Source organism: Klenkia brasiliensis (assembly GCF_900100695.1).
GTDB classification, from domain to species: domain Bacteria; phylum Actinomycetota; class Actinomycetes; order Mycobacteriales; family Geodermatophilaceae; genus Klenkia; species Klenkia brasiliensis.
Genome location: NZ_FNCF01000003.1, coordinates 461,374 through 575,200, shown reverse-complemented (window position 1 = coordinate 575,200; position 113,827 = coordinate 461,374). Strand labels below are relative to the sequence as shown.

Here is a 113,827-nt window from a genome sequence, read left to right as displayed (position 1 = left end):
GGTCGGCGGGGGCGAGCACGGCCTTGCGGCCGGCGTCCTCGACCAGCTTGGCGACGGCCTCGGCGTCGGACTGCTCCTCGGGCAGGTAGTTCAGCACGACGTCGGCGCCCTCGCGGGCGTAGGCGATGGCGGCGGCCCGGCCGATGCCGGAGTCGGCGCCGGTGACCAGCGCCTTGCGGCCCCGGAGCCGGCCGGTGCCGCGGTAGGTGTCCTCGCCGTGGTCGGCGCGCACCTGCAGCTCGGACTCCAGGCCCGGCTCGTCGATGCCCTGCTCGGGGTAGCCGTCGGTGCGGTACTGGTCGACGGGGTTGGTGAAGGTGTACTGGTCGGTCACGAGGGGGTTGCCTCCGGGGCGCGCGGTCAGGGGCCGGCCGCTGGTGGCTGAACGACCACGGACCCCTTGCCCGGGCCGGGCAGGGCTCAACCCGGTGACGCACGTCCTACCGTCGGGGTGTGACGACCCGGGTCCGTGTGCTGCTGGCCGCCGTGGGGGTGGCGCTGGCCGTCACCGGGGTGCTGCTGGTGGGCGGCGGCCCCTCGCCCGGGGTGGGCGACTGCGTGGCGGCCGGCCCGGACCAGACCGTGGTCGTGGTGGGCTGCGACGACCCGGCGGCGACGTTCCGGGTCATCGGCGTGCTGGACGACGTCCCGCCCCTGCAGTCGCAGCCGGTCTGCATGGGCGTCTTCCCGCGCAGCACCGCCAGCTACTCCGCCGGCGGGCTGTCGGCCACCCCGGACCGGGTGCTGTGCCTGGTCGCCGCCTGAGGAGTGGGATGGTCGCACCATGGACACCGACGTCGTCATCTGCTCGCCCCTGCGCACCCCCGTCGGCCGGTTCGGCGGCGTCTTCGCCGGGCTGACCGCCGCCTCGCTCGCGGCGACCGTGCTGCGCGAGCTGGCCGCCCGCACCGGCCTGGCCGAGGGCGAGGTGGACGACGTCGTGCTCGGCCAGTGCTACCCGAACGGCGAGGCGCCGGCGATCGGCCGCATCGCGGCGCTGGACGCAGGGCTGGGCACCGGTGTGCCGGGGCTGCAGATCGACCGGCGCTGCGGCTCGGGCCTGCAGGCGGTGCTCTACGCCTGCATGCAGGTGGCCACCGGCGCGGCGACCACGGTGGTGGCCGGCGGCGTGGAGTCGATGAGCCAGGTGGAGCACTACGCGCTGGGCCTGCGCACCGGTGTCCGTGGCGACGGCACGATGCTGCACGACCGGCTGGCCCGGGCGCGGGAGACCGCCGGCGGCATCCACCACCCGGTGCCCGGCGGCATGCTGGAGACCGCGGAGAACGTCCGCCGCGACCACGACGTCGACCGGCTGTCCCAGGACGCCTGGGCGCTGCGGTCGCAGCAGCGGGCCGGGGCGGCGATCGCCGAGGGCCGGTTCGCCGACGAGGTGGTCGGCGTCGAGGTGCCCGCCACCCGGAAGGCCCCCGCGCGCACGGTCACGGTCGACGAGCACCCCCGGCCGCAGACCACCATGGAGGACCTGGCCGCGCTCCGGCCGGTCATGGCCCGGGTCGACCCGGCGGCCACGGTCACCGCCGGCAACGCCTCGGGCCAGAACGACGGCGCGGCGATGTGCCTGGTCACCACCCGCGCCGAGGCCGACCGCCGCGGCTGGGACCCCTTCCTGTCGCTGCGCGGGTGGGCCGTGGCCGGGGTGGCGCCGGAGACCATGGGCATCGGCCCGGTGCCCGCGGTGGCCGCCGCCCTGGCCCGCACCGGGCTGACCCTGGCCGACATGGACCTGGTCGAGCTGAACGAGGCCTTCGCCAGCCAGGTGCTGGCGTGCCTGGCCGCGTGGGAGTCGTCGGGGCAGCTCGCCGTCGCCGACCGGGAGCGGGTCAACGTCAACGGGTCGGGCATCTCGCTGGGACACCCGGTCGGCGCCACCGGCGCCCGCATCCTGGCCACCCTGGCGCACGAGCTGCGCCGGCGGGAGGGCCGCTACGCCCTGGAGACCATGTGCATCGGCGGCGGGCAGGGCCTGGCCGCGGTGTTCGAGCGGGTCAGCTGACCGGCGGCGGGGCGGTCGAGCCGCGCAGCACCAGCTCCGGGGCGACCTGCTCGGCGGCCGGCTCCGGCGGGCCGGCGTCGTCGTCGAGCTGGACCAGCAGCAGGTCCGCGGCCCGCTCGGCGAGCACCGCGGCGCGGTTGTCGACGACGGTCAGCGGCGGCGTCCAGAACTCCCAGAACGGTTCGTCCTCGGTGCACACCACCGACAGCTCACCGGGGACCGCGACCGCGCGGCGGGACAGCTCGGCCAGCACCCCGAACGAGGCCTCGTGGTTGCTCACCAGCAGTGCCGTCGGCGGCCGTGCTGCGTCCAGCAGCTCGCGGGCGGCGTCGCGGCCGAACCCGGCGCGGAACGGGCCGCGGCGGACCAGGGCGGGGTCCAGCGGCACGCCGGCGGTGTCCAGCGCGGCGGCGAACCCGGCGTGGTGCAGCCGGCCGGAGGTGACCTCCGGCGGACCCTCGACCGCGCCGATCCGGGTGTGGCCCAGCGCGAGCAGGTGCTCGGCCGCCAGCCGGGCGGCCGTGGCGTAGTCGCTCATCACCGACGGCGCCCGCGCCCCGCCGACCTCGCGGTTCATGGTCACCACCGCTCTGCCCTCGGCGACCAGGGTGTTGACCAGCTCGCCGTTGGCGCCCGACCCGGCCACCACCACGCCGTCCAGGCCCTGGGCGCGCACGGTGTCCAGGAACGCGGCCTCCCGCGCCGGGTCGCCGCCGGTGGTGCAGACCAGCACCTGCAGGCCGTGCGCGGCCGCGCGGGCCTGCAGCGTCTCGGCGATGACGTGGAACGTGGCGTTGCGCAGGTTGTTCACCACCAGGCCGACCAGCCCCGAGCGGCGGGTGCGCAGCGCGGTGGCGATCCGGTTGGGGTGGTAGCGCAGCTCGGCGGCCGCCGCCTCGACCCGCTGCCGGGTGTGCGGCAGCACCGACGGGTGGCCGGTGAGCGCGCGGCTGGCGGTGCTGGTGCTGACCCCCGCGCGCCGGGCGACGGTGGTGAGGGTGACCGGCACGGCGCCCATCCTCCCTGGTCGGCGGGGCAGCGGCCACGTCGACCGGTTGTGTCGTACCCCCCTCGTAGCCTGCGCGCCGAGCGGTCCGAGGGGGCCGGTCCGAGGAGGCTGCGGTGTACGAGACCGACGGCGGGCTGGTGGTCAGCGCCGGCGACCTGACCGGTTTCCTGGCCTGCGAGCACCTCACCCGGCTCTCCCGCGAGGTCGCCCGCGGCGAGCGCGGCCGGCCCCCCGCGGCCGACCCCATGACCGAGCTGGTCGCCGGCCACGGCATCGCGCACGAGGAGCGGCACGTGCAGCGGCTGCGCGACCGCGGTCTGTCGGTGGTGGAGATCCCCGCGCCCGGCCGCGGGGCGGCCGACCTGCTGCAGGCCCAGGAGCAGACCGTGGCGGCGATGCGCGCGGGCGCCGACGTGGTGTACCAGGCCACCTTCTTCGGCACCCGCGAGGCCGGGGTCACCTGGCGGGGGCACGCCGACTTCCTGCTCAGGCGCACCGACCGGTCCAGCGACCTGGGTCCCTGGGCCTACGACGTCGCCGACACCAAGCTCGCTCGCCGGGTGAAGGTGCCCGCGGTGCTGCAGATGGCCCTCTACGGCCGGCTGCTCGCCGGCCTGCAGGGCGTGCCGCCCGAGCTGCTCACCGTCGTCACCGGCGACCAGCAGGAGCTGGCCTTCCCCTACGCCGACGCGGAGGCCTACACCCGCGCCGCGGTCGGCCGCTTCCTCGCCCGGCTCGCCGACGAGCGCTTCGCCCCGGCCTACCCGGTGGCGCACTGCGGCGTGTGCCCCTGGCGGGCCACCTGCACCGAGGCCTGGCGGGCCGCCGACCACCTCTCGCGGGTGGCCTTCCTGCGCCGCGACCACGCCGTCGCCCTCGCCGACGCCGGCATCACCACCACCGCGGCGCTGGCCGCCCGCACCGCCGACGAGCTGCCCGACACCATCGGGCGCGCCTCGCGCGAGCGGATCACCCGGCAGGCCGCGCTGCAGCGGGCCGAGGTCGAGACCGGGGTGCCCGGCTACGCGTTCCTGCCCCGGGTGCCCGGCGCCGGGTTCGAGCTGCTGCCCCCGCCCAGCCGCGGCGACCTGTTCTTCGACATCGAGGGCGACCCGTTCACCGGCGACCACGGCCTGGAGTACCTCTGGGGCCTGCTCGACCGCGACCAGCGCTACACCGCCTACTGGGGCTGCACGCCGGCGACCGAGCGCGACGGGTTCGAGCAGCTGGTCGACCACCTCGTCGCCGCGCTGGCCGCCGACCCCGACGCGCACGTCTACCACTACGCGCCCTACGAGCCGGCCCGGCTCACGGCGCTCTCCGCCCGGTACGGCACCCGGCAGGCCGAGGTCGACCGGCTGCTGCGCGGCGGGGCGCTGGTCGACCTGTACGCGGTGGTCCGGCAGGGCCTGCAGATCAGCAAGGAGTCCTACTCGATCAAGCAGGTCGAGGACTTCTACCGCGGGCACACCCGCCCGCACGGCGCGGCGGTCTCCGACGCCGGCGCCTCGATCCTGGCCTTCGAGGAGTGGCAGGCCACCGGCGAGCAGCGGCTGCTCGACGAGATCCGCGACTACAACCGCGACGACTGCCTGTCCACGCTGCAGCTGCTGGGCTGGCTCGAGGAGCGGCGCACCGAGCTGGTCGCCTCCGGCGTGCCGCTGGGCCGCCCGCTCGACGCCGACCCCGACCCCAGCCCCACCGCCGTCGCGGCCGATGCGGCCCGGGCCGCGCTGGAGGCCCGGCTGCTGACCGGGCTGCCCGAGCGGGCCACCGACCGCACCCCCGACGAGCAGGCCGTCTGGCTGCTGGCCCAGCAGCTGGGGTGGCACGCCCGCGAGGCGCGGTCGGAGTGGTGGGAGCACTTCCGGCTGCGGGCGCTCACCCCGGCCGAGCTGGAGCGGGAGACCGCCGCGCTGGGCCCGCTGGACCCACCCGTCGTGCTCGGCACGGTCGGCCCCCGGGTGCACGTCGCCCACCGGTTCCCGCCGCAGGAGACCAAGCTGGCACCCGGTTCCAGGGTCGACCAGGTCCCGGTCGCGGACGACGGCCGCGCCGTGCGCGCCGAGGTCGTCTCGCTGGACGGCGCCACCGGCGAGCTGGTGCTGGCCCGCCCGCTGGACCGGGTCGGCGACCACGCGCAGGGCCTGCTGCCGCCCGGCCCGCTGGAGGCCCGCCACCACCGGGCGGCGCTGCTCGAGCTCGGCGGCGCCGTCGCCGACGGCGGGCTCGACGGCCTCGGGGTGCGCACCGCGGCGGCCGACCTGCTGGCCCGCCGGCCGCCGCGGCTGCGGACGGGCACGCCCCTGGTGGTCGAGGGCGAGACCGCGGCCGAGCGCACCCGCCGGCTCGTCACGGCTCTCGACGGCGGGGTGCTGGCCGTGCAGGGCCCCCCGGGGGCGGGCAAGACCCACGCCGGTGCCCGCGCCGTGCTCGACCTGGTCCGCGCCGGCCGGCGGGTGGCCATCACCGGCACCAGCCACAAGGTGGTCGGCAACCTGCTCGACGGGGTGCTGCGGGCCGCCCGCGAGGCCGGCACCACCGTGCGGGCGGTGCAGAAGGCCCCGGCCGGGCAGCGGTGCAGCGCGCCCGAGGTGGTCGGCACCGACGACAACGGCACGGTGACCGACCTGCTCGACGCCGGCGACGTCGACGTGGTGGCCGGCAGCACCTGGCTGCTCACCCGCCCCGACCTGGCCGGCCGGCTCGACGTGCTGGTGGTCGACGAGGCCGGCCAGCTGTCGCTGGCCGACACCCTGGCCGTGTCCCGGTGCGCCCGCGACCTGGTGCTTCTCGGCGACCCGCAGCAGCTGCGCCAGCCCGGCCGCGGGATCCACCCCGACGGCGCCGACGTCTCCGCCCTGCAGCACGTCATCGGCGAGGACGACGTGCTGCCCGCCGGGCGCGGTGTGTTCCTGGACCGGTCCTGGCGGATGGCGCCGGCGCTGTGCCGGGTGGTGTCCGAGCTGTCCTACCGCGGTCGGCTGCAGCCCTCGCCGACCACCGCGGTGCACCGCGTCGAGCTGCCCGACCGACGGGCGGCACCGGCGGGCATCGGCTGGGTCCCGGTGGTGCACGAGGGCAACGGGTCGGCGTCGGGGGAGGAGGCCGCGGCCGTCGCCGAGCTGGTCGGTGACCTGCTGGGCCGGCCGTGGGCCGACGCCGCCGGCGTCCGGCCGGTGTCCGAGGCCGACGTCCTGGTCGTCACGCCGTACAACGCGCAGGTCAACCGCATCCGCTCGGCGCTGGCCGAGGCCGGGCTGGCGGGCGTCGAGGTGGGCACCGTCGACAAGTTCCAGGGCCGCGAGGCCGCGGTGTCGATCTTCTCGCTGGCCGCCTCGAGCGGTGCCCACGTGCCGCGCAGGCTGGACTTCCTGCTCGACCGGCACCGGCTCAACGTGGCCCTGTCCCGGGCCCGGACGGTGGCCTACGTGGTGGGCAGCCCGGCGCTGCTGACCTCCCCGGTGCACACGCCCGACCAGCTACGACTGGTCAACGGGCTGTGCCGGCTGGTCGAGCACGCGACCGGCGTGGGAGCCGCCGCGACGACGTGAGCCGCGCCGCGCACGAAACCCTGGTGCGACCACGCGCTGTACCGATACGGTCACGTCGCGGTTCAAGCACGACGGGGGGCGGACCGCAGGCGGCGGGAGGACCAGGATGAGCGTGCACGAGCCGGCATCGGTGGTGGCCGCCCGTCAGCTGGCGGCCGAGGCGCAGGAGACCTGGTCCACCCGCGCGCCGCGCGGGTTGGCCGAGCGGGTGGCCCGCCGGCGCGCCGAGCAGCAGCGGCAGGGAGCGGTCGCCGCGGTGGCCGGCGAGGGCTGAGCGCCCACCAATCAGCCCCCGGTGCGCAGACCCAGGAGCGCACGGGGGCGCTCGCCGGGGCGCCCGCGGAGCCGCGGCCGGGGTCAGGGGCCGCGCTCCGGGGCTGGGACGGGCGGCGGCCGGGGGAGAGACCTCCCGGCCGCCGCCCGCCGGACCCCCCACAGAGGTCCAGCCGCCGTGCCCGGACGGGCGGCGGCTCACCCCGGGTTCGCGGTCAGGCGCCCGGGCGGTTCAGGTCACCGGCTCGCTGTCGGCCAGCCAGCCGGCGAGCCGCTCCATGTAGGCCGCCTGGGCCGGGTAGTCCATGCCGATGTACTCCCACGGGTACACCTGCCCGGCCTGCGCGGCGGGCAGCAGCCCGTAGGTCGGCTGGGTGGCCATCTCCTCGGGGCTCATCGCACCGCGCAGCGAGTACAGGATGACGTCGCTGCGGTAGTCGGTCACCGACTCCCAGCCCGCGGTCTGCCAGTAGTACTCCTCGCCGCCCGGGTCGAGGAACTGCACGCCGAGGTCGGCGTACATCCGCAGCGACGGGTCGTCGGGGGCCTTGGCCATGTAACAGCCCTCGCCGGCGTAGGCGGCCACCGGAAGCACGGTGACGCCGGAGGAGGCGGCCTCGGTCAGCTCCGCCGCGGCGGCGTCGAAGTCGGCGCGCTCGGCGGCGATCGCGTCCTCGTCGGCGCCCACCGAGACGGCGAGGTCGGCGGTGCGCTCGATGACGTCCGCGGCCGACCCGGTCCAGCCCAGGACCACGACCGGCGCGATCTGCTCCACCTGCTCCAGCTGCGCCAGGTCCTGGAAGCCGTAGGGCACGCCCTCGGGGTCGATCTCCCCGCCGCTTGTGGTCGGGTAGACGGTGGTCACCACCAGGTCCGGGTCGGCCGCGGCCAGCGCCTCGAGGTCGATCTCGCCGTAGCTGGTCCCGACCAGGGCGACGTCGGAGAGGTCCTTGCCCTCGAAGGCCACGTCGTCGGCGGCCGACGTCTGGCCGAAGGTGGCCACCGGCGCGACCCCGTAGTTCCACAGCGAGGAGACGACGTCGTTGAGCCCGGCGACCCGGTCGGGGGCCTCGTCGAGGGTCACGGTGACCCCCCGGTCGTCGGTGAACTCCCAGCCCTCGGCGGGCGCGGCGGCGTCCTCGGTGGGGTCGGAGCCGCAGCCGGCGACGGCGACGGCCGTCCCGACGGCGAGGAGTCCGCCGACGAGGCGGCGGGGGGTTCCGAGCACGGTTCCTCCTGCTGGTGCGCGGGGGCGGTTCCCCCGGATGGCCGGTTAGGCTAGCCTCACCTGCACACCGCACGAACCGCCGACCCGGGAGCGCGCATGAGCACGGCCACCGAGACCCTGCAGCCGACCTGGCGGTGCTTCGAGACCACCGTGGCGCGCACCGAGCGGCTGTCCCCGGGCTTCCTGCGGCTGACCCTGACCGGCCCCGACCTGCACCTGTTCGGCGCGGGCGGTGCCGACCAGCGGTTCAAGCTGCTCATCCCGGTCGAGGGCGCCCCGGCCGTCGACCTGCTCGCGGTGACCGGTCCCGACTGGTACGAGGCCTGGTGCGCGCTGCCCGACGAGGTCCGCCCCGCCATGCGCACCTACACCGTGCGGGCGGTCCGCCCCGAGGTCGCCGAGCTCGACGTCGACGTGGTGCTGCACGGCATCCGCCCCGACGGCAGCGCCGCCCCCGACGCCGGCCCGGCCGCGACGTGGGCCGCCCGCGCCGTCCCGGGCGACCCGATGGTCGTGCTGGGCCCCGACCGCCCCGGGTCGGGTCGGATGTGGGGCGTGGAGTGGGCCCCGCCCGCCGACGCCGGCACGCTGTTCCTGGCCGGTGACGAGACCGCCGTCCCCGCGATCGCCTCGGTGCTGGAGTCGCTGGCCCCCGGCCCGCGGGTGGTCGCGGTGCTCGAGGTCCCCGGGGCGGCGGACTTCCTGTCGCTGCGGCTGCCGGCCGGCGTCGACGTCCGCTGGCTGGCCCGCGGGTCGCGCGCCCGCGGTGAGCTGCTGGAGCCGGCCGTGCACACCGCGCTGTGCGAGCTGGGCATCGCCCGCGGGGTCCCCGGCGCCGACCCGGGCGAGCCGGTCGAGGACGGCATCCTCTGGGAGGTGCCCGAGGCCGGCGCGGCCACCGGCTGCTACGCCTGGCTGGCCGGCGAGGCCGGGATGGTGAAGGGCCTGCGCCGGCGGCTGGTCCGCGACCTCGGCGTCCCCCGGGACGCGGTGGCGTTCATGGGCTACTGGAAGGTCGGGTCCCGCGGCTGAGCCGGCGGTCGGCGGCCCGGTGCTCGTCGACGTCGCCAACGTCGTCGGGTCCCGACCGGACGGCTGGTGGCGGGACCGGGCCGGGGCGTCCAGCCGCCTGCTGACCCGGCTCGTGACCCTCGACCGCGACGTGGTCGCGGTGGTCGAGGGCCGGGCGCGCGACGTCCCGGACGTCCCCGGCGTGCGGCTGGTCCGCGCGGCCGGCAGCGGGGACGACGCCCTGGCCGCCGAGGCGGCCCGGCTGGGCACCCCGCTGGTCGTGGTGACCGCCGACCGCGGGTTGCGCGCGCGGCTGCCGGCGGGCACGACGGTGCACGGGCCCGGCTGGCTGCTCGACCTGCTGGACCGGGGCTGACCCCGGCCCAGCAGGTGCGGGTCAGGCGGGGGTGAGCACCGCCCGGCGCCGGTTGCGGCCGGGCAGGGACGCGGCCAGGGCCAGGGCCAGCGCGACGCCGTCCTCGAGGACGGCGGCCTGCCAGTCCGGGATGCCGGCCGAGTCCGCCCAGCGGCGCCAGCCCAGCCCGCCCCAGGTGCCGGCCGCGGCCCCGACGAGCCCGGCCAGGATCGGGACGGCGGCGTTCGCGTCCTCCCGCGCGGCCAGCGCCCCGGCGCCGCCCGCGGCGGAGGCGAAGCGCACCGGCAGGCCCTGCGGGTCGGTCCGCGGGGGCGTCGCCTCGAGCTTGTCGGCGTAGAGCTCCCCGCCGACCGCGGCCACCGAGGCAGCCTTGCGCAGCGCCCCGCCCTCGGGGTTGGTCAGCGCTGGGGCGGCCAGCCCGAGCGAGCTGCGGCAGCCGGTGGCCACCCCCAGCAGCAGCGACCGGACGGTCAGCCCGCCCGACGCCTTGCGCCGGGGCTTGTCTCCCGACGCGGGGATGGCCTCGACGACGGCCTGCACGGCGGCGCCGTACGCCAGGTGCGGCAGGGCGTCGGACGCCCAGTCGCGGCGGGACCACGAGCGCGGGTCGTCGACACCGAGCGCGGCGATGGTGCCGTCGGTCAGCGCCATCGCGGCGGCGCCGGTGGTGACCGCGCCGACGGTCGAGGGCAACCGGACGCCGGCGGAGCGGACCAGGCTCGCCAGCACGCCCACGGCCACGCCGTTGCCGATGCCGGACAGCGCGCCCAGGGCGGTGCGGCGGTTGGCCCGCTCGCTCCGCTTCCCGGGCACCTTGGTGCCCGCGACGCCGGCGAGGGCGTCGATGGTCTGCTCGGGGGTACTGCTGGCGTCGCGGCCGCGCACCGCCATGTCGAGGTAGGTGACGGCGTTGAGGACGGTGGTGCCGGCCGCGCCCGCGGCCAGCCCCCGTGCGAAGGACCCGGTCATGGACCGACCCTGCGGCCTGGGCCGGTGGGCGGCAACCCGGTGGCCCGGCTCACGTAAGGACCATCACGGCTCCCACCTGCGTCTTCTGCAGGCATTGCCCAGGTCCGGCTGGCACCGTGGGAACCGCGCCCGAGGTCGTGTGCCCACTCCCACCACCCGCGCCCCTTCTTCCCCCTGCGAGGTCCTCCCGTGTCCGCACCCTTCTTCCTGCGTGCCCGCTCACCGGTCGGCCGGCTCGTCCGCGGCGCCGCCGGCCGCGCGCCCGCGCCCTCGCTGTCCCGGCTGCGCGCCGCCGTCGCCGCCCTGTTCGCCCTCGACGGGTTCGTCTTCGGCACCTGGGCCGCCCGGGTCCCCGACGTGGCCACCCGGGTCGGCGCCGACCACAGCACCCTCGGGCTGGCGCTGCTGTGCCTGTCGCTGGGTGCACTGGCCTGCATGCAGCTCACCGGCGCACTCGCCGCGCGGCTCGGACCAGGCCTGGTCGCCGCCCTCGCCGGGGTCGCGGTCTGCGCCAGCGCGGTGCTGCCCGGGCTCGCCACGTCGGTGCCCGCGCTCTGCGCCGCGCTGCTGGCCTTCGGCGCCGCGACCGGGGCGGTGAACGTGGCCGCGAACAGCGTCGGTGTGCAGGTCGAGTCCCGCGCCGGCCGGCCGGTGCTGTCCGGGCTGCACGCCGCGTTCAGCTTCGGCGGGCTCGGTGGTGCGCTGCTGGGTGGCCTGGCCGCGGCCGTGCTCGCCGTCCCGGCGCACCTGGTCGTGGTGGCCGGCGCCGGCCTGCTGCTGGTCGCGGTGCTCGTGCCGGTGCTGGTGGGGGCCGACGCCGCGCCGGTGGTCGAGGCACCGGTGCCCGAGGACGCGCCCCGCCGCCGCCCGACCGCCGTCCTGGTGGTGCTGGGCTGCATCGCCGGCGCGACCGCCTACGGCGAGGGCGCGCTGACCGACTGGGGCGCGCTGCACCTGCGCGAGGACCTCGGCGCCACCTCCGGGCTCGCCGCCGCCGGCTACGCGGGCTTCGCCCTGGCCATGGCGTGCGGGCGGCTGGCCGGCGGTGCGCTGGTGGCCCGGCTGGGCGAGCGGCGGCTGCTGGTCGGCGGCACCCTGCTCGCCGCGGCGGGCGCGCTGCTGGCGGTGACGACGCCGTCGGTGGTGCTCGCGCTGGCCGGGTTCGGCGTCGTCGGGCTCGGCCTGGCCAACGTCTTCCCGCTGGCCGTCGCCCGGGCCGGTGCGCTGGGCGGGTCGCGCGGCATCGCGCTGTCCACCACCGTCGGCTACACCGGCCTGCTCGGCGGTCCGCCGGCGATCGGGTTCCTGGCCGCGCACGCCGGGTTGCCGGTCGCGCTCGGCACCGTGGCGCTGCTCGCCGGGGCCGCCGCCGTCCTGGTGGCCCTGGTGGACGGCGACCGGGTGTGCGTGCCCGCGGTGGACCTGGCGCCGGTGCACCGCGCCGCCGGGGACCTGCGCATCCTCGCCGTCGCCTGACGCCGTCGGCGCCGTCCCCGCGCCGCCGGGGCAAGGGATCCCCTCCCGCACGCACGCGCCGGATCCGTGGTGCAGGGGCTCCCTTGCCTCGGCGGGGTTGACCCCTCGGCTAATGGGTGTAGCTTTTGGCTAACGGCTTTAGCTGCAGGAGGACGACATGACCGAGCACCTCACCCTCGACGGGGGCACCCTGGCCTACGAGGTCACTGGCGGGCCCGGTCCGCTCGTCGTGCTGGCGCACGGCATGGGCGACGACCGGCAGGCCTACCGCCACCTCGTGCCCCGGCTGGTCGAGGCCGGGTACCGGGTCGCCGCGGTCGACCTGCGCGGCTGCGGGGAGTCCAGCGCGCCGTGGCCCTCCTACAGCCGCACCGACATCGCCGGCGACCTGCTCGCCCTGGTCCGCCACCTCGGCGGCCCGGCGGTGCTGGTCGGGCACTCGATCTCCGGCGGCGCGGTCACCGTGGCCGCGGCGCGGGCGCCCGAGCTGGTCACCGCGCTGGTGGAGCTGACCCCGTTCACCAGGAAGCAGGCCATCGCGCTGCGCGACCTGCGCTCGGCGCGGTTCCGCCGCGGCATGCGGCACCTGCTCGGCGCCGGGCTGCTGGGCAGCGTGGGCCAGTGGCGGAAGTACCTCGACGTCGCCTATCCCGGCGCGAACCCGGCCGACTGGCAGCAGCGGCTGGACCACGTGACCGCGATGCTGGGCGAGCCGGGCCGGATGGCCGCGCTCAAGGGGATGGGCACCACCCCCGCCACCGACGCCGGGGCCGCGCTCCCCGCCGTTCGCTGCCCGGTGCTGGTCGTGCAGGGCGAGCTGGACCCCGACTGGGCCGATCCCCGCGCCGAGGGCGAGGCGGTGCTCGCCGAGCTGCCGGCCGGGCTGGGCCGGCTCGTGGTGCTCGAGGGCGCCGGTCACTACCCGCACCACCAGGTGCCCGACGCCGTCGCCGACGCCGTGCTGCCTTTCCTGGCCGGCGTCCGTGCCTAGGGCGGGCCTGGACCCCACCTCGGTGGTGGCCGCCGGCGCCGAGCTGGCCGACGAGGTCGGGCTCGGGGCGCTGACCATGGGCGGGCTGGCCGAGCGGGTCGGCGTGCGGACCCCGTCGCTGTACAAGCACGTGGCCGGGCAGGAGGACCTGGTCCGCCGGATCGCCGCCCTGGCGCTGTCAGAGTCCGCGGTCGCGATCGGCACGGCGATCCAGGGCCTGGCCGGCCGCGACGCCCTCGCCGCCGCGGCGCAGGCCTTCCGGGCCTACGTGCTGGCCCACCCGGGGCGGTACGCCGCGACCGTCGGGCTGGAGCCGGCCGGTCAGGACGACCCGCTGGTGGCCGCGGGGGTGCGTGCGCTGGCCGCGTTCCGCGCGGTGCTGCGCGGCTACGACCTGCCCGCGGCCGAGGAGGACCACGCGCTGCGCACGCTGCGCAGCGCGTTCCACGGCTTCGCCACCCTGCAGGCCGCGCGCGGGTTCCAGTGGTCCGCCGACGTCGACGAGAGCTTCGGGTGGATGGTCGACCTCCTCGACCGCGGGCTGCGCCGGGCCTGAGCTACGCCTGGACGACCTTGTCCCGGTAGCTCTCGATGATGTCCATGAACTCGCGCAGCTCGGGCTCGGGGACGCCGACGAAGTCCAGGGTCGCCTCGATCTCCTTGGCGACGGCGTCGAACCCGGCCGTGTCGATGGACAGGTGCTCGTGCGCGGTGTCCATGTCGTGGCCGATGTAGCACTTCGGGCCGCCGGCGGCCTCGATGGACCACGACGTCACCAGCCACTTGTATCCGGGGGCGTTGGCCGGGTTGCCGTGGTGCTCGTGCACCTTCTCGTTGGCGTTGACCTTGACGTTCTGGAACAGCCGGTCGACCAGGATGTCGACGGCGCCGGCGATGCCGTAGCACCCGCCCAGCCGCTCGTAGAGCGTCGCGTTCCCCGGCTGGACGGCGGGGGCGGTGGCCGGGTCGGCCTCGGGGGCGAGGCGACGGGTGTCGGGGACGTGGGCGACCTCGGGCGTGGCGGTCATGGCGGGCTCCCTGGGGTGGTCGACGCTGATCACGGGGGGAGGACCCTCCCCCTGGGTGTGACGCAGGTTACTTGCGTGCAAGACGATCGGGCAATGCCTTCTCGGCGGCCGGCCGGGCGAGGATGGGGCCGTGGAACGGGTGACCGGCATCGGCGGCGTCTTCCTGCGCTCGGCGGACCCGGGCGCGCTGGGCGCCTGGTACCGCGACCACCTCGGCGTCGGGGTCGACCCGGACGAGCCGTGGCAGCAGGATGCCGGTCCGACCGTGTTCTCCGGCTTCGCCGCCGACACCGACTACTTCGGTTCGCCCCGCCAGCAGGTGATGCTCAACTTCCGGGTGCGCGACCTGGGGGCGATGCTGGCCCAGCTGCGGGCCGCCGGCGCCGACGTCTCCGACGACGTGCAGGACATGGACGGCGTCGGCCGGTTCGGCTGGGTCACCGACCCCGAGGGGAACCGCGTCGAGCTCTGGCAGCCCGCCTGAGACCTGCCCGCGCCGCGCCTACCCTCGGGGCATGCCGTCCGCCCGCAAGCCGCTGGACGAGCTCCGCGAGACCGTCGGCCGGCTGGGCGAGCAACTGCCCCGGCCCGGCGGGCGCGGCGTGGACGACCTGGTCGCCGAGCTCTTCGGCGGGGGACGGACCGCGCCGGGCCGGCCGCTGGCCGAGGTCCAGGCCGACCTCGCCGGGCTCACCGGCCTGACGGCGGTCAAGGAGCAGGTGCAGGCGCTGGTCGCGTTCCTGCAGGTGCAGGCCCGCCGCAAGGAGCACGGCCTGGCCGAGGCGGCGACCAGCCAGCACCTGGTCTTCCTCGGCAACCCGGGGACGGGCAAGACCACGGTGGCGCGGCTGCTGGCCGAGATGTACCGGGCGGTCGGGCTGCTGCAGAAGGGCCACCTGGTCGAGGTCGACCGTGCCGCCCTGGTCGGGCAGCACGTGGGCGCGACCGCTATCAAGACCGACCGGGTGGTCCGGCAGGCGCTGGACGGCGTGCTGTTCATCGACGAGGCGTACTCGCTGGCACCCGACGGCGACGGCCGGCTGGACTTCGGGCCGGAGGCGATCGAGGTCCTGCTCAAGCGCATGGAGGACCACCGGCACCGGCTGGTGGTGATCGTGGCCGGCTACCCCCGGCTGATGGAGTCCTTCCTGGCCTCCAACCCGGGGCTGCGGTCCCGGTTCGGCCGGGAGATCCGGTTCCCCGACTACTCCACGGCCGAGCTCGAGGCCATCTTCGTCAGCATCGTGGCCCAGCACGAGTACCTGCTCGAGCCCGGCGCGGAGACCACCTTGCGCGCCACCCTGGCCGGCATCCAGCCGGGCGAGGACACCGGCAACGCGCGCTTCGCCCGCACCCTGTTCGAGCAGGCCCTCAACCGGCAGGCGCTGCGGCTGACCCGGGACGGCAGCGCGGCGTCGCTGAGCCGCGCCGACGTCTCCACGCTGACCGCCGACGACGTCGCCGAGGCAGCCCGCACGCTCGGCGCCTAGTCCTCCAGCAGCCAGACGGCGGCGTCCGGCGGCAGCACACCGGCGGCCTTGACGGCGGTCGAGGAGGCCAGCAGCAGGGTCCCGCCCGGGACCAGGGCGGTGGCCGTGCCCATGTTCAGCACGCAGCGCACGGTCTCGCCGTCCCCGGTGCAGGTGACGGTGAGGACGTCGCCGTCGACCTGCACGGTCGCCGTCCCCGAGCCCAGCGCCGGGTGGGCCGCGCGCAGGGCCAGGGCGCGGCGGTGCAGGGTCAGGGCGGAGCCGCCGTCCCTGCTCTGCCGGGAGACGGCGTGGTGGTCCCAGCCCTCCGGGATGGGCAGCCACGGGTCGGCCGCGCCGTCGGGGGAGAAGCCGACGCCGGGGGACTCGTTCCACGGCATCGGCACCCGGCAGCCGTCGCGGCCGGCGCGGGCGCCGCCGCTGCGGTGGAAGATCGGGTCCCGCTTGGCCTCGTCGGGGACGACGGCCTGCGGCAGGGCGAGCTCGTCGCCGGCGTAGAGGTAGGGCGACCCGGGCAGCGCCATGAGCAGCAGGGCCGCGGCCCGGGCGCGCGCGGTGCCGACCGCGCCGCCGCCGAACCGGGTGACCTGGCGGTCCTTGTCGTGGTTGCCCAGCACCCAGGAGACCGGGGCGCCGACCGAGGCGAACGCGTCCAGCGCGGTGGACACGGCCTCGCCGAAGGCGCCGGCGTCCCACCCGGACTTCAGCAGCCGGAAGGAGAAGGACTGGTGCATCTCGTCGGGGCGGGAGTACAGCGCCACCTGCTCCAGGTCGGCCAGGCAGACCTCGCCGACGAGCATGGTGTCCGGGTACTCGTCGCAGACCGCGCGCCAGCGCCGCCACACGTCGTGCACCTCGGGCTGGTTCCAGGTCATCGCCTGCTCGGGGCCGTGGCCGAACAGGGTGGGGGAGTAGGCGCCGGGGTTGTCGCGCAGGCCGGCGTCCTTGAACAGGCCGTAGGCGACGTCGACCCGGAAGCCGGAGACACCGCGGTCGAGCCAGAAGCGCAGGGTGGCCTCGAAGTCGTCGCCCACGGCGGGGTCGCGCCAGTCGAGGTCGGGCTGCTCGGGGGCGAACAGGTGCAGGTACCAGCGGCCGTCGGGGGTGCGCGACCACGCCGGGCCGCCGAACAGCGAGCGCCAGTTGTTCGGCGGCTCCTCCGACGGGGGTGCGAAGTGGTAGCGCTTCGCCTCGGGGGAGTCGGGGTCGGCCAGGGCCGCCTGGAACCACGGGTGCTGGTCGGAGGTGTGGTTGGGGACGACGTCGAGCACCACGCGCAGCCCGAGCGCGCGGGCGTCGGCGACCAGTGCCTCCAGGTCGGACACGTCGCCGTAGTCGGGGTCGACCGCGCGGTAGTCCACCACGTCGTAGCCGCCGTCGGCGCCGCCGGAGGGGTAGTGCGGGTTGATCCACAGCGCGTCGACGCCCAGCCACACCAGGTACGGCAGCCGGGAGCGCAGCCCGGCCAGGTCACCGATGCCGTCGCCGTTCGAGTCGGCGAAGGAGCGCAGGTAGACCTGGTAGACCACCGCGGTCCGCCACCAGTCCTGCTCGGTCGCGGGCGCGACGGGGGACCGCAGTGCCGTCAGCCGGGGTGCCATGTGTCCACCCTGAGTGCTCGACTGCGCACAAGCTGTGAGGCGGGTCACCAGTTTCCGGCTCGGTTCCTGGCGGATCTCGCCAGGACGGCAGGTCAGCCGTGCTGCAGGCAGCTGGTGAACGCGGCGACCATGTGCGGCACGTCGAGGGCACTGCACAGCTCGCGGGCCGAGTGCATGGCCAGCTGCGGGGCGCCGACGTCGACCGTCGACAGGCCCAGCCGGGTGGCGGTGAGCGGGCCGATGGTCGAGCCGCACGGCAGGTCGGCGCGGGACACGAAGTGCTGCACCGGCACCCCGGCGTCCTGGCACCGCTCGGTGAACCAACCACCGCTCACCGCATCGGTGGCGTAGGCCTGGTTGGCGTTGAGCTTGAGCACCGGCCCGCCGCCGAGCGCCGGCTGGTGCGAGGGGTCGTGCCGCTCGGGCCGGGTGGGGTGCACCGCGTGCGCCATGTCCGCGCTGACCAGCTTCGACGCCGCGATCGTGCGGGCGAACCCCTGCGGGCCGTCGGCCAGCCGCGACACGACGTCCTCCAGGAACGACCCGCGCGCCCCCGACGCCGACCCCGACCCGACCTCCTCGTGGTCGTTGCAGACCAGCACCTGCGTGTGACGCGTTTCCGCGGAAACAGCCAGGAGAGCCAGAAGCCCCGAGTGGCAGCAGGCCAGGTCGTCCAGCCGGGGCGCGGCCACCCACGACCCGTCGGCCCCGGCCCGCGCCGCGGGCTGGGTGTCGGCCAGCACCAGGTCGTGACCCACCACGTCGGCGGCCGACACCCCGGCGGCCGAGGCCAGCGCCTCCAGCAGGCCGGGCTCGGTCGACAGCTCCGACCCCCACACCGGCTGCAGGTGCCGCTGCGGGTCCAGGGTCAGCCCCTCGCGCACCGACCGGTCCAGGTGGATCGCCAGCGACGGCAGCCGCAGCGGCGCACCGGGGAGCGTCGCCAGCACCGTCGTCCCGCCGCGCAGCGCGAGGCGGCCGGCGACGGTGAGCTCGCGGTCCAGCCAGGTGTGCCACAGCCCGCCGCCGTAGGGCTCGACGCCCACCAGCCGGTAACCGGCCTGCCGCAGGTCGTGGCGCGGCCGCACCCGGAAGGTCGGTGAGTCGGTGTGCGCCCCGATGATCCGCAGGCCGGCCTCCGCCACCGGGTCCGAGCCCACCCGGACGGCGACCACGCTGGCCCCCCGCACGGTGAACACGGCGTCCCCGGGGGCCAGTTCCCACACGTCGCGCTCGGCCAGCTCCCGGAACCCGCCCGTGGTCAGCCGGCGCGCGATCTCGGCGGCCGCGTGCCCGGGGGAGGGCGAGGCGTCGACGAAGGAACGGAGGTCGTCACCGAGGGAGAGGTCCACGTCCTGGAGTCTCCCGTACCGTTCGGCGCCGCACCCCGAACCCCTGGAGACCCCGCATGACCGGCACGACCATCGGTGTCGAGGAGGAGTTCCACCTCGTCGACCCGGCCACCGGGGCCCTCGCCGCCAGCTCGCAGGTGGCCGACGCCGCCGTCCTCGGCCGGGCCGGCACGCACGTGCAGCCCGAGATCTCCACGACCCAGCTCGAGACCGCCACCGGCATCTGCCGCACCCTCGCCGACGTCCGCGCCGCGCTCGAGGAGACCCGCGCGGAGGCCGTCGCCGCCGCGCAGACCGACGGGCTGACCGTGCTCGCCGCCTCCACCCACCCGTTCTCGGCCCCCGAGGACCTCCGGCTCACCGACGCCCCGCGCTACCGCGTGATGGTGCAGCGCTGGGCCGCCCTCGCGCAGAGCCAGGACATCTGCGGCACCCACGTGCACGTCGGCGTCGACGACCTGGACACCGCCGTGCACGTCATGGACCGCGCCCGGCCCTGGCTGCCGGTGCTGCTGGCGATGACCGGCAGCTCCCCGTTCCACGACCGCGCCGACACCGGCTACGAGTCCTGGCGCACGGTGTGGTGGTCGCGCTGGCCGGTGTCCGGCCCGCCCGAGCCGCTCGGCGACGCGGCCGGGTACGCCGACGTCGTCCGGCGGCTCGTCGGCGCCGGCCTGGTCCCCGACGGCTCCCAGCTCTACTGGGACCTGCGGCCCTCCACCCACGTGCCCACGCTGGAGTTCCGGATGGGCGACGTCTGCACCGACCTGGACGACGTCGTGCTGCACGCCGCCCTCTGCCGCTCGCTGGTCTCGGTGCTCGCGGCCCACGACGGGGAAGCCCCCGTCACCAGGCCCGAGCTGCTCCGCGCCGCCCGCTGGAAGGCCGCCCGCGCGGGCCTCACCGGGCAGCTGCTGGACCCCGCGACCGGCGAGCTGGTGCCCGCGTCCACCGCCGTCCGGGCCCTGCTCGAGCTGCTCGGCCCCGACCTGGACAGCCGCGGTGAGCTCGCCGAGGTGACCGGCCTGGCCGAGCAGCTGCTGGCCCGGGGGACATCGTCGGCGCGCCAGCGTCAGGTGCTGGCCCGCACCGGCGACCCGGGCGCCGTCGTCCGCGACCTGCTGCAGGTGGCCGGCACCGCGCCGTAACAGCGGGGCATTGCCGCCGACACCCAGCAGGTCCACAGTGAGCGCCACCCGACGACCGGAGGCCCCGCTGTGACCACTGAATCCCCGGCGCAGACGAACGACTACCTCGCCAAGCGGCAACTGCGCACCGGGACGGCGGGCTGGCCGCTGCTGGCCGGCCTCGGCGTCGCCGCCGTCATCTCCGGCGACTACGCCGGCTGGAACTTCGGCCTCGCCGAGGGCGGGTTCGGTGGCCTGCTCATCGCCACCGTGCTCATGGGCGTCATGTACACCGCCATGGTGTCCGGCCTCGCCGAGCTCGGCGCCGCGCTGCCGACCGCGGGCGGCGGCTACACCTTCGCCCGGCGCGCGCTCGGGCCCTGGGGCGGCTACGCCACCGGCGTCGCCGTCCTCATCGAGTACGCCATCGCCCCGGCCGCCATCGCCACCTTCATCGGCGGCTACGTGGAGTCCCTCGGCCTGTTCGGCATCACCGACGGCTGGTGGGTCTACCTCGCCGTCTACGCGATCTTCATCGGCATCCACCTGATGGGCGTCGGCGAGGCGCTCAAGGTCATGATGGCCATCGCCGCGGTCGCCGTCGTCGGCCTGGTGCTCTTCCTGCTCGGCGCGATCCCGGCCTTCGACGCCGCCAACCTCACCGACATGGCGCCCACCGACGCCGCCGGGGCGTCGGAGTGGCTGCCCTTCGGCGTGCTCGGCATCTGGGCCGCGTTCCCCTTCGGCATCTGGTTCTTCCTCGCCGTGGAGTGCGTGCCGCTGGCCGCCGAGGAGGCCAAGGACCCGGCCCGCTCGATGCCGCGCGGCATCGTCGCGGCGATGGGCGTGCTCGCCGTGCTCGCCGTCCTCATGCTGGTGTTCACCACCGGCGCCGGGGGAGCGCAGCTGATCAGCGAGTCGGCCAACCCGCCGGTGGACGGCCTGCAGCCCGGTGCCCTGCAGACGGTCGTGAACTACATGGGCCTGGTCGGGCTGGTCGCCAGCTTCTTCTCCATCGTCTACGCCTACAGCCGGCAGACCTTCGCGCTCTCCCGCGCCGGGTACCTGCCGAAGTCGCTGTCGGTCACCAACAGCCGCAAGGCCCCGGTGCTGGCCCTCGTCGTCCCCGGCGTCGTCGGGTTCCTGCTCACCCTCACCGGCCAGGGCGCGGTGCTGCTCAACATGGCCGTGTTCGGGGCGGCGCTGTCCTACGTGCTGATGATGACCAGCCACATCGTGCTGCGCCGCCGCGAGCCCGACCTCGAGCGGCCCTACCGGACGCCGGGCGGCACGGCGACGACGACGGTCGCGCTGGTGCTCGCCGTCCTCGCGGTGCTGGCCACCTTCCTGGTCGACCCGCTCGCCGCCGGTCTCTGCCTGCTCGCCTTCGCGCTGTTCATGGCCTACTTCGCCTTCTACTCCCGGCACCACCTGGTGGCCTCGGCGCCGGAGGAGGAGTTCGCGGCGCTGGCCGCGGCGGAGGACGACGTCCGATGACGGCGCGCCGGGCAACGGTGGCCGGCCACACCTACGAGTTCCCGACGCTGGTCGAGGTGATGGCCAAGGCCACCCCGGCCCGGTCGGGCGACGTGCTGGCCGGCTGCGCGGCGACGTCGGAGGCCGAACGGGTCGCCGCGCAGACCGTGCTGGCCGACCTGCCGCTGACCACGTTCCTCGACGAGCAGGTGGTCGGCTACGACGAGGACGACGTCACCCGCCTGGTGCTCGACACCCTGGACGCCGCAGCCCTGGAGCCGGTGCGCGCCCTGACCGTCGGGGGCTTCCGGGAGTGGCTGCTCGCCCGCGCGGCCGCCGGTGACGAGCCGGCCATCACCGGGCTGGCGCGGGGCCTGACGCCGGAGATGGCGGCGGCGGTGTCGAAGCTGATGCGCAACGCCGACCTGGTCGCCGTCGGCCGCCGGGCCCGGGTGATCACCGGCCTGCGCTCGACCATCGGGCTGCCCGGCCGGCTGGCGTCGCGGTTGCAGCCCAACCACCCCACCGACGACGCGCTCGGCGTCACCGCGTCGCTGCTGGACGGGCTGCTGCACGGCTCCGGCGACGCGGTCATCGGCATCAACCCGGCCACCGACTCCCCGGCGCAGACCATCGCGCTGCTGGAGCTCATCGACGCGGTGATCAGCCGGTACGAGATCCCCACGCAGTCGTGCGTGCTGGCCCACGTGACGACCACGCTGCGCGCGCTGGAGAAGGGCGCGCCGGTGGACCTGGTGTTCCAGTCGGTGGCCGGCACCCAGGGCGGCAACGAGGGCTTCGGCGTCACCCTGGACCTGCTCACCGAGGCCCGCTCCGCCGCGCTCGAGCTGGGGCGGGGCACCGTGGGGTCGAACGTGACCTACTTCGAGACCGGGCAGGGGTCGGCGCTGTCGGCCGGTGCGCACCTGGGCGTGGGCGGCCGGCCGGTGGACCAGCAGACCCTGGAGTGCCGCGCCTACGGGGTGGCCCGGCACTACGACCCGCTGCTGGTCAACACCGTCGTCGGGTTCATCGGCCCGGAGTACCTCTACGACGCCAAGCAGGTCATCCGGGCCGGGCTGGAGGACCACTTCTGCGGCAAACTGCTCGGCCTGCCCATGGGTGTGGACGTCTGCTACACCAACCACACCGACGTCGACCCCGACGACACCGACACCCTCACGCTGCTGCTGGGCGCGGCCGGCTGCTCGTTCGTCATCGCCGTCCCGGGCTCGGACGACGTGATGCTGCACTACCAGTCGCTGTCCTTCCAGGACGTGCTCACCGCGCGGCAGGTGCTCGGCCTGCGCCCGGCGCCGGAGTTCGAGGCGTGGCTGCAGCGGATGGACCTGGTCGACGACGCCGGCCGGGTGCGCGAGCTGACCGCCGACGCACCGCAGGCCCGCGCGCTGCTGGCGGCGGCCCGGTGAGCGACGCGTTCGACGTGCTGCGCTCGGCCACCCGGGCGCGGGTGGCGCTGGGCCGGGCCGGGGACGGGCTGCCCACCGACCGGCTGCTGGAGTTCCGCGCCGCGCACGCCGCCGCCCGGGACGCGGTGCACACGCCCCTGGACGTCGACGCCCTCGTCGACGAGCTCGCCGGCACGGGGCTCGACGTGCTGACCGTGACCTCCGCGGCGCCGGACCGGGCCACCTACCTGCAGCGCCCCGACCTCGGCCGCCAGCTGGCCGAGGGCACGCGGCTGCCGGGCGGGGAGCACGACCTGGCGCTGGTGGTCGCCGACGGGCTCTCGCCGCGCGCGGTGGCCGACCACGCCGCCGGGACGGTCTCGGCGGTGCTGGAGCGGCTGGCCGGCTGGTCGGTGGCCCCGCTGGTGGTGGCCACCCAGGCGCGAGTGGCGCTCGGCGACCCGGTGGGTGAGGCGCTGGGCGCCCGGATCGTCGTCGTCGTGATCGGGGAGCGGCCGGGCCTGTCGTCGGCGGACAGCCTGGGGCTCTACCTGACCTGGGGTCCGCGGACGGGCCGGGCCGACAGCGAGCGCAACTGCATCTCCAACGTCCGGCCGCCGCACGGGCTGTCCTACGCGCAGGCCGCCGAGACCCTCGCCGGCCTGCTGCTGGCCTCGCGCGAGCTCGGCGCCTCGGGCGTCGTGCTCAAGGACGAGGGGCCGGCACTGGAGTGATGACTTCCGCGCCCGCCCGCCGTCTGGAGGGCATGCGCAGAGTCATCGCCTACGAGCTGCTGTCCCTGGACGGCGTCGCCGAGTCGCCCGACGAGTTCATCGACACCTGGGACGACGTCCTGGACGCGAACCTGGCCGAGGTCATCGGCACGCAGACCGACGTCGTGCTCGGCCGGCGCAGCCACGACGAGTGGGCGCACTACTGGCCCACCAGCGACGTCGAGCCGTTCGCCACGTTCATCAACGCGGTGCCCAAGCACGTCGCGACCTCGACCCCGCTGCCCGGCGGCTGGGGTGCGGTGGCCATCGAGGGCGACGTCGCCTCGTTCGTGCGCGGGCTGCGCGCCTCCGACGGCGGGGACATCGGGGTGCACGCCAGCATCTCGCTGGTGCAGACGCTGCTGGCCGCGGACCTGGTGGACGAGCTCCGGCTGGTGGTGGCACCCGCCGTCGCCGGGAAGGGCAGGCGGCTGCTGGACGGCGTGCCGGCCACCCGGCTGGAGCTGGTGCGGTCGCAGGCCACACCGACCGGCTCCCTGCTGCTGACCTACCGCCCCCGCCGGCTCGCCGACTGACAGCTCAGCGGGCGCCCGGACCCCGGTCCCACCCCCTCAGCTGCCACTCGACGGGGCACGCGTCGAGCGGTCCCGCGGCTGGGCCCAGTGGGGGAGGTGGCGCAGCTGCCGGCGCACCCGCTGGGCCAGCCGACCGCGCCGGGTGGTGGGCCGGGGCAGGAAGGAGATCCCGTCGCGGGCCTCGACCATGGGCGAGCCGGGCTCGTCCTGCGCGACGGCCCGGTCATCGGCCGCGGCGGCCTCGGCACGGGCGTGCAGGCGGGCCCGGACGTCGTCGGCCGTGTAGGCCCGGCGCTGCCGCTCGTCCCGGGCCAGCACCACCCCGGTGGCCGCCACCCCGGCCAGTCCGGCGAGCCCGAGCAGCTTCCCGACCGTCCCCGCACGCATGCCCGGCACCGTAGCGGCCGGGCGGGCAGCGGGGGTCAGCGGCGGCTGGGGAGGGTGAGCACCTCGACGCCGTCCTCGGTGATCGCCACGGTGTGCTCGCTGTGCGCGGTGCGGCAGCCGGTGGCGCTGCGCAGGGTCCAGCCGTCGTCGTCGGTGACCAGCTCGTCGGTGTCGGCCATGACCCACGGCTCCAGCGCCAACAGCTGACCCGGGCGCATCTTCATGCCGCGCCCGGCCCGGCCGTCGTTGGGCACGTGCGGGTCCTGGTGCATGGTCGTGCCGATGCCGTGGCCGCCGAACTCGGTGTTCACCGAGTAGCCGGCGCCGCGCAGCACCTCGCCGATCGCGGCCGACACGTCGCCGAGCTTCACGCCCGGGCCGGCGGTCTCGATGGCGGTGGCCAGCGCGCGCTGGGTGGTCTCGATCAGCCGCACGCTCTCGGCCGGGCGGGAGTCGCCGACCACGAAGCTGATCGCGGAGTCCGCGGCGACGCCGCCGAGCACCACGGCGAGGTCGAGGCTGAGCAGGTCGCCGTCGCGCAGGTCGTAGTCGTGCGGCAGGCCGTGCAGGACGCCGTCGTTGACCGAGGTGCAGATGTAGTGGCCGAAAGGACCGCGGCCGAAGGAGGGGGCGTAGTCGACGTAGCAGGAGGTCGCCCCGGCGCCGAGGATCATCTCCTTCGCCCAGGCGTCGATCTGGAGCAGGTTGGTGCCCACGGTCGCCCGGTCGCGGAGCGAGTACAGGACGTCGGCGACCAGCGCGCCGGTCTCCCGGGCGCGGGCGACCTGGGAGGGGGAGAGGATCTCGATCACGCCGGCCATGTTATCCCGGTACTAGTATCCCGCCCATGGTCCGGTTGCCCCTCACCCCCGACGACGTCGAGCGCGGCCGGCGGCTGGGCGCGCTGCTGCGCCGGGCCCGCGGCGGGCGCACCCTGCTCGACACCGCGCTGGCCGCCGGCATCTCCCCGGAGACGCTGCGCAAGATCGAGTCCGGTCGGGTGGCCACCCCCGCCTTCACCACCGTCGCCGCGGTGGCCGCCGAGCTCGACCTGTCCCTCGACGAGGTCTGGGCGCAGGTCGCCTCCCCGGCCGGCGCGTCGCTGGCCTCCTGACCGTGCTCACCCTCGACGCCGCGGTCGACCTGACCCGCACCGGCGACGTCTGGCTGTTCCGCGGCGCCTCGGTCGCCGACCGGGCCATCCAGACGCTCACCAACTCCCCGGTCAACCACGTCGGCATGGCCGTGGTGCTCGACGACCTGCCGCCCCTGCTCTGGCACGCCGAGCTGGGCAGGTCCCTGCCCGACGCCTGGACCGGCACCCACCAGCGCGGCGTGCAGCTGCACGACCTGCGAGACGCGGTGCAGGTGTGGCGGCAGAAGTACGGCCAGCGCGCCTGGCTGCGCCAGCTGGTCGGCCCGGCCGACGACGGCGGGGTCACCCCGGCCATGGAGGACGCCGTGCTGCGGGCGGTGGCCCGGCACGACGGCCGGCCCTTCCCGACCACGGCGCGGCTGGCCCGGGGCTGGGTCAGTGGGCTGGTGAACCGGCGCACCGACGCCGAGACCATCTTCTGCGCCGAACTCGTCGCGGCGACCTACACCGCGATGGGCCTGCTCCCCGAAGACCGGCCGCTGAACTCCTACGACCCGGGCAGCTTCTGGTCCGGTGACCGGCTCGAGCTCGTCGATGCCCGGCTGGGCCCCGAGGTCGCCGTCGACGTGCCGGCCACCGGCCCGTTCAGCCCCGCAGGCGGCCCAGCAGCTCGGTGAGGGTGGGCTCGGCGGGCGACCAGCCCAGCTCGCGGCGGGCCTTCTCGCCGGTGGCCTGCTGGTCCAGCAGCAGCGCACCGCCGAAGGCGCCCAGCCGCTCCAGGGTGGACTCCTCGGTCGTGCCGACCGCCCGGACGCCGGCCGCCTCGGCGATCTCGGCGACCGTGGGGTTGTCGCCGTTGACACCCAGGTAGGTGCTGCCGGCCGCGCCGTGGGTGAGGGCCAGGACGTAGAGCCGGCCGAGGTCGGCGGCGTGCACCGTCGTCCAGTGCTGCGCGCCGCTGCCCGGCAGCTGCACCGCGCCGTCGTCGTCGGTCGGGCCGCCGAGCACGGCCGCCGTGATGCCGGCGACCTGGCCGTCCTGCTCGGCGTAGACGATGCCGGGCTCGACGAGGACACCGCGCACGCCGTCGGCACCGGAGGTGACCCGGGCGTCCAGCGGCTCGCGCCACGCGGTCAGGTCCGGCGCATCGCGCGGGGTGTCCTCGTCGACGGTGCCCGAGCCGTGCACCCACACGCCGCCGGTGTGCACGTAGGGCTTGCCGCTGCCGCTGATCGCGCCCAGCACCGCGTCCAGGAACGCGGCGTCCACGTCGGCGCTGGTGGCGTCGCCGGGGGAGGCGGTGTGGATGATGCCCTCGGCCGCGGTGGCCTCGCGGGCCAGCAGGTCGGCGTCGGTGAGGTCGCCGCGCACGGCCGTCGCGCCGGCGGCCTCGACCGCGGCGGCGGAGGAGTCGCTGCGCGCCAGGGCGCGGACGGTGTGGCCCTCGGCCACCAGGGCCGCGAGCACGGAGGAGCCGACGAGTCCGGTGCCACCGGTGAGGAAGACGTCCATGCCCGCGTCAAGCCGTCGCAGCCGGGGAGGATTCCCGCACCCGGTAGGTCGTCTGCACCATGCCGCCGCCGAGCACCTCGGTGGACACGTGCTCCAGGTCGACGTCGTGCGGCAGCGGGCCGAACAGGCTGAACCCCTCGCCGACCAGCACCGGCACCCGGGACAGGCACAGGGTCTGCACCCGGCCGCGGGCCAGCAGCTGGCGCACCGTCGACCCGCCGTCGAGGTAGACCCGCGCGTACCCGGCCGCGTCGAGCGCGGCGACGGCGTCGTCGAGGGAGCGGTGCACGGTGATCCGCGGGTCGGCGGCCGGGTCGAGGGTGCTGCTGACCACGTGCACCGGCTTGCCCTGGTAGGGCCACTCCGCCACGGGGGCGATCACCCGGTAGGTGCTCCGGCCCATGAGCAGGGCGTCGACCGAGCCGACGAAGTCGGTGAACCCGGCGTCGCCGGGCTCGCCCGAGCCGTCGGTGCGGTCGAGGAAGTCCAGGCCGTCGTCGGGCCGGGAGATGTAGCCGTCGACGCTCATGCCCAGGAACACGTGCCCGGTGAATGCCATGCGGCACCGTGGCACGCACCTCCGACAGAACCATTCCCCCTCTTCCGGGTGGACCGGTTCCGATTGCGCGCAACCTGATCGGGGGCGACGCCGACGGTGCACGCATGACCACCACGCTCACCGCGCCGGCCCCGGTCGCGTCCCTCGACGCGGCGCTGCTGCCCGGCCCCACCGCCCTGCACCACCGCATCGAGGACCGCCTGGTCACCGCCGCTGAGCACCCCGCCTCGCTGGTGGTCATCGGCCTGCTGCGCAAGGACACCGGCTGGCCGCTGTCCTCCGGCGCGCTCACCACCGTCACCGCGCTGCTGGCCGGCGCCCTCCGGGGCGAGGACTGGCTGGCCCGGGAGGACCACACCGAGTTCGGCGTGCTCGTCGAGGGCACCCCGGCCGCCGCCGACACCGTCGCCGCCCGCATGGCCGGCGTGGTCACCGGCGCGGTCACCGGCCTCATCGCCTGCGCCGGCGTCGCCACCCTCGAGCCCGGGCTGACCGCCCACGAGGTCGAGCGCCGCGCCGTCCTGTGCCTGGACGCCGCCCGGCACCGCGGCGCCAACGCCGTCGTGCACTACGCCGGCACCCGCTGACCCGGCGCGCCCGGCCCTGACCCCGCCGGGCGTCCGCGAGACCCCGCCGGCACCGGGTGCTCCCCACCCCCCGGTGCCGGTGGCTCAGCCCGCCGCGACCCTCACCCTCGCATCGAGGGTGAGGGTCGTGTCGTCCGGGCCGGCGACCCGGTCGTCGTGCGTCACGCAGACCACCACCCGCCCGGCGAGGGCGGTGCGCAGGTCGGTGACCAGCCGCTGCGCGGTCGGCCGGTCCAGGTGCGCGGTCGGCTCGTCGAGCAGGACGACGTCCCGGCCGGCCAGCAGCGCCCGGGCCGCCGCCAGCCGCCGGCGCTCCCCGCCGGACAGCGCCGTGCCCCCGGCCCCGACCGGGGTGTCCAGACCGTCGGGCAGCCCGGCCAGCAGCGGGCCGAGGCCGCAGGCCGTGAGCGCGGCGAGCATCGCGTCCTCGCCGATCTCGCCCCGGGCGCCGGCCAGGGCCAGGTTGGCCCGGATCGAGGACGCGAACACGTGCGCCTCCTGCGGCAGCCACGCGATGGCCGAGCGGACGTCGTCCCCGGTCAGCTGCCCGGCCGGCACCCCGGCCAGGTCGTAGCGGCCGGCGCGCGGCCGCAGCGACGCCATGAGCACCGCCAGCAGCGTGGACTTGCCCGCCCCGGACGGCCCGCGCACCACCAGCCAGCCGTCCCGGTCGGCGGCCAGGTCGACGTCCCGCAGCACGTCGGGGCCGCCGGGCCAGCCGGCTCCGAGGCCGGCCGCGGCCAGCCGGTCCACCGGGGTGGGGACGGCGACGGGCTCGGCCGGGTCGGCCGCCACCGGGGCGTCGACCACGGCGTCCAACCGGCCGCGGACGGCGTCCCACGCGCCGCGTCGTTGCAGTGACCCGACCCAGGCGGTCAGCGGCTCGGCGAAGGCCAGCGGCGCGAGGGCCAGCACGGCCAGGACCGGCCCGGACACCCCGGACGCCCAGCCCAGCGCGGCGGCCGCCACGGCGGCCAGGCCGGTCCCGGCCACCACCGCACCCTCGGCCAGCGCGGCCGCCCGAACGGCGCCGGCCGCCGCGGTGCGCTGCGCTGCCGCCAGTGCCTGCACCCGCGAACCGGCGGTGGTCGCCAGGCCGTGCGCCCGCAGGTCGACCGCACCCTCGAGGACGGCGGCCGCCTCCTGCAGCGCCCGCACCCGCAGGTCGGCCTCGGTGCGGGCGGCCTCGGCGTCCACCCTCCGGTGCAGCACCGCCACCACCGCGGCGGTGAGCAGCAGCACGACCAGCACGCCCCCCGCGGCGGGCGGGGAGAGCAGGGCCAGCAGGCCGCAGCCGAGCAGCGCGGTCGCGGCGGCCACCGCCGGCGGGGTGAGCACCCGCACCGAGAGGTCCTGCAGCAGGCCGACGTCGCCGACCGCGCGGGCGAGCGCCGCGCCGGGCGTCCGGTCGGCGGCCAGACCCTGCCGGGCCAGGGCCCGCCACACCCGCACCCGGGTGCCGGCGGCCAGCCGCAGCGCGGCGTCGTGCGCGGCCAGCCGCTCGGCCCACCGGGCGATGGCCCGCAGCAGGCCGAACCCGCGCACCCCGACGATGGCGACGAGCAGGGTGAGCACCGGGGGCATCTCGGCGGCGCGCAGCACCAGCCAGCCCGACAGGCCGGTCAGCGCGACCCCGGCCACCGAGGTGACGGTGCCCGCCGCGACGGCCCGGGCGAGGGCCGCGCGGGGCCAGCCGGTCTCCACGCTAGCCGCCCGCGCCGGGGTATCGGAAGCTCCACCCGTGGCCGCGGGCCGGTGGGCGGGGGTGGAGCTTCCGATACCCGGGGTGGGCGGGGACGCGAGGGCCACCGCGCGGTCGGCCAGGGCGGCCAGCGCCGGGTCGTGGGTGACCAGCACGACGGTGACCGAGCCCCGCAGGTCGGCCAGGACGGCGCCCACCCGGGCGGTGGTGGCCTCGTCGAGGTGGGCGGTGGGCTCGTCGAGCAGCAGCAGCGCCGCACCCCGGCGCACCCGGACCAGCGCGCGGGCCAGCGCCACCCGCTGGAGCTCGCCCGGCGACAGGGTGGTGCACCGGCGTCCGGCCAGGTCGGTGGCGCCCACCCGGGCGAGCGCGTCGACGACCAGGCCCTCGGCCACCACGGCGTCCAGGGGGTCGGTGTCGTCGATGCCGGCGTGCAGCCGCAGCTCGTCGGCGACGGTGTCGGCGGTGGTGCGCGGGTGCTGCGGGGCGACGGCGACCCGGTCGGGCAGCCCGGTGGTCGTCCCGGTGACCTGCGCGGTGGTGGGCAGCGTGCCGGCGAGCGCGGCGAGCAGGGTGGACTTGCCCGACCCGGAGGGGCCGGTCAGCGCGACCACCTCGCCGGGCCGGACGACGAGCGCGGTGGGCGCGAGCGCGGGCACCGCGCGGCCGGGGTGGCGCACCGCGAGGTCGGCGACGACGACGGCGGCGCCGCGCGGGTCGTCGGCCGGGGCGCCCGGTGCCGGGGCGTGGTCGGGGGCGGCCAGCACGGCGCGGGCCTCGGCCGCGGCCTGCCCCGCATCGGCGTTGGCGTGGTAGGCCGCGCCCAGGGCCCGCAGCGGCGCGAACGCCTCGGGGGCCAGCAGCAGCGCGGTCAGCCCGGTGGCCAGGCCGAGGTGCCCTTCGACCAGCCGCAGCCCGACGGTGACCGCGACCAGGGCCACGGACAGCGTGGCGATGAGCTCGAGCACCAGTGCCGAGAGGAAGGCCAGCCGGAGCGTCGCCGTCGTCGTCCGGCGGTGGCGGTCGCCGAGCTCGGCGAGGGCGGCGGTCTGCTCGGCCGCCCGGCCGAGCCCGGTGAGCACCGGCAGTCCGCGGACCAGCTCGGCGACGTGGGCGGCGATCCGGTCCAGCGCCCGCGCGGCGTCGGCGGTGCGGTCGGCGGTGTACTTCCCGACCAGCACCATGAACACCGGCACCAGCGGCAGGGTGAGCGCGACCAGCACGGCCGAGAGCAGGTCGGTGCCGGCCAGCACGACCAGCAGCACCGGCGGGACGACGAGGGTCTGCGCGAACGCGGGCAGGTAGCCGGCGAGCGCGGGGGCCAGGTCGTGCAGCCGGGTGGTGACCAGCACCGCGGCGGGTCCGGTGCCGCCCGCGGCGTCGACCGCGGCGGGGGAACGGGTCAGCCGGTCCAGCAGCCGGTCGCGCAGCGCGTCCTCGCTGCGCCGGGCGTCCCGGTTGGCCCAGCGGGCGCCGACCGCACCGGCGCCGGCCCGGACCAGCGCGCCGGCGGCGGCCAGCGCCAGGGCGGCCAGCGGGGACCGGCCGTCGACGGCGGCGGCCAGGCCGTGCGCCAGGCCCAGGGCGAGGCCCACCATGCCGAGGGTCTGCACCAGGGCGACCAGGCCGGCCCGGACGACGGACCCGGTGACGCCGGGGACGCCGTCCAGCGGGGCGAGCGGGCCACGGTTCATGCGTGCGCGGCCTCGTGCTCGGGCTCGGCGGTCAGCCGCTTCCGGAACACCCAGTAGGTCCAGGCCTGGTAGCCCAGCACGACCGGCAGGCCGACCCCGGCGACCCAGGTCATCACGGTGAGCGTGTAGTCGCTGACCGACGCGCCGCCCACCACCACGTCGAACGCAGGGTCCACGGTGGAGGCCACGACGGTGGGGTACCCGGCGCCGAACACGGCGGCGGCCGAGGCCAGCAGCACCAGCGCCCAGCCGAGGAAGGCCTGGCCCTCGCGGTCCACCTTCAGCCGGGTCCAGGTGCCGACGACGGCGAGCGCGGCGACCAGCCACAGCACGGTGGAGACCAGCCCGCCCGAGCGGAGCACCACCAGCCCGGCCCAGGCCAGCAGCGGCAGCGCGGCCAGCGGCGACCAGCGCAGCGCGAACGCCCGGGCCCGCTCGCGCACCGGGCCCTCGGTCTTCAGCGCCAGGAACACCGCGCCGTGCACGAGCGAGTAGGCCAGCACCGCGACCGCGCCGAGGGCCACCGGCCAGCCCACCCAGGAGAAGGCACCGCCCACCCGGGTGCCGTCCGCGGCGATCGGCAGGCCCAGCGTGGTCGCGCCGAGGGCCCCGCCGATGGCGAGCGCGGCCACCACCGAGCCGCCGGTGATGACCCGGGTCCAGGTGGCGTCCCAGGCCGCGTCGTGCCGCTGGTGCCGCCACTCGAAGGCCACGGCCCGCACGATGAGGGCGAGCAGGAGCAGCACGAAGGGCAGGTACATCGCCGGCAGCCAGGTGGCGTACCAGCCGGGGAAGGCGGCGAACACCGCGCCGACGGCGGTGACCAGCCACACCTCGTTGCCGTCCCAGACCGGGCCGATGGTGCGCAGCATCAGGTTCTTGTCTGCCCGCCGCTGCGCGGCGTCGCCCCTCGACAGCACCGGCAGCAGCGCGGCGACGCCGAAGTCGAAGCCCTCGAGCAGCAGGAAGCCGGTCCACAGCACCGCGACGGCGGCGAACCACAGGGTCTGCAGGTCCATGGCGGTGCTCCTCAGTACGCGAACTGCAGGACGTCGTCGCTGGCGTCGTCGTCCGGTCGGGTGGATTCGTCGTCGTCCCTGCTCGGCCCGCCGCCGATGCCCGGCGTCGGGGTGGTGTCGCCCTCGGTGATGCCGGCCCGGACGAACCTGACGATCAGCCCGAACTCGACCACCGCGAGCGCGGCGTAGAGCACGGCGAGGCTGATCAACGAGGTCCAGACCTCGGCGGCGGTGACCCCGGGGGAGACGGCCTGGGCGGTGAAGAAGTAGATCTGCTCGGCGCGCGGGACGTCGGGGTTGGGGACGACGACGAAGGGTTGCCGGCCCATCTCGGTGAAGATCCAGCCGGCGGCGTTGCCGACGAACGGGGCGCCGACGGCCAGCAGCGAGCCGTACACCCCGATCCGGGACGTCGGCACCCTGCCCTTCCTGGTCGACCAGAGGGCGTAGGCGGCGACCGCGGCCGACACCATGCCCATCCCGATCATCAGCCGGAAGCCCCAGTAGGTGACCGCGAGGACCGGCGTGTAGTCGATCGGCTCGCCGGCCTTGTCGCCGAAGCTCGGGTCGTCGGGGTAGGTGGCGCCGTAGGCGTCGGCGTACTGCTCCTGCAGCTGGTTCACCCCGGGGACGGGGGAGGAGAAGTCGCTGTGGGCCAGGAAGCTGAGGATGTAGGGGATGGTGAAGGAGTGCACGTCGTCGCACTCGTTGCTGCCCAGCTTGTTGAAGGCGAAGATCGAGAACGACGCGGGCGCCTCGGTGTTGCACAGCGCCTCGGCCGAGCTCATCTTCAGCGGCTGCTGCTGGTACATCAGCTTGCCCTGCCAGTCGCCGGTGAGCGCCACCAGCAGGAAGGCGGCCAGGCTGACGTAGCCGCCGAGGCGGACGGAGCGGCGCCACACCGCGTGGTCGACGTCCTCGGTGCTCCGGCCGGCCAGCTTCCGCCTGCGCAGGTGCCACAGCCCGATGCCGACCAGCAGGCCGCCGGCGACCATCAGCGAGGCGACGATCGCGTGGCTGAACGCGGCCAGTGCGGTGTTGTTGGTGAGGACGGCGAGGAAGTCGACCTGCCGCGGCCGGCCGGTGGCCTCGTCCATGACGACGCCGACCGGGTGCTGCATCCAGGAGTTCGCCGCGATGATGAAGTACGCGCTGATCGTCGAGCCGACGACGGCGGCCCAGATGGTGGCCAGGTGCAGCTTCTTCGGGATCCGGCCCCAGCCGAAGATCCACAGGCCCAGGAACGTGGACTCCAGGAAGAAGGCCAGCAGGGCCTCCAGCGCCAGGATCGAGCCGAACACGTCGCCGACGAAGCGGGAGTACTCGCTCCATGCCAGGCCGAACTGGAACTCCTGCACCAGCCCGGTGGCCACGCCCAGGACGAAGTTGATGAGGAAGATCCGGCCCCAGAACCGGGTCATCCGCAGCCACTCGGCCCGGCCGGTGCGCACCCAGAGGGTGTGCATGACGGCGACCAGCAGCCCCAGGCCGATGGTCAGCGGGACCATCAGGAAGTGGTAGACGGTCGTGATTCCGAACTGCCAACGAGCGATGTCGAGCACGTCCACCGCGGCCGCCTCCAGCCTGGTCTACGATCGGTCGACTTCTTTCTACGCCACGTAGAAGTCGATTTCTACAACCGGTAGAAGTCTTGCCGGTGATGTCGGAGACAGGAGGGGCCGTGGAGTCGCTGGGGGAGCTGGAGCGGTCGGTGATGGACCAGCTGTGGTCCCGCGCCGTGCCGTTGTCGGCGGCGGAGCTGCGGGACGCGCTGGCCGACCGGGGGCTGGCGCTGACCACCGTGCACACGGTGCTGACCCGGCTCGAGGGCAAGGGCTTCGTGCGGCACGACGACGCGCGCCCGCGCCGGTTCGCCGCCGTCGCCAGCCGCGAGGACCACGCCGCCGAGCTGATGCACGAGGTGCTCGGCCAGGCCGCCGACCGGCAGGCCGTGCTGGCCCGGTTCATCGGGTCGGCCACGCCGGGCGAGACCGAGATGCTGCGCGCCCTGCTGGCCGACACGCCCTAGGCGCGCACCCGTGCTGCCGCTGAGCGCGCTGCTGCTCGGCCTGCTGGCGCTCGCGCTGGCGTGGCCGGTGCCCGCCGTGCTCTCGCGGGCGCGGTGGCCGCGGCGCGATCCGGTGGCCGCGCTGGTCTGCTGGCAGGCGATCGGCCTGGCCGGTGGCCTGTCGATCATCGGCGCGCTGCTGGTGCACGGGTTGTCGCCGTGGGGCGGGTCGCTGCCGGAGGCCTGGTGGGCGTGGGCGCAGCACTGGTTCACCGGCGAGCTGCCCGCCCAGCCGGTGCGCGGCGACCACTGGGTCGCCCAGACCCTGGCCGCCGTCCTGGCGCTGGAGCTGCTCGGCGTGCTGGCCCTCGCGCTGGTGCGCACCGCCCGCACCCGGGCCCGGCACCGCGCCCTGCTCGAGCTGCTGGTGCACCGTGGAGTCGACGAGGTGCCCGGCGTCGAGGCCCGGGTGCTGGACTCCCCGGTGCCCGCCGCGTTCTGCATCCCCGGCGCCCGCCCCCTGCTGGTGCTCTCCTCGGGCATGGTCGAGGAGTTCGCCGCCGACGAGCTGGCCGCCGTCGTGGCGCACGAGCGGGCGCACCTGGCCGAGCGGCACCACCTGCTGCTGCTGCCGTTCGTGGCGTGGCGGGAGGCGCTGCCCGTGCTGCCGGCCGCCGACCGGGCGCACGACGCCGTCCGTGACCTGGTGGAGATGCGGGCCGACGACGTCGCCCTGCGCTCGGTCCCCGGACCTGGCCCCCGGCGCGTGCTGGCCCGGGCGATCGTGGCCGCCGCCGAGGGCGGGGCGCCGACCGGTGCGCTGGCCGCGGGCGGGGGAGTGCTGACCGCCCGGGTGACGAGGCTGCTCGACCCGCCCGAGCCCCTGCCGCGGTGGGCGCGACCGCTGGCCGTCGGCGCCGCGGTGACCCTGGTCCTGGCCCCCACCCTCCTCCTGCTCGCCCCCGCCCTGGTGTAGCTCCTGCCGGTGATCATGGGGTTGTGCCCGCTCGACATGCCGATGGCGGCGTGTCCGGCGGTAAGAACCCCATGATCAACAGGGTGCGGCGGGAGGTGGGCGCCAGCCGAGGCTCCGGAGGGCGGACTCCACCCTGCCCAGCAGCAGCCGGGGGCGGGCGAGGTGGCGGCCGCTGAAGCGCTGGACGAGGTAGCCGTCGGCCGCAGCGAGGGAATGCCGGTCGACGTCGGTGTGCAGCTTCTCCAGCGTGGCGTGGCCGGCGCCCTCGTACTCCATGATCATCCGCCACTCCTCGAAGCCCAGGTCGCCGTGGGTCACGACCACGCCGAACCGGTTCACCACCGGCATCTGCGGCACGGGGTCCGGGAGCGGGCTGTCGAGGATCCAGCAGCGGACCAGGCTCTCCGGCCGCGACATCGCCAGGGGCGTGAGCCGGGGAGCGGCCGCCCTGGCCCGCACCACCCCGCGCAGCCCGTCCGCCCGCTCCAGCCTCGCCTGCACCCGGTCCGGGTCCAGGTGGTCCAGCCGGTAGAGCGCATCGCCCACCGCCACCAGCTCATCGGGACGGGTGCACCGTGCCATGTCCAGGAACGTCTGCGCGCCGGACGTCACCGGCAGGCCCCCGAGGTCGACGACGTCCTCGGGGCGCAGGTCGCGGTGCAGCACGACCAAGCCGCGCCGGTGGGGGACGAGGCGGTCGGGCGGCACCACGGCGTGCACCACCTCGGGTGCGTCCACGGGGGCCCCGAGCAGGTGGGCGGCGGTGCCCAGCGCGAAGGCGGCGCCGTCGGGCAGCACCTCGGCCCAGGCGCGGCACCGGGTGCGCAGGTCGTCGTCCTCGGCGCGGGACAGGTAGACACCTCGGCCCAGCCGCACGCCGTCGGCCTCGATCTGCCGCCGGGTCAGACCGGCCGCGCGGGCGCCCGACCAGGTGTAGGTACCGGGGAACTCCGTCATCCCAGGAGCGTCGGCCGGCCGGACCCGACCGACCGCGGCGCGGCGCCATCTGTGGAGGGCCGCCCGGGATGTGCACACCCGGGCCCACCGCCCGCCCCATCGTGCTACATCCGCCGGCCACCGTTGCCTGCCGGTGATCATGGGGCTGTTGCCGTCCGCCACGCGGTGGACGGCGGGGCGCCCGGCAACAACCCCATGATCACCGGGGGTTGGTCGCCCTACCGGATGCCGCTCCTCGTCAGGCCGGCGACGAAGTAGCGCTGGAAGACCAGGAAGACGACCACCATCGGGAGCACGTTCACCAGCGCGAAGGCCATGGTGGCGCCGTAGTCGCTGCCGAACTGGCCCTGCAGGTACAGCAACCCGATCGGCAGCGTGTACAGCGCGTTGTCCCGCAGCGCGATCAGCGGCCAGGCGAAGTCGTTCCAGCTCTGCAGCAGGCTCATGAAGAACAGGACGGCGATGAGCGGCTTGGACAGCGGCAGCACCACCGACCGGAACACCCGCAGGTGGCCGGCGCCGTCCAGCCGGGCGGCCTCGATGAGCTCGCGCGGGATGCCGAGCAGGAACTGCCGGGCCAGGAACAGCCCGAACGCCGACGCCGCGGTGGGCAGGATGACCGCCCAGTAGGTGCCGTAGAGGCCGAGCCCGGTGACGAGCCGGAACAGCGACACCATGATCACCTGGATGGGCAGCACCAGGGTGCCCAGCGCGATGAAGAACAGCGCGTCCGAGCCGCGGAAGCGCAGGTGGGCGAAGGCGTAGCCGGCCAGCAGGCTGGTGGTCACCGACAGCAGCGCGACGACCAGGGAGATGGCCAGCGAGTTGCCGAACCAGGCCACCACGGGGAACGAGGAGAACACCCGCTCGACGTTCTCCAGGGTGAACTGCCGCGGCCACACCCGCAGGTCCCCGCCGAGCAGCTCGCGCCGGCTGGAGAAGGCGACGACGACCATCCAGTACAGCGGCGCGATGATCACCAGGGCGGCCAGCAGCGCGGCCCCGGTGCGCAGGACGCGGCTCACTCGACCAGGTCCCTGGTCCGGCTCGCCCGCCACTGCACGACGGCGAACACGACGGCCAGCAGCAGCAGGACCATCCCGATCGCGGCGGCGTAGCCCTGGTCGCGGGTGACGAAGCCGGTGTCGTAGGCGTAGGTGACCAGCACGTTCGTCGCGCCCTGCGGGCCGCCGCCGGTCAGCACGAACACGATGTCGAAGACCTGGAACGAGTAGATGACGTTGAGGACCACCAGGAAGTAGGACGACGGGCCCAGCAGCGGCACGGTCACGTTGCGGAAGCGCTGCCAGCTGTTGGCGCCGTCCAGCCGGGCGGCCTCGTGCAGGTCGGGGCCGATGCCCTGCAGCCCGGCCAGGTAGATGAGCATGTTGAACCCGGTCCGCCACCAGATCGTGACCAGCACGATCGTGGCGAAGGCCGGGACCGGCTCGGACTGCCAGTTCACCTCCGGCAGCCCCACCGCCCCGAGCAGCTTGTCCAGGATCCCGTTGTTCTGGTCGAACACCAGGACGCCGATCAGCGCGGTGGCCACCCCCGAGACGGCCATCGGCAGGATGAGGACCGAGCGGAAGAGCCCGCGGGCGGGCAGCACCGAGTTCAGCAGCACCGCCGTCGCCAGGCCCAGCGCCATCGACGCCGCGGTGACCACGACGGTGAACCCGGCCGTGGTGGCCAGCGCCCGCCAGAAGACCGGGTCGGTGACCAGCCGGGCGTAGTTGGCCGCGCCGACGAACTCGCCGTCGCCGAACCCGTCGGTGCGCTGCAGGCTGACCACGAACGCCCCGACCAGCGGGACGAGCACGAACACCCCGAGCAGGGCGTAGTTCGGCGCGATGAACCCGTAGGCGGCCAGCGACTCGCCCCGGGGGCGGCGCGGCACCTCACGCACCGGTGGCGTCCGCGATCCCCTGCGCCATGGCCGTCACCGTCGCCGCGGCGTCCTGGCTGCCCAGGAACGCGGCGTCCAGCTGCGTCTTGAGCACCGGGATGATGCCCGACATCGACGGCGAGGCGACCTGGGCGGCGTCCTGCGGCTGGACCTGGCCGGCCTGGCCGACGAACACGTCGGTGGTCTCGGGCCGGACGTCGAAGGACAGCGACCCGTCGAGCAGGTCGGGCCGGGTGGGCAGCAGCGACGCCGCCTGGCAGAACCCCTGCATCTGCTCCCGGGCGGTGACGAACTCCAGGAAGGACGCCGCCAGCTCGGGCTGGCCGGTGGCCTGCGTGGCGACCAGCGCGTTGCCGCCGAAGTCGCCGCCGCCGCGCACGCCGACCGGCGCGTAGGTGACGCCCCACTCGAAGTCGGCGGTGGAGTCGGCGTCCGGGATCTGGAAGGCGCCGGACCAGACCATCGCGACCGTGCCGGAGAACCAGGTGTCGGCGGCGTAGGTGGAGGAGGTGGTGGTGTCGGTGTCGGGCACCCAGCCGTTGCGGAAGAACGAGCTGGAGAACTCCACCGCCGAGCGCCCGGCGTCGGAGTCGATCAGGGGCGTCCGCTGGTCGGTGTCGAGGAAGGCGCCGTCGGCCTGGAAGAGCAGGCTCAGCCAGCGGGTGACGCCGTTGCCCTGCCAGTTGTAGGCGAAGGGGTAGGTGCCCGAGGGCAGCCCGGCCTTGAGGCGGTCGGCGACCAGGCCGAGCTCGTCCCAGCTCCAGGCGTCGTCGACGGACGTGGGGACGTCGGTGACGCCGGCGGCGTCCAGCAGCGTCTTGTTGTAGAGGATCGCCGAGGTGTCGGTGTGGTGCGGGAGGCCGAACGGGGAGCCGCCGTTCTGCACCGCGGCCCAGGCGGTCTCGGTGAACTGGTCCTGCACCCCGTCGGACAGGTGTGAGCTCAGGTCCAGCAGCTGGCCGGCCCCGGCGTAGGCGCCGAAGGTGTAATAGGGCACCCGGAAGATGTCCGGCGGGTTCCCCGCCTGCAGCTGCGCGTCGATGTTGGTGAACATCTGCTCGTACGGGACGGCGTTGAGCTCCACCGTCGCGCCCTCGTTGGCTTGCTGGAACGCCTCGATGGCACTGCGGAACCCGGCCAGCTCGGCGTCGGTGCCCCAGGTGGTGAAGGTCAGCGTGCCCTCGGCGCCGGTACCGCCCCCGCTGCCGCCAGAACCCCCGACGAACCCGCAACCGGGCAGCAGGAGGGGGGCGGCGACGGCACCGGTGGCGGCGAGGAAGGCGCGACGGGACAGCTGCACGGAGGCTCCACAGGTCCGGGGCACAGGTCGTCCTGCGCACGGCCGGGTCACCCTATACAGCGCAATCGGGGTTTACCGAGCGGAACGGGTACGTGCAGGTCAGGAACGGTCCAGGCGGTCCTGCAGTGCGGCGACGTCGTCCTGCAGGCCGATGATGACCTCGGCGGAGCCGAGTGGGTGGCCGTCGTCGAGCAGCACCCGCACCCGCGCGGCGACGCGGAGCTGCGCCCGGGACCACCGCCGGTGACCGCCGGACGAGCGGGCCGGCTCGACCACGCCCGAGCTGTCCAGGCTGCGCAGGAACGCGACCTGCACGCCGAGCAGCTCGGCGGCCTGGCCGATCGTGTAGGTGGGGCGGTCGGGGTCGTCGAGCCGGTCCAGCGGGTCGGTGCCCGACGGGGCCGGAGGGGCGGGGCGACCCCGCCCCTCCGGCTGGGCCACGGTCAGTTCTCCACGGCCTGGTGCTGGGAGCCCTCGATGGTCGAGGGGGTGTCCGTGCGGCTGACGGTGATCTTGCGGGCCTTGGCCTTCTCGGCCACCGGGATGCTGACGGTCAGCACGCCGTCGTGGTAGCTGGCCTCCAGTCGCTCGGTGTCCAGGCTGCGGCCCAGGACGAGCTGGCGGGTGTAGCTGCCGAACGGTCGCTCGGCGACCGCCCACTCGGCGCCCTCGAGCTGGGGCACCGACCGCTCGGCGCTGATGGTCAGCGTGGTGCCCTCGATGGACAGGTCGATCGAGCCGGGGTCGACACCGGGCAGGTCGAAGTGCGCGACGAACTGGTCGCCGACCCGGTAGGCGTCCATTGGCATCCCGGCCAGGGCGCGGGCGGTGGTGGTGCCCCCGCGGCCGGCGAGCTGGTCGAGCGCGCGGAAGGCCGAGGCGAAGGGGCTGGCGGAGCCGAAGGGGTCGTATGCGGTGAGCATGGGGTGAACACCTCCGTGTGAGCTGTGGTCGTGGCCGCTGAACCTCCAGCGGCGACTAGAGATTACCTCGCTCCTTCGGTCGCGTAAACATCGACTCAGTGCTTCCAGCGGACGGCGCGGCAGATGCCCTCGGGCGAGGTGCCCTCGAACAGCGCGATCTCCCCGTTGCGGACGTCGACGACGGTGGCGGCCAGCTCCTCGCCGAACGCCGCGGCCAGCACCTCGTCGGACTCGAACGCTGCCACCGCCTCGGCCAGCGTCGCCGGCAGCGCCCGGATGCCGGCCTCCCGCCGCCCCTCGTCCGACAGCGAGGCCGGGTCGACGCCGACCGGGTCGGGGAGCGTGGACCCCGCCCGCACCCCGGCGAGCCCCGCGGCCAGGCAGCCGGCCATCAGCAGGTAGGGGTTGGCGGCCAGGTCGAAGCTCTTGACCTCGACGTTGGCGCTGGACTGCCGGTTGCCGTCCGGGCCGGTGACGAAGCGCAGCGCGGCCTCGCGGTTCTCCAGGCCCCACGCGGCGAACGCGCCGGCCCAGTGCGAGGGCACCAGCCGCAGGTAGGAGGCGACCGAGGGGGCGCCCACGGCCAGCAGCCCGGGCAGGTGGGCCAGCAGCCCAGCGGTGAACGCCTCGCCGTCGGCGGTGAGCCCGAAGGTGCCGTCCCCGCCGCTCATCAGGTTCTCGTCGTCCCGCCAGAGCGAGAGGTGGACGTGCCCGCCGTTGCCGACCCCGTCGGCGGTGACCTTGGGGGAGAAGGACACCCGCAGGCCGTGCTGCGCCGAGACCGCGGTGATGGTGTTGCGGACCAGCAGCGCGGTGTCGGCCGCCCCGACCGGGTCCAGCGCGCCGACGGAGATCTCCAGCTGGCCGCCGGCGTACTCCGGGTGGAACTGGTCGACCACGACGCCCTGCTCGGCGAGGGCGTCCATCAGGTCGCGGGCGTAGTCGCTGACCTCGGCCAGCCGGGTCATGCCGTAGGCCGGACCGGACAGCGCCGGCACGAAGGCGTCCGGGTCGTCGGGCAGGCCGTCGGGGCGGGCGACCACCCACTCGACCTCGAACGCCGCCCTGACGGTGAACCCGGCGTCGGCGAGCTCGGCGACCTGGCGGCGCAGCAGGGAGCGGGAGCACTGCACGTGCGGCTGGCCGGCCTGGGTGAACCGGTCGACCGGCGCCCACGCCCAGCCCGGCTGGCCGGCGAGCACGACGAGCCGGGACAGGTCCGGGTGCAGCCGCAGGTCGCCGACCGCGGAGCCGGCGAACCGGCCGGCGACGATCGAGTCGTCGAGCAGGAAGCCGTCGAAGACCGGGCTCATCCCGACGCCCCAGGCCGCGGCCGAGGGCAGCTTGGCCAGCGGCACGGTCTTCACCCGGGTGATGCCGGAGGTGTCCACCCAGGGCAGGGCGACGGCGGTGACCCCGGCGTCCTCCAGCTCCGGCAGCAGCGCCTCGGCGGCGGCCCGCCGGTCCTCGCGGTCGGTGTGCTCCAACTGCTCCCTGTCCACGGTCATGCCGGGGATCATGCACTCAGGGCGAGTCGGCGGCGATGGCGGCCGCCGCGGCGACCAGGGCGGCCCCGACCTCGGCGACCTCGTGCGGGATGCCGGTGTGCACCACCGCCACCGCGGCCCGGGCGGTGCCGTCGGGCCCGAGCACGGGCGCGGACACCGACCGGACGCCGGGGATGACCTCGCCCTCGCTGACCGCCCAGCCGGTGGCCCGGGCGGTGACCAGCTCGGGTCGGTCGCCCGCGCCGGGCGGGTCGGGCATCAGCAGCGCCAGGCCGGGCGCGCCGCGCCCGACCGGGTGCCGGGTGCCCGGCCGCCGGGTGACGTGGCTGGGCACGTCGCGCGGCTCGACGCTGGTGAGCGTGACCGCGTCGTCCCCGGCCCGGACGACGAGGAACCCGGTGCAGCCGAACCGCTCCACCACCGGGGTCAGCCGGGCGGTGGCCGCGGCCTGCAGGCTGGTGCGCACGCCGCGGGCCAGCAGCGACACCGTCAGCCCGAGCCCGAAGCGGCCGGCGTCGTCGCGCTCGACGAAGCCGCGGTCCTCCAGGGTGCGCAGCAACCGGTAGGCGATGGAGCGGTGCAGGTCGACCGCGGTGGCGATCTCCATGACCGGCCGGGGCGAACCGGCGGCCGCGAGGTGCTCGAGGATCCGCAGCCCCCGGTCCAGGGTCTGCGACTGCGGCGCGGTCACCGCGGGGTGCCGGGCCCGGGCCGGAACGCCGGGCCGTGGCCGGGCACCACGAGGGTGGCCAGGGCCAGGACCCGCTCGCGCTGCTCGCGCAGCTGGTCCCGGTCGGGCGTGTACGGGTCGTCGGCGGGGCCCTCGGCGGTCCACCACAGGTGGGTGAGGGCGACGACGTCGTCGGCGGTGCCGACCAGGGTGGTGATGTCCTGCGGCGTGTGGCCGGGGGTGGCCAGCAGCCGGACCGACGGGGTGAGGTGCACGCCGTCGGCGGGGCGGCGCTCGAGGTGGTCGCCGGTGATGACCGAGGCGACGTCGTGCACCGGCACCTGTGGGAAGAGCGCGATGTTGACGGTGTGGTCGAGGTGGTGGTGGCTGACGACCACGTCGGTCACGTCGACGGGTGCGACGCCGAGGTCCTCCAGCGGCTGCAGGATCAGCTCCCGGTCGGCCACCATCCCGGGGTCGACCACGATCACCCGGCCGGCGTCGCGCACCAGCACCACGGTGCCGGCGACGTGCGGCAGGCGTGCGTAGCCCTCCACCAGGACGTCGAGGCGGGCGGTGCGGGCGAGGTCGTCGGTCACGGGGTGCTCCAGTCGGTGCGGGCGGGTCGGACGGTGCCGGTGACCGCACCCAACCCGATGACGGTGCCGTCCGCGCCCGGGGCGGTGGCGCTGATGGTCACGGTGTCGCCGTCCTCGAGGAACGTCCGGGTGGTGCCGTCGGGCAGGGTCAGCGGTTCCGTGCCGCCCCAGGACAGCTCCAGCAGCGAGCCGCGCTGGTCGCGCCCGGGCCCGGAGACGGTGCCGGAGGCGAACAGGTCCCCGGTGCGCACGGTGGCCCCGTTGACGGTGAGGTGGGCCAGCTGCTGGGGCGCCGTCCAGTGCATCGCGGCGAACGGCGGCCGGGACACGACGTGGCCGTTGAGCCGGACCTCCAGGGTGAGCTCCAGCCCCCAGCGCAGGCCGGCGTCGTCCAGGTAGGGCAGGACGGCGGTGCCCCGCGGCGGTGGGTCGACCCGGGCGTGCTCGAGCGCGGCCAGCGGCACCACCCACGGCGAGACCGACGTCAGGAAGCTCTTGCCGAGGAAGGGCCCCAGCGGCACGTACTCCCAGGCCTGCAGGTCCCGCGCCGACCAGTCGTTGACCAGGCAGACGCCGAACACGTGGTCGGCGAACGCCCCCACCGGCACGGGGCCCGGTGCGGGGACGCCGACGACGAACCCGACCTCGGCCTCGACGTCCAGCCGCCGGCTGGGCCCGAAGGTCGGCCGGTCGCCGTCCAGCCGCTGCCCGCAGGGCCGGACGACGTCGGTGCCCGACACCGCCACCGTCCCCGCACGGCCGTGGTAGCCGATGGGCAGGTGCTCCCAGTTCGGGGTCAGCGGCGGCGAGCCCGGCCGGAAGATGCGCCCGACGTTCTCCGCGTGGTGCCGGGAGCTGTAGAAGTCGACGTAGTCCGCGACGGTGAAGGGCAGGTGCAGCTCGACCTCGGCCAGCGGCACCCGGTGCGGCCCGTCGGCCCAGCGCGGCAGCTGCTCCCGCACCGCCGCCCAGGCGGCCGGCCCCTGCGCCAGGAACGCGTCCAGGCTGCCGGTGGCGTGCACCGGGTCGCCGGACGCCGCGGCCAGGTCGAGCACCTCGTCGCCGACCAGCACCCCGGTGCGCCGGCCGGCGCCGGGGGTGGAGAAGACGCCGTGGGGGAACGCGGTCACGAGGCGGGGCCGCGCCCGGACCAGGTCCAGGCGTACCGGCCGTCGTCCGACGCGGTCCCGGCCTCGCCCAGCGACAGCGGCGCGAACGTGTCGACCATGACCGCCAGCTCGTCGAAGGACTCCGCGCCCAGCGAGCCCTCGATGGCCGAGGGCTGCGGGCCGTGGCTGTGCCCGCCGGGGTGCAGGGAGATCGAGCCCTTGCCGATGCCCGAGCCCTTGCGGGCCTCGTAGTCGCCGTCGACGTAGAACATGACCTCGTCGGAGTCGACGTTGGAGTGGTAGTAGGGCACCGGGATCGCCAGCGGGTGGTAGTCGACCTTCCGCGGCACGAAGTTGCAGATGACGAAGCCGGCGCCCTCGAACACCTGGTGCACCGGCGGCGGCTGGTGGACCCGGCCGGTGATCGGCTCGAAGTCGCTGATGTTGAACGCGTAGGGGTAGAGGCAGCCGTCCCAGCCGACCACGTCGAAGGGGTGCTCGGGGACGACGTGCACGGTGCCGGTGAGCCCGCCGCCACCACGGTGCTTGACGTGGACCTCGACGTCGGTGCCCTCGACCAGCAGCGGCTCGGTCGGCCCGCGCAGGTCGCGCTCGCAGTAGGGCGCGTGCTCCAGCAGCTGGCCGTACCTGGACAGGTACCGCTTGGGCGGGGCGATGTGGGAGTTGGCCTCGATCGCGTAGGTGCGCAGCTCGCCGTCCGGGACCCAGCGGTGCGTGGTCGCCCGGGGGATGACGACGTAGTCGCCGGTGCCGACGGCCAGCGCACCGAACACCGTCTCGACCACGGCCGACCCGCGCTCGACGTAGACGCACTCGTCGCCGGTGGCGTTGCGGTAGTGCGGGCTGGCCTGCGTGGCCACGGAGTAGGAGATGCGGACGTCGGCGTTGCCCAGCACCAGCCGCCGGCCCAGCACCGGGTCGGCGTCGGGCGCGAAGGCCAGGTCGTGCAGCTTCAGGTGCCGGGGGAGCAGCGGCGCGTTGGGCGTGAGCGACTGGTCGGGCAGCTGCCAGGGCCGGGCGTCGACCAGCGAGCTGGGGACGCCTGCGTGGTAGAGCAGCGAGGAGTCCGAGGAGAAGCCCTCCTCGCCCATGAGCTCCTCCCGGTACAATGCGCCGGAGGGGGTGCGGTGCTGCGTGTGCCGCTTCGGCGGGACGTCGCCCACCTGCCGGTAGAAGGCCATCTCAGACAAGCTCCATCGTGGGGTTCGTGATGCGGGCGAGGGCGGCCGGGAGGTCGGCCGGGTCGGTGAGGACGGCGGCGACGTGCGCGTCGGGCCGCAGCACCCAGATCTCGTCGGCGCAGGCCCCGAGTGCGCCGGCCAGCAGCCCGGAGGGGTCCAGGTCGTCGATCCGGTGCACCGCCACCGGGCCGTCGGCGTCCGGGGCGGGCACGTCGGGGGCCTCGGCGGCCAGCAGCACGGTCAGGCCTTCCCGGGCCAGCGACCGCAGCCGGGTCAGGTCCGGCCGGCCTGCCACGACCACGGGGACGTCGGGGGCCAGCACGCCGGGGGCGGGCTCGGGCACGTCCCCGCGGGCGGGCCGCCCCGCCGGCGGGCGCCGTGGGTCGGGCGTGGTCAGCGGCGAGCCGGTATACCAGAACGGCTCGGCCAGGCGGCCGCTGTCGACCTGGGCGCGGGCGGCCGGGTCGGTGGCCGCGCGCTCCAGCACGTCGAGCCGGTGCGCGGACTCCTCCGGGCTGCCCGGCACCAGGAACCGCATGGTGGCGCCGGTGATGTCGAGGTTCTCCACCGCCGCGGCGTGCCGTTCGGCGGAGTAGCTGTCCAGCAGCTCGTCGCCCGCCCAGCCGCGGCGGACGAAGGCGATCTTCCAGGCCGCGTTCTCGGCGTCCAGCACCCCGGAGTTCAGTCCCCGGGCACCGAACGGGGAGACCAGGTGGGCGGCGTCGCCGGCCACCAGCACCCGGCCGACCCGCATCCGGTCGACCACCCGGGAGGAGAAGCGGTAGACCGACCTCCAGACCACCTCGTAGGGCCGGTCGCCGACGACCTGCCGGATCCGCGCGTCCAGGCCCCCCGACGCCTCCTCGGTGGCCAGGTCGAAGTCGGGCGGCACCTGCCAGTCGATGCGGAAGGTGGAGTCCGGGCAGGGGTGGATGAGCACCTGCCGGCCGGGGTTCCAGACCGGGTCGAACCAGAACCTCCGCTCGGTCTCCCAGCCGGGCAGCTCGGTGCGGATGTCGCAGATGAGGAACTGGTCGCCGAACGTGCGGCCCTCGAAGGACAGGCCCAGCTCGCGGCGCAGCAGGTCGGCCCGCGCGCCCCCGCAGACGACGGCGTGGCTGCCGCGGTGCTGGCCGCCGTCGGCGCAGCGCAGCACCACGCCGTCCTCGTCCTGGTCGATGCCCTCCACCCGGGCGCCCCAGCGGACCTGGACCAGGGGCTGGCCGGCGATCGCCTCGTCCAGCAGCTCCTCGGTGCGGCACTGGCTGACGTTGACGAACGGCGGGAACGGCGAGCGCCCCCGGTCCACGAACTCGAAGCTGAACAGCTCGCGGTCGCGGTGGAAGGTGCGCGCAGTGGTCCAGGTGACCCCGTGCGGGGCGACCTGCACGCCGACGGAGTCCCAGACGTCGAGCACGTCGCGCTGCTGGCAGATCGCCTTGGACCCCACCAGGTCGCGCCCCGGCCGGGCGTCGAGCACCACGACCGGCAGGCCCCAGCGGGCCAGCAGCAGCGCGGTGGTCTGGCCGACCGGGCCGGCGCCCACCACGAGCACGGGCGCGGTCATGACTGCAGCTGGTCCCACACCTGGCGGTCGCGCTCGGCGGTCCAGATGACGGGGCGCTCGATGCCGTCGAACTCGTCCCACAGCCGGGAGACGTCGAAGGGCAGGCAGTGCTCGAAGATCGGCCAGTGCCCGAACTTCGGCGCGAGCGCTGCGTGCGTGGCGTCGAAGGCGTCCTTGAGCGTGCCGCCGGAACGGTGCGCCGTGCCGACCGTGTCGTGCATGGTGGTGAGGAAGGCGCGGGTCTGCTCGACCGCGGCGTCGACCTCCACGCGGCCGCGCGCGATGGCGCCGCGGCCGCCGATCAGCTGCTGGGCGCCGAAGGCCTTGACCCGGTCCAGGGTGCCGGCGGCCCAGTCGAAGTGGAACGCGTCGCCGGTGTAGAGCGCGGCCTGGCTCTCGACCAGGTCGCCGGCGAAGAGGATCCCGTGCTTGGGCACCCAGGCCACGATGTCGCCCTCGGTGTGGCCGCGGCCGACGTGCTCGAGCACCAGTTCACCCCGGTCACCGCCCAGCTCGATGGTCAGCTTGTCGCGGAAGGTCAGGGTGGGCCAGGTCAGGCCGGGGATGGACTCGGGCTCCTCGAACAGCCGGGGCATCCGGCCGTACTCGCTCTCCCAGTCCTGCTGGCCGCGCTCGGCGATCAGGCCGCGGGTCTGCTCCGAGCTGACGATGACCTCCGCGTCGAACGCGGAGGCGCCCAGCACCCGGACGGCGTGGTAGTGGCTGAGCACCAGGTAGCGCACCGGCTTGTCGGTGTGCTCGCGCAGCCGGGAGAGCCAGCGGCGGGCGGCGACCGGGGTGGCCAGCGCCTCGAAGCAGACCAGGAAGTCCTCGCCCTCGACCGCGCCGAGGTTGGGGTCGCCCTCGGCGGTCAGCGCGTAGACGCCGTCGGCGAGCACCTCCAGCGTCTGCTCCTTCGCCGCGAGGTCGGCCGACGATGCGAACGGCTTGGCCACACTGCCTCCCTGTTCTCTATGCGAGCAGCGTGCTCGCCTGTTGAGCAGGACGGTAGCCGGTGGGTGACCCGGGCCACAACCGTCAGCCGGCGCGCTCCCGCAGCAGTGGCGCCACCCGCAGCGGCACGACGTCGGCGAGCGCGATCGACGTGCTGGCCCGCTGCACCCCGGGTGCGGCGAGCACGAGCTCGGTGATCCGGTAGAGGTCGGCGGTGTCGACGGCCACCACGCGGGCCAGCAGGTCGGCGTCGCCCGTGGTGGCCAGCACCTCCACCACCTCGGGGATCGCGGCCAGCGCCGCGGCGGTGTCGGCGGGGGACTCCCGCTGGCTGACCGACAGCGTCATGAACGCCAGCAGGTTGCGGCCCAGGGCGGTGGTGTCCACCCGGCGGCTGTGCGCGCGCAGCGCGCCGTCGTCCTCCAGTCGCCGCAGCCGGGCGTGCACGGTGTTGCGCGCCAGGCCCAGCCGGGTGGCGAGCGCCATGGTCGAGGCCTGCGGGTCCTCGTCGAGGGCGAGCAGGATGCGGGCGTCGGTGGCGTCGATGGTGGGCACGGTGCGCAGCGCTCCGGTCTCGTCGGGTGGGTCATTGGGCAGATCGCTCAGCGTTGCTCGTGATGGTTGCGCACATGTGCGGTGCGGTCCACCGTGGTGGCCATGACCGCCCTGGACGAGCGACCCGCCACCGACGGCCGCGCCACCACCACGGTGACCGTCGCCGCCTACCTCGGCACCCGGCTGCAGCAGCTGGGCGTCGGCCACCTGTTCGGCGTCCCGGGCGACTTCAACCTCGACCTGCTGGACGGTCTCGCCGTCGGCGGGCCCACCTGGGTCGGCTCGCCGAACGAGCTGGGCGCCGGGTACGCCGCCGACGCCTACGCCCGCTCGCGCGGCCTGGGCGTCGTCGTCACCACCTACGGCGTCGGCGAGCTGTCGGCCATCAACGCCCTGGCCGGTGCCTACGCGGAGGACGTCCCGCTGGTGCAGGTCGTCGGCGCGCCCCGCCGGGCCGCGGTCGAGGCCGGTGCGCTGGTGCACCACACCCTGGCCGACGGCGACTTCGGGCACTTCGCGCGCGCCGCCGCCGAGGTCACCGTCGCCGCCGAGACGCTGACCGCCGACCGCGCGGGCGAGCAGATCGACAGGGTGCTGCTGGCCGCGGTCACCGCCCGCAAGCCCGGCTACCTCGCCGTCCCGCAGGACCTCGCGCTGGCCGAGGTCGACGCCGCCCCGCTGGCGCAGCGGCTGGTCGCCCGATCCGACTCCTCGGCGCTGGTCTCGTTCGAGAACGGGCTGGCCGAGCAGCTGCACGGTGCGCAGCGACCGGTGCTGCTCGTCGGTCAGCTGGTGCCGCGGTTCGGCCTGGACCGCGAGCTCGCCGACCTCGCCACCCGGCACGGCGTCGCGGTGGTCACCCAGCTGTCGGCCCGCGGCGTCCTCGAGCCCGGTCACCCGTCGCTGGCCGGGTCCTACGCCGGTTCCATGCTCGACCCCGGCGCCCGCGCGGTGGTCGAGGAGGCCGACGTCGTGGTGCACGTGGGCACCGTGCTGACCAGCGAGCTGACCGGCTTCGGCTCGCACCGGCGCCCCGGGGCCGCCACCCCGTTCCTGGCCGCCGACCGGGCCGGGTTCGGCGACCAGGCCACCGGCCGGGTGCTGCTGCCCGACGCCCTCGCCGCGCTGGACCGCGCGCTGGCCGGCCGGGTCGGCCCCCGGTTCACCGCGCCCGCGCAGGAGGCCCCCGCCGTCCCCGCCGCCGGCGGCCCGCTGACCCAGGCCCAGCTGTGGCACACCCTCGGCGGCGCGCTGCCCGCCGGCACCGCGCTGCTGGCCGACACCGGCACCGCCTACTGGGGCGCGCTGGGCATGCCGCTGCCGGCCGACACCGTCTTCGGCGGCCAGCCGATCTGGAGCTCCATCGGCTACGCGCTGCCCGCCGTCCTCGGGCAGGGCCTGGCCGACCGCGACCGCCGCCCGGTGCTGGTCATCGGCGACGGCGCGGCCCAGATGACCGTGCAGGAGCTGTCCACCATCGCCGCCGCGGGGCTGACCCCCGTCGTCCTGCTGCTGGACAACGCCGGCTACACCATCGAGCGGGCCCTGCAGTCCCCGCGCGCGGCCTACAACGACGTCGCCACCTGGGACTGGGGCCTGCTCGTCGCCGGCTTCACCGGCGGCCGGGCCGGCTACGCCGAGGCCACCGACGACACCTCGCTGGCCGGCGCGCTGGCTGCGGCGTTCGCCGACACCGGGCGGATGCACGTCGTCCGGGCGGTGCTGGACGCCGACGACACCCCGCCGCTGATCGACACCCTCGCTGCGCTCGCCACCGCCGCCAAGGGCTGAGTCCGCCGTGTAACGACTGCGCGGCGGGTGCGCGCAGCTCTTCCCCGGAGCCCGACCCGGCCGCACACTCCCCGTTGCCTGGTGCAACGTCTTGCGAGGAGTGTGGCGAGTGGCCGTTCCGGTGGAGTCCAAGGGCGGCCTGCGCCGCTCGTTGTCGGTCTGGCAGGCCATCGGCCTGTCCGTGGCGCTCATGGCGCCCTCGATGGCGGCCAACATCAACCCGCAGGGGACGGCGGGGACCGTCGGCCGGGCCGTGCCGCTGGCGTTCCTGCTCGCCGCGGTGGGCGTGCTGCTGGTCGCGTACGGGTTCGTCCGGCTTTGCCAGCACTTCCAGCACGCCGGGTCCGTCTACGCCTTCGTCGGCGCCACCCTCGGCCCGCGCGCCGGGCTGTTCTCCGGCTTCGGGCTGCTGGGCACCTACTGCTTCTACGGGGTGGTCACCTCCTCGGCGACCGGCATCTTCGGGACGGCGTTCCTGCAGCAGGTCGGCATCTGGCCCTCACCGCCCGCCTGGGGACCCTTCGTGCTGGTCGCGGTCGCGCTGGTGGCGGCCTACCTGCTGACCGTGGTGCCGGCCAAGCGCGGCACCAGCGTGCTGCTCACCGTCGAGGGCGTCACCGTGGCGCTGATCCTGGTGATCGTGGCGGTCGTGCTGGTGCGGCTGCTCGGCGGCTCGACGCCGTCCACGGGCACGTTCGCCGACCGCTCCTTCACCCTCGACGTGTTCAGCGTCGCCCCCGGCACCGACGCCTCGGCGGTGTTCCTGGGCGTGGTGTTCGGCTTCCTGTCCTTCGCCGGGTTCGAGGCCGCGGCGACGCTGGGGGAGGAGGCCCGCAACCCGCGCCGGGACATCCCCCGCGCGATCCTGGGGACGGCGGTCTTCGGCGGCGTGTACTTCGTCGTCGTCACCGCGGTGGAGATGATGGCCTTCGGCACCGACGACGCCGGGGTGGCTGCGTTCACCTCGTCGTCCTCGTTGCTCGGCGACATCGGGACCGCCTACATCGGGTCCTGGATCGGTGACGCCATCACCCTCGGCGCGGCGATCAGCGCGTTCGGCTGCTGCCTGGCCTGCGTGGTCGGGGCGTCCCGGCTGGTGTTCGCCTTCGCCCGGGACACCGCGCCCGCGGAGCGCTCCGCCTCGGGCCTGGCGTCGGTGAACCGCGAGGGCGTGCCGGCCCGCGCCGCGCTGGCCTCGACTGTCGTGATGGCGGTGATCGTGCTGGTCTGCGCGCTGTTCTTCGGGGCGCAGGCCGAGGACACGTTCCTGTGGTCGGGGACCATCGGCACGCTGATCCTGCTGGTCGCCTACGTGCTGACCACGATCGGGGCGATCCGGCTGGTGTTCGTGCAGAAGAAGCTGCCCGGCGTGCCGATGTGGCAGGTCGTCATCCCGGTCGCGGCCCTCGTGGTGCTCGGCTACACCATCATCCGCAACGTCTTCCCCTACCCGGCCTACGCCGACGGGGCGCCGTTCTGGTTCCCGGTGGTGGCGGGGGTGTGGCTGCTGGCCGGGCTGGTCGCCGTCCTCGCCGCGCCGGCCCTGGCCCGCCGGGCCGGCGAGGCGCTCATGGCCGCCGAGCTGGGCAGCCGGGAGGCGACGACGGTCGAGCGGTGACGCCGGCCGCCGCCGCCAACGGTCTCCGGGCGGAGCTCGTGCAGTGAGTCGCCAGGCGACTCACTGCACGAGCCCGGGCGGGGGACTCAGTCCCACGGGTCGAACCGCTCCCTGTAGACCTCGCCCTCCGCGAACTCGAGGAGTCGTTCCCGGATGATGTCGAGGGCCAACCGTTCGGGGATGGCGTTGACGTTCATCGGCGCGGTGAGTTCCTCGGGGCGCTCGTCGTCGCCCGCGAAGATCCAGATGCACCCCGGCTCGCTGGCGATGATGACGACCGTGCATGCGCCGGGGACCCGCGGACGCAGCTCCATCTCCACCTCGTCGCGGTCGCCTGGGTGCGTCGATGCCGGGACCGCGCGCTCGGACACCGTCACGGCGCCAGGTGGTCGACCGGCCAGCACGTCCTGGATGACCCGGCGGATCCCCGCCAGGTCGACCGGACCGCTGCTGACGGCCAGCCGCTCCTCCCGCTGAACCCGCCACTGCGCTCGGCGCCCCGGGCGCAGGTCCCACCACCGCCTGCTCCCGGTCACGGCGGCAGCCTGCCCGGTGGCTCACCGGGCGTCGAGCCGGTTAGGTCGGGGCATGACCGACACCGCCGTCGTCCCGTTCCGCGTCGAGGTGCCCCAGGCCGAGGTCGACGAGCTGCGTGACCGGCTGGCCCGCACCCGCTGGGCGCCCGAGCAGGACCTCGACGGCGACCGCGGCATCCAGCCCGAGCTGGTCCGCCGGCTGGCGGAGCGGTGGGGCGGGGCGTGGGACTGGCGCGAGCACGAGGCCGCGCTCAACCGCTTCGACCAGGTGACGACGACGATCGACGGCACCCGCGTGCACGCCCTGCACGTCCGCGCCGCGGACCCGGCCGCACCCGTGCTGGTGCTGCTGCACGGCTGGCCCGGGTCGGTCGTGGAGTTCCAGCGGGTGGTCGAGCCGCTGGCCGAGACCATGCACGTCGTCGTGCCGTCGCTGCCCGGCTACGGCTTCTCCGGGCCGACGCCCGACGGCGGCTGGACGTCGCAGCGCATGGCCCGCGCGGTGGCCGAGCTGCTGGCCCGGCTCGGGCACGACCGCTACGTCGTGCACGGCGGCGACTGGGGAGCCCGGGTGGCGCGCGACCTCGCCGTCGCCGCCCCCGACCACGTCGCCGGGATCCACGTGACCATGACCAACGGCCTGGAGCCGGCGGACGGCGGGGACGAGCGGGCGGCGGCGCGGGCGAAGCGGCAGGCCCAGGAGCTGTCGGGCTACATGAAGACGCAGGCCACCAAGCCGCTGTCGCTGGCCTATGGGCTCACCGACTCCCCGGTCGGCCAGCTGGCCTGGATCGCGGAGCGGTTCCGGGACTGGACCGACCCGGCGTCGGACGTCTTCGGCCCGGCGACGGTGGACCTGGTGCTGGCCAACGCGGGCGTCTACTGGTTCACCCGCACGGCGGGGTCGTCGTCCCAGCTGTACTGGGAGCGGCGGGTGCACCCCGACGACGAGTGGTCCCGCACGGTGCCGACCGCGGTCTGCGTGCTGCCGCACGACCTGCGGTTGCCGGTGCGCTCGGCCGTGGAGCCCGCGGTGGACCTGGTGTCGTGGACCGAGCTACCCCGCGGCGGCCACTTCCCGGGCATCGAGGTGCCCGACCTGCTCGTCGCCGAGCTCCGCCGCTTCGTCCACGAGGACCTCTCCGCCCGCTGACCCCCGGTCCGTCACCGAGTGACAGCTGAGGGGGCACCGACGAGCTGCGGACGCCCCCCAGCTGTCACTCGCCGCAGCACGTGCCGGGCGCCGCCACCGCTCCGGGCGCCCGACCAGGCACGTGCATGCATCGAGAGCACTGCTGCGGTGGTTTCCCGGCCGGTCTGACCACCGCAGTCGTGCACTCACAGCAGGCGGTCGGCCACCACCGGACGCCAAAGCCCGTCCTCACCGAGCCCGATCTCGGTCAGCCGACCTCCGGACTCCGGGTCCGAGATCGTGATGACCCACGTCGGCCGCGCGGGCTGGGAGCCGGTCGTCACGAGGATCAGTCCAGCAGGTAGTGGCGCAGGGCGGGGCCGAGCCAGGCCTGGGCCTGGTCGCGGGTCATGTCGACCAGGGGCGGCACGCGCAGCACGTAGCGGCCCAGCGCGAAGCCGAGCACGGTCGCGCCCACCAGCGCGGCCCGCTCGGGCGCACGGTCGTCGGTGACCGCGGCCAGGGCAGGTGCGACCTGGGTCGCGAAGACGGTCCGCATCGCCTCGGCGGCCACCTCGCTCGTCGCGGCTGCCCGCAGCAGGGCGAGGAACCGGTCGTCGTCCTCCCACACCGCGAAGAACCGGTCGACGAGCACCTTCGCCAGCTCGCCGGCCCGCACGCCGGTCAGGTCGGGGAGCTGCAGGTCGAGGTCGGCCGCCCGGGTGAACAACCCCTCCTTGCTGCCGAAGTACCGGATGACCAGCGCGGCGTCGACGCCGACGTCGCCGGCGACCGCCCGGATCGTCGTCCGCTCGTAGCCCTCGGCGGCGAACCGGCGGCGGGCGGCGGCCAGCAGGTCGTCGCGGGTCGCGTCGGCGTCGCGCGCCCGACCAGGCATGTCATCAGTCGTGGACACGGTCGGCAGCCTATGTCATCGACTGTTGACAGCTGGCCTACCGTGCATGTCATCACCCGATGACAGGAGGCGGGCCGTGAACGACGTCCTGGTGGTGGGGGCCGGTCCGACCGGCTGCACGGTCGCCGCGGAGGTCGCCCGCGCCGGCGGCCGGGTGACCGTGCTCGACCGGCACGAGGCACCCAGCCCGCTGTCGCGCGCCTTCGGCGTGCACGCCCGCACCCTCGAGCAGCTCGACAGCCGCGGCCTGGCCGACGAGCTCGTCGCCACCGGCACCCCGGTCGACCACCTGCGGCTCGTCGGCCGGGCCGGCATCGACCTCTCCCGCCTGCCGACCCGGTTCCCGTTCGTGCTGATGACCCCGCAGGTGCACGTCGACCGGCTGCTTGAGCGCCACGCCCGCGACTGCGGCGCCCGGGTCGAACGCGGCGTCCGGGTCGACGGCCTGGTCCAGCACGAGGACGGCGTGACCGTGACCGCCGGCGACCGCAGCTGGCGCGCCCGGTACGTGGTGGGTGCCGACGGCGTGCACAGCACCGTGCGGCAGCTGGCCGGCATCGGCTTCCCCGGGCGGGCGGTGCTCAGCTCGGTGGTGCTGGCCGACGTCCGGCTCGACCTCGCCCCCGACGACCTGCGGGTCGACGTCGACGAGCACGGCTTCGCGTTCCTCGCCCCGTTCGGCGACGGCTGGTTCCGGCTGATCGGCTGGGACCGGCGCCGGCAGGTCGGCACCGACGTCCCGGTCGACGACGGCGAGGTGGCCGGCCTGCTGGCGCGGGTGCTCGGCCTGCCGGCGGGGCCGACCCGGTGGACCTCGCGCTTCGCCTGCGACGAGCGGCAGGCGCCGACCTACCGCGCCGGCCGCGTGCTGCTGGCCGGCGACGCCGCGCACGTGCACTCACCGGCGGGTGGGCAGGGCATGAACACCGGCATCCAGGACGCCTTCAACCTGGGCTGGCGGCTGGCCACCGGCGACCTGGACGGCTACGAGCGCGAGCGGCACCCGGTGGGCCGCACGGTGCTGCGGTCCAGCGGCGCCACCATCCGGCTCATGACGCTGGCCGGCCGGCGGGGCCGCCTGGCGCGGGCGGTCGCGCTGCGCGGGCTGCTGCGGCTGCCGCCGGTGGCGCACCGCGGTGCCGGGATGTTCTCCGGCATCGCCATCCGCTACCCGGGACCGGGTCCGGTGGGCACCCGCGCGGCCGGCGTCCCGCTGCGCGGACCCCGGCTGGCCGAGCGGCAACGGGACGCCGGGTTCGTGCAGCTGCCGGCGACCGACCGCACCGACGGCGGCGCCGGCCTGCTGGTCCGCCCGGACGGCTACACCGCCGCGGTCAGCTGACCCCGGTGAGCCGCTCGGACGCCGTCCAGAGGTCCTGCGCGAGCTGGACGTCGGACGCCGCCTGCGACCGGCCGACCAGCGTCGGGGCACCGCGGCCCTCCTGGAACCCCGACGGCCCGGCGTAGCTGCCGCCGGGCAGGTCGGCCGTCGCGGCGAACAACGTGGGCAGGGCGCCGTCGGTGTCGGACTGCGCGATGAACCGGTTGCCCAGCTTCAACACCAGGTCCTTGAGCCGGTCGCCGGTGTGCGACTGCAGGTTGGTCGCCGCGTAGCCGGGGTGCGCCGCCATCGACCTGACCGTGGAGCCGGCCGCGGTGAGCCGGCGCTGCAGCTCCAGGGCGAAGAGCAGGTTGGCCAGCTTGGACGCCCCGTAGGCGCCGGTTGGGGAGTACGTCCGGCGCTCCCAGCCCAGGTCGTCGAGCACGACCTCCCCGCTGCGGTGCAGGCCGGAGGACACGGTGACCACCCGGTCGGTGATGTGCGGCAGCAGCAGGACCGTCAGCGCGAAGTGGCCGAGGTGGTTGGTGCCGAACTGCAGCTCGAAGCCGTCGGCGGTGCGGCCCTGCGGCACCATCATGATCCCGGCGTTGTTGACCAGGACGTCGAGGTCACCGGTCCAGGCGCCGGCGAATTCCCGCACCGAGGACAGGTCCGCCAGGTCCAGCCGGCGCACCTCGACGTCCCCCGGGACCGTGCGGGCGGCGGCCTCGCCGCGGCCGGTGTCGCGGACCGCGAGCACCACGTGCGCGCCGGCGTCGGCCAACGCCCGGGCGGTGGCCAGGCCCAGCCCGGAGTTCGCCCCGGTGACGACGGCGGTGCGCCCCCGCTGCGAGGGGATGTCGGCGACGGTCCACGGTGTGCTCACCGGCCCAGGCTAGGCAGACTGGCGCCCGTGGACCTCTCCGAGCTCGACCTCGTCGACCACCACTGCCACGGGCTGATCACCCGGGACCTCGACCGACCCGAGTTCGAGTCGATGCTCACCGAGGCCGCCGCGCCCAGCGCCCTGGGCGGCACGCTGTTCGACTCCCAGATCGGGTTCGCGCTGCGCCGGTTCTGCTCGCCCGTGCTCGACCTGGAGCCGCACGCGGACCCCGACACCTACCTCGACCGCCGCGCCGAGCTCGGTGCTGCCGAGGTCAACCGGCGGATGCTGGCCGCGACCGGCACGCAGACCTTCCTGGTCGACACCGGCTACCTGCCCGAGCCGATCACCACCCCCGACGAGCTGGCCGCGCTGACCGGGGGCACCGGGCGGGAGATCGTGCGGCTGGAGCTGGTCGCCGCGCAGGTGCTGGAGCGGTCCGGCGCCGGCGGGTTCCCGGAGGCCTTCCGCACCGAGCTCGCCCGCCGCTGCGCCACCGCCGTGGGCGTGAAGTCCATCGCGGCCTACCGCGCCGGGCTGGCCCTGGGCGGCCGGCGGCCGACCGACCTGGCCGTCACCGCCGCCGCCGACCGGCTGCTGCAGACCGGCAGCACCCGGGTGGCCGACCCCGTGCTGCACGAGTTCCTCGTCTGGTCGGGCATCGACCTGGGCATGCCGGTGCAGTTCCACGTCGGCTACGGCGACGCCGACACCGACCTGCACCGCGGCGACCCGCTGCTGATGACCGACCTGCTGCGGGCCACCGAGCCGCACGGCGTCCCGATCATGCTGCTGCACACCTACCCGTTCCACCGCAACGCCGGCTTCCTGGCCCAGGTCTTCGGCCACGTGTTCGCCGACGTCGGGCTGGCCACGCACAACCTCGGGGCCCGGTCGTCGGCGCTGATCCCGGAGCTGCTCGAGCTGGCCCCGTTCGGCAAGGTGCTGTTCTCCTCCGACGCGTTCGGCCTGGCCGAGCTGTACCTGCTGGGCACCGTGCTGTTCCGCCGCGGGCTGGCCGCCCACCTGCAGGAGGGGATCGACGACGGCGCCTGGACGGCGGCCGACGCGCACCGGGTCGCCGCGATGATCGGGGCCGACAACGCCCGGCGGGCCTACCGGCTGTGACATCCCGGCAACGGGGCACCGGCACCATGGCCGGGTGAGCACCGACCTGGACAGCTGGTACGACCGGCTGCACGCCGCCGTCGCCGAGGAGCTGCCGGCCGCCGTCGAGCTGCGGCACGCCCTGCACGCCGACCCCCGCCGCTCCGGCGACGAGGGCGACACCGCGGCCGCCGTCGTCGCCGCGCTCGGGCAGGGGGAGGGCCGCGAGGTGGCCGGCACCGGCCGGCTGGTCCGCATCGGGACCGCGACCGGCCCGACCGTCGCCCTGCGCGCCGAGCTCGACGGGCTGGCCGTGCAGGAGCTGACCGGCGTCGACTGGGCCGCCACCGACGGGGTCATGCACGCCTGCGGCCACGACGCGCACCTGGCCGGGCTGGTCGCGGTCTGCCGCGCCGTCGCCCGGGTGGGCGGGCCGGCGCCGCTGCTGGCCCTGCTGCAGCCGCGGGAGGAGTCGGCGCCGTCGGGCGCCCGGGACATCGCGCAGTCGGGCCTGCTGGCCGACGAGCAGGTGGTCGCCGTCGTCGCCGCGCACGTGCAGCCGCAGCTGACCGCGGGGGTCGTCAACGCCACGCCCGGGCCGGTCAACGCCGCCACCGACGAGTTCACCATCACCGTCACCGGGCACGGCGGCCACGGCGGCTACCCGCACACCACGCACGACCCGGTGCTGGCGCTGGCCGCGGTGGTGGTCAACCTGCAGCAGCTGGTCAGCCGCCGGGTCGACCCGACGGTGGGCGCCGTCCTCGCGGTCACCCAGCTCGACGCGGGCAGCAGCTTCAACGTCGTCCCCGACACCGCCCGCGCCCGCGGCGGCCTGCGGGTCATGCGGGAGAGCGACCGCAGCGCGCTGCTCACCGCGCTCACCGAGGTCGCCGAGCACACCGCCGCCGCCCACGGCTGCACCGCCGAGGTGCACAGCGAGAGCAACGAGCCGGTGCTGGCCAACGACCCCGAGCTCGCCCGGGCCGCGCTGCCGTGGCTCGAGCGCGCGGGGGTGGAGGTCGACGATACCTGGCGCTCCTTCGGCGCCGACGACTTCAGCCACTACTGCGCCGACGCGCGCGGGCTGATGCTCTTCCTCGGCGTCGACGGCGGGCCGGCCGACGACCGCGGCCGCCGGCCGGGCCTGCACGCGCCCCGGTTCCTGCCCGGCGACGAGACCGTCGGCCAGGTGGCCGCGGCGCTGCTGGCCGGGTACCTCGCGGGCGCCGGCCTGCTGGCCACCTAGCCTTCCCTCGTGCCGGCCCACTCCCACTCGCACGCCCACGCCGACGAACCACCGCCGACGCCGGAGGTGGCCACCCGTCGGAGGCGGGCGACCTGGCTGATGCTGCTGGTGCTGGTGCCCGTCGCGCTGGCCACGGTGGTCGGGCTGGTCGCGCTCTGGCCCTCCGGCGACGCCTCCCGCGCCCAGCAGGCGGCGGAGTCCTTCCAGCCGCCGGGCACCACCTACCCCGACGCGACCGTGCAGTCGCTGCAGACGGTGGACTGCTCCGACGGGTCGGCGTCGGGTCAGCAGCTGACCTGCGGGACCGCCGTGGTCGAGGTGACCGACGGGGAGGGCGCCGGGGACTTCGTGTCCATCGAGCTGCCGCCCGAGGTCGTCGGCGTCGGGGTGGACGTCGGCGACGGGTTCGTGCTCACCCGCGCGGTCGACCCCTCGACCGGGGACCCCAGCTACGCGTTCTCCGACTTCCAGCGCAGCACGCCGATCATCACCCTGGCGCTGGCGTTCGTGCTGGTGGTGGCCGCGGTCGCCCGGCTGCGGGGGATCGCGGCGCTCGTGGGGCTGGGGTTCGCCTTCGTCGTCCTGCTGCAGTTCATCCTGCCCGGCATCCTCACCGAGTCCTCCCCGACGCTGGTGACCCTGACCGGCAGCGCGGCGATCATGTTCGTCGTCCTCTACCTGGCGCACGGGTTCAGTGCCCGGACGACGACGGCGCTCATCGGCACGCTGTTCGGCCTGGTCCTGGTCGCCGTGCTGGGTGCGCTGGCGGTGTCGGCGGCCCGGCTGACCGGGTTCTCCAGCGAGGAGACCATCCAGCTGCAGACCTACGACCCCACGCTGGACTTCTCCGGGCTGGTGCTGGCCGGCATCACCGTGGCCGGGCTCGGCGTGCTCAACGACGTGACCATCACCCAGGCGTCCGCGATCTGGCAGCTGCACGAGGTCGACCCGTCGATGAGCGCCCGGCAGCTGTTCGCCCGCGGGATGACGGTGGGCCGGGACCACATCGCCTCGACCATCTACACGATCGTCTTCGCCTACGCCGGCGCCTCGCTGCCGGTGCTGCTGCTGGTCGAGATCTACGACCGGCCGCTGTGGACCGTGCTCACCGGCACCCAGGTCGGCGAGGAGGTCATCCGCACGCTGGTCGGCGCCATCGCGCTGGTCCTCGCCGTCCCCGTGACGACGGCGGCCGGTGCCTTCTTCGCCACGGCGGCGGGCGACAAGCCGGCGCCGCGGCTGCTGGCCCGGTTCGGCCGGTGACCCGCACCGAGGAGCTGCTGGCCGCGGCCGCGGCGGCGGCGGGCTTCATGCCCGCCGACGAGGGCCGGGCGCTGTACGAGGCGGCCCGGGCCGTGGCCGTCGAGGGCCCGCTGCTGGAGATCGGCAGCTGGATGGGCAAGTCCGCCCTCTACCTGGCCGCGGCCGCCGCGGCGACCGGCCGGGTGGTCGTCACCGTCGACCACCACCGGGGGTCCGAGGAGCACCAGCCCGGCTGGGAGTACCACCAGCCCGAGCTCGTCGACCCCGCCACCGGGCTGCTGGACACCCTGCCCTCGCTCCGGCGCACCGTGCACCCGGCCGAGGACCTGGTGGTCGCCGTCGTCGGCCGGTCCGAGGTGCTGGCGCCGCTGTGGGCCACCCCGCCGGCGCTGCTGTTCCTGGACGGCTCGCACACCGAGGAGTCCGCGCGGCGGGACCAGGATGCCTGGGTCGGGAAGCTCGCCGTCGGCGGCACGCTGGCCGTGCACGACGTCTTCCCCGACCCCGCCGACGGCGGTCAGGCCCCCTTCGGCGTCTACACCCGGGTGCTGGCGTCGGGGGAGTTCACCGAGCTCCCCGGCACCGGCTCGCTGCGGCTGCTGCGGCGCGACCGGTGACCGTCGCCGTCCAGCTCCTGGGCCCGGTCGCCGTCCTCGTCGACGGCCGGCCGGTGGAGCTGGGCGGGCAGCGGGCCCGGGCGCTGGTCGCCCGGCTCGCGCTGGACCCCGGCCGGGTGGTCCCGGTCGACGCGCTGGTCGACGCGCTGTGGGAGACCGACCCGCCCGCGGCCCCGGCCAACGCGCTGCAGGCCGTGGTGTCGCGGCTGCGCCGCGCCGTCCCCGCCCTGCCGGTGCGCTCGCAGCCGCCGGGCTACCTGCTCGACCTGCCGCGGGACGCCGTCGACGCCTGCCTGCTCGAGGACGGCGCCGACCCCGGGTCGGCCGGTGAACCGCTCGCCGACCTGCGCGACCTGGGGTTCACCGAGGCACCGGCCGCGCGGTGGTCGGAGCTGCAGCTGGCCGCGGCCGAGCGGCGGCTGGCCGGCACCGGCGCGGACGGGCTGCCCGAGCTGGACCGGCTGGTCGCGGCGCACCCGCTGCGGGAGACGCTGGCCGCCGTCCGGGTGCGGGCCCTGCACCGGGCCGGGCGCACCGCGGACGCGCTGGCCGCCTACGCGGCCGCCCGCGCCCGGCTGGCCGACGAGCTGGGCCTGGACCCGGGGCCGGCGCTGCGGGAGGCGCACCTGGCGGTGCTGCGCGACGAGGCCCCCCCGGCCCCCGAGCGGCCGGTGCTGCGCACCCCGCTGACCAGCTTCCGCGGCCGGGATGCCGAGCTGGACCTGGTCTCCGACCGGCTGACCGGCGGCCGGCTGGTGACCCTGATCGGGCCCGGCGGTGCCGGCAAGACGCGGCTGGCGCTGGAATCCGCCCGCCGGCGCGAGGGCCAGCTGCCCGACGGCGTGTGGTGGGTGGAGCTGGCGCCGGTCACCGAGGCCCGGCAGCTGCCCGGGGCGGTCCTCGCCGCGGTGGGGCGGCGGGAGACCGGCCTGCTGGACCGCGTGCCGACCGCGCCCGAGGCGGGGGAGCGGCTGCGGGAGGTCTTCGCCGGCCGCCGGGCCCTGCTGGTGCTGGACAACTGCGAGCACCTCGTGGACGCCGCCGCCCGGCTGGCCGACGACCTGCTGGGCGCCTGCCCCGGGCTGTCGGTGCTGACGACCAGCCGCGAGGCGCTCGGCATCCCGGGGGAGGCGCTGGTCCCGGTCGGCCCGCTGCCCGCCGAGGACGCCGCCCGGCTGGTCGCCGACCGCGCCGCCGCCGCCCGGCCGGGGCTGGTCCTCGACGACGGCCTGGTCGGTGACCTGGTCCGGCGGCTGGACGGCATGCCGCTGGCGCTGGAGCTGGCCGCCGCCCGGCTGCGCACGCTGTCCCTGGCCCAGGTCGTCGCCCGGCTCGACGACCGGTTCGCGCTGCTGACCGGCGGCAGCCGGGTCGCGCTGCCCCGGCACCAGACGCTGCGCGCGGTGGTCGAGTGGAGCTGGGAGGCGCTGTCCCCGGTCGAGCAGGCCGTCGCCCGGCGGCTGTCGGTGCTGGTCGGCGGCGCGACCGTCGAGTCGGCCGAGGCGGTCTGCGGGGTGCCCGACGTCGTGGACCCGGTCGCCTCGCTGGTCAACAAGTCGCTGCTGGCCGCGGTGCCCGAGGGCGACGGCGTGCGGTTCCGGATGCTGGAGACGGTGCGGGCCTACGGCGCCGAGCAGCTGGACGCCGCCGGCGAGCGGGCCGCGACCGAGGCCGCCCACGCCGCGTGGTGCCGGGCCCTGGTGGACCGGCTGGACCCGCTGCTGCGCGGCCCCGGCCAGCTGGCCGCGCTGGCCGAGCTGCGCGCCGAGCAGGACGGCCTGGTCGCCGCGCTGCGCCGGGACCTCGACGCCGGCCGGGGCGACGACGCGGTGCACCTGGCCGGGCGGCTGGCCTGGTTCTGGCTGCTCACCGGCCAGCAGGTGACCGCGGGCCGGCTGCTGGCCGAGGTCGCGCAGCTGCCCGCCCGGGCGACGCCGCTGCGCACCGCGTGCCTGACCTTCGCCGCGCTCGCCGGCACCGAGGAGACCGGGTGGGCGGGCGCGATGACCGCGCTGTCCGCGGTGGTCGACGTCCCGGCCGAGCTGGGCCCGGCGGCGCAGGAGCCGGTCGTCGTCGTCTGCTGGGCCCTGTCCGCGGTGTTCGTCGGCCGGGGCGACCGGCTGGTCGCGCTCGACGACCACCCCGACCCGTGGGTCCGGGCCTTCGTGCGGGCCGGCCGGGCGCTGGCGGCGGAGAACGAGGGCGACTACGCGACCCTGGGCACCGAGGTGCGGGCCGCCCGGGAGGCCTTCGGCGCGCTCGGCGACCGGTGGGGCCGCTCGCTGACGGCGTCCTCGCTGGCGCAGCTGGCCGCCCTGGACGGCGACCTGGCGGGGGCGGCCGCGCTTGTCCGCGAGGCGCTGGAGTGCTCGGACGCGCTCGGCACCTCCGACGACTCCCCGATGCTGCGCACCCGGCTGGCGCTGCTGCGGGCGACCGCCGGCGAGCCGGGTCCCGCCGGTGCGGAGCTGGACGCGGTGGTCGCCGAGCTGGGGCCGCCCGCCGGCCCGGTGCTGCCGTTCGCCGAGGCCGGCCGGGCGGTCGTCGCGGTCCTCGCGGGCGAGCCCGACCTCGCCGAGCGGTGGAGCGCCGCCGCGGTGACCCACCTGACCGGGGGCGCCCCCGGGGTCGTCGACCAGCTGGCCTGGTTCGTGCGCACCGTGCGGGCCGCCGTCCTGGCCGGGCGCGGGGACGTGGCGGCGGCCACCACGGAGCTCGACCTGGCCCTGGGCTCCGGCGACGCACCCCGGGACATGCCGGCGGCGGCGACGGTGGTGGTGGGCCGGGCGCTGGTGGCCGAGGCCGCCGGCGACCCGGCGGGGGCGGCCCGCCTGCTCGGCATGTCCGAGGCGGTGCGCGGCCGGCCCGACCTGGGTGACGCGTTCGCGCGCGGGCTGCGCGCGCGGTTGACCGCCGCCCTCGGGTCCGCCGCCCTCGAGGGGGCGGTGGCCGCGGGGGCGGCGGTCGGTCGGGCGGCGGCGCTGGCCGAGCTGGGGCCTCAGACCCGCCGGCGGTAGGCGCGCATCGCCAGCGGCACGAAGACCGCCAGCAGCAGGGCCGCCCAGCCGGCCGTCCAGGCCAGCGGCTCGGCGACCGGACCGCCCAGCAGCAGCCCGCGCACCGTGTCGATCAGGTGGGTGACCGGGTTGTTGCGGGTGAAGGCCTGCAGCCAGCCGGGCAGGGTGTCGGCCTGGACCAGCGCGGTGCTGCCGAAGGTGAGCGGGAAGGTGGCCAGGAAGCCCACGCCCTGCACGGCCCCGGCCGAGCGGACGGTGAGCCCGATCCAGACGAAGACCCAGGACAGGCACATCGCGAAGGCCAGGGCCACCAGCACGGCGAGCGCGGCGGCCGGCAGGCCCTGCGTGGTGCGGAAGCCCAGCGCGACGGCGAAGGCCAGCAGCACGGTCATCGAGGTGACGTACCGGACGACGTCGGACAGCACGGCACCGACCAGCGGTGCCGACCGGGCGATGGGCAGGCTGCGGAAGCGGTCGAACACGCCCTTGGCGATGTCGTTGTTCAGCGCGACCCCGATGCCCTGGGTGGCGAACATCAGGGTCTGCACCAGGATGCCGGGGACCAGGTAGGTCAGGTAGTCGCGCCAGTCGCCGGCGATCGCGCCGCCGAAGACGAACACGAACAGCACCGTGAAGATGATCGGCTGCAGGCTGACGTCCATCAGCGCCTCGGGCTGCTTGCGGATCTTGACGACGTTGCGCCAGGCGAGGGTCAGCGCCTGCTGCACGGCCGGCAGCGTCGGGGTGGTGGGGACGGCGGGGGGCGGGGTGAGCACGGCGGTGGTCATGCCACGGCCTCCTTCTCGGGGACGGCGGTCGGGGAACCGGTGAGGGCGAAGAACACCTCGTCGAGGCTGGGCAGGCGGACGCCGAGCTCGGAGAGCCCGACGCCCCGGGTGGTGAGCAGGTCCAGCACGGTGCCGAGGACGGCCTCGCCCCGGACGGGGACCGAGGCGGTGCCCTGGCCGTCGACGGCCGGGGCGGCGCCGGTGACCTGCTCGAGGACCTGCAGCACGACGGGCAGGTCGGACCGCTCGCGCGGACGGACGGCGAGGGTCTGCGCGCCGGCCCGGTGCTTGAGCTCGTCGCTGGTGCCGTGGGCGACGACCCGGCCGGCGTCGAAGACGACGATGTCGTCGGCGAGCTCGTCGGCCTCCTCCAGGTACTGCGTGGTCAGCAGCACGCTCGTGCCCTCGTCGACCAGCCGGCGGACGACGTCCCAGACCTCGGTGCGGCTGCGCGGGTCCAGGCCGGTGGTGGGCTCGTCGAGGAAGAGCACCTGCGGGCGGCCGACGAGGCTGGCGGCCAGGTCCAGGCGCCGGCGCATGCCGCCGGAGTAGGTGCCGGCCGACCGGTCGGCGGCGTCGGTGAGGCTGAAGCCGGCCAGCAGGTCGGCGGCCCGGGCGCGGGCCGCGGCGCGGGGCAGGCCGAGGAGCCGGCCGATCATGGTCAGGTTCTGGGTGCCGGTCAGGTCCTCGTCGACCGAGGCGTACTGGCCGGTGAGGCCGATGGCCCGGCGGACGGCCTGGGGGTCGGTGCGGATGTCGTGGCCGGCGACCCGGGCGGTGCCGGTGTCGGGGCGCAGCAGGGTGGACAGGACGCGGACGGCGGTCGTCTTGCCGGCGCCGTTGGGGCCGAGGACGCCGAGGACGGTGCCGGCGGGGACCGTGAGGTCAACGCCGTCGAGGGCGCGGGTGGTGCCGTAGCTCAGACCGAGGCCGGTGGCCTCGATGACGGGGGAGTCGGTGGTCATGGGAGCACCGTGCGCCGGGCCGCTGACGCGGTGGTGACGTCGCGCTGACGCCCGCTGACGGTCCCGGCCGTCGGTGGTCAGGGCACGATGGGGCGGTGAGCGCACCCGAGGAGCAGCTGTGCCGGGCCCGCACCGAGACCCGGGCGCAGATCGCCGCGCTGACCGCGGACTACGCGGCGGTGGTCGAGGCCTCGAAGGGGTCCAACGCCGACGACGAGCACGACCCCGAGGGCCAGACGATCGGCTTCGAGAGGGCCCAGCTCGGGTCGGTCCTGGACCAGGCGCGCGCCCGGCTGGCCGAGCTCGACGCCGCGGTCGCCCGGGTGGCCGACGGCAGCTACGGCCGCTGCGAGGTCTGCGGCGCCCCGATCGGCGAGGCCCGCCTGGAGGCCCGCCCCGCCGCCCGCACCTGCATCGGGCACGCGTGACCGAGGTCAGGCCGTGGCAGCCGGGGGACGACCTCGACGGACTGCTCGGCGCCGGTGCCGATCCGCTGTGGGTGGCCCAGGGCCACGCGCTGCACGGGGAGGACCGGGACGGGGACCGCTGGCGGCGCACCCTCGTCGCGGTCGAGGACGGCGAGCCGGTCGGGGCCGTGACCGTGGCCCGGAACCGGGTGCACCCCGGTCGCTGGATCGTGAGCATCGAGGTCGCCCCGGCCCGTCGTCGGCGCGGGCTGGGCACGCTGTTGCTCGACCTGGCACGGGAGCTGCGGCCCGACGACCGGCCGTTGAGCGCGAAGGTCCGGCCACACCGCGCCGGCGGGGCGTTCGCCCGGGCCGCGGGAGCACGGACCTACCAGCACTGCGAGTGCGCACAGGTCCGCCCGGAGGCGCGGGCCTCGACCGCGCTGACGCTGACCGAGCGGCCGGTGCCCGACCTCGGCGCGCTGCTCAGCGCGCAGTACCGGTGGGTGCACGCGGCCTGGTCCCCGCTGGACGAGGGCATGGCCGGCTGGCTGGGCGGGGCGCTGGCCGCCGACGTCCTGTCCGACCTGTCCGCCGTCTCCTGGGCCGGCGGCCGGCCGGCCGCCCTCGCCGTCGCGTTCCCCGGCGCTCCGCACCTCGCGCTGCTGGCCGAGACCGTGGACGAGCACCAGCTGGACGGCGACCGGCACCTGGAGGCCGCGGTCCACCGCGCGTTGACCGCCTGCGCGCAGGCCGGCGTCGAGTTGGTGGAGTTCGACGGCCACGTCACCGACCCGCACCTGCACCCCCTGCTGCAGCGGCTTCCGCGGGCAGGGGAGGACCCGCTGCACCTGGTCGAGGTCAGCTGAGCAGCCCGACCGCCGTCCAGGCGAGCACGGCGCCGCCGAGCGCCCGCCGGAACGGGTTGACCCCGCGGAGCAGCTCGTCCCCGGCCCACCACACCAGCGCGACCCGGGTGCCCACGAACACCGCGGTGCCCCACGGCCCGCCGTCGACCACCTGCCGCAGCAGCGTCAGCGCCAGGAACACCCAGGCTGCGGCGTTGGGCCACTGCGCGACGGTCCAGTGCCGGTCGGATCGGGTGCGGTCGGCCAGCAGCCAGTCCAGCGCACCCTTCATCGCGGCTCGGCGGCCAGGAACGCCGGGTCGGTGAACAGCGCCGCGCCCGGCGTCGCCCCGCTCAGCGCGTCCGCGGCGAGCACCACCGCGGCCGCCGTCCAGGTGGTGCGCTCCACGGGCCACACGGCGTCGTCGGCGAAGACGTAGCCGGTCCAGTAGCCGCCGTCCTCGTGCCGCAGGTGCTGCATCGCGGCCAGCTGCTCGGTCGCGGCGTCGACCTGGCCGGCCGCGGCCAGGGCCATGGACAGCTCGCAGGTCTCCGCCCCGGTCACCCACGGCCGGTCGGCGACGCACCGCGCGCCCAGGCCCGGGACGACGAACGAGTCCCAGGAGGCGGCCAGCCGGTCCTCGGCCGCGGCGCCGGTCAGCGCCCCGCCGAGCACCGGGTAGTACCAGTCCATCGAGAACCGCGACCGGTCGTCGAAGGCGCCGGGGTCCCCGACCAGGGCGGCCCGCAGCCGGTCGGCCGCCGCCGCCCAGTGCGGCCGGGTCTCGCCGACCCGGTCGGCCAGCGCGAGCCCGCAGCGCAGCGACTGCAGCAGGGACGACGACCCGGTGAGCAGGGCGGTGGTGTCCGGCGCGCCGTCGGGACGCAGGGCCCAGCCGACCGCGCCGGAGGGCAGCTGCATCCGGCAGACCAGGTCCAGCGCCCGAGTCACCGCGGCCCACCAGCGGGTGCCGGGCGAGCCGGTGACCAAGGCGTGGTGCAGGGCGCCGACGGCGAGGTAGCCGGCGTGGGCCGCCTCCACGCCGGGCGCGGTGACCGCGCCGTCCCGCCACTCCGACGGGAAACCGCCGGAGGGCAGCTGGCGCGCGGCCAGCCAGTCCAGCGCCGCGGCCGCCTCGTCGACCAGCCCGCCGACGGTCAGCGCCATCGCGGCCTCGACGGAGTCCCAGGCGTCCAGGGCACCGCCCCGCCACCACGGCAGCATGCCGTCGGCGGCCTGCTCGGCGGCGACCGCGGCCACCGTCGCCGCGACGTCCTCGGCCCCCAGCACGCCGGGGACCTCGGGCAGCAGGGTCACCAGGGCTTCGTGGCGTAGACGACCAGGCTCTTGCCGATCACCGGGTCGAGCACCTTCTCCGCCGCCCGGGTCACCCACGGCCGCGTGGTCAGGTCCCACACCAGCAGCCGGTGGTAGGCCCGCACCGGGGCGGGGGAGCGGTCGACGCCGACCGCGCACTTGAGCCACCAGTAGGGCGCGTGCAGCGCGTGCGCGTGGTGGCTGGAGCCGGGCAGCAGGCCGACCTGGGCCAGCCGCGACCGGACCTCGGCCTCCCGGTAGATGCGGATGTGCCCGCCCTCGTTGGCGTGGTAGGCGTCCGACAGCGCCCAGCACACCCGCTCCGGCCCGTACCGGGGCACCGTCACCGCGACCCGCCCACCGGGCTTGAGCACCCGGGCGATCTCGGCGAAGGCGGTCAGGTCGTCGGGGACGTGCTCGAGGACCTCGGAGGCGATCACCCGGTCGACCGACGCGTCGGGCACCGGCAGGTGCAGCAGGTCCCCGCGCACCGCGGTGGCCGACGCCCCGACCGGCGCCTCGCCGGCCTCGGCGATGGCGCCCAGCCACTGCTGGGTGGTGACCACCTCGTCCGTGCCCCAGTCCAGGGCGACGACGGCGGCGCCCCGCCGGTAGGCCTCGAAGGCGTGCCGGCCCTCGCCGCAGCCCAGGTCCAGCAGGGTCTGCCCGGCCCGGACGTCGAGCCGGTCGTAGTCGACGGTCAGCACGGCGCCGGCACCCCCGCCAGCACCTGCTCGTACCAGGCGGCGGTGCGCTCGGCGGTCGAGCGCCAGGTGAAGTGCTCCAGCACCCGCGCCCGCCCGGCGCGGCCCAGCTGCTCCTGCAGGCCGCGGTGGTCCAGCACCTGCGCCAGCGCACCGGCCAGCCGGTCGACGTCCCCGGCCGGCACCTGCACCGCGGCGTGCGGGCCGACCACCTCGGGGAGCGCGCCGGCGTCCGTGGTCACCAGCGGGGTCGCGCAGGCCATCGCCTCGACCGCCGGCAGCGAGAACCCCTCGTAGAGGGAGGGGACGACGGCGACCGTCGCCCGCTGCAGCAACCCGACCAGGTCGGCCTGGGGCAGCGGGCCGGTGAACCGGACCGCCCCGGCCAGCGACAGCCGCTCCACCGCCGCCGCCGCGGGGCCGCCGGGGCGCGCCGAGCCGACGACGGTCAGCCGCACCTCGCGCTCGGTGCGCAGCTTGGCCACCGCCTCCAGCAGCGGCACCAGCCCCTTGAGCGGGACGTCGGCCGAGGTGGTGACGACGACGTGGTCGGCGTCGCGGGGACCATCGGCGGGGGTGAACACCGCCGGGTCGATGCCCACCGGGACCACCTCGACCCGCTGCGCCGGCACACCCATCAGCCGCTGGATGTCGCCCCGCGAGCTCTCCGAGACCGTGGTGAGCGCGGGCAGCCGCCGGGCGACCCGGGCCTGCATGCCGGTGAAGGCGTACCAGCGCCGCAGCGTCAGCGACCGGCGGAAGGACGCGTGGGCCAGCTCGAGGTCGCGGTCCACGGCGACCGGGTGGTGGACCGTCGCGACGGTCGGCAGCCCGGTGCGCAGCAGGCCCCAGCCCAGGCACTGGTTGTCGTGCACCAGGTCGAAGTCGCCCCGCCGGGCCCGCAGCAGCCGCGCGGCGCGCAGGGAGAAGGTCAGCGGCTCGGGGAACGCCGCGGTGCACATCTGCCCGTACTCCAGGACGTCGACCCAGTCGCGGAACTCCCGCAGGTGCGGGCGGCGGAAGGGGTCGGGCTCGCGGTAGAGGTCCAGGCTGGGCAGCCGGGTGAGCGGCACGCCGTCGTCCAGCTCCGGGTAGGGCTGGCCGCTGACCACCTCGACCCGGTGGCCCAGCTCGCGCAGCTCCCGGGACAGCGCCCGGACGTAGACGCCCTGCCCGCCGCTGTGCGGCTTGGAGCGGTAGGACAGCAGTGCGATGCGCAGCGACCGTCCCATGCCGCGGACTGTAGCCAGCGGGTGTGACGGGCCCGTGCGAGCGCCTACCGTGGGGTGATGCGCCGTACCCCGCTCCTGCTCGCCGCCGCGTCCTCCGCCTCGCTGCTCCTCGCCGGGTGCGGTGCGTCCAGCACCGTCGCGGCCCAGGACGCCGCCCAGGTCGCCCCCGCCGCGGCCACCGAGGACGCCCCCGCGCTGGCCGACGGGCTGCTCCCGGCCGACCGGTTCGCCCCCGGCGGCACGGTCACCCAAGTCACCGGCGACGAGTTCGCCGGGCTGCTGGGCGACCACCACGGGGCACCGGCCGACGTCACCGTCACGCCGCAGGCCTGCGTCGACGCGCTGGCGGCCGCCCGCACCGCGCTGGGCGACCCGTCCGCCGTCGTCGACGTGGCCGGCCAGTACACCCGCACCGGGTTCACCGGCACCGCCGAGGTGCTGGCCACCGGCGGGCCCGCCGCGACCGTCGTCGGCACGCTCACCGACGCGGTCGCCGCCTGCCCGACCGCCACCGTCGCCACGCCGATGGGCCAGGCCGTCGTCACCTTCGGCGCCGTCACCACCCCCGACCTCGGCGACGCCGCCGCCGTCGTGCCGGTGACCGTCTCGCTCACCCGGGAGCAGGGCCCGACCATGACCGGCTCGGCGCTGCTCGGCCTGGTCTCCGACGGCGACCGGGTGCTCGGCCTGGCCACCGGCGGCCTGGGGACGGCGCCCGACGCGGCGGCCTTCGACACCCTGCTCGCCGACGCCGCGCAGCACGCCGCCGACACGCTGGGGTGAGGCGCGACCTGCGCATCCGTGGTCGGATGGGCAGGTGCTGAGCCCACGCCGCCCCCTGCTCGTCCTGGCCGCCGCCCTCGCCGTCGCCGGGTGCAGCAGCACCGTCGAGGGGACCGCGTCGCCGGCGCCCACCACCGGTTCCCCGAGCTCGTCGGCGCCGTCCTCCAGTGACCCGGCCCCGGGCGGCGGGGACGACCTGACCGCCGGGCTGCTGCCCGAGGACGCCTTCGGGGCCGGCGCGGTCGTGGCCCCGGTGAGCCAGAGCGACCTGGAGGCCGGTGCCGCCCTCGGCGCGGACCTCGAGGGCGCGACCATCACCCCGGAGAGCTGCGCCCAGGCCATCGCCGAGAGCCAGCCGTCGGTCGCCGACCTGACCGGGGTGGCCGCGCAGACCGCCACCTCGGGCACCACGGTCGTCGCCCAGCTGCTCAGCACCGGCACGCCGGGTGACCCGGTGGCCGAGCTGGCCGGCGCGGCCACGGCCTGCCCGCAGGCCACCATCACGTCCCCGCAGATCGGCACGGCGACCATCACGCTGTCGGCGCTGCAGGTGCCCCCGCTGGGCGACGGCGCGGCCGGGCTGGCCTACACCACCACCGTCACCGCGCCCGACGGCTCGCAGATCGCCGTCCCCGCGCTGTACGCCGTCGTGGTCGACGGCGACCGGCTGCTGTCGATGATCAGCACCAGCATCGGCGGCTCGGTCGACCAGGCCGCGTTCACCGCCCTGGTGCAGCAGGCCTACGAGTACCAGGCCGAGCAGCTCGACTGAGCCCTAGCAGGACGCCGGCGGCGGAGTCGGCCGTCGTCCACACCGGGGACCGCCGTCCACAGATCCGGTGACCGCAGCTGTGGGCTCGCCGCCGGGCACGAGGGTTGCGGGCATGAGCCCTGACGACCCCGTCCACCTCGGCACCGGTGCCGAGCTCGCCGCCGCGCTGCCGCACCTGCTCGGCTTCCACCCGCAGGAGTCCCTGGTCCTGGTCGCGCTGACCGGCGACCGCGCCCGCCGCGTGGGGGTGACGCTGCGGGTGGACCTGCCGGGCCCGGTCGGCGCCGAGGACCTCGCCGACGACCTCGCCGACGACCTGGCCCGTGACGCGGTGCGCCGGCTGGGCCACGAACCCCCGGCCGCGGTCGTCGCGGTGGTGGTCACCGAGGCGCTCGACGAGGCGGTGCGGCTCGACCCGGCCGACCTGCTCGACGTGCCCGTGGCAGCACTCGACCCGGTCGGGCTGCGCCTGCTCCGCACGCGGGACGCCGCCGGGGAGGTGCCCGACCTGCCCGGCCGGGGGGTCGTGCACGCCGTCGCCCGGGTGCTCGCCGAGCGTGGGGTGCCGCTGCTGGAGGCGTTGCTGGTCCGCGACGGCCGGTGCTTCGACTACGACTGCACCGCCGCCTGCTGCGACCCCGGTGCCGGTCAGCCGCTGCCGACGGGCACCCCGGCGCTGGCCGCGGCCGCGGTGGCCGAGGGCCGCGTGGTGGCCACCGACCGCGCCGAGCTGGTCGCTCGGCTGGCCCCGGTCACCGGCCCGGCGGCGCTGGCGGTGCGCCGGGCCTGCACGGTCATCGGGGCCGAGCACGCCGCCGCGCTGGCCGAGCTGGGGTGGGCCCGGCTCGTGGAGCGGTCCTGGCGCCAGGTGCTCGACGGCGTGGACGCCCACCGGCCCGGCCGCACCGCGGCGCTGACCGACGACCAGGTCGCCCGGCTGGGCTGGGCACTGACCGACCTCGAGGTCCGCGACCGGTCGGCGGTGCTCGCGGTCGGCCCCGACGCCTGCGCCGCGGCCGCGCTGTGGACCGAGCTGACCCGCCGGCTGCCCGCCCCGCTGGACGCGCCGCCGGCGACCCTGCTGGCGGCCGCCGCGTGGGCGCGCGGCGACGGCACCACCGCCCGCACGGCACTGGACCGCGCGCTGGCCAGCCAGCCGGCCTACTCCCTCGCCCTGCTGCTGGCCGACGGGCTGGACGCCGGGCTGCCGCCGTCGGTGGTCCGCGAGTGGCTCACCGCGGCGGCGTCCCGGCCGGTCTCAGAGGAGCTCGGGGCGTGACCAGGCCTCGCCCAGGACGTGCTCGGCCAGGAACGCCAGCACCGTGGAGTACCAGACGGTCGAGTTCCCCGGCGTCAGCACCCAGTGGTTCTCGTCCGGGAAGTACAGGAACTTCGAGGGCACCCCGCGCTTCTGCAGGTCGTACCAGAGCCGCAGACCCTCGCCGATCGGCACCCGGTAGTCCTTGTCGCCGTGGATGACCAGCACCGGGGTGGTGATCGCGTCGGCGTAGCGGTGCGGCGAGTTCTGCTCGTAGCGCGCCGGCTCGGTGAGCGGGTCGCCGAACTCCTTCTCCCAGTAGAAGGCCGCGTCGGTGGCGCCGATGAAGCCGTCCAGGTGCCACAGGCTGGCGTGGGTCACGATCGCGTCGAAGCGGTCGGTCTGCGTGGCCACCCAGTTGGCCATGTAGCCGCCGAACGAACCGCCCATCGCCGCGGTGCGGGTGCCGTCGATCTCCGGCAGCTCGACCGCGGCGTCGGTGGCGGCCATCAGGTCGGTGTAGGGCGCCCCGCCCCAGCTGCCCCAGCCGCGGCGGACGAAGTCCTGCCCGAACCCCTGCGACAGCGCCGGGTTGGGCAGCAGCACCGCGTAGCCCTGCGCGGCCATCACCCACGGCAGCCAGCGCCACGACCAGCCGTTCCAGCTCATCAGCGGGCCGCCGTGGATCCACAGCAGCAACGGTGCCGGCTGCTCCGCCGAGGCGCCCTCGGGCAGCACCAGCCAGGACTGCACCTCGACCCCGTCGGCGGCGGTCGCCCGCAGCTCGCGCAGCGTGCCGGGCAGGGCGGCGACCGTGCCGGGGTTCGGCAGCGGGTCGGGCTGCTGGTCGGTGGCCGTCGGGTCCAGGCGCACCGGGGCCGCCGGGTGGTCGAACGCCGAGCGCAGCGCGTACAGCGCCGACCCGTCGCGGGCCACCTGCAGGTCGGAGTACGCGCCGTCCCGGGTCAGCCGCACCGGCTGCTCGCCGGGGACCACCCGGAACACCGCGTGCCGGCCGTCGTCGTCGGCCAGGAAGTAGACGGCCTCGCCGGCCGCGTCGAACTGCGGCGCCGAGGGCCAGCGGTCGAAGCCGGCGGTGAGGTCCGAGCTCGTGCCGGCGGCCACGTCGACCAGCAGCAGGGTGTAGTTCGGCGGTTCGGCCTGGGTGGTCTGCGACTCACGGGTGGCCACGAGCCGGGTGGAGTCGGGCGACCAGGCCGGCGAGCCGACGTCGGCGTCCTCGTCGTCGACCAGCACCCGGGTCTCCCCGGTGGCGGTGTCGGTGACCACCAGCCGGTTGCGCCAGGAGGCGCGGCCCTCGGGGACCTCCTCGGCGCGGGCGAGCCAGCGTCCGTCGGGGGACAGCGCCACGTCCGAGCCGGCGCCGTTGGGCGGCACCGCGCCGGGGGTGAGGTCGCGCCAGGTCGGCTGCGTGCCCTCGGCGGTGACCTGCCCGACGAAGAACGCCCGCGGCACGGCCGGCCCCAGGTCGTGGTCCCAGAACCGCACGGGGTAGCTCTCGTGCAGGATCGCGGTCACCCCGGCGTCGGCGCGGGCCTTGCGCCGGGCGTCGTCGGCCTGGTCGTCGTCGGTGCCCGGGGTCGCCGCGGCGAGCACCACGACGTCGCCGGTGCCGGCGGCCACCGACACCCCGCTGATGCCGTTGCGGCGGCCGAGCACCCGGCGGGCCTCGCCGCCGTCGGCGGCCAGGGCCCACAGCGACGCCTTCGGCTCGCCGGCGTCCTTGTCCGCGTCCGGGTCGGGCCGGGACGAGGTGAACAGCAGGGTGCCGTCGGGGGCGAACACCGGCGAGGACTCACCCGGGGAGCTCCGGGTCAGGCGGCGGGCATCCCGCTCCCCGGCCGGGTCGATCTCCCACAGGGCGGTCCGCCAGCTGGTCCGGTCCGGCGACAGCGTGGCCACCGAGGTGACCAGCCGGGAGCCGTCGGCCGACAGCGCCAGCCCGGAGAGCCGGGGCAGCGCCATCACGTCGGCCAGCCGCGAGAAGGGGGTGGTGCCGCTGTCCAGCGGCTGGTCGGCGACCTCGTCGACGAGGTGGACCGGTGCGTCGTGCGCGGGCGTCGTCACCTGCGCCAGCCTAGTGCGCAGATCGTGAGCCGGGCGAACGACTTGTGCTCAGTGCGCGGGGACGGGGTCCTCGGCGGGGGAGACGAACACGTGCTGGGCCACCCCCGGCGGCAGGACGGCGCCGTCGATGCTCACCGACCCGTTCGCCAGCACCGCCCGCACCGTGGAGCCCGGCCGCACGCCCTGGTCGGCCAGCGACCGCAGCAGCACCTGGTCCTCCTGCAGCTGCTCGCTGATCCGGCGCACCACGACCGGCGCGCCCTCGGGCGTGGCCGAGGTGGACAGCAGCGTGAGCGACTCCTGCTGGGCGACCGGGTCGGCACCGAGCGCGGCCAGGCCGGGGATGGGGTTGCCGAAGGGGGAGACCTGGGGGTTGCCCAGCAGGGTGAGCAGCTTGCGCTCCACGGCCTCGCTCATCACGTGCTCCCAGCGGCAGGCCTCCTCGTGCACGTCGGCGTAGTCCAGGCCGATGACGTCGACGAGCAGGCACTCGGCCAGCCGGTGCTTGCGCATGACCGCGGTGGCCAGTGCCCGGCCCTCCTCCGACAGCGCGAGGTGCCGGTCGCCCTCGACGGAGAGCAGGCCGTCGCGCTCCATCCGGGCCACCGTCTGGCTGACCGTCGGACCGCTCTGGTGCAGCCGCTCGGCGATCCGGGCCCGCAGCGGCGTGATGCCCTCCTCCTCGAGCTCGAAGATGGTCCGCAGGTACATCTCGGTGGTGTCGATGAGGTCGTTCACGCCAGGCTCCTCGGTGCAGGGGTCTGCCGCCCAGGGTACGGGGGGCGCGCCACCACCCCGGGCAGCGCGGACGGGGCGCGACGGGTGCGCCCGGGCGGTAGCGTCGCCGGCGTGATCAGGCGACGGAGCCGGGAGAGCACGCGGTGAGCGACGCGGTGAGCGTCGTCTGGGACGACGCCTACCTGGGCTACACCTGGGGCGGGGACCACCCGATGCACCCGGTCCGGCTGGACCTCACGATGCGGCTGGCCGACACCCTCGGCGTGCTGGCCGGCGACCGGGTCGACGTCGTGCGCCCGGAGACCGCCGGGGAGGACCTGCTCACCCTGGTGCACGACGCCGAGTACCTGGACGCCGTGCGCCGGGCGCCCGCGGACCCCGCCGGCGTCGGGCACGGCCTCGGCGGCTCGGACAACCCGGTGTTCGACGGCATCTACGAGTCCGCCGCGCTCATCGCCGGTGGCTCGGTCACCGCGGCGAGGCTGATCCACGAGGGCAGGGCGCAGCACGCGGTCAACATCGCCGGCGGCATGCACCACGCGATGCGCGGCTACGCCAGCGGGTTCTGCGTGTTCAACGACGCGGCGATCGCGATCGCCTGGCTGCTCGGGCAGGGCTACGAGCGGATCGCCTACGTCGACCTCGACGTGCACCACGGCGACGGCGTGCAGGCCGCGTTCTGGAGCGACCCGCGGGTGCTCACGGTGAGCATCCACCAGACCCCGCTCACCCTGTTCCCGGGCACCGGCTACCCCGAGGAGACCGGCGACCCGGACAGGGCCCCGGGGACGGCGGTCAACCTGGCGCTGCCCAACGGCACCGACGACTCCGGCTGGCTGCGCGCCTTCCACGCCGTCGTCCCGGGCGTGGTGAAGGCCTTCGCGCCGCAGATCCTGGTCACCCAGTGCGGCTGCGACACCCACCACGAGGACCCCCTCGCCGACCTCGGCCTCACCGTCGACGGCCAGCGCGCCTCCTACGCCGCGGTGCACCAGCTCTCCCACGAGGTCTGCGACGGCAAGTGGCTGGCGCTCGGCGGCGGCGGGTACGGCCTGGTCCGCTGCGTGCCGCGCGCCTGGACCCACCTGATCGCCGAGGCGTCGGGCCACCCGCTGGCCCCGGGCACCGCCATCCCCGACTCCTGGGCCCGCGACGTGCTCGCCAAGGGCCTGCGCATCGAGCCGCCGGGCTCGATGACCGAGGGCGGCTGGACCGGTTTCGCGCGCTGGGACCCCTTCACCGAGAACCGGGTCGACCGCGCCGTCACCCGCGCCCGCACCGCGGCCTACCCGCTGTTCGGCCTGGACCCGGACGACCCCCGTGACTGAGCCCGCCGCCGACCCCGCGGTCCCCGACGACCCGACACCCCCGCCGGGGTGGGAGGCCGACGTCGTGGCCGCCGACGGCGGCACCGTGCACCTGCGCGCGATCACCCCCGAGGACGCCGACGGCATCCAGGGCCTCATGGAGCGCAGCTCCGACCAGACCCGCTACTACCGGTTCTTCGGCCCGATGAAGCGGTTGAGCGACAAGGACCTGCACCGGTTCACCCACGTCGACCACGACAACCGGGTGGCCTTCGTCGTGCTGCTGGGCGACGAGCTCATCGGGGTGGGCCGCTACGACCGCTACCCGGGCACCGACGACGCCGAGGTCGCGTTCCTGGTCGAGGACGCCCACCAGCGCCGCGGGCTGGGCTCGGTGCTGCTCGAGCACCTGGCCGCGGCCGCCCGCGAACGCGGGATCACCCGGTTCGTCGCCGAGGTGCTCAGCCAGAACACCGGCATGGTGCGGGTCTTCCTCGACGCCGGCTACGAGGCCCGCCGCTCCTACGAGGACGGCGTCGTCCACCTGACCTTCCCGATCGCGCCCACCGAGCAGGCCCTCGCCGTCACCTACGAGCGCGAGCAGCGCAGCGAGTCCCGCTCCATCGGCCGGCTGCTCACCCCGCAGTCGGTGGCCGTGGTCGGCGCCAGCAACGACACCACCAAGATCGGCCACGCGGTGCTGCGCAACCTGCTCGACGCCGGGTTCGCGGGGCCGATCTACCCGGTCAACCCCGCCGTGCGGCACGTCGCCGGGGTGCCCGCGCACGCCTCGATCGAGGACATCCCCGACGACGTCGACCTCGCCGTCCTGGCCGTGCCCGCCGCCGAGGTGCCCGGCGTGGTGGAGGCCTGCCGGCGCAAGCGGGTCAAGGGCCTGGTGGTCATCTCCGGCGGCTTCGGCGAGACCGGGCCCGAGGGCCGCGCCGCCGAGCGGGAGTTCGTCGCCGCCGCCCGGGCCTCGGGCATGCGGGTCGTGGGGCCGAACTGCCTGGGCCTGGTCAACACCGACCCCGCGGTCAGCCTGAACGCCAGCCTCGCCCCCCGCGTGCCCGGCCGGGGCCGGATGGGGTTCTTCGCGCAGTCCGGCGCGCTGGGCGTGATGCTGCTGGAGCGGGCCAGCAACCGGGGGATCGGGCTGTCCAGCTTCGTGTCGGCCGGCAACCGGGCCGACGTCAGCGGCAACGACATGCTGCAGTACTGGGCCACCGACCCCGGCACCGAGGTCGTGCTGCTGCACCTGGAGAGCTTCGGCAACCCGCGCAAGTTCGCCCGCCTGGCCCGCCGGGTCGGCCGCGACAAGCCGGTGGTCGCGGTGAAGAGCGGCCGGCACGTCGGGATGACCGCGGGGCTGGCCGGCACCAGCGTGAGCGTGCCCGAGCAGTCGGTCGCGGCGCTGTTCGCCTCCGCCGGGGTGATCCGGGTGCAGACGCTGGCCGAGCTGTTCGACGTGGGCACGCTGCTGGCGCACCAGCCCCTGCCCGCCGGGCGCCGGGTGGCGATCGTCGGCAACTCCACCGCGGTGGGCGTGCTGGTCGCCGACGCCGTCCTCGAGCTCGGCCTGGAGCTGGCGCACGAGCGGCCGGTCGACATCGGCACCGGTGCACCGCCCGAGGAGTTCCGCGCGGCCCTGCAGGCCGCGCTCGACGACGACCGGGTGGACGCCGTCGTGGCCGTGTACCTGCCCGCGCTGGCGCACGACGCGGAGCCCTTCGGCCGGGTGCTGCGCGAGATCTCGGTCGGCGCGACCAAGCCGGTGGTGGCCAACTTCCTGTCCACCGACGGCATCCCCGACGTCCTCGTGGTCCGCGGCGAGGACGGCATGCCCGCCCGCGGGTCGGTGCCGTCGTTCTCCACGCCCGAGCGGGCGGTCATCGCCCTGGCCCGGGTCGCCGAGCACGCCGACTGGCGCCGGCGCCCGGTCGGCGAGGTGCCGGAGCTGGACGTCGACGAGGCCGCCGCCCGCGCGGTGGTCGACGGCGCCCTGGCCGGCGGCGGGGGCCGCGAGCTGACCGACGACGAGGTGATCGCGCTGCTGGCCGCCTACGGCGTGCCGCTGCTGCGCACCCGCCGGGCCGACGACGCCGACGCCGCGGTGGCCGCTGCGGAGGAGGTCGGCTACCCGGTGGTGCTGAAGTCGACCGCGCCCTGGCTGCGGCACCGCGCCGACCTGGGCGGGACCCGGCTGGACCTCCGGGACGCCGACGACGTGCGCGCCGGCTTCGAGGCCATCCCCTCCGACGACCCGGTGATCGTCCAGGAGATGGCGGCCCCCGGCGTCCCCACCGTCGTCGAGGTGGTCGACGACCCCTCGTTCGGTGCGCTGGTCAGCTTCGGCGTCGGCGGGGTGGCCACCGACCTGCTCGGCGACAGGGCCTTCCGCACGCTGCCGCTGACCGACACCGACGCCCACGAGATGGTGCGGGAGCCCCGGGCCTGGCCCCTGCTGGACGGCTACCGGGGCAGCGAGCCGGTCGACGTGGCGGCGCTGGAGGACCTGCTGCTGCGCGTCGCCCGGCTCGCCGACGACCTGCCCGAGGTGCTCGCGCTGTCCTTGGAGCCGGTCATCGTGGGCCCGGCCAACCCGTGGCACGGCGGCCGCTCGCTGGTGGTGGCCGGCGCCGCGGTCCGGGTGGGCCCGCCGACCGCCCGGGTGGACCCGGGGCCGCGGCGGATGTTCAGCGCCGCCGACGTCAGGTGAGCACGTTGACCGCGCGGGCCAGCACCAGCAGCACGACGACTAGGGTGATGGTCGACTCCACGGCCATGGCGGTCTTGGCGCTGCGGGTCAGCGGCAGCACGTCGGTGGGGCTGAACGCCGTGGCGTTGGTGTAGGCCAGGTACAGGTAGTCCCCGAACCGGGGCTCCCAGTCCGGCGGAGCCAGGTCCGGGCTCTGCATCTGGGGAAAGGCGAAGTCGGGGTGCGCCCGCGTGCCGGCGGCACGGGCGGCCGGCCCGCCCCGGTCGAGCTCCCAGAACACCAGGGCCGACGCCAGCACGGTGGTGGCCCAGATGCCCGCCCCCGAGGCCAGCAGGGTGGTCGCCGGGGTGTCGGCACCGGTGACCAGTTCGCGGACGAGCAGCACCGCGGACCACCCGGTGGACAGCACGACCAGGGCCAGCAGGGCGAGCGCGAGGCGGCGCAGCAGCGCAGACTCCCGGTCGATGCGCAGCGGGTTCGCGACCACGAGCGCGGCGAGCAGGGCCAACTCGGCGGCGGGCAGCACCCAGCCCAGCGCGGGGGAGACCCGGTCGGGCAGCGCCACCTGCAACGCGACGGTGCCGGCCACCGCGAGGGTGGCCGGCCAGCGGTGCTCCCCGCGGGTGGGACGGCGCCAGGCGGGTGGCCGGGCGTCGTCCACCGCGGAGGTCAGGCGAGGTAGTCGCGCAGGGCGTCGGCCCGCTCGGGGGAGCGCAGCTTGCTCATCGTCTCGCGCTCGATCTGGCGCACCCGCTCGCGGGAGAGGCCGAAGCGCTTGCCGATCTGCTCCAGGGTGCGGGGCTGCTCGCCGTCCAGGCCGAAGCGCATGATCACGACGTCGCGCTCGCGGTCCTCCAGCGTGCCCAGCACGTTCCGGACATCGCCCTTCATCATCTGGAAGGCGACGGCGTCCTCGGCCACGGCCGCGTCGGTGTCCTCGATGAAGTCACCGAGCCGGGACTCCTCGTCGGCGCCGACGGTCTGGTCCAGCGACACCAGGTCGCGGCTGTACTCCAGCAGCTCGGTGATCCGCTCCGGGGTCATGTCGAGCTCCAGACCGAGCTCCTCGGCGGTGGGCTCACGCTCGAGCTCCTGGTGGATGCGCCGCCGGGTGCGCACCACCTTGTTGACCTGCTCGGCCAGGTGGACGGGGAGCCGGATGGTGCGGCCGCTGTCGGCCATCGCGCGGGTGATGGCCTGGCGGATCCACCAGGTCGCGTAGGTGGAGAACTTGAAGCCCTTGGTGTAGTCGAACTTCTCGACCGCGCGGATCAGGCCGACGTTGCCCTCCTGGATCAGGTCCAGGAACGTCATGCCGTGGCCGGTGTAGCGCTTGGCCACGGACACGACCAGGCGCAGGTTGGCCTCCAGCAGGTGGGCCTTGGCGGCCTTGCCGTCGGCGACCAGCAGGGTGTAGTCGCGCTTGACCGCGGGGGTCAGCTTCTTCTCGCCCAGCAGCCGGTCGGCGTACAGCCCGGCCTCGATGCGCTTGGCGAGCTCGACCTCCTGCTCGGCGGTGAGCAGTGCGGTCTTCCCGATCGTGTTCAGGTAGACACGGACCAGGTCGGTCGAGACCAGGCCGGTGGTGTCGGGGGTACGGCGCGGGGTGCGCACGCTGAGGGTGTCGGTGGGGGAGGACTGCAGCAGCGTCACGATGGTTCTTCGTCCTTGCCTCTCGGGTCGGATGGCCGCCGGTCGTGCTGGCCGTCACCCGGGCGTCTTCGGTGCGGGACGAGCGGCGCCGGGATCGCCGGCCGGGCCCGTCCTCGGGGTGGTGGCCCCGATGTGGTACGCCCATGACAACGGCCGAGACCACCCCTGGTGTTCCTGACCGGTCCGTCTCACAGTTGCCGTGCAGGGAGGCGACTACCCGACGGGGCCCGGCCGAACCACAGCGGTGTGCTTCAGGTCTCCAGCAGCAGCGTGAAGGGACCGTCGTTCACGCTGCTGACCTGCATGGACGCCCCGAACACGCCGGTGGCGACACGCGCGCCGCGCTCGCGCAGCGCGGCCACGACGGTCTCCACCAGGGGCTCGGCGACCGGCCCGGGGGCGGCCGCCGACCAGGACGGACGACGCCCCCTGCGCGTGTCGCCCTGCAGCGTGAACTGGCTCACCACCAGCACCGGCAGCCCGAGGTCGGCGGCCGACACCTCCCCGTCGTCGCCGGGGAAGACGCGCAGCTCGTGGATCTTGCGGGCCATCTCGCGGGCCGCCGCGGCGTCGTCGTCCCGGGCCACCCCGACCAGGGCCAGCAGCCCGCGGCCGACCTCCCCGACCACCGCGCCCTCGACGACGACGGAGGCACTGCTGACCCGGCTCACCACGGCGCGCACGCCGCCGATGGTGCCGCACGGCCTCAGGCGACCCCGGCCCGCTGGAGCAGGTGCCCCACCGTGAACGGCGTCGTGGCCGGCCGCCACGCCGGGCGGGCGTTGACGTAGCTCGTGCGGTCGAGGAACAGCAGCGTGAGCAGCGTCCCGGCGACGAGCAACCCGCCCGTGGGCCCGAGCCGGGCGCCGCCCTGGGTCAGCTCGGCCTCCTTGAGCACGTAGAACCACAGCGGCGCCCTGCCGCCCCACCCCGGGTCGGTGAGGCCGAGCTGGGCGTTCGTCAGCGGCCGCTGGCCGAGCCGGGCCGCGACGTCCTGGCCCGCGGGCAGCCCGAGCCGCTTGCCGCGCAGCAGGTTCCGCTCGGCCAGGTCGGTGATGAGCGGGGTGGTGTCGCGGCTGACGACGGTCCCGGGGAGGTCGTGCAGCGGCAGGGCGAGCCGGGTGTCGATCCGGCGGGCCAGGTTCAGCCCGTCCGGGCGCGCCCTGCCGGGGACGTCGAAGAAGTACTCCCAGTGCACCCGGTGGCCCGGCGGCACGGGCCGGCCACCGGACAGGTCGTCGGGCGCGGTGCCGAACACCGGGAACACGTGCGCGTCGTTCACCTCGTACTCCGAGCGGACCATGCTGTGCCCGAACCGGTAGGCGGCCACCGAGAACTCCAGCGGCATCATCGGCCGCACCGTGCTGCGCGGGCGGAACCACGGGATGCGGTTGCCGAGCGCCAGCAGGCCCTGGACCACCGCGGGCTGGCACACCCGGGGGAGGAACTCCTGGACGACGAGCCACTGGAAGTGCCACTGCGTCAGCCGCCGCGCGTCCAGGTAGGACCGGCCCTCGGCCATCTGCACGTTGTGGAAGCGCAGGAAGGCCGCGTGCAGCTGGGTGATGACGAGGTTCTCGTCGTTGCGGGGGTCGCCCAGGTGGGCGGTGCCGTCGGGGGCGCGGGGCAGGTCGGGGACCCCGTCGGGCTCGCCCACGGCCAGCCAGCCGGGCCGGGCGGGGTCGTAGAGCTGGGGGTCCAGGTCCGGCCCGCGGCCGTACACCGAGCCCAGGTCGAAGCACGCGGTGTCGAAGTTCCGCAGCCCGTGCGGGTCGACCGCCTGCTCGGTCAGCGGGGTGGTGTCCCGGGTCAGGTCGTGGTCGATGAACTGGCCCAGGAAGGTGTAGCCGCCGGTGATGGCCGGGTTGTCGTCGGCGTCCCGGTCGCTGGGGTCGGTGCCCGGGGTGCGCGGGTCGGTCATCGAGCGGGCCAGCGAGGCGAGCAGGGCGTCCGGCGGCTGGTGGGCGGGGAGGTCCTTGAACAGCAGACCGAACCGGCCCTCGGTGGCCCGCCCGGAGGTGACGGCGATGTCGGAGCCCCGCGGTGCGCCCACCGCGTGCTGCCAGGTGCCCGGGCCGCCGGTGGCCGCCGAGGCCGGGTGGCCGAGGACCGACGGCACCAGGACGGGGGCGGCGATGCCGGCCGCCGTCGCGCCCAGGAACCCCCGCCGTCCCATGCTCGGTGTGCGGTCGACCACGGGACCACCCCCTTCGTCGGGCCCCTTCGTCGGGCCCCTTCATCGGGGCCGACCCTGGCCGGTCCGGGCGGGGGCCGGCCACCCCCAGACCTGGGGGAGCGCCACGGCGCGGCACCCCGGGGCAGGGGGTGCCGCGCCGCGGCGCCGGTCGGGGGTGGGTCAGGCGTTGGCCAGCGTCACCGGCCCGACCTGGCCGCCGCCGGAGGACGTGACGTACACGTCGGCCGGGCGGGTGCCCGCCGCGGCGGTGCGCAGCCGGAAGGTCCACGTCCCGGTGGCCGCCCCCGCGGCCGGGGTGCCGACCACGGCGGTGCCCAGCACCGGGCCGGTCGGTCCGCCGGACCGGATGCTGACCGTCGCGCCGGGCACCGACCCGGTGCCCTCGACCCGCAGGTCGCCGACCTTCCAGCTCGCCCGGGTGACCGTGACCGTGTCGGTCGCCGGCCGGGTCGGCGTGACCTGCGCCGCGGCGGAGGCCGGCCCGGTGCCGACGCCGTTGGTGGCGGTGACGACCACGTCGTGCACCACCCCGTTGGTCAGGCCGGTGAGCACCAGCTGGGTGGCGCCGGGTCCGGCGGTGCCCCGCACCGGCGTCCCCGTGCGGGGGGTCGCGGTGACGGTGTACCCGGTGACGGGCGAGGTGCCCGGGCTGGTCGGCGCGGTCCAGTTGACCGTCGCCCGGCCGTCGCCGGCGGTGACCGTCCCGATGGTGGGCGCCCCCGGCGCGGAGGGTGCCGTCAGCGTGTACGTCTCGTTCTTCACCAGGGAGGAGTTGCCGGCGGCGTCGATCGCCACGTACCGGAGCACGACCGGCGTCCCCGCGGTGGGGGAGACGGTGATCGGCCCGGTGTACGGCGTGGACGTCGGGGCGGCGGTGTCCGGCCCGTCCAGCGGGCTGGTCCCGTCCAGCGTGTAGTAGATGCCGGTCAGGCTGGTCGACTCGGTGGTCAGGGTGACCGTGACCGGGCCGGTGACCTGGCCACCGGCGGGGGACGCCGAGACCGGCGGCGGGGTGGCGTCGGTGGACCCCGGCGGGGCGGTCACGCCGTCCAGGGCCGGGGGCCAGCTCTCGCCCGCGTCGCTCAGCGCCCGGACCTCGACCCGGTGCCCGGCCAGCTCGCCGGGGAGGGCCACCCGGGTGGCGGCGGGGTCGGCGATGCGTACCCCGGTCTCGGTCACCACGCCCGCGGCGCTCTGCCGGCTCACCAGCCGCACCGTCCAGCCGAGCACGGGGGAGGTGCCCGGGTTCTGCGCGGCCGGGGTCCACCGCACGTCCACGTCGCCGCCGGCCTGGGTCGCGGTGACGGCGCTGGGCGAGCGCGGCCCCTGGCCGGTGGCGCCCGCGGGGCAGCCGCCCATGCCCGGGCCGCCGGTCTCCCCGGCCTCGGCGATGGTCAGGCCCTGCCGGTTGCCGTCGGCGTCCTGGTTCTGCCAGGTCATGGCCCGCAGCGCACCCTCGGCGGCGAGCTGGGCGGCCGCGTCGGTGGCGAAGGTGTAGTGCGCGGTGAAGCTGGTCCCGGTGACCGAGAGCCCCGAGCTGTAGGAGCCCTTGGGCGCGGCCACCTCCGGACCGGTCACCGCGCGCACGTCGCGCCGCGCGATGGTGGGGTCGTCGCGCATCGAGGGGTTGATGATGCGCTGCTCGAGGAACGCGGGGTCCACGCCGCTGCCGATGTGCCCGGTGACCGTCAGCTCGGTGCCGCTCACCGACGAGCCGGTCACCTGGGCATCCTGCACGGTGGTGTCCGCGGTGACCGACCCGAAGGCCACGGTGACCACGTCGCCCGGCCGGATGTCCGGGGTGACCGACAGCGTGGAGCCACCGGCACCCCAGCAGACCCCGCCGGGGTGGTTGACCTCCACCACGGGCGCACCGGCGGCGATCGCCGTCGCCGACGCCCCGGTGCCGAAGGTCTGGCCGACGAGCACGCCGCCGCGGCGCACCTCGATGGTCACCCGCTGGCCGGAGGCCGCGGCGAAGCCCTCCAGGGAGACCATGTCGCGATCGGGGAACACCACGATGTTGTCCGGGAAGACCGGCACCGCGGCCTTCGCGGACTGCGCGACGACGACGGCGGGCACCGCGGCGGCGACGAGGGCCGTCGTCGCCAGGAGCGCGCGGCGCCACCGGGGACGGCGACCGGTGGTCGCGGGCGGGTGGGCACGGTGGGCTGGCATGGCTGCTCCGGTGGTGCGGGAGGGGGTCCGGCCACGGGGGCCGGGACGACGGGACCGACCCTCGTCGCGCGGCAGCGGGCACCCCAGCCGCCCGCTGGGGGGAGCCGACCCCCCAATGCCGGGGGTCAGCACAGGCCGTCGTCCAGGGCGGCCGGGGCGGGCCAGAGGCGGAGCAGGACCCGGCCGGTCAGGGCGGCCACCGGGACGGCGCCGAACACGCGCGAGTCGACCGAGCCGGCCCGGTCGTCGCCGAGCAGGAAGACCGAGCCCGCGGGCACCCGGACCGGCCCGAACCACACGCCGTCCAGGCGGTCGGGGTCGACATCGCGCTCGCACACCGGCCGGCCGTCGACCACCAGCACGCCGTCCTCGATGGCGACCTCGTCACCGCCGACCGCCACGACCCGCTTGACCAGGGGCTCCCCGGTGACGTCGGCCGACACCGTCACCACGTCGCGCCGGCCGACCTGGCCGGCGCCGTGCTGCACCAGCAGCAGCGCGCCGGTCGGGGCGGCCGGCGCCATGCTGCCCGAGCCGGTGCGCACCGGCTGGAGGGGCAGCACGCCCAGCACCGAGGCCGTCACCACCAGCAGGGCGGTGACGGCCAGGGCGGTGCCACAGGTGCTCAGCCGAGGACGCCGGTGGCCCACGCCGTCCACGCCGCCAGTCCCAGCACGAGCAGCCCGGTCGTCGTCCGGCGCCGGGTCGCGGCCGGCAGCAGGGCGGCGAGGCCGAGGACGGCCAGCACCTCGAGCGCCCCGGTGGTCGTGCCGAGCGCGCCCAGCGGTTCCACCTCGACCGGGGCGTCCAGGCCCAGCGCGACCGCGCCGGCGGTCTGGACCGCGTGGCCGGTGGCGTGCCCGCCGTGCCCGGCCGCCGTGCCGTGCAGGGGGGTCAGCCAGTCGGTGGTGTGCCCGACGAGCAGGACCAGCAGGAACCCGACGGTGGCCCACAGGGCCAGCTGCACCGTGCGGCTGTCCCACCCGGAGCCCCGGCGGCCCAGCAGCAGCCACCCGGCCATCCCCAGCTGCACCGCCGCGGTCAGCACGAAGCCCGCCGTCAGGGTGGGGGCCTCGCCGAGGTGCTGGGCCGCCGCCACGCCGTGCAGCACGCCGGCGCCGCCGGTCGCCGCCGCGGCGACGAACCGCCACCGCGTGGCGACGGGTGCGCGCTCGACGCGCGCGCTGCGGCGCTGCCCGGGGGCGACCGGCAGGACGGCGGTCACAGCGCCGGGGGCGTGCCGTAGGCGGGCGGGGCGGCGTGCCGGGGGTCGCAGTCGGCGTCGTGCACGCCCACCTGGAACTGGGTCATCATGTCGTGGTCCTCGTGGCTGAGGTTGTGGCAGTGGATCATGTAGCGCCCGTGCTCGGGCCCGAAGCGCATGAGGATCTGCACCGTCTCGTTCTCCCCGACGTAGACGACGTCCTTGGGGCCGCGCTCCTGCGCGGGGGCCGGCCGGCCGTTGCGGCTGAGCACCTGGAAGTCCACGAGGTGCACGTGCACGGGGTGGAACCACCCGCCGGAGCGGTTCTCGATCTCCCACAGCTCGACGTCCCCGACCTCGGGGTGGCTGAAGATGCGCTCGTAGTCGCTGCGCTCGACGTCGTCCCAGGTCTCGCCGTTGATCGTCCACAGCTCGTTCACCCGCTGCAGCCGCAGCTTCTTGGTGGCCTTGGCCATCGAGGGGGTCAGCGTCATCGCCTCGTGCGGGCTGGCGAGCACCGGCGGCACGGTGTTGTTGGTGGTGTCGGTGGCCGGGCCGGAGGCCTGGAACTGCATGACCTTGTTGGTGTTGTCGAAGTCGACGGCGTTCTTCACGCCCCGGTTGACCAGCTGGATCCGCTGGCCCACCGGCAGGGCGGCGAAGTCGATCACCACCTCGTACCGCTCGGCCATGCCGATGGTCAGCTCGGTGACCTGCTGCGGGGCGGCCATGAGGCCGCCGTCGGTGGCGATCACCTGGAACGGCTGGCCGTTGCTCAGCGCCAGCTTGTACCCGCGCGCGATCGAGGCGTTGAGCACACGGAACCGGTACTTCCGTTGCTCGACCTGCATGGTGGGCCAGGGGCGGCCGTTGACCAGGACGACGTCCCCGTAGACCCCGGAGTGGGTGTTGTCGTCCCACAGCAGCGACCCGTCGGCGGCGAAGGCGACGTCGCCGAGGATCATCGGCACGTCGTAGCGGCCCTTGGGGATCGGCAGCGCGGCCTCGACGGCGTCGGTCAGGTGGTACTGCGCGGCCAGGCCCATGTAGACGTTCTCCGCCGTGTGGTGCACGCCGTGGTCGTGGTACCAGAGGGTGCGGGCCGTGGTGTTGTTCGGGTAGACGTAGTCCTTCCACTGCCCGGGCATCGAGTTGTCCCCGGCGTAGCCGTCGTACTGCGGCTTGGACGGCATGCCGTGCAGGTGGGTCGACGTCCACGGCACGTAGCCCAGCACCGGGTGGGTGGCCGGCAGCGCGTTGATCTGGCGCACCACGGTCTGCTTCCCGGCGCGCGCCTTGATCGTCGGGCCGGGGACCTGGCCGTTGTAGCCCCACAGCGGCGTGCGGACGCCGGGCAGGATCTCCCCGACGAAGGCCTGCTGGGTGAGCTGGAAGTAGTCCGCCGTCGCGTCGCTGCGCACCGGGGTCAGCACGGGCGGGACGGTGAAGGGCACCGTGTAGGGCCGGGGCAGCTTGCTGGCGGCGATCCTCGAGGCGCTCTTGCCGGACAGGACGCCCTGCCACGGCAGCGCCAGGGCGGCGGCGCCGAGCACGGAGACCTTGAGCACGTCCCGGCGGCTCAGGGCGGGGCTGGACATGGTGGGCTCCTATCGGCCACCGCCCTCGGGTGGCCCGGGTCGAGCCTCGACCGGTGCGTCCGGGCGCCCCAGCCGTCGACGGGGGGAGACCGGGCACCCGCTAGTGGGGGTGCCGTGTGGTCACGCAGGGTGAGGGGTGTCAGCCGGCCGTCAGCGGGAGCGCGACGACCACCCTGGTGCCCCCGCCCGGGCGCTCGCCGAGCTCGGTCCACCCGCCGGCGTCGCGGGCCCGCTCCACGACCAGGCGCAGGCCCAGGTGGCCCTCCGCCCGCCGGTCCACCCCCGAGGCGGGCAGGCCCACGCCGTCGTCCTGCACGGTCAGGTGGACCTCGTCCCCGACGGCCCGCACCCGTACCTCCACGCGGTCGGCGCCGGCGTGGCGCAGCGCGTTCCCGACCAGCTCCCGGGCCGCGCGGAGCAGCACGGCCGCGGTCGCCGGGGGCAGCTCGGGCAGGTCGCCGACGTCCACCGCGACCGCCGTGCCGGGTGCGGCCGGGTCGGTGGCCAGCGCCTCCACGGCGTGCCGCAGGCCCTCGACGTCGGCGTCGGGCGGGTGGGCCTCGACCATGAGGCGGCGGAGCTCGGCCAGGGTGTCGCCGACGCTCGTGCCCAGCCGGTCGAGCACCTCGGGGCGCAGGTCGCCGCCGGTCATCCGCAACGCCGACAGGGTGTAGGCGACCCCGGCGAGCTCCTGCACCGGTCCGTCGTGCAGGTCGGCGGCGATGTTCCGGCGCTCCCGGTCGGACTCGGCGAGCACCCGGTCGGCGAGCTCCCCGCGGGCGTGCTCCTCGCGCCGGATGCGGCGGGCCATCGACACCGCGACCGGGATCTGCACCAGCTGCAGCAGCACCATGCCGCCGACGGCCACCAGCACGATCTGCTGGCGCAGCAGGCTGGTCTGCGCCTCCACGCCGCCGTAGCTGTAGTAGGCCTCCAGGACCAGGTCCTCCCCGGCGAGGGCCAGCGGCGTGTAGACCTCGACCAGCGGTGCGCCCCCGGCGCCGTGCTGGCCGGTCTCGGGGTCCTCGTCGACGTCGGCGACGGTCGTCCCGGCGAGCGCCCGGGCGAACTCCTCACCGGTCGGCGGCCGGGTGCCGACCAGTGACTGGTCGGTGGAGTACAGGACGGTGCCGTCGGCGTCCCAGACCACCACCGAGACCAGGGTCCCGTCGCGCAGCCGGATGTCGACCAGCCGGTCCAGGTTCTCGCGGTCCGCGGCCACCCCGGCCAACGCGCCCTCGAGCAGGGGGGCGACGGTCAGCCGGCTGAACCGGTCGGTCGTGCCGGCGGCCTCGTCCAGCGCGCTGCGCCGGGCGATGACCTCGCTCAGCACGACCGCCACCGTGGCGACGACGACCAGGACGCCGAGCCCGAGGGCGACGAAGGCGGTCAGCGCACGCCGGGGCGAGGACGCCGGCCACGCGGTGCCCACCGCATGCCCGGCTCAGACCCGGGAGGGGCTGTCGAGCAGGCCGAGGGACTGCGCGGTGATGACCGCCTCCAGCTGGCTGCTCACCCCCAGCTTCACGTGCAGCGACTTCACGTACCCCCGGCAGGTCTCGACCGTGATGCCGAGGGTCCGCGCGACGGTCTTCACCGGGAGACCCCGGCCCAGGCAGGTGAGCACCTCCTGCTCCCGCGCGGTGAGCCTCGGGACGTCCCGGGCCGGCGCGGCGGGGGCGCCGTGCGCGCCGTGGCCCGCGAACGTCGACGGGGCGATGACCATCTGCCCGGCCCGGCACCGGCCCAGGACGTCGAGCATCTCCTGCAACGACCCGTTCTTGGGGATGTAGGCCGATGCGCCGGCCTGGTTGGCGCGCACGACCCAGGCCGGGTCGCCGTGCGCGCTGACCACGGCGATGACGGTGTCCGGGGCGAGGGCCCGGATGCGGCGGGTGGCCGACAGCCCGTCCTGGTGCGGCATCTCGATGTCCATGACCACGACGTCGGGTCGGAGGTCCAGGACCGCCTCGACCGCCTCGTCGGCCGAGGAGGCGACCCCGACGGGCTCCATGCCCGCGGCGCCCAGCGCTGCCGACAGCAGCTCGGCGAAGCTGCGGTGGTCGTCGACCACCAGCACCCGGGTCGTCGCGTTCCTCGTCCGGTCCGGTGTCGCCGTCGCCATGCCCGCCTCCGCGTCCGTTCGGTATGGCGCTGAACCGAAGCGGAACCGGACCGTCCACGTCAATGCTGCCCGTGTCGGTCCCTGAACCGGTTTCGGGTGTCATCACGCAGCGTGACAACGGTCAGACGCCGCGCTCAGACCTCCGGCACGCGGGGGAGCGCCGGGTGCCGCCGGCCCCACGCCGTCCCGCCCTGCGCGACCCGCCGCACGAGCTCGGGCAGGTGGGCGGGGTCGTCGCCCTTGAGGGCGAAGCCCGCGGCGCCGGCGTCGGCCGCGTCCGCGAGCAGCTGGTCCGACAGCGACCCGGAGAGCATGAGCACCCGGGTCGCGGTGCGGGTGCTCACCTCCCGGGCGGCGGCGATGCCCGACATCCGCTGCATCCGCACGTCGAGCAGGGCGACGTCGGGGCGGTGCAGCTGCACGGCGGCGAGCACCTCGTCGCCGTCCTCGCACTGCGTCACGACCTCGATGTCGCCGGCCCCGGTCAGCACGTCGACCACGCTGCGCCGCACGAAGGCGTGGTCGTCGGCGACGAGGACGGAGATCACCGGACACCTCCCGACGCTGGACGACGCGCGCCATGGTGCGCCCCGGTCGGCCGATCGCCAAACCCGCCGTGGGGGGTGCCGGGCCCCCAGCACGGGTGGGGTGGTCGTCGGCCCTCGGCCCGCGGAGGGGGCCGCACGCCGAGCGGGGCGGGACGCCGGTCGCCCGGCGCCCCGCCCCGCGTCAGCGCCGTCCGCAGGCGGTCAGGTCCACCCGCAGCTGCTGCCCGCGGTCGATGACCACCGGCACCCGCTGCAGGACCTGGCCGCCGCGCTCGCAGGTGAGCGTCCAGTTCTCCACCAGCCCGGGCACCGTCGTCGTCCCCGCCTGGTAGGTCGCCGCATCCAGCGTCCAGCTCGGCGCCACGGAGGCGAAGTTGACGACCCGCAGCACGTAGGTCCCGGCGGTGACGTCCTGCAGCAGGACACGCTCCTTCTCCCCGATGGAGTTGCCGGAGCTGCCGACCGGGGTCAGCGACCCGTCGGCGCCCCTGCGGTGGACCTCGAGGTCGAAGTCGTCGGGGGTCGGCCAGTCGAGGGTGACCTCGAGCAGGTCGGCGTCCTGGGTGACCACGAACTCCTGGTCGGTCGACTGCAGCGGCGCCGTCGTCCCGGTCCAGGACTGCTGCTGCACCGGCGCGCCGGAGAGCGTCTCCACCTGCCGGTCCATCACGACCGGGCGGGTGGAGGGGTTGACGTGCCAGGTGTACCGGCCGTTCGCCCCGACGGTCATCGTCGTGCTCAGGGTGTCCTGGATCGCGCCCTCCCAGGTCGGCGTGGCGACGCTCTTCTGCAGCCGCAGCGTCGCCCCGGCCGGCGCCCGGCCGGTGAGCACCGAGTGCGTCTGCGGGTCGACCGCGTTCTCCAGGGCGATGAGGTAGGCCTCGCGGTTGCCCTTGCCGGCGTACTCACCCGCACCGAGGTACTCGTCGACGACCTCGGGGAACGGCGGGTGGAACTCGGTGCCGATCTCCCAGGTGAAGGCGAAGCCGCCGGTCGTGTTGTACGACCAGTCGTCGGTGGAGCCGGTGGTGTCGTAGAGCTCGTACGCGCGCTGGCTGGTGTACCCGTTCTGCGCGGCCATGGCGGCACCGAGCGCGGCCATCGCCTCCTCGTCGGCGGCCTCGCCGATCGGCACGCCCTGGCTGGGTGCCACCTGGTCGGGGGAGACGCCACCGGGGCGGAGAATCAGGTCGGAGAACGTGTGGTTGGTGATCATCGTCGTGACCTGCCGGCCGCTCATCAGCTCGCGGATGTTCTGCGACTCCGGCTCCGAGAACGGGGTCGCGCCCCGGTAGGTCGGGTTCACGAACTGGTCGGAGGCACCCGGCCCGCCCCAGTAGGCGCCGTAGTTGCGGTTGAGGTCGACGCCGACGCCGAAGGCACCCGGGGTGGTCGCGGTGGCGAGCCGGCAGGTGCCGTCCGGGGTGTCGACCCCGTCGGCGACCCGGCAGTTCTTGCGCATGTAGGCCGCGCCGGGGGTGCCCAGGATCGACACGGTGCCGCCGTCGTCGACCACCCGGCCGTCGAGCAGGGCGCCGTCGGTGATCGACCGGTCGAACCCGTCGGGGTTGACCACGGGCACGATCACGATCCGCGACCGGTTGACCAGGTCGGTGATCCGCTGGTCCCGGCCGTAGTTGAGCACCAGGTCGTAGGCGAACTCCATCGTCATCTCGCCGGAGGGCCACTCGCGCGCGTGGTGCAGGCCCATCATGAGGAAGACGGGCAGGCCGGTGTCCGGTCCGTTGACGTCCCGGCCGATCTCGATGCCCTGGATCAGCCGCCCGTCCAGCGACCGGTGCGGCAGCGTGAACGTCTTGACCAGGTCGCGGTGGTGCAGCGCCAGGGCGGCCATGTCGGTGTCGTAGTCGTCGAGGGTGCGGTAGGCGTCCCGGCCCGAGGGCAACGGCGAGCGGTCGGTGGCCGCGGCGTACGCGGCGTTCTGCTGGTTGATCTCGACGGAGCGGGCCACCAGGTCCGGGATGCGGACGTCGTAGCCGAGACCGGCCGCGCCCAGCACGTCGAGGTCGGCCGGGGTGTGCAGGACGACGTCGGTGGTGCCGGGGCCGGCCCCCGCGGTGTCGAGCCCGAGGCTCTCCACCAGTTGCCGGGCCTCCCGGGTCGGGGTGTCGATGCTGACCAGCTGGGGCGCGAACACCGTCTCCTGGGCGGTCGCGGTGGTGATGGGGCTCGTGGTGGTCAGCCCGACCAGCAGGGCGGTGCCGAGGCCGACGAGGGTGGTCCGTCTGCGGAGCGGAGGGAGCAAGGGGTGCCTCTCGTTCTGGGTTGCGGCTCTGCAACACCTGTGCAGTTGCCGTGAGAACGAGGGGCCCCCGAGGGCGTCACGGCCGTCCCGTGACGTTCGTGTGAACATCGGTCACATCTGGTTCCGCGGCGCAGCGAGGCGGCCGGGGGTCATGGCCGAGCAGCTGCCGGCGGAGCACGACGATCCCCTCGCGCAGGCCGCCGGGTCGGACCTGTCACCCGCGGCCGCGTCCAGGCTCCTGGTCCGGACGTCCGGCTGGGGCAGACTTCGGCCGTGCCGACCATCCGGATCGCCCAGGACCCCGCCGCCGAGGACCTGCTCGGCCGCGACCCGCTCGCCCTGCTGCTCGGCATGCTCCTGGACCAGCACGTGTCAAGAGGAAGCTGTGGACAGTCCGGCTGGACGAAGGGCCGGGACCGTCTCGACCGCGTCTCGACGTCGGCTGACCCCGGAGCTGCATGGCTGAGTCGGAGCTCGGCACCGTCCTGGCTCAGGCGAGGTCACCCGGGCTCGGCGACCGCCCGGTCGAGAGCCGCCAGCTGGCCGCGATCTGCAAGCCAGGCGCAGAACTCCGCCGGGGGCATCGGTTCGGCGACGACCCAGCCCTGGATGCGGTCGCAGCCGAGGTCTGCCAGGACGCGTGCCGTTCCGGTGTCCTCGACCCCCTCCGCGACGAGATGCAGCCCCAGGTCGTGGGCGAGGGCCACGGTGTGGCGGACGACGGCATGGGTGGCGCGGTCCTCGACGATGCCGGTGATGAGGGACTGGTCGAGCTTGAGCTCGTCTGCGGGCAGGCGGGTGAGGTAGGCCAGCGAGCTGAACCCGGTCCCGTAGTCGTCGATGGACACACGTACGCCGAGGGCGCGCAGGTCCCCGAGCAGCGCGCGGGCCGCTCCGACATCGGCAACCAGGCTGTCCTCGACCACCTCGATGGTCAGTGCACGGGGCGGCAGGTCGTGGCGGTGCAGGGCCGAGACAACCCGGCCGGGCAGCGACGGGTCGACGACGTCGACCGCGGCCAGGTTGATCGAGACGGGCACCTCGTGCGTCGTCCACCAGGTCGCGGCGGCGGCCAGGCCGCGGTCGAGCACCCGCTCGGCGACGGCGCCGAGGTGGCCGGCGCGCTCGGCGCTGCGCAGGATGGCGGCGGGCGGCAGGATGCCGCGGTCGGGGTGGTGCCATCGCAGCAGCGCTTCGGCGCCGAGCACAGCGCCGGTGGTCGCGTCGACCTGGGGCTGGACGTGCACGTCGAGCTGGTCGTCGTCCAGAGCGGTCCGCAACTCGTCCATCGACTGCAGTTCGTCCATCGGTCCGACGGCGGGGTCGGGCACGTAGATTCTCACCCCACCCCGGGCCCGCTTGGCGCCGTACATGGCGATGTCTGCGCAGCGCAGCAGCTCGGTCACCGAGTCGGCCGGGACGGGGCAGCTGGCGACGCCGATGCTCACGCCGACGTGCACTCGCATCCCGTCGAGGGTCACCCCCCGGGCCATGGCGTCGCGAAGGCCCTCGGCCACGGCCCGGGCGGTCTCGACGTCGGTGTCGGGCAGCACGACGGCGAACTCGTCGCCGCCGAGGCGGGCCAGCAGGTCCCGGGGGCGGGTCACCTCCTGGAGCCGGCGGGCGAGGATGCGGAGCAGTTCGTCGCCTGCAGCGTGGCCCAGCCCGTCGTTGACCTCCTTGAAGCGGTCGAGGTCGAGGAGCAGCAGGGCTGCCGGGCGCGCGGCCGTGGCGCGGCCGACGACCCGCTCAGCGCCCTCGAGCAGTGCGCGACGGTTGCTCAGGCCGGTCAGCTCGTCGGTGACCGCCTGCTCGCGTATCTCGTGGAAGCTGCGGACCTCGTGGAACGTGACGGCTGTGCGGCACAGCCCGGCGAGGACGCAGGCGATGGCGAACCAGGCGGCCAGGGGCGGGAAGCGCTCTCCCCAGCCGGCGCCCAGGAGTGCGAGTGAGGCCGCGTTGCAGGTGAGGGGGAGCACCAGCAGGCGCCACCCGACCCGCGTGTGGGCATCGGCGGCCCGGTCGACCGCGTCGGCCGGGGCGCGGGTGGCCGCCCAGGTGAGCCCGGCGGCCGCGACCAGCCATCCCACGTCGACGACGCTGCCCTCCACGTAGGTCCCGGCATTCGTCTGCTGCAGGAAGGCGATGTCGGCGGCGAGGTTGGCGACCAGCCCGGCGCCGACGGCCGCCAGGGTGGAGTCGCGGTTGACGCCGAGGACGGCGGCCACGCCGATCAGCACCGCGATGAGGACGACGTCGACCACCGGGTAGGCGAGGGTGATGACAGCGGTGGCGGTGTCGGGGGCGAGGTGCTCCAGCCACGGTGTGAGCACGAGGGCCACGGCGACAGCCGCCCCGCCCAGGCCGCCGATGAGCCCGTCGAGCCACATGCTGGGGTGGAACCTGGGCACCCGCACCCGGATCAGCACGATGAGGGCCACGTACAGCCCGACGTAGCCGGCGAGGTAGAACACGTCGGCGATGGAGGGCCCGTCTCCGTGGCCGGTGGCGTCCAGGACCGACCACGTGCCGTTCGCCACCGCCGTCAGCCCGAGGTACCAGGCCACCCCCAGCCAGGCCGTCCGCTCCCGGGGGGACCGGCGTGCTGCTGCCAGCGCTGCGGCCACCCCGACCACGAGGACGGAGTTGTAGAGGGCGATGTCCACGACGAGGTCCCAGACAGGGCCGGTCGGCCGCCAGGTGATCGCGGCGCAGTAGACGAGCCCGAGGACGAGGGTCGACGGCCAGCTCCACCCCCGACGTCGGGGTCCGTGCACCAATCGCCGAACAGAGGTCATGGATGAGGCATCGACCCCCTCCGGTGGACCTGCAGATCAGCCCACGGCTCGATGACCCCATGGGATGACCGGCCAGAACGACAGTGTGTCGATCCGACGGTGAGCCGCATCACCACCACGAAGGGTGAGGGGTGTCGGACGGTGCTTCACGGGCGGGCAGCCGTGCCGACGATCTTGGTATGACTAAACCTTCGAACGCGGCGCCAAGAAGCGGTCGTCGACGATCGCTGAACGGCCTGACGATCCAGCTCGCGGCCGTCGCCCTGACCTTCCTGCTGGTCGCGCTCCTCGTCGCGTCAAGCAGCTACGCCGCATTCGTCGCCACGACCGACAACACCGCCGACACGGTCACCAGCGGCGGGGTGGCGCTCAGCGACAACGACTCCGGGTCGGCGATGTTCGCCAGCGAGGGTCCGTTGACCCCCGGCAACAACCTGTCCCGGTGCATCGACGTCACCTACACCGGCACGGTGAACCCCGGGCCTGTCTACCTGTACTCGGCCGGCGTCACGGGCGATGCCGGCACCTACTTCAACCTCACCGTCGAGGTGGGTCCCGACACCGCCGATGCGTTCGGCAACTGCAGCAGCTTCAGCGCCACCTCGACCCTCTACACCGGGACCATCGCGGCCTTCCAGTCCAGCAAGAACTCCTACGCGACCGGCATCTCGACCTGGGACCCCGCCGCCAGCGGGGAGACGCGCACCTTCCGGTTCACCGTCTCGGTCGCCAACGACCAGAACGCGCAGAACAGGACCACCAACTTCGGCTTCACGTGGGAAACGCGTTCGGCCTGAGCCGGACCGGGGCGCCGTCACGCAGTTGGGTGCGCACGACCGCCTTCGTGGCCGGGACGGTGAGCAGCCTGCTGCTGACCGTCGCTCTCGGTCTGGCCACCTGGATCGTCCTGCCGACCCTGGTCCTGGGGTGGCACCCCACCCTGGTCACCAGCGGCTCGATGGAGCCGGTCGTGTCACCGGGGGACGTCGTCGTCCTCCGCGACGCCGGCACCGCCGGGCTGGACGTCGGCACCGTCGTGCTCTACGACCTGCCCGGGACCGGGAGGGTCCTGCACCGCGTCGTCGCCGTGCAGGACGACGGCACCTACGTCGTCCAGGGGGACGCGAACCCCGCACCTGACGCTGCCCCCGTCCGGCCGGACCAGGTCCGAGGGGCCGCCGTCCTGGAGGTGCCCTTCATCGGGTTGCCGTCGCTGTGGGTCGAGCGGGGTGACACGACCTCCCTGGCGCTGGCTGCCGCTCTCCTCGTCACGACGGTGTGGCTGGCGCCGAAGGCGAACGACCCCGAGCTCGACCCCTGGAACCGCCAGGACCACCGACTGCCCGGCGAGATCCTGCTCGCCGGCCGCACCCGTACCTCCACGTCGGCCGGTGGTTCCCTCGTCCCCGCCGCCCTCACCGTTGACCTGGCACGCCGGCTGGATGCCGCACGCGCCGCCACCACCACCCCGGAAGGCTTGACATGATCAACGACGGTTCCCGGCGGCAGCTGGGGAGGACGGTCGCCGCTCGCGCCTTCTCCCAGGTGCGGCTCGTCGCCGTCGTCGGCCTCTGCGTCCTCGCCGCGGCCTACGAACCAGGCCCCTCCTCGACCGTCGAGCGGCCGCTCGCCCTGGCCCTGCTCGGCCTCGGGGCGGCGGTCCTGGTCGCCGGCGACCGCGTGTCGGTGCGTCGGCTCCGGCGGCCCGGCCACCGCGTGCGTTCGGCGCTGCTCGGCGTCGCGGTCGACGCCGTCGTGGTCGTGGGTGTCGTCTGGGTCGCGGGACCGCCTCCCCGGTCGCTGGCCGTCGTCCTGGTGCTGCTGCCCCTCCTGGAGGCAGCCGTGCTGGCCGGCCTCAGCGGCCTGGCCGTCACCTGGGTCGGCTGCACCACCGCGCTCGTCGTTGCGCAGTTCCTCACCCCGGGGTCGCTGGACGTCGCCGCGCTCCAGGCCCTGGTCGTCACGCTGCCCCTCCTGCTGCTGGGAGCCCTGCCCCTGGGTCTGCTCGGCGAGCACCTCGTCGCCGAGGTCGTCCGGTCCCGCGCCGCGGGTGCCGACGCCGACGACCGTTCGGAGCTCCTCGCGAGCGTGGTGGCCGCGGGCGCCGACCTCGTGCGCCCGGACGTCCACGACGTCCTGACCGGTCTGGTAACGGCGGCGATGCGCGTCGGTGCCCGGTCCGCGTGGGTCGTCAGCGCGGACGGCCGGGTCGTGGCCGGTGACGGCGATGCCCGGCGCCGGCCGGACGACGTCCGCTGGCAGCTGCACGGCGAGGGCGACGACCTCCACACGCTGCGGGTGACCGTGCCCGAGGGCCGGCGCGATGACCGCGTGGTGGAGGCGCTGGAGCTCCTGGTCGCACAGAGCCGGGTGACCCTGGAGTACGCCACGCTCGTCACTGACCTCCGCCGGCTCAGCGCCGCCATGCACCAGCAGGCCGAGCACGACCCGCTGACCGGGCTGCTGAACCGGCGCGGGCTCATCGACCTGGCCGCAGGGATGCCCCGCCCGGTCGGGATGCTGTTCTGCGACCTCGACGGCTTCAAGGCGGTCAACGACCTGCACGGCCACGCCGCGGGCGACCTGCTCCTGCAGCGGATAGCCGCCCGGCTGGAGGCCTCCCGGCCGGAGGGCTCGGCGCTGGCCCGTTTCGGCGGCGACGAGTTCGTCCTCCTCCTGCCCTCGGCGGACCCGCTCGAGCTGGCGACGGTGGCTCGGCAGGTGGAGTTGGTGGTCGGCCGGCCCGTGCTCCTGCCCGGTGGTACGGCGCGGGTGGGTATCAGCATCGGGACCGCGACCTCGACCGCCGGCGAGGACCTCGAGGCGGTCCTCCGGGCCTCCGACGAGGCGATGTACGAGGTCAAGCGCGGACGACGGGCGCAGCGGTCCGGCGCGGCCGGTGCGGTGGCGACCCGGTGAGCCGCCCCACCTGGGTGCGGGCGGCCGTCCTCGTCCTGGCGGCGGCCGGGACCGTGGCGCTCACCCAGGTCACCTCGACCGCGGCCTTCACCGCCAGCACGACGAACACCGCCGACCAGGTCGGTTCCGGGACCTGGTGCGTCAACCCGACCACCGTGACGGTCACGGCCTCGGAGGACGCCACCATCCGTGAATCCCCGGCCAACGCCAACTACGGCACCACGACCACGCTGCTGGTCCGGTCCGGCAACGGTGGGCTCAACCGCTCCCTGGTCCGGTTCGCCCTGCCCACGATCCCCGCGGGCTGCACCCTCAGCGGCGTCAGCCTGCGCCTCTACCTGTCCAGCAACGACTCAGTGCGCAGCATCGTGGCCCGCCGCGTGTTGACGACGACGTCCTGGAGCGAGACCGCGGTGACCTGGTCCACCCAGCCCACGACGACCGCGACCGGGGCCGCGACGACCTCGACCCCTGCCAGCCCGGGCTGGCAGACGTGGCCGGTGCAGAGCATCGTCACCGGGCTGTACGCCGAGGGCAACGGCGGCATCGAGATCGCGGACGCCGACGAGACCACCGGCAACGACCTGCAGACCTACAGCAGTCGCGAAGGGTCCAACCCACCCCAGCTGGTCCTCTCCTGGGGCTGAGGCCCCAGGACGCGGGCGGTCTTGCAACACCCAGGACCGCCCCGCGGAGGCCGCATCGTTCCCAGCCAGTCCGGTGGCCTCCCGGCCCAGCGGTAACCCGGCCCGGAACGCAGACCGGGATCGCGACCACCCGGTAGCCCGGCGACGCGCCTGGCGTCATGCACGATCGAGCGGGGCTTGCCCAGCTCCGAGTCGCGGTGGTGTGGTCAGCGACCCGCAGCAGTTGGGCCAACGGCGAGCCTGGCTGGTCGGCCAGGACGCTTCCATGGCGCGTTCCCCCACGGCCCCGTGGGCCTGGACCTCCCGGTGCGCGGCGGTCAGGTCATCGCCCGGGTTCGACACCGCTCGGTTGGGGCGACCTGATCGAGGCGTCGAGGCTGATGCACGGTGAAGGACTCGCCGAGGTGGCAGCTGGCGACGTCGATGATCGCCAGTGCTGCCCGTGGGCATGGTGCAGACTGCCGGCGTGCCGACCATCCGGATCGCCCAGGAACCGGCCGCCGACGACCTGCTCGGCCGCGACCCGCTCGCCCTGCTGATCGGGATGCTGCTGGACCAGCAGTTCCCCATGGAGCGGGCGTTCGCCGGGCCCGCGCTGCTGGCGCAGCGGCTCGGCACGGACACCCTGTCGGCGGCGGCCATCGCCGACGCCGACCCCGACGCGCTCAAGGCCGTCTTCGCCGGGCCGCCGGCGGTGCACCGCTACCCGGGCTCCATGGCCGAGCGCACCCAGGCGGTGTGCCGGCTGCTGGTCGAGCGCTACGAGGGCCGCGCGGAGAACCTCTGGGCCGACGTCCCCGACGGCGCGACGCTGCTGAGGCGGGTCGGGGAGCTGCCCGGCTTCGGTGCGCAGAAGGCGAAGATCCTCGTCGCCCTGCTCGGCAAGCAGTACGGCGTGACGCCGTCCGGCTGGCGGGAGGCGGCCGGTGACTACGGCACCGACGGCGCCCGCCGCTCGGTCGCCGACGTCGTCGACCCCACCAGCCTGGCCGAGGTGCGGGCCTTCAAGCAGGACGCCAAGGCCGCTGCGAAGGCGAAGAAGACCAGCTGAAACGGGATTTCCCGCCACGCCCGGCGGGGGTACCCGATCCGGTGGCACGATGGGTCGCGTGACCACGAACCGGGAGACCCGCAACGAGCCGGTGCTCATCACGGAGGCGCAGCCGAGCCTGGGTGACCAGCACGCTGCCCGCAAGAAGCGGTACGTGATCACCATGCTGATCCGCATCGTGAGCGTGATGCTGGCGGCGATCTTCTACCAGACCCTCTGGCTGATGGCGATCTTCGCCGTCCTCGGCACGGTGCTGCCGTGGATCGCCGTGGTCATGGCCAACGACCGGCCGCCGAAGAAGAAGGTCGACGTCAACCGGTACAAGGTGCCCGCGCCCGACCGGATCCTCGAGGCCCGGCCCAGCGCCGGGCGGGTCATAGACTCGGAGCCGTGAGCACCGAGATCCTGGAGCGCCCGGACGTCCGCGAGAACACCACCTCGCAGCCGCCGGAGGTCTTCCACTACGTGAAGAAGAACCAGATCGCCGAGAGCGCCGTCATGGGCACCCTGGTCGAGGCGCTGTGCGGCGAGGTCTTCCCGGTGACCAAGAGCCCCAAGCCCGGCAGCCCGGTGTGCGAGCCGTGCAAGGAGGTCTACGCCCAGCTCAAGAAGTGAGCTAGCGCAGACCCAGCTTCCGGGCCTCGAGCTCGATCTTGGCGGCCCGGCGGCGGCGCCGGCGGCGGTCGTGCCGCCGCTGCCCGGACGGCCAGCGCGCCTCGACCGTGGCGTTGAGCTCGGCGCCCAGCAGCACCGCCATGCCGAGGAAGAAGCAGAACAGCAGGGCCGCGATCGGTGCGGCCAGCGCGCCGTAGGGCAGCGCCGTGGTGAGGACGTCGGCCACGTAGGTGCGCAGCACCAGCGCGGCGCCGATGAAGAACCCGGCCGCGAAGACCGCGCCCAGCAGGTGCCTGACCCACGGCAGCCGCCGGGGCAGCGTGACGTGGTAGAAGCTCGTCAGGGCCAGCACCAGGACGATCGCGACCAGCGGCCAGTACACCGCGTTCACCAGCACGGTCGCCGTCGACTGCAGGTCGGTGGGCAGCAGCGACACCAGGGCGCTGCGCCCGAGCACCAGCAGCGGCAGCGACAGCACGGCCAGGACCAGCGCGACGACGAACAGCCCCAGGGCCATCAGCCGGGTGCGGATCGGCCCGCGGATGTCGCGCTGGTCGTAGGCGATGACGCTGGTGTTCATGAAGGTCGCGACACCGGAGGACCCGGCCCACAGCGACAGCAGGAAGCCCAGGCTGACCACGTCGAGCCGGCCCGAGCCGAGGATGTCGGTGAGCGTGGGCTGCACCAGGCTGTCGACGACGGCGGGGGTCAGCGCCTCCGAGGCCAGCTGCACCAGCCGCGCCTCGATCTCCGCCACGGCCGAGTCGCCGATGAACGACCCCAGGTAGCCCAGCGACCCCAGCAGCCCGATGAGCAGCGGCGGCACCGACAGGATCTGCCAGAACGACGCCTCCGCCGACAGCCCGAGGATGCGGTCCTGCCAGGCCTTGGCGACGGTGCGCCCGAGCACCTGCAGGGGGACCCGGAGCGGCGCGGGCAGCCGGGACACCAGCGAGCGGCGCCTGGCGGGCTCCTCGGTGTCCGGCGCGGCGGCGGCACCGCCGGCCCCGAGGTCGCCGGCGGAGGCCGGGGAGCCCGAGGGCAGGACGGTCGCCACCGGCCCAGTGTGCCGGAGCTGTGGCGCGCCCGTGCGGACACGCCCACCCGGAGGGGTCAGGTCCGCCGCGGACGACGACCGGTCGGCTGGGCCGGGGCGCCCGGCGCGGTCGACTCCGGGGCGGCCGGGGCGACCGGCACGCACCGGATGACCGGCTCCGCGGCGTAGCGGGTGTCGAAGTCCTCGGTGCGCAGCTGCTCGCCGGTCGTGGGGTCCTTGAAGATGCGGGTGACGGTGATGTCGAAGCCGTTCGCCCCGGCCTGCGGGTTGCAGTTGCCGTCGTCGGGCTTCTCCTGCACCACCGGGGTGCGCACGTTGTACCGGTCGCTGCTGACCGACTCGACGTCGTAGCGCTGGGTGCCCCAGAAGGTCACCGTCAGGGCCCCGGGCACCCACTGGGTCTGCACGTACACCCCGGTCGGGCTGTCGTTGCGCCACTGCAGGTCGATCGAGTCGTAGTAGACCGTGGCCTCGCGGCCGGCCGGGTAGCGGCTGATGTAGTAGCTGTGCGGCTTGTGGTAGACGTCCTCGAGGCCGGCGAAGAAGACCGCGTTGAACATCGTGGTGGCGAACTGGCTGATGCCGCCGCCGACCGCCTGGGTGAACTCGCCGTTGTTGATCACGCCCGCGGGCACGTAGCCCTGGGCCTCGCCGCGCGGGCCGGTGTAGCCGTTGAGGCTGAAGGTCTCACCCGGCAGCACGACCGCGCCGTCGACGAACTCGGCCACCACCCGGATGTTGGTGCCGCTGGCGGAGTTGGTGAAGTTCGTGGTGAAGGAGCTGATCGGCTCCACGATGCCCAGGGCGTTCGCCTCGTCGGTGGTGAACTCCGCCGGCACGGCCCCCAGGCTCGCGGTCACCGCCCGCGGCGCGGGCTCGGTGAGCACCGGGCGCAGCGAGGAGGCCAGCGCGGCCGGGTCGATGCCGGTGCCGTCGACCGACGGGACGACGGCGATCGTGTCGCCGGTGATCTGGAACCGGGCGTCCTGGGCGGGGGTGCCGAACTCGCCGAGCTGGTCGCCCAGCGCGGTCTGCAGGGCGGCGGGGTCCAGCGAGACGTCCAGCGCGCCGCCGTCCCCGGCCGCGAAGCGCAGCGCCGCCGCGATGCCCTCGGGGCTCAGCTCCGCCGAGGTGCCGTCGTCGCCGCTGACGGTGACCGGGGCGGCCACGGCCGGGGTGACGACCTCGTCGAGCGCCTGCTGCGCCGCGGAGTCCTCCACCTGGACGTCGACGGTCTCGACCGGCAGCTCGATGGGGGTCTGCGGGTCACCGCCGGAGGCCAGGGCCTCGGTGACGGCCTCGCCCGCGGCCTCGCGGTCCAGCAGCCGGCCGGTCACCGCCGGGACGACGGTGGCCGTGGTGCCCTCCAGCGCGATCGTGGCGTCGACCGGCGCCCGGTCGACGGTCTCGGCGAACGCGTCCACCTGGGCCGCCAGCGCGGTCTCCTCGCCGGTGATGACCGGGGTGACGTCGCGCTCGGAGAACACCGACACCAGCCGCGTCCAGGGGTTCAGCGGCTGACCGGAGGCAGCCCGCACCGTCGAGTCGACGTCGAGGGTGATGCCGGCGGTGGCGGGGGAGAGCACGCCCTGCACGTCGTCGGCCACCAGCACGTGGTCGGCGGTGACCCGCGGGGCCAGCTGCTCGGCCAGGGCCTGGGAGGCCGCGGCGGGGGACAGGCCGCCGATGTCGACGCCGGCGACGACGGTGTTGCGGGGGACGTCGTCGCCGGCGACCGCCAGGTCGACGGCGTACGCCACGCCCAGGGCCAGCAGGACGGCGGCGGGCACCAGCACGGCGGGCCGGCGCCAACGGGACCGGCCCGACCCGGCGGACCCGTCGGCGGGACCGACCAGCGGGTCGGGGGAGCCGTCCGGGTGGGCCGGCGGCGCCGCGACGGTGGTCGGTGCGGGGTCGTCGAACACGTCGCGGGGGACGACCGCCGCGGGCACCTCGGCCGTCTGCTCGACGTCGGCGACGTCGTCGTCCCCGCGGTCGTCGGCGCCCGTGCCATGCGCATCGTCGTCGTGGGGCTCGTCGTCGTCGGCGGGCTCGTCGGCCTGCTCCGCGGTTGCCCGCTGGTCCGGCTCCGCGGCCGGGTCGTCAGCGGCGGGCACCGCGCCGATCACCTGGGTGGAGTCGGGCTCCTCGGGGCGCGCGCCGGCGCGCAGCTCACCGGTCGGGGTCTGGTCGACCGGCAGGGGGTCGGGCGTGCCGGCGTCGGCGGCGCGCCGTCGGGGGTTCACCGGGAGCGGCTGGCCGGCCGGGGCGACGGGGGTCTGGTCGCCCCAGCCCGGGGCGACGGGGCGGGGGCGCTCGGCGGCGGGCGGCGCCGACGGGCGACCGGACCCCACCGTGCCGTCGGGCTGCAACCGCGCGGTGCGGTCGTCGCCGACCGGGGTCTCACCCTCGGGTCGAGGGTCAGAGTCGCGGCGGGGGGTCTCGTCGCTCATCGCTGGGTCACGCTCGCTGTCGGTCGGCCGGTCCAGGGGCTCCGGACGCGGCGACGCCGCCGGTACCGCGCCCCGTGGAGGGGTGGGCGCCGGCGGCGTCGTCGGGTGAGAGCTCCATCGCTGTGCGCGACGATAGCGCCTCGGTCAGGCGGTGACGGGCTGCTCGCTGTCCGCGTCGATGATCTCGATGGCGATGTCGCGCAGCTTGGCGTCGTACTCGCGGGCGTGGTGCCCGCAGAACACGAGGTCGCTGCCGCTCGCGAGCACGACCCGCACCTTGGCCAGTGCACCGCACCGGTCGCAGTGGAAGGGAACGACCAGGTCATCGGTGGAACGGTTCGTCAGGGTCTGGGGCATCTGGTCATCACTCGCTCTCTACCGCACGGACCCGCGTTCGCGGATCGGCCTCCTGCACAGCGCCAGGATGACCCCCGGTGTTCCCGATCCGGCCCTCCAGCCCTCCGACGCGCCGCACGCGGTGTGCCGGGTGGTGCAGGACCTGGGTTGTGGAACGGGTGAGCAGGGATCGCACTGGTCCATCGGTGTTGCGTGGTTCCGCTGCTCTCGTTGACGGCTCCACGATACGACTGATGCCCGGCGGGTGCCGCCGCCAACCCCGAGCTCCCCCACCGGAGTGGGAAACGTGATGCGGCCGTGACCGGGCGCACGGGCGACCTCAGTCCAGGTAGTCCCGCAGGACCTGGCTGCGGCTGGGGTGGCGCAGCTTGGACATCGTCTTGGACTCGATCTGGCGGATCCGCTCGCGGGTCACGCCGTAGACCTGGCCGATCTCGTCGAGCGTGCGCGGCTGGCCGTCGGTGAGGCCGAACCGCAGCCGGACGACGCCGGCCTCGCGCTCGGACAGCGTCTGCAGCACCGAGGTGAGCTGGTCCTGCATGAGCGTGAAGCTGACCGCGTCGACGGCGACGACGGCCTCGGAGTCCTCGATGAAGTCACCGAGCTGGCTGTCGCCCTCGTCGCCGATGGTCTGGTCGAGCGAGATCGGCTCCCGGGCGTACTGCTGGATCTCCAGCACCTTCTCGGGGGTGATGTCCATCTCCTTGGCCAGCTCCTCCGGGGTGGGCTCGCGCCCGAGGTCCTGGAGCAGCTCGCGCTGGATGCGGCCGAGCTTGTTGATGACCTCGACCATGTGCACCGGGATGCGGATGGTGCGGGCCTGGTCGGCCATGGCCCGCGTGATGGCCTGCCGGATCCACCAGGTGGCGTAGGTCGAGAACTTGTAGCCCTTGGTGTAGTCGAACTTCTCCACCGCGCGGATCAGGCCGAGGTTGCCCTCCTGGATCAGGTCCAGGAACGCCATGCCGCGGCCGGTGTAGCGCTTGGCGAGGGACACCACGAGCCGGAGGTTGGCCTCGAGCAGGTGGTTCTTGGCCCGCTCGCCGTCGCGCACGATCCAGTTCAGGTCCCGCCGCATCTGCGGGGTGAGCTTCGCGCCGGTCTCCTCGACCTGGCGCAGCCGCTCGGAGCCGTACAGGCCGGCCTCGATCCGCTTGGCGAGGTCGACCTCCTCCTCGGCGGTCAGCAGCGCGACCTTGCCGATCTGCTTGAGGTAGGCGCGGACGGAGTCGGCGGAGGCGGTGAGCTCGGCGTCCTTGCGCGCCTTGCGCAGCGCCTCGGACTCCTCCTCGTCCTCCCACTCGGACTCGGCGGCGGGGGCGCCGGCGTCGCCGTCGGCGTCGTCGTCCTCCGGGCCCTCGGCGAGGCCGTCCTTGCCGACGACGGCCGACTCGTCCAGCGCCAGGCCCTGCCCGCCGCCGACCACGGCGACGGTGCTGTCCTCGGTGGCGACGGCGGTGAGCACGGTGCCCTCGGGGGAGTCCTGACCGGGGGAGGGCGCGATGGTGGGCTTGGGGCTGCGGGGACGCTTCGCGGCGGCGGGGGCCGTGGCGCTGGCCTTGGCGGACTTGGCGGCGGGCACTCGAGTTCCTTCCCGTGCTGCGGCGCGTTCCCCGGGGCCGTCAGGCTGGCCGGCGACGCTCCGGGACGCCGACAGTGTAGCGACGGTCACGTCCGCGGCAGCGGGATCCGGCACGCGGCCGGTCCGGAAGGATTGTGCGCGATCGGCTACTGGCCGATGCGCTGCTCCGCGGCCAGTGCGGCGCCCACGATCCCGGCGTCGTTGAGCAGTTCCGCGGGCACCACGCGGGTGCGGGTGGACAACAGCGGCACCCACTTGTGCGCCTTCTTGCTGACCCCGCCGCCGACCACGATGAGGTCGGGCCACAGCCCGCGCTCCAGGGTGTCCAGGTACCGGTCCACCCGGGCGGCCCAGTCGGGGTAGGAGAGGTCCTCGCGCTCGCGGGCGGCGGCGGAGGCTGCCTTCTCGCCGTCCTTGCCGTCGACCTCGATGTGCCCGAACTCGGTGTTGGGCACCAGGCGGCCGTCGATGAACAGCGCGCTGCCGATGCCGGTGCCGAAGGTCAGCATGAGCACCAGGCCGCGCTGGCCCTTGCCCGCGCCGTAGGCCATCTCCGCCAGGCCCGCCGCGTCGGCGTCGTTCAGGGTCTGCACGGTGCCCGGGATGCGGGTCTCCACGGCCGCGGCCATGTTCGTGCCGATCCAGGACGGGTCCATGTTGGCGGCGGTGTAGGCGACGCCGCTCTTCATGACCCCGGGGTAGGTGACGCCCACCCGGCCCTCGTACCCGAACTGGCCCACGACGTCGGCGATGACGTCGCACACCGCGTCCGGGAGGGCGGGCTGCGGGGTGGGGATGCGGACCCGTTCCCCGATGAGCTCACCCCGGTCCAGGTCCACCAGGCATCCCTTGATGCCGCTGCCGCCGACGTCGACTCCGAAGCCCTGCACGCGGACAGGCTAGTGATCCGGGTCGCGCACGGTTGCACCAGCCGCGCGCGACCTCACCCGGCAGGATCAGCCTGTGACCTCCGACGTGCGTCCCGACCCCGCCGAGCTGCTCGACCTGGCGCTGGCCACCGCCCGGGAGGCGGCCGCGCTCGTCGCCGACGGCCGGGCCCGCGCCGCCGACGACGTGCAGAGCAAGACGACCACCGTCGACGTCGTCACGGCGGTGGACAAGGCCAGCGAGCAGCTGGTGGTCGACCGGTTGCTGTCGGCCCGCCCCGACGACGGGGTGCTGGGTGAGGAGGGTGCCTCCCGGCCGGGCACCAGCGGGGTGCGCTGGGTGGTCGACCCGATCGACGGCACGGTCAACTTCCTCTACGGGCTGGGGTCCTACGCCGTCTGCATCGCCGCCGAGGTGGACGGCGTGCCGACGGTGGGCGTGGTCGCCGACGTCCCGACCGGTGAGGTGTACGCCGCGGTGCTCGGCGGCGGCGCCTGGGTGGAGTCCGGCGGCGGGCGCACCCCGCTGCGCTGCTCGGCGCCGGCCAGCCTGGAGGTCACGCTGGTGGGCACCGGGTTCGCCTACGACCGCGGGATCCGCACGTGGCAGGGCGAGGTGCTGGCCCGGCTGCTGCCCGAGGTGCGCGACGTCCGGCGGTGGGGGTCGGCGGCGGTGGAGATCTGCCTGGCGGCCGCGGGCCGGATCGACGCGTTCTACCAGCTGGACCTCAAGCCCTGGGACTTCACCGCGGCCTGCCTGGTCGCCGCCGAGGCGGGCCTCGAGGTGCAGGTGACGACCGGCCAGCGGATGGCCGACCCGCTCGTCACCGCCGCCCCCGCGGGCATCGCCGAGGACTTCCGGGCCCTGGTCGCCCGGGCGCACACCCCCTAGCAGGCGGCGGCGGAGGCGCTCGCGGCCGGCGTGAGGGCGGCGGCGACCGCCTCGGGGGTGGCCAGCTCGGTGAACTCCGGGCCGATGACCAGGTCGACGGTCGCGTCCGCCCGGGTGTCCTGGTAACTCCCGGCGCCGGGCAGGAACAGCGCGACGTAGCGGGCCGTCTCGGCGCCGCGGGGGCCGAAGCGGACCTCGCCCGCGCCGGTCACCTCGCCGCGGCGGGGGGAGGAGTCGTTGGCGGCCTCGGTCACCACGAACCCGCGCGACTGCATGGTCGCCGCGACCGTGCCGGCCAGGCCGGCGGTGTCGGTGGCGTTGAGCACCCGGATCTGCACGGTGGTCGGGTCCAGCGAGGGCGCGGCGGCCTCGGCGCTGGAGCAGGCCGCGGCGTCGGCGCGGGCGCCGGCAGCCTCGGTGCGGAACACGTTCCACCACACGAAGACGGCGGCCAGCGCGAGCACCAGCAGGAACATGACCGGGACCAGGGGACGGCGGTCGCGGCGGGCGCGGGCCGGGCGCCGCTCGCTGGTCTGGGTCAACTGCGCTCCACTCGGGGGAGGACGGGGATCGGCGAGATCGTAGTGCGGTGGGGCCGGGTCAGACCGCACCGTCGGTCAGCGCGGCGCGCCCCAGGGCGACGCAGGGGTCGATCTTCTCCGCGTAGCCGGTGGTGTCCTTGCCCGCCATCGCCCCCGCGGCCGACCGGGCGACGATGCCGGCGAGGATCGCGGCGAACTTGAAGTAGGCGAAGCCGACGTACCAGGACAGGTCGCCCAGGTCGGTGCCGGTCCGGGCGGCGTACCGCTCGGCGACCTGGGCCCGGGTGGGGAACCCGGGCAGGGTCGTGACCGCCGAGAGGGCGACCCCGCGCTCCTCGCCCGCCTCGGGCCAGTAGACGAAGAGCATGCCGAGGTCGGTGAGCGGGTCGCCGAGGGTGGACATCTCCCAGTCCAGGACCGCGCGCACCCGGCCGGGCACGTCGGGGTCGAGCAGGCAGTTGTCCATCCGGTAGTCCCCGTGCACGATCCCGCTGCGCCGGGTGACCGGCACGGTGGCGGCCAGCTGCGCGGCCAGGGCGTCCAGCTCGGGCCGGTCGGTGTCGCGGGTGGCCTCCCACTGAGTGGTCCAGCGCCGCACCTGCCGGGCGAGGAAGCCCTCGGGCCGCCCGAAGTCGGCCAGGCCCACCGCGGCGGGGTCGACGGAGTGCAGGTCGGCCAGCACGTCGACCAGGCCGTCGCCCATGGCGCGGCGGTCGGCCTCGGTGTCGGCGTAGCCGGGCGGGAGCTCGTCGACGACGTGCAGGCCCTCGACCCGCTCCATCACGTAGAACGGCGCCCCCAGCACGGCGGGGTCGGTGCACAGGTGCAGCGTGCGCGGCACCGGCACGGGGGTCCCGGCCAGTGCACTGATCACCTTGTGCTCGCGGGCCATGTCGTGCGCGGTGGCCAGCACGGCACCGGTCGGCGGGCGGCGCAGGACCACCGCGTCGGACGACGGCCCCTCGGCCGGGGTGACGACGTAGGTGAGGTTGGACATGCCGGCGGCGATCAGCGACACGTCGACCTGCTGCCAGCGCGGGTCGTCCAGGACGGTCGCGAGGTAGGGGCCGACGACCCCCGGGTCGGCACCCACGGTGGCGGTCATCGGCGCAGGGTAGCCTCTGGCGCTCCCGACCCGGACGACCCCGTTCCACGGCCGTGCGACGACGCCCACCGCACCCGGTGTGTGACGCCCGCCGACCCGGGCACAAACGCGGCACCCGCCACGTTGGGTGGCCTGCCGGAGTCCGGCAGCACCGCGAGCGGGGGCCCCGAGGGCCCGCCCGAGACCGCGGCGGCCGGACGGCGGCGGAGGACAACGGGCCAGCGGGCCCGCACCACGAAGAGAAGAAGAGGGGCACACCATGGCCACCGACTACGACGCCCCACGACGCAACGAGGCCGACGAGCTCGGCGAGGACTCGCTGGAGGAGCTCAAGGCCCGCCGGGCCGAGGCCCAGTCCTCCTCGGTCGACGTCGACGAGACCGACTTCAACGAGGCGCTGGAGCTGCCCGGCGCCGACCTGTCCAACGAGGAGCTCACCGTCCGGGTGCTGCCGAAGCAGGAGGACGAGTTCACCTGCTCCAGCTGCTTCCTGGTCCACCACCGCAGCCGGCTGGCCTCCACCAAGGGTGACCGGCTGATCTGCCGCGACTGCGCCTGATCGGCCGAGCTGGACACCGGGGGGACACCGTGCAGGAGGAACCGCGCACCGCACCGGCCAGGGACGTCCCGCGTCCCCGGCCGGTCGACACCGGCGTCGAGGACACCGGCAGCCCGCTGACGCGGGCGGCCCGGTCCGTCGCCGACGCGGTGGGCGGCCTCCTCGGTGAGCGCCCCGGGGAGGACGCACCCGCGGGCAAGGGCGGCCGGGCGGGGGCCGTGCTGCGCGACGTCGTCGGTGCCGTGGCCACGGCGGCCCGCGCCGGGCGCGGCGACGACGACGGGCCGGTGGACGGCGGCACCGCCCGCGCGGGCGACGAGGACCGCGGTGGCGGGTGGCGGCCGGGCACCGTGCTGTCGGACCTGCTGCACGCCGCGGCGCCCCGGCTGCCGATCCGCGACGCCGAGCGGCTGCGCGCCGCCTACCCCGGCATGGACCGCGACGCCGTCGCCGACGCCCTGGTCACCCGGTACGGCCGGGTGACCGCCGGGATCGGCGCGGCCACCGGCGGGCTCACCGCGGCGCAGTGGTTCGCGCCGCCGTCGATGGTGGCCCTGCCGCTGGAGCTGGGGGCGGAGACCGTCCTGGTGGCCGCGGTCGAGGTGGTCCTGATCGGCGAGCTGCACGAGCTGCACGGCCGGCCCGCACCGGGCGACGCGCGGGAGCGGGCCGCGGCCTACCTGACCAGCTGGACCCACCAGCGGGCCGTCGACACCGGCTCCGGTGGCGGCGGCGGGCTGCTGGCCACCCTCGGCAGCGCCGGGGTGAACGCGCTGCGCCGGCGGGTCACCCGCCGGCTGGCCCGCAACGTCTCCTCGGCCGCGCCGTTGCTGCTCGGCGCGGGCCTGGCCGCCCGCAGCAACCGCAAGGCCACGACGCAGCTCGCGGAGGCGGTCCTCGCCGACCTGCGCGCACCCGGACGGCACTAGCCTCGGCCCGTGCCGTCCCCGCCCGCGTCCTCCCCGGCGCCGCTGCCGGTCCCGGTCGTCCTCGCCGAGGGCGCCGTCGCACCGGTCTACGCGCGTCCCGGTGACGCCGGCGCCGACCTGGCGCTGACCGAGGACCTGGAGCTGGCGCCGCACCAGCGCGCGCTGGTCGGCACCGGGGTGGCGGTGGCCATCCCCGAGGGGTACGCCGGGTTCGTGCACCCCCGCTCCGGCCTGGCCCACCGCGTGGGCCTGGGCATGGTCAACGCACCCGGCACCATCGACGCGGGCTACCGCGGCGAGATCAAGGTGAACCTGGTCAACCACGACCCCGAGCGCACCATCCGGCTGCGCCGGGGCGACCGCATCGCCCAACTGGTGGTGCAGCCGGTCGTGCAGGCGGACTTCCGCCCGGTCGCGGAGCTGCCGGGCAGCGCCCGCGGCGCCGGCGGGCACGGCTCCACCGGCGGGTTCACCGCACCCACAGCGACACCGACGCAGACAGAGGGGCAGGCCTGACATGCCGTTCGGACGACGGCGCAACCGGATCGAGCGCAGCGTGCGGGAGCGGGGCGTCCCGCCCGAGCCGCAGGTCCGCGAGCGGCCGCAGGAGGAGACCACCGGCCCCTACGACGAGGCCGACGCCCCCGAGGACGGCGTGCAGCGCATCGACCTCGGCTCGCTGCGGCTGCCCGCCGTCCCCGGCATGGAGCTGCGGGTCGACGTCAACCAGGCGCAGAAGGTCATCGGGGCCAGCCTGCGGTCGGGCGACTCGCTGCTGCAGGTGTCGGCGTTCGCCGCGCCCCGGGCCGGCGGGATCTGGGAGGGCGTGCGCGCCGACCTGGTCACCAGCGCGAAGGGCCAGGGCGGGTCGCTGAGCGAGCGGGAGGGCCCCTTCGGCCCGGAGCTGGCCGGCACCGTGACCGCCAGCCCGCCGCCGCAGCCGGGCCAGGCCGCCCCTGCGGCACCCGTGCGCCGGGCCGCCCGGTTCATCGGCGTGGACGGTCCGCGCTGGTTCCTGCGCGGGATGATCTCCGGCCCCGCGGCGGAGACGCCCGAGGCCGGTGCCGCGCTCGAGGACGCGTTCCGCTCGATCGTCGTCGTCCGGGGCACCGAGCCGATGCCGGTGCGCGAGCAGCTGCCGATGACCCTGCCCGCGCAGGCCGCCCAGCAGGTGGCCGCCCAGCAGGCGGCCCAGAAGGGTGGGGCGCAGCAGGGTGTGGTGCAGCCGTCGGCACCGGGGGGCGGTACCGGTCCTACCCTGGACGCGTGACCGAGACCCGTCCGAAGGGCTGGCTGGCCCAGAAGCTGGCCAAGCTGACCGCCGACGACCAGACCATCGACGCGCAGGAGCTGCAGTCCGACGTCGTCAGCTCCGGCTGCGAGCCGGTCAGCGCGTGCCAGAAGGGCAAGGTCGTGGCGGTGACCGGCCGGCTGAAGTCGGTGGTCTACACCCCGCGCGAGACCGTGCCCACGCTGGAGGCCGAGCTGTTCGACGGCTCGGGCTCGGTGACGCTGGTCTGGCTGGGCCGCCGCCGCATCCCCGGCATCGAGCCCGGTCGCACGCTCACCGCGCGGGGCCGGTTCGCCTCCTTCGAGGGCCGCAAGGTCATCTACAACCCCTGGTACGAGCTGAGCGCCGGGTGAGCCGCCGGTGAGCCCTGCGCAGGGGCGCAGGCCGGTCGCGTTCGACCGGCAGCTGGTGCTGGACTCCCTCGGGGGCTGGCGCGGCATGGTCGACGTCTCGCTGCCCACCGTGGCCTTCGTCGTCGCCAACGGCCTGGGCGGGCTGACGGTCGG

At 75.4% G+C, this 113,827-nt stretch carries 111 protein-coding genes (2 of these 111 running past the window's edge); 51 read left to right on the top strand and 60 right to left on the bottom strand.

Annotation, left to right across the window (positions count from 1 at the left end):
* On the bottom strand, window positions 1-334 hold the 5' portion of the coding sequence (locus BLT39_RS11335) for an SDR family oxidoreductase (protein WP_091062736.1). 560 nt of this gene lie to the left of the window's left edge; 334 of the gene's 894 nt are visible here — the first part of the coding sequence; the start codon lies at window positions 332-334; its stop codon lies beyond the left edge, outside the window.
* Window positions 335-453: 119 nt separating this feature from the next.
* On the opposite strand from BLT39_RS11335, the gene BLT39_RS11330 reads away from it, so the two are divergent.
* Window positions 454-765 carry an LppU/SCO3897 family protein gene (locus tag BLT39_RS11330; protein WP_131801471.1) on the top strand — a complete coding sequence of 104 codons (312 nt, stop codon included), beginning with the start codon at window positions 454-456 and terminating at the stop codon, window positions 763-765.
* A gap of 19 nt (window positions 766-784) precedes the next feature.
* Window positions 785-2,017 (top strand): acetyl-CoA C-acetyltransferase, encoded by a 1,233-nt coding sequence (locus BLT39_RS11325; RefSeq protein ID WP_091062733.1) that lies wholly within the window; start codon window positions 785-787, stop codon window positions 2,015-2,017.
* Here BLT39_RS11325 and BLT39_RS11320 read toward each other — a convergent pair.
* Entirely contained in the window at window positions 2,010-3,026 is a 1,017-nt protein-coding gene (locus tag BLT39_RS11320) for a LacI family DNA-binding transcriptional regulator (protein WP_165640248.1), read from the bottom strand. The genes BLT39_RS11325 and BLT39_RS11320 overlap by 8 nt on opposite strands.
* Before the next feature lie 113 nt (window positions 3,027-3,139).
* Between BLT39_RS11320 and BLT39_RS11315 the strand changes: the two genes are divergently transcribed.
* Together BLT39_RS11315 and BLT39_RS22440 are read left to right on the top strand one after the other, a co-directional pair.
* Window positions 3,140-6,580, top strand: coding sequence for a TM0106 family RecB-like putative nuclease (locus BLT39_RS11315; protein ID WP_091062730.1), 3,441 nt, complete (start codon window positions 3,140-3,142; stop codon window positions 6,578-6,580).
* A 106-nt stretch (window positions 6,581-6,686) separates the two neighbouring features.
* Complete coding sequence (locus BLT39_RS22440) at window positions 6,687-6,854, top strand: hypothetical protein (RefSeq protein ID WP_165640247.1); 168 nt, start codon at window positions 6,687-6,689, stop codon at window positions 6,852-6,854.
* A gap of 231 nt (window positions 6,855-7,085) precedes the next feature.
* On the opposite strand, the gene BLT39_RS11310 is transcribed toward BLT39_RS22440, so the two are convergent.
* On the bottom strand, window positions 7,086-8,081 hold the full coding sequence (locus BLT39_RS11310; RefSeq protein ID WP_091062728.1) for an ABC transporter substrate-binding protein: 996 nt from the start codon (window positions 8,079-8,081) through the stop codon (window positions 7,086-7,088).
* A gap of 96 nt (window positions 8,082-8,177) precedes the next feature.
* Here BLT39_RS11310 and BLT39_RS11305 point away from each other — a divergent pair, with 96 nt between their 5' ends.
* Window positions 8,178-9,113 carry a siderophore-interacting protein gene (locus tag BLT39_RS11305; RefSeq protein ID WP_091062726.1) on the top strand — a complete coding sequence of 312 codons (936 nt, stop codon included), beginning with the start codon at window positions 8,178-8,180 and terminating at the stop codon, window positions 9,111-9,113.
* 19 nt (window positions 9,114-9,132) lie between these two features.
* A complete protein-coding gene (locus tag BLT39_RS11300; RefSeq protein ID WP_091062724.1) occupies window positions 9,133-9,468 on the top strand; it encodes a hypothetical protein in 336 nt (111 codons plus the stop codon).
* Between the two features lie 21 nt (window positions 9,469-9,489).
* Here the strand turns inward: BLT39_RS11300 and BLT39_RS11295 are convergent, their stop codons facing one another.
* Window positions 9,490-10,437 carry a hypothetical protein gene (locus BLT39_RS11295; protein WP_091062722.1) on the bottom strand — a complete coding sequence of 316 codons (948 nt, stop codon included), beginning with the start codon at window positions 10,435-10,437 and terminating at the stop codon, window positions 9,490-9,492.
* A gap of 189 nt (window positions 10,438-10,626) precedes the next feature.
* On the opposite strand from BLT39_RS11295, the gene BLT39_RS11290 reads away from it, so the two are divergent.
* The 3 genes from BLT39_RS11290 to BLT39_RS11280 all read left to right on the top strand — a co-directional run bounded on the left by BLT39_RS11290 (window position 10,627) and on the right by BLT39_RS11280 (window position 13,460).
* The gene (locus tag BLT39_RS11290; protein ID WP_207507862.1) at window positions 10,627-11,913 is read left to right on the top strand and encodes an MFS transporter; all 1,287 of its coding nucleotides are present in this window, start codon (window positions 10,627-10,629) and stop codon (window positions 11,911-11,913) included.
* 157 nt (window positions 11,914-12,070) lie between these two features.
* The gene (locus BLT39_RS11285; RefSeq protein ID WP_091062720.1) at window positions 12,071-12,904 is read left to right on the top strand and encodes an alpha/beta fold hydrolase; all 834 of its coding nucleotides are present in this window, start codon (window positions 12,071-12,073) and stop codon (window positions 12,902-12,904) included.
* Window positions 12,897-13,460, top strand: a complete 564-nt coding sequence (locus BLT39_RS11280) for a TetR/AcrR family transcriptional regulator (protein WP_242658326.1) — start codon at window positions 12,897-12,899, stop codon at window positions 13,458-13,460. The genes BLT39_RS11285 and BLT39_RS11280 overlap by 8 nt, the downstream gene beginning before the upstream one ends.
* A 1-nt stretch (window position 13,461) precedes the next feature.
* On the opposite strand, the gene BLT39_RS11275 is transcribed toward BLT39_RS11280, so the two are convergent.
* Complete coding sequence (locus BLT39_RS11275) at window positions 13,462-13,932, bottom strand: group I truncated hemoglobin (RefSeq protein ID WP_091063094.1); 471 nt, start codon at window positions 13,930-13,932, stop codon at window positions 13,462-13,464.
* Between the two features lie 130 nt (window positions 13,933-14,062).
* Between BLT39_RS11275 and BLT39_RS11270 the strand changes: the two genes are divergently transcribed.
* Together BLT39_RS11270 and BLT39_RS11265 are read left to right on the top strand one after the other, a co-directional pair.
* Window positions 14,063-14,416, top strand: a complete 354-nt coding sequence (locus BLT39_RS11270) for a VOC family protein (RefSeq protein ID WP_091062716.1) — start codon at window positions 14,063-14,065, stop codon at window positions 14,414-14,416.
* Window positions 14,417-14,447: 31 nt separating this feature from the next.
* The gene (locus tag BLT39_RS11265; protein WP_091062714.1) at window positions 14,448-15,422 is read left to right on the top strand and encodes an AAA family ATPase; all 975 of its coding nucleotides are present in this window, start codon (window positions 14,448-14,450) and stop codon (window positions 15,420-15,422) included.
* Here BLT39_RS11265 and BLT39_RS11260 read toward each other — a convergent pair.
* On the bottom strand, window positions 15,419-17,023 hold the full coding sequence (locus BLT39_RS11260) for a glycoside hydrolase family 13 protein (RefSeq protein ID WP_091062712.1): 1,605 nt from the start codon (window positions 17,021-17,023) through the stop codon (window positions 15,419-15,421). The two genes, BLT39_RS11265 and BLT39_RS11260, sit on opposite strands and share 4 nt — an antisense overlap.
* 92 nt (window positions 17,024-17,115) lie before the next feature.
* Window positions 17,116-18,375, bottom strand: a complete 1,260-nt coding sequence (locus BLT39_RS11255) for a M18 family aminopeptidase (RefSeq protein WP_091062711.1) — start codon at window positions 18,373-18,375, stop codon at window positions 17,116-17,118.
* Window positions 18,376-18,431: 56 nt separating this feature from the next.
* Here BLT39_RS11255 and BLT39_RS11250 point away from each other — a divergent pair, with 56 nt between their 5' ends.
* The 5 genes from BLT39_RS11250 (at window position 18,432) to BLT39_RS11230 (ending at window position 23,696) form a co-directional block, all read left to right on the top strand.
* Entirely contained in the window at window positions 18,432-19,523 is a 1,092-nt protein-coding gene (locus BLT39_RS11250; protein ID WP_091062708.1) for a carboxylate-amine ligase, read from the top strand.
* Between the two features lie 69 nt (window positions 19,524-19,592).
* Entirely contained in the window at window positions 19,593-20,999 is a 1,407-nt protein-coding gene (gene eat, locus BLT39_RS11245) for an ethanolamine permease (RefSeq protein WP_091062707.1), read from the top strand.
* Window positions 20,996-22,408, top strand: a complete 1,413-nt coding sequence (locus BLT39_RS11240) for an ethanolamine ammonia-lyase subunit EutB (protein ID WP_091062705.1) — start codon at window positions 20,996-20,998, stop codon at window positions 22,406-22,408. Before eat ends, BLT39_RS11240 begins: the two co-directional genes overlap by 4 nt.
* Entirely contained in the window at window positions 22,405-23,121 is a 717-nt protein-coding gene (eutC, locus tag BLT39_RS11235) for an ethanolamine ammonia-lyase subunit EutC (RefSeq protein ID WP_091062703.1), read from the top strand. Before BLT39_RS11240 ends, eutC begins: the two co-directional genes overlap by 4 nt.
* Window positions 23,121-23,696 (top strand): dihydrofolate reductase family protein, encoded by a 576-nt coding sequence (locus tag BLT39_RS11230; RefSeq protein WP_207507860.1) that lies wholly within the window; start codon window positions 23,121-23,123, stop codon window positions 23,694-23,696. The genes eutC and BLT39_RS11230 overlap by 1 nt, the downstream gene beginning before the upstream one ends.
* Before the next feature lie 36 nt (window positions 23,697-23,732).
* On the opposite strand, the gene BLT39_RS11225 is transcribed toward BLT39_RS11230, so the two are convergent.
* On the bottom strand, window positions 23,733-24,083 hold the full coding sequence (locus tag BLT39_RS11225) for a hypothetical protein (RefSeq protein ID WP_091062700.1): 351 nt from the start codon (window positions 24,081-24,083) through the stop codon (window positions 23,733-23,735).
* 35 nt (window positions 24,084-24,118) lie between these two features.
* Window positions 24,119-24,895 (bottom strand): type I methionyl aminopeptidase, encoded by a 777-nt coding sequence (gene map / locus BLT39_RS11220; protein ID WP_091063091.1) that lies wholly within the window; start codon window positions 24,893-24,895, stop codon window positions 24,119-24,121.
* A gap of 35 nt (window positions 24,896-24,930) precedes the next feature.
* On the opposite strand from map, the gene BLT39_RS11215 reads away from it, so the two are divergent.
* Both BLT39_RS11215 and BLT39_RS11210 read left to right on the top strand, forming a co-directional pair.
* Entirely contained in the window at window positions 24,931-25,197 is a 267-nt protein-coding gene (locus tag BLT39_RS11215) for a helix-turn-helix domain-containing protein (RefSeq protein WP_091062698.1), read from the top strand.
* 2 nt (window positions 25,198-25,199) lie between these two features.
* On the top strand, window positions 25,200-25,856 hold the full coding sequence (locus BLT39_RS11210; RefSeq protein ID WP_242658325.1) for a hypothetical protein: 657 nt from the start codon (window positions 25,200-25,202) through the stop codon (window positions 25,854-25,856).
* Here BLT39_RS11210 and BLT39_RS11205 read toward each other — a convergent pair.
* Together BLT39_RS11205 and BLT39_RS11200 are read right to left on the bottom strand one after the other, a co-directional pair.
* On the bottom strand, window positions 25,825-26,691 hold the full coding sequence (locus BLT39_RS11205) for an NAD-dependent epimerase/dehydratase family protein (protein ID WP_091062693.1): 867 nt from the start codon (window positions 26,689-26,691) through the stop codon (window positions 25,825-25,827). The two genes, BLT39_RS11210 and BLT39_RS11205, sit on opposite strands and share 32 nt — an antisense overlap.
* A 7-nt stretch (window positions 26,692-26,698) precedes the next feature.
* On the bottom strand, window positions 26,699-27,250 hold the full coding sequence (locus BLT39_RS11200) for a dihydrofolate reductase family protein (RefSeq protein WP_091062691.1): 552 nt from the start codon (window positions 27,248-27,250) through the stop codon (window positions 26,699-26,701).
* A gap of 104 nt (window positions 27,251-27,354) precedes the next feature.
* Here BLT39_RS11200 and BLT39_RS11195 point away from each other — a divergent pair, with 104 nt between their 5' ends.
* Window positions 27,355-27,837, top strand: coding sequence for a nucleotidyl cyclase domain-containing protein (locus tag BLT39_RS11195; protein ID WP_091062689.1), 483 nt, complete (start codon window positions 27,355-27,357; stop codon window positions 27,835-27,837).
* 84 nt (window positions 27,838-27,921) lie between these two features.
* Here BLT39_RS11195 and cydC read toward each other — a convergent pair whose 3' ends face one another.
* Genes cydC through BLT39_RS11180 form a run of 3 tightly spaced genes read right to left on the bottom strand, consistent with a single transcriptional unit; the run spans window position 27,922 to window position 33,820 of the window.
* The gene (cydC, locus tag BLT39_RS11190) at window positions 27,922-31,233 is read right to left on the bottom strand and encodes a thiol reductant ABC exporter subunit CydC (RefSeq protein ID WP_091062687.1); all 3,312 of its coding nucleotides are present in this window, start codon (window positions 31,231-31,233) and stop codon (window positions 27,922-27,924) included.
* Entirely contained in the window at window positions 31,230-32,252 is a 1,023-nt protein-coding gene (gene cydB, locus BLT39_RS11185) for a cytochrome d ubiquinol oxidase subunit II (RefSeq protein WP_091062686.1), read from the bottom strand. The genes cydC and cydB overlap by 4 nt, the downstream gene beginning before the upstream one ends.
* Window positions 32,253-32,263: 11 nt before the next feature.
* A complete protein-coding gene (locus BLT39_RS11180; RefSeq protein WP_091062684.1) occupies window positions 32,264-33,820 on the bottom strand; it encodes a cytochrome ubiquinol oxidase subunit I in 1,557 nt (518 codons plus the stop codon).
* 113 nt (window positions 33,821-33,933) lie between these two features.
* Between BLT39_RS11180 and BLT39_RS11175 the strand changes: the two genes are divergently transcribed.
* Complete coding sequence (locus BLT39_RS11175; RefSeq protein ID WP_091062682.1) at window positions 33,934-34,281, top strand: BlaI/MecI/CopY family transcriptional regulator; 348 nt, start codon at window positions 33,934-33,936, stop codon at window positions 34,279-34,281.
* 10 nt (window positions 34,282-34,291) lie between these two features.
* Window positions 34,292-35,236, top strand: coding sequence for a M56 family metallopeptidase (locus BLT39_RS11170; protein WP_091062680.1), 945 nt, complete (start codon window positions 34,292-34,294; stop codon window positions 35,234-35,236).
* 75 nt (window positions 35,237-35,311) lie between these two features.
* On the opposite strand, the gene BLT39_RS11165 is transcribed toward BLT39_RS11170, so the two are convergent.
* The 14 genes from BLT39_RS11165 to BLT39_RS11100 form a co-directional block, all read right to left on the bottom strand.
* A complete protein-coding gene (locus tag BLT39_RS11165) occupies window positions 35,312-36,193 on the bottom strand; it encodes a hypothetical protein (RefSeq protein ID WP_091062678.1) in 882 nt (293 codons plus the stop codon).
* Window positions 36,194-36,411: 218 nt separating this feature from the next.
* Window positions 36,412-37,218, bottom strand: coding sequence for a carbohydrate ABC transporter permease (locus BLT39_RS11160; protein ID WP_207507858.1), 807 nt, complete (start codon window positions 37,216-37,218; stop codon window positions 36,412-36,414).
* The gene (locus tag BLT39_RS11155; RefSeq protein WP_091063083.1) at window positions 37,215-38,093 is read right to left on the bottom strand and encodes a carbohydrate ABC transporter permease; all 879 of its coding nucleotides are present in this window, start codon (window positions 38,091-38,093) and stop codon (window positions 37,215-37,217) included. The genes BLT39_RS11160 and BLT39_RS11155 overlap by 4 nt, the downstream gene beginning before the upstream one ends.
* Before the next feature lies 1 nt (window position 38,094).
* Complete coding sequence (locus BLT39_RS11150) at window positions 38,095-39,402, bottom strand: ABC transporter substrate-binding protein (protein WP_091062676.1); 1,308 nt, start codon at window positions 39,400-39,402, stop codon at window positions 38,095-38,097.
* A 99-nt stretch (window positions 39,403-39,501) separates the two neighbouring features.
* Window positions 39,502-39,843, bottom strand: a complete 342-nt coding sequence (locus tag BLT39_RS11145) for a helix-turn-helix domain-containing protein (protein ID WP_091062673.1) — start codon at window positions 39,841-39,843, stop codon at window positions 39,502-39,504.
* 2 nt (window positions 39,844-39,845) lie between these two features.
* Window positions 39,846-40,325 carry an Hsp20/alpha crystallin family protein gene (locus tag BLT39_RS11140; RefSeq protein WP_091062672.1) on the bottom strand — a complete coding sequence of 160 codons (480 nt, stop codon included), beginning with the start codon at window positions 40,323-40,325 and terminating at the stop codon, window positions 39,846-39,848.
* A gap of 95 nt (window positions 40,326-40,420) precedes the next feature.
* Window positions 40,421-41,833, bottom strand: a complete 1,413-nt coding sequence (locus BLT39_RS11135) for a glutamine synthetase family protein (RefSeq protein ID WP_207507856.1) — start codon at window positions 41,831-41,833, stop codon at window positions 40,421-40,423.
* 16 nt (window positions 41,834-41,849) lie between these two features.
* Window positions 41,850-42,524, bottom strand: coding sequence for an IclR family transcriptional regulator (locus BLT39_RS11130; RefSeq protein ID WP_242658324.1), 675 nt, complete (start codon window positions 42,522-42,524; stop codon window positions 41,850-41,852).
* Complete coding sequence (locus BLT39_RS11125) at window positions 42,521-43,102, bottom strand: MBL fold metallo-hydrolase (protein WP_091062671.1); 582 nt, start codon at window positions 43,100-43,102, stop codon at window positions 42,521-42,523. Before BLT39_RS11125 ends, BLT39_RS11130 begins: the two co-directional genes overlap by 4 nt.
* Window positions 43,099-44,232 carry a fumarylacetoacetase gene (fahA, locus tag BLT39_RS11120; RefSeq protein ID WP_242658323.1) on the bottom strand — a complete coding sequence of 378 codons (1,134 nt, stop codon included), beginning with the start codon at window positions 44,230-44,232 and terminating at the stop codon, window positions 43,099-43,101. The genes BLT39_RS11125 and fahA overlap by 4 nt, the downstream gene beginning before the upstream one ends.
* Complete coding sequence (locus BLT39_RS11115) at window positions 44,229-45,413, bottom strand: homogentisate 1,2-dioxygenase (protein WP_091062669.1); 1,185 nt, start codon at window positions 45,411-45,413, stop codon at window positions 44,229-44,231. Before BLT39_RS11115 ends, fahA begins: the two co-directional genes overlap by 4 nt.
* A gap of 1 nt (window position 45,414) precedes the next feature.
* Window positions 45,415-46,980 carry an FAD-dependent monooxygenase gene (locus BLT39_RS11110; RefSeq protein ID WP_091062667.1) on the bottom strand — a complete coding sequence of 522 codons (1,566 nt, stop codon included), beginning with the start codon at window positions 46,978-46,980 and terminating at the stop codon, window positions 45,415-45,417.
* A complete protein-coding gene (locus BLT39_RS11105) occupies window positions 46,977-47,936 on the bottom strand; it encodes an MBL fold metallo-hydrolase (RefSeq protein WP_091062665.1) in 960 nt (319 codons plus the stop codon). The genes BLT39_RS11110 and BLT39_RS11105 overlap by 4 nt, the downstream gene beginning before the upstream one ends.
* A gap of 82 nt (window positions 47,937-48,018) precedes the next feature.
* Entirely contained in the window at window positions 48,019-48,489 is a 471-nt protein-coding gene (locus BLT39_RS11100) for an Lrp/AsnC family transcriptional regulator (protein WP_207507855.1), read from the bottom strand.
* Between the two features lie 102 nt (window positions 48,490-48,591).
* Between BLT39_RS11100 and BLT39_RS11095 the strand changes: the two genes are divergently transcribed.
* On the top strand, window positions 48,592-50,280 hold the full coding sequence (locus tag BLT39_RS11095) for a thiamine pyrophosphate-binding protein (RefSeq protein WP_131801470.1): 1,689 nt from the start codon (window positions 48,592-48,594) through the stop codon (window positions 50,278-50,280).
* A gap of 109 nt (window positions 50,281-50,389) precedes the next feature.
* On the top strand, window positions 50,390-51,898 hold the full coding sequence (locus tag BLT39_RS11090; RefSeq protein ID WP_242658322.1) for an APC family permease: 1,509 nt from the start codon (window positions 50,390-50,392) through the stop codon (window positions 51,896-51,898).
* Window positions 51,899-51,984: 86 nt separating this feature from the next.
* On the opposite strand, the gene BLT39_RS22080 is transcribed toward BLT39_RS11090, so the two are convergent.
* Complete coding sequence (locus BLT39_RS22080; protein WP_131801469.1) at window positions 51,985-52,275, bottom strand: hypothetical protein; 291 nt, start codon at window positions 52,273-52,275, stop codon at window positions 51,985-51,987.
* A gap of 211 nt (window positions 52,276-52,486) precedes the next feature.
* Between BLT39_RS22080 and BLT39_RS11080 the strand changes: the two genes are divergently transcribed.
* On the top strand, window positions 52,487-53,587 hold the full coding sequence (locus BLT39_RS11080; RefSeq protein WP_091062657.1) for an epoxide hydrolase family protein: 1,101 nt from the start codon (window positions 52,487-52,489) through the stop codon (window positions 53,585-53,587).
* Between the two features lie 185 nt (window positions 53,588-53,772).
* Here the strand turns inward: BLT39_RS11080 and BLT39_RS22435 are convergent, their stop codons facing one another.
* Both BLT39_RS22435 and BLT39_RS11075 read right to left on the bottom strand, forming a co-directional pair.
* Window positions 53,773-53,910, bottom strand: a complete 138-nt coding sequence (locus BLT39_RS22435) for a hypothetical protein (RefSeq protein WP_165640246.1) — start codon at window positions 53,908-53,910, stop codon at window positions 53,773-53,775.
* A gap of 5 nt (window positions 53,911-53,915) precedes the next feature.
* Window positions 53,916-54,482, bottom strand: a complete 567-nt coding sequence (locus BLT39_RS11075) for a TetR/AcrR family transcriptional regulator (protein ID WP_242658321.1) — start codon at window positions 54,480-54,482, stop codon at window positions 53,916-53,918.
* 76 nt (window positions 54,483-54,558) lie between these two features.
* Here BLT39_RS11075 and BLT39_RS11070 point away from each other — a divergent pair, with 76 nt between their 5' ends.
* Window positions 54,559-55,824, top strand: a complete 1,266-nt coding sequence (locus BLT39_RS11070) for an FAD-dependent oxidoreductase (protein WP_207507853.1) — start codon at window positions 54,559-54,561, stop codon at window positions 55,822-55,824.
* Here BLT39_RS11070 and BLT39_RS11065 read toward each other — a convergent pair.
* Window positions 55,817-56,689 (bottom strand): oxidoreductase, encoded by an 873-nt coding sequence (locus BLT39_RS11065; protein ID WP_091063066.1) that lies wholly within the window; start codon window positions 56,687-56,689, stop codon window positions 55,817-55,819. The two genes, BLT39_RS11070 and BLT39_RS11065, sit on opposite strands and share 8 nt — an antisense overlap.
* Before the next feature lie 27 nt (window positions 56,690-56,716).
* On the opposite strand from BLT39_RS11065, the gene BLT39_RS11060 reads away from it, so the two are divergent.
* The 5 genes from BLT39_RS11060 to BLT39_RS23315 are packed head-to-tail and all read left to right on the top strand — an operon-like array spanning window position 56,717 to window position 63,942.
* Window positions 56,717-57,817 carry an amidohydrolase family protein gene (locus tag BLT39_RS11060; RefSeq protein WP_242658320.1) on the top strand — a complete coding sequence of 367 codons (1,101 nt, stop codon included), beginning with the start codon at window positions 56,717-56,719 and terminating at the stop codon, window positions 57,815-57,817.
* 34 nt (window positions 57,818-57,851) lie between these two features.
* On the top strand, window positions 57,852-59,045 hold the full coding sequence (locus BLT39_RS11055; RefSeq protein WP_165640245.1) for a M20 metallopeptidase family protein: 1,194 nt from the start codon (window positions 57,852-57,854) through the stop codon (window positions 59,043-59,045).
* Between the two features lie 9 nt (window positions 59,046-59,054).
* Window positions 59,055-60,308, top strand: a complete 1,254-nt coding sequence (locus tag BLT39_RS11050) for a YibE/F family protein (protein ID WP_091062650.1) — start codon at window positions 59,055-59,057, stop codon at window positions 60,306-60,308.
* A complete protein-coding gene (locus tag BLT39_RS11045) occupies window positions 60,305-60,925 on the top strand; it encodes a class I SAM-dependent methyltransferase (protein WP_242658319.1) in 621 nt (206 codons plus the stop codon). The genes BLT39_RS11050 and BLT39_RS11045 overlap by 4 nt, the downstream gene beginning before the upstream one ends.
* Window positions 60,922-63,942: an AfsR/SARP family transcriptional regulator gene (locus tag BLT39_RS23315; protein ID WP_091062647.1), complete on the top strand. Its 3,021-nt coding sequence runs from the start codon at window positions 60,922-60,924 to the stop codon at window positions 63,940-63,942. The genes BLT39_RS11045 and BLT39_RS23315 overlap by 4 nt, the downstream gene beginning before the upstream one ends.
* Here BLT39_RS23315 and BLT39_RS11035 read toward each other — a convergent pair.
* Window positions 63,924-64,730 (bottom strand): ABC transporter permease, encoded by an 807-nt coding sequence (locus BLT39_RS11035; protein ID WP_091062646.1) that lies wholly within the window; start codon window positions 64,728-64,730, stop codon window positions 63,924-63,926. The genes BLT39_RS23315 and BLT39_RS11035 overlap by 19 nt on opposite strands.
* Window positions 64,727-65,695, bottom strand: coding sequence for an ATP-binding cassette domain-containing protein (locus tag BLT39_RS11030; protein WP_091062644.1), 969 nt, complete (start codon window positions 65,693-65,695; stop codon window positions 64,727-64,729). Before BLT39_RS11030 ends, BLT39_RS11035 begins: the two co-directional genes overlap by 4 nt.
* Window positions 65,696-65,790: 95 nt before the next feature.
* Here BLT39_RS11030 and BLT39_RS11025 point away from each other — a divergent pair, with 95 nt between their 5' ends.
* Complete coding sequence (locus BLT39_RS11025; protein WP_091062642.1) at window positions 65,791-66,123, top strand: TraR/DksA family transcriptional regulator; 333 nt, start codon at window positions 65,791-65,793, stop codon at window positions 66,121-66,123.
* A complete protein-coding gene (locus BLT39_RS22430; protein ID WP_165640244.1) occupies window positions 66,120-66,971 on the top strand; it encodes a GNAT family N-acetyltransferase in 852 nt (283 codons plus the stop codon). Before BLT39_RS11025 ends, BLT39_RS22430 begins: the two co-directional genes overlap by 4 nt.
* Here BLT39_RS22430 and BLT39_RS11015 read toward each other — a convergent pair.
* From BLT39_RS11015 to BLT39_RS11000, 4 genes are read right to left on the bottom strand one after another with little or no spacing between them, the layout of a single operon-like run.
* Window positions 66,964-67,242, bottom strand: a complete 279-nt coding sequence (locus BLT39_RS11015; protein WP_091062640.1) for a hypothetical protein — start codon at window positions 67,240-67,242, stop codon at window positions 66,964-66,966. The genes BLT39_RS22430 and BLT39_RS11015 overlap by 8 nt on opposite strands.
* Window positions 67,239-68,267, bottom strand: coding sequence for a prenyltransferase (locus tag BLT39_RS11010; RefSeq protein ID WP_242658318.1), 1,029 nt, complete (start codon window positions 68,265-68,267; stop codon window positions 67,239-67,241). The genes BLT39_RS11015 and BLT39_RS11010 overlap by 4 nt, the downstream gene beginning before the upstream one ends.
* Window positions 68,264-68,974, bottom strand: a complete 711-nt coding sequence (locus tag BLT39_RS11005; protein WP_091062638.1) for a class I SAM-dependent methyltransferase — start codon at window positions 68,972-68,974, stop codon at window positions 68,264-68,266. The genes BLT39_RS11010 and BLT39_RS11005 overlap by 4 nt, the downstream gene beginning before the upstream one ends.
* On the bottom strand, window positions 68,968-70,203 hold the full coding sequence (locus BLT39_RS11000; RefSeq protein ID WP_091062637.1) for a glycosyltransferase family 4 protein: 1,236 nt from the start codon (window positions 70,201-70,203) through the stop codon (window positions 68,968-68,970). Before BLT39_RS11000 ends, BLT39_RS11005 begins: the two co-directional genes overlap by 7 nt.
* A gap of 57 nt (window positions 70,204-70,260) precedes the next feature.
* Here BLT39_RS11000 and BLT39_RS10995 point away from each other — a divergent pair, with 57 nt between their 5' ends.
* The 3 genes from BLT39_RS10995 (at window position 70,261) to BLT39_RS10985 (ending at window position 73,037) form a co-directional block, all read left to right on the top strand.
* Window positions 70,261-70,986, top strand: a complete 726-nt coding sequence (locus BLT39_RS10995; RefSeq protein WP_131801468.1) for a hypothetical protein — start codon at window positions 70,261-70,263, stop codon at window positions 70,984-70,986.
* 34 nt (window positions 70,987-71,020) lie between these two features.
* Window positions 71,021-71,758 carry a hypothetical protein gene (locus BLT39_RS10990; protein WP_091062633.1) on the top strand — a complete coding sequence of 246 codons (738 nt, stop codon included), beginning with the start codon at window positions 71,021-71,023 and terminating at the stop codon, window positions 71,756-71,758.
* Window positions 71,759-71,870: 112 nt separating this feature from the next.
* Window positions 71,871-73,037, top strand: a complete 1,167-nt coding sequence (locus BLT39_RS10985) for a DUF4192 domain-containing protein (RefSeq protein ID WP_091062631.1) — start codon at window positions 71,871-71,873, stop codon at window positions 73,035-73,037.
* Here the strand turns inward: BLT39_RS10985 and BLT39_RS10980 are convergent.
* On the bottom strand, window positions 73,017-75,104 hold the full coding sequence (locus tag BLT39_RS10980; RefSeq protein WP_242658317.1) for a S9 family peptidase: 2,088 nt from the start codon (window positions 75,102-75,104) through the stop codon (window positions 73,017-73,019). The genes BLT39_RS10985 and BLT39_RS10980 overlap by 21 nt on opposite strands.
* Window positions 75,105-75,152: 48 nt before the next feature.
* Entirely contained in the window at window positions 75,153-75,842 is a 690-nt protein-coding gene (locus BLT39_RS10975; protein WP_091062629.1) for an iron-dependent transcriptional repressor DtxR, read from the bottom strand.
* A gap of 143 nt (window positions 75,843-75,985) precedes the next feature.
* On the opposite strand from BLT39_RS10975, the gene BLT39_RS10970 reads away from it, so the two are divergent.
* Together BLT39_RS10970 and BLT39_RS10965 are read left to right on the top strand one after the other, a co-directional pair.
* Window positions 75,986-77,170 (top strand): acetoin utilization protein AcuC, encoded by a 1,185-nt coding sequence (locus tag BLT39_RS10970; protein ID WP_091062627.1) that lies wholly within the window; start codon window positions 75,986-75,988, stop codon window positions 77,168-77,170.
* Entirely contained in the window at window positions 77,163-79,868 is a 2,706-nt protein-coding gene (locus BLT39_RS10965; protein ID WP_091062624.1) for a bifunctional acetate--CoA ligase family protein/GNAT family N-acetyltransferase, read from the top strand. The genes BLT39_RS10970 and BLT39_RS10965 overlap by 8 nt, the downstream gene beginning before the upstream one ends.
* Here the strand turns inward: BLT39_RS10965 and BLT39_RS10960 are convergent.
* The 13 genes from BLT39_RS10960 to BLT39_RS10900 all read right to left on the bottom strand — a co-directional run bounded on the left by BLT39_RS10960 (window position 79,861) and on the right by BLT39_RS10900 (window position 96,303).
* Complete coding sequence (locus tag BLT39_RS10960; protein ID WP_091062622.1) at window positions 79,861-80,529, bottom strand: hypothetical protein; 669 nt, start codon at window positions 80,527-80,529, stop codon at window positions 79,861-79,863. The genes BLT39_RS10965 and BLT39_RS10960 overlap by 8 nt on opposite strands.
* A gap of 8 nt (window positions 80,530-80,537) precedes the next feature.
* Window positions 80,538-81,521, bottom strand: a complete 984-nt coding sequence (gene sigB / locus BLT39_RS10955) for an RNA polymerase sigma factor SigB (RefSeq protein ID WP_091062620.1) — start codon at window positions 81,519-81,521, stop codon at window positions 80,538-80,540.
* Between the two features lie 251 nt (window positions 81,522-81,772).
* Window positions 81,773-82,204, bottom strand: a complete 432-nt coding sequence (dtd, locus tag BLT39_RS10950) for a D-aminoacyl-tRNA deacylase (protein ID WP_091062619.1) — start codon at window positions 82,202-82,204, stop codon at window positions 81,773-81,775.
* Window positions 82,205-82,227: 23 nt separating this feature from the next.
* Window positions 82,228-83,718, bottom strand: a complete 1,491-nt coding sequence (locus BLT39_RS10945; protein WP_091062617.1) for a peroxidase family protein — start codon at window positions 83,716-83,718, stop codon at window positions 82,228-82,230.
* Window positions 83,719-83,877: 159 nt separating this feature from the next.
* Entirely contained in the window at window positions 83,878-85,896 is a 2,019-nt protein-coding gene (locus tag BLT39_RS23310) for a fibronectin type III domain-containing protein (RefSeq protein WP_091062616.1), read from the bottom strand.
* A 125-nt stretch (window positions 85,897-86,021) separates the two neighbouring features.
* Window positions 86,022-86,555, bottom strand: a complete 534-nt coding sequence (gene lepB / locus BLT39_RS22425; RefSeq protein WP_165640243.1) for a signal peptidase I — start codon at window positions 86,553-86,555, stop codon at window positions 86,022-86,024.
* A complete protein-coding gene (locus BLT39_RS22420; protein ID WP_165640242.1) occupies window positions 86,522-87,121 on the bottom strand; it encodes a hypothetical protein in 600 nt (199 codons plus the stop codon). Before BLT39_RS22420 ends, lepB begins: the two co-directional genes overlap by 34 nt.
* On the bottom strand, window positions 87,118-88,698 hold the full coding sequence (locus tag BLT39_RS10930) for a multicopper oxidase family protein (protein WP_091062614.1): 1,581 nt from the start codon (window positions 88,696-88,698) through the stop codon (window positions 87,118-87,120). The genes BLT39_RS22420 and BLT39_RS10930 overlap by 4 nt, the downstream gene beginning before the upstream one ends.
* Window positions 88,699-88,837: 139 nt before the next feature.
* Complete coding sequence (locus BLT39_RS10925; RefSeq protein ID WP_091062612.1) at window positions 88,838-90,130, bottom strand: sensor histidine kinase; 1,293 nt, start codon at window positions 90,128-90,130, stop codon at window positions 88,838-88,840.
* Between the two features lie 12 nt (window positions 90,131-90,142).
* A complete protein-coding gene (locus tag BLT39_RS10920; protein ID WP_091062611.1) occupies window positions 90,143-90,823 on the bottom strand; it encodes a response regulator transcription factor in 681 nt (226 codons plus the stop codon).
* Between the two features lie 134 nt (window positions 90,824-90,957).
* Window positions 90,958-91,371: a response regulator gene (locus BLT39_RS10915; protein WP_165640241.1), complete on the bottom strand. Its 414-nt coding sequence runs from the start codon at window positions 91,369-91,371 to the stop codon at window positions 90,958-90,960.
* A gap of 181 nt (window positions 91,372-91,552) precedes the next feature.
* Window positions 91,553-93,637, bottom strand: coding sequence for a M14 family zinc carboxypeptidase (locus BLT39_RS10910; protein ID WP_242658316.1), 2,085 nt, complete (start codon window positions 93,635-93,637; stop codon window positions 91,553-91,555).
* 500 nt (window positions 93,638-94,137) lie between these two features.
* On the bottom strand, window positions 94,138-96,303 hold the full coding sequence (locus tag BLT39_RS10900; RefSeq protein ID WP_242658315.1) for a putative bifunctional diguanylate cyclase/phosphodiesterase: 2,166 nt from the start codon (window positions 96,301-96,303) through the stop codon (window positions 94,138-94,140).
* Between the two features lie 263 nt (window positions 96,304-96,566).
* Here BLT39_RS10900 and BLT39_RS22415 point away from each other — a divergent pair, with 263 nt between their 5' ends.
* From BLT39_RS22415 to BLT39_RS10870, 7 genes are all read left to right on the top strand, one after another.
* Entirely contained in the window at window positions 96,567-97,232 is a 666-nt protein-coding gene (locus BLT39_RS22415) for a hypothetical protein (protein ID WP_165640240.1), read from the top strand.
* 29 nt (window positions 97,233-97,261) lie between these two features.
* Window positions 97,262-97,921 carry a signal peptidase I gene (locus BLT39_RS22410; RefSeq protein WP_165640239.1) on the top strand — a complete coding sequence of 220 codons (660 nt, stop codon included), beginning with the start codon at window positions 97,262-97,264 and terminating at the stop codon, window positions 97,919-97,921.
* The gene (locus BLT39_RS10890) at window positions 97,918-99,354 is read left to right on the top strand and encodes a GGDEF domain-containing protein (protein WP_131801467.1); all 1,437 of its coding nucleotides are present in this window, start codon (window positions 97,918-97,920) and stop codon (window positions 99,352-99,354) included. The genes BLT39_RS22410 and BLT39_RS10890 overlap by 4 nt, the downstream gene beginning before the upstream one ends.
* Window positions 99,351-100,001, top strand: a complete 651-nt coding sequence (locus tag BLT39_RS10885) for a CBM96 family carbohydrate-binding protein (RefSeq protein WP_091062597.1) — start codon at window positions 99,351-99,353, stop codon at window positions 99,999-100,001. Before BLT39_RS10890 ends, BLT39_RS10885 begins: the two co-directional genes overlap by 4 nt.
* 466 nt (window positions 100,002-100,467) lie before the next feature.
* On the top strand, window positions 100,468-101,052 hold the full coding sequence (locus tag BLT39_RS10880) for an HhH-GPD-type base excision DNA repair protein (protein ID WP_242658314.1): 585 nt from the start codon (window positions 100,468-100,470) through the stop codon (window positions 101,050-101,052).
* Between the two features lie 58 nt (window positions 101,053-101,110).
* The gene (locus tag BLT39_RS10875; protein ID WP_242658313.1) at window positions 101,111-101,446 is read left to right on the top strand and encodes a DUF3099 domain-containing protein; all 336 of its coding nucleotides are present in this window, start codon (window positions 101,111-101,113) and stop codon (window positions 101,444-101,446) included.
* Window positions 101,443-101,667 carry a DUF3039 domain-containing protein gene (locus BLT39_RS10870; protein WP_091062594.1) on the top strand — a complete coding sequence of 75 codons (225 nt, stop codon included), beginning with the start codon at window positions 101,443-101,445 and terminating at the stop codon, window positions 101,665-101,667. The genes BLT39_RS10875 and BLT39_RS10870 overlap by 4 nt, the downstream gene beginning before the upstream one ends.
* Before the next feature lies 1 nt (window position 101,668).
* On the opposite strand, the gene BLT39_RS10865 is transcribed toward BLT39_RS10870, so the two are convergent.
* The 5 genes from BLT39_RS10865 to ppgK form a co-directional block, all read right to left on the bottom strand.
* Window positions 101,669-102,724 carry a YihY/virulence factor BrkB family protein gene (locus BLT39_RS10865; protein WP_091062592.1) on the bottom strand — a complete coding sequence of 352 codons (1,056 nt, stop codon included), beginning with the start codon at window positions 102,722-102,724 and terminating at the stop codon, window positions 101,669-101,671.
* 56 nt (window positions 102,725-102,780) lie between these two features.
* A complete protein-coding gene (locus BLT39_RS10860; RefSeq protein WP_207507851.1) occupies window positions 102,781-105,177 on the bottom strand; it encodes a VanW family protein in 2,397 nt (798 codons plus the stop codon).
* A gap of 144 nt (window positions 105,178-105,321) precedes the next feature.
* Window positions 105,322-105,534: a DUF7455 domain-containing protein gene (locus BLT39_RS10855; protein WP_091062590.1), complete on the bottom strand. Its 213-nt coding sequence runs from the start codon at window positions 105,532-105,534 to the stop codon at window positions 105,322-105,324.
* A gap of 319 nt (window positions 105,535-105,853) precedes the next feature.
* On the bottom strand, window positions 105,854-107,206 hold the full coding sequence (locus BLT39_RS10850; protein WP_278246967.1) for an RNA polymerase sigma factor: 1,353 nt from the start codon (window positions 107,204-107,206) through the stop codon (window positions 105,854-105,856).
* A gap of 56 nt (window positions 107,207-107,262) precedes the next feature.
* Window positions 107,263-108,006, bottom strand: coding sequence for a polyphosphate--glucose phosphotransferase (gene ppgK, locus BLT39_RS10845; RefSeq protein WP_091062588.1), 744 nt, complete (start codon window positions 108,004-108,006; stop codon window positions 107,263-107,265).
* Between the two features lie 73 nt (window positions 108,007-108,079).
* Between ppgK and BLT39_RS10840 the strand changes: the two genes are divergently transcribed.
* Window positions 108,080-108,895 (top strand): inositol monophosphatase family protein, encoded by an 816-nt coding sequence (locus BLT39_RS10840; protein ID WP_091062586.1) that lies wholly within the window; start codon window positions 108,080-108,082, stop codon window positions 108,893-108,895.
* Here BLT39_RS10840 and BLT39_RS10835 read toward each other — a convergent pair.
* Both BLT39_RS10835 and BLT39_RS10830 read right to left on the bottom strand, forming a co-directional pair.
* On the bottom strand, window positions 108,892-109,437 hold the full coding sequence (locus BLT39_RS10835; protein WP_242658311.1) for a LytR C-terminal domain-containing protein: 546 nt from the start codon (window positions 109,435-109,437) through the stop codon (window positions 108,892-108,894). The two genes, BLT39_RS10840 and BLT39_RS10835, sit on opposite strands and share 4 nt — an antisense overlap.
* Before the next feature lie 58 nt (window positions 109,438-109,495).
* A complete protein-coding gene (locus BLT39_RS10830) occupies window positions 109,496-110,542 on the bottom strand; it encodes a phosphotransferase family protein (RefSeq protein WP_091062583.1) in 1,047 nt (348 codons plus the stop codon).
* A 259-nt stretch (window positions 110,543-110,801) separates the two neighbouring features.
* On the opposite strand from BLT39_RS10830, the gene BLT39_RS10825 reads away from it, so the two are divergent.
* The 6 genes in view from BLT39_RS10825 to BLT39_RS10800 are tightly spaced (at most 29 nt apart) and all read left to right on the top strand, a layout consistent with a single transcriptional unit that may run on beyond the window.
* Window positions 110,802-111,101, top strand: coding sequence for a DUF4193 domain-containing protein (locus BLT39_RS10825; protein ID WP_091062581.1), 300 nt, complete (start codon window positions 110,802-110,804; stop codon window positions 111,099-111,101).
* 29 nt (window positions 111,102-111,130) lie between these two features.
* Complete coding sequence (locus BLT39_RS10820; RefSeq protein WP_091062578.1) at window positions 111,131-112,030, top strand: hypothetical protein; 900 nt, start codon at window positions 111,131-111,133, stop codon at window positions 112,028-112,030.
* A 9-nt stretch (window positions 112,031-112,039) separates the two neighbouring features.
* Entirely contained in the window at window positions 112,040-112,546 is a 507-nt protein-coding gene (gene dut, locus BLT39_RS10815) for a dUTP diphosphatase (RefSeq protein WP_091062575.1), read from the top strand.
* A gap of 1 nt (window position 112,547) precedes the next feature.
* Window positions 112,548-113,300, top strand: a complete 753-nt coding sequence (locus BLT39_RS10810; RefSeq protein ID WP_091062573.1) for a DUF3710 domain-containing protein — start codon at window positions 112,548-112,550, stop codon at window positions 113,298-113,300.
* Window positions 113,297-113,674, top strand: coding sequence for an OB-fold nucleic acid binding domain-containing protein (locus tag BLT39_RS10805; protein ID WP_091062572.1), 378 nt, complete (start codon window positions 113,297-113,299; stop codon window positions 113,672-113,674). The genes BLT39_RS10810 and BLT39_RS10805 overlap by 4 nt, the downstream gene beginning before the upstream one ends.
* 7 nt (window positions 113,675-113,681) lie before the next feature.
* A protein-coding gene (locus BLT39_RS10800; protein ID WP_242658310.1) for a DUF3159 domain-containing protein crosses the window boundary here: on the top strand, window positions 113,682-113,827 show its start. Its footprint extends 655 nt past the window's final position; the window shows 146 of its 801 coding nt (coding positions 1-146); the start codon lies at window positions 113,682-113,684; its stop codon lies beyond the right edge, outside the window.

Excerpts from the sequence above, each read along its gene's own strand:
- BLT39_RS11285 (WP_091062720.1), top strand. The coding sequence starts at position 12,071 with ATGACCGAGCACCTCACCCTCGACGGGGGCACCCTGGCCTACGAGGTC.
- BLT39_RS11115 (WP_091062669.1), bottom strand. The coding sequence starts at position 45,413 with ATGGCCTTCTACCGGCAGGTGGGCGACGTCCCGCCGAAGCGGCACACG.
- BLT39_RS11260 (WP_091062712.1), bottom strand. The coding sequence starts at position 17,023 with ATGGCACCCCGGCTGACGGCACTGCGGTCCCCCGTCGCGCCCGCGACC.
- BLT39_RS11110 (WP_091062667.1), bottom strand. The coding sequence starts at position 46,980 with ATGACCGCGCCCGTGCTCGTGGTGGGCGCCGGCCCGGTCGGCCAGACC.
- BLT39_RS11305 (WP_091062726.1), top strand. The coding sequence starts at position 8,178 with ATGAGCACGGCCACCGAGACCCTGCAGCCGACCTGGCGGTGCTTCGAG.
- BLT39_RS11015 (WP_091062640.1), bottom strand. The coding sequence starts at position 67,242 with ATGAAGGGTGCGCTGGACTGGCTGCTGGCCGACCGCACCCGATCCGAC.
- BLT39_RS10995 (WP_131801468.1), top strand. The coding sequence starts at position 70,261 with ATGCGCCGTACCCCGCTCCTGCTCGCCGCCGCGTCCTCCGCCTCGCTG.
- BLT39_RS11295 (WP_091062722.1), bottom strand. The coding sequence starts at position 10,437 with ATGACCGGGTCCTTCGCACGGGGGCTGGCCGCGGGCGCGGCCGGCACC.
- BLT39_RS11095 (WP_131801470.1), top strand. The coding sequence starts at position 48,592 with ATGACCGCCCTGGACGAGCGACCCGCCACCGACGGCCGCGCCACCACC.
- BLT39_RS11140 (WP_091062672.1), bottom strand. The coding sequence starts at position 40,325 with ATGCTCACCGCATACGACCCCTTCGGCTCCGCCAGCCCCTTCGCCTCG.
- BLT39_RS11265 (WP_091062714.1), top strand. The coding sequence starts at position 14,448 with ATGCCGTCCGCCCGCAAGCCGCTGGACGAGCTCCGCGAGACCGTCGGC.
- BLT39_RS10825 (WP_091062581.1), top strand. The coding sequence starts at position 110,802 with ATGGCCACCGACTACGACGCCCCACGACGCAACGAGGCCGACGAGCTC.
- BLT39_RS11325 (WP_091062733.1), top strand. The coding sequence starts at position 785 with ATGGACACCGACGTCGTCATCTGCTCGCCCCTGCGCACCCCCGTCGGC.
- BLT39_RS10920 (WP_091062611.1), bottom strand. The coding sequence starts at position 90,823 with ATGGCGACGGCGACACCGGACCGGACGAGGAACGCGACGACCCGGGTG.
- BLT39_RS10810 (WP_091062573.1), top strand. The coding sequence starts at position 112,548 with ATGCCGTTCGGACGACGGCGCAACCGGATCGAGCGCAGCGTGCGGGAG.
- BLT39_RS10930 (WP_091062614.1), bottom strand. The coding sequence starts at position 88,698 with ATGTCCAGCCCCGCCCTGAGCCGCCGGGACGTGCTCAAGGTCTCCGTG.
- cydB (WP_091062686.1), bottom strand. The coding sequence starts at position 32,252 with ATGGACCTGCAGACCCTGTGGTTCGCCGCCGTCGCGGTGCTGTGGACC.
- BLT39_RS11165 (WP_091062678.1), bottom strand. The coding sequence starts at position 36,193 with ATGACGGAGTTCCCCGGTACCTACACCTGGTCGGGCGCCCGCGCGGCC.
- BLT39_RS11240 (WP_091062705.1), top strand. The coding sequence starts at position 20,996 with ATGACGGCGCGCCGGGCAACGGTGGCCGGCCACACCTACGAGTTCCCG.
- BLT39_RS11135 (WP_207507856.1), bottom strand. The coding sequence starts at position 41,833 with ATGACCGTGGACAGGGAGCAGTTGGAGCACACCGACCGCGAGGACCGG.
- BLT39_RS11200 (WP_091062691.1), bottom strand. The coding sequence starts at position 27,250 with ATGGCATTCACCGGGCACGTGTTCCTGGGCATGAGCGTCGACGGCTAC.
- BLT39_RS11030 (WP_091062644.1), bottom strand. The coding sequence starts at position 65,695 with ATGACCACCGACTCCCCCGTCATCGAGGCCACCGGCCTCGGTCTGAGC.
- BLT39_RS11250 (WP_091062708.1), top strand. The coding sequence starts at position 18,432 with ATGACCGGCACGACCATCGGTGTCGAGGAGGAGTTCCACCTCGTCGAC.
- BLT39_RS11035 (WP_091062646.1), bottom strand. The coding sequence starts at position 64,730 with ATGACCACCGCCGTGCTCACCCCGCCCCCCGCCGTCCCCACCACCCCG.
- BLT39_RS11195 (WP_091062689.1), top strand. The coding sequence starts at position 27,355 with ATGACCACCACGCTCACCGCGCCGGCCCCGGTCGCGTCCCTCGACGCG.
- BLT39_RS10855 (WP_091062590.1), bottom strand. The coding sequence starts at position 105,534 with ATGCCCCAGACCCTGACGAACCGTTCCACCGATGACCTGGTCGTTCCC.
- cydC (WP_091062687.1), bottom strand. The coding sequence starts at position 31,233 with ATGAACCGTGGCCCGCTCGCCCCGCTGGACGGCGTCCCCGGCGTCACC.
- BLT39_RS11000 (WP_091062637.1), bottom strand. The coding sequence starts at position 70,203 with ATGGGACGGTCGCTGCGCATCGCACTGCTGTCCTACCGCTCCAAGCCG.
- BLT39_RS11230 (WP_207507860.1), top strand. The coding sequence starts at position 23,121 with ATGACTTCCGCGCCCGCCCGCCGTCTGGAGGGCATGCGCAGAGTCATC.
- BLT39_RS11080 (WP_091062657.1), top strand. The coding sequence starts at position 52,487 with ATGACCGACACCGCCGTCGTCCCGTTCCGCGTCGAGGTGCCCCAGGCC.
- BLT39_RS11215 (WP_091062698.1), top strand. The coding sequence starts at position 24,931 with ATGGTCCGGTTGCCCCTCACCCCCGACGACGTCGAGCGCGGCCGGCGG.
- BLT39_RS10890 (WP_131801467.1), top strand. The coding sequence starts at position 97,918 with ATGATCAACGACGGTTCCCGGCGGCAGCTGGGGAGGACGGTCGCCGCT.
- BLT39_RS22440 (WP_165640247.1), top strand. The coding sequence starts at position 6,687 with ATGAGCGTGCACGAGCCGGCATCGGTGGTGGCCGCCCGTCAGCTGGCG.
- BLT39_RS10985 (WP_091062631.1), top strand. The coding sequence starts at position 71,871 with ATGAGCCCTGACGACCCCGTCCACCTCGGCACCGGTGCCGAGCTCGCC.
- BLT39_RS11275 (WP_091063094.1), bottom strand. The coding sequence starts at position 13,932 with ATGACCGCCACGCCCGAGGTCGCCCACGTCCCCGACACCCGTCGCCTC.
- BLT39_RS23310 (WP_091062616.1), bottom strand. The coding sequence starts at position 85,896 with ATGCCAGCCCACCGTGCCCACCCGCCCGCGACCACCGGTCGCCGTCCC.
- BLT39_RS11225 (WP_091062700.1), bottom strand. The coding sequence starts at position 24,083 with ATGCGTGCGGGGACGGTCGGGAAGCTGCTCGGGCTCGCCGGACTGGCC.
- BLT39_RS10830 (WP_091062583.1), bottom strand. The coding sequence starts at position 110,542 with ATGACCGCCACCGTGGGTGCCGACCCGGGGGTCGTCGGCCCCTACCTC.
- BLT39_RS10860 (WP_207507851.1), bottom strand. The coding sequence starts at position 105,177 with ATGAGCGACGAGACCCCCCGCCGCGACTCTGACCCTCGACCCGAGGGT.
- BLT39_RS11205 (WP_091062693.1), bottom strand. The coding sequence starts at position 26,691 with ATGGACGTCTTCCTCACCGGTGGCACCGGACTCGTCGGCTCCTCCGTG.